At 67.6% G+C, this 99086-nt stretch carries 70 protein-coding genes and 8 pseudogenes; 31 read left to right on the top strand and 47 right to left on the bottom strand.

Annotation, left to right across the window (positions count from 1 at the left end; translation table 11 throughout):
* Together G3I53_RS11625 and G3I53_RS11620 are read right to left on the bottom strand one after the other, a co-directional pair.
* A partial coding sequence (locus G3I53_RS11625) for a hypothetical protein (protein WP_164438304.1) occupies positions 1–264 on the bottom strand: 264 nt, incomplete at its 3' end.
* 259 nt (positions 265–523) lie between these two features.
* The gene (locus G3I53_RS11620; protein ID WP_164334191.1) at positions 524–883 is read right to left on the bottom strand and encodes a hypothetical protein; all 360 of its coding nucleotides are present in this window, start codon (positions 881–883) and stop codon (positions 524–526) included.
* Positions 884–1202: 319 nt separating this feature from the next.
* Here G3I53_RS11620 and G3I53_RS33820 point away from each other — a divergent pair.
* A pseudogene (locus tag G3I53_RS33820) lies at positions 1203–1364 on the top strand (XRE family transcriptional regulator); the annotation flags it as partial.
* 76 nt (positions 1365–1440) lie between these two features.
* Here the strand turns inward: G3I53_RS33820 and G3I53_RS11610 are convergent.
* On the bottom strand, positions 1441–2394 hold the full coding sequence (locus tag G3I53_RS11610; RefSeq protein WP_164335790.1) for a LysR family transcriptional regulator: 954 nt from the start codon (positions 2392–2394) through the stop codon (positions 1441–1443).
* Between the two features lie 209 nt (positions 2395–2603).
* Here G3I53_RS11610 and G3I53_RS11605 point away from each other — a divergent pair, with 209 nt between their 5' ends.
* The 3 genes from G3I53_RS11605 to G3I53_RS34530 all read left to right on the top strand — a co-directional run bounded on the left by G3I53_RS11605 (position 2604) and on the right by G3I53_RS34530 (position 6809).
* Positions 2604–3011, top strand: a complete 408-nt coding sequence (locus tag G3I53_RS11605) for a hypothetical protein (RefSeq protein WP_164335737.1) — start codon at positions 2604–2606, stop codon at positions 3009–3011.
* Between the two features lie 818 nt (positions 3012–3829).
* Positions 3830–6043 (top strand): glycoside hydrolase domain-containing protein, encoded by a 2214-nt coding sequence (locus G3I53_RS11600; protein WP_164335739.1) that lies wholly within the window; start codon positions 3830–3832, stop codon positions 6041–6043.
* Positions 6044–6557: 514 nt separating this feature from the next.
* Complete coding sequence (locus G3I53_RS34530) at positions 6558–6809, top strand: hypothetical protein (protein WP_343240600.1); 252 nt, start codon at positions 6558–6560, stop codon at positions 6807–6809.
* Between the two features lie 122 nt (positions 6810–6931).
* Here the strand turns inward: G3I53_RS34530 and G3I53_RS11590 are convergent.
* The 3 genes and pseudogenes from G3I53_RS11590 to G3I53_RS11580 form a co-directional block, all read right to left on the bottom strand.
* Positions 6932–8124 (bottom strand): IS3 family transposase gene (locus tag G3I53_RS11590; protein ID WP_343240599.1). Its coding sequence is split into 2 segments (ribosomal slippage): positions 6932–7861 and positions 7864–8124, totalling 1191 coding nucleotides; the frame shifts between segments, so codons are not numbered across the junction.
* A gap of 121 nt (positions 8125–8245) precedes the next feature.
* Positions 8246–8698, bottom strand: a complete 453-nt coding sequence (locus G3I53_RS11585; RefSeq protein WP_239063783.1) for a hypothetical protein — start codon at positions 8696–8698, stop codon at positions 8246–8248.
* Between the two features lie 206 nt (positions 8699–8904).
* Positions 8905–10280, bottom strand: a pseudogene (locus G3I53_RS11580) (IS1380 family transposase).
* A gap of 136 nt (positions 10281–10416) precedes the next feature.
* Between G3I53_RS11580 and G3I53_RS11575 the strand changes: the two are divergent.
* A complete protein-coding gene (locus G3I53_RS11575; protein WP_164438303.1) occupies positions 10417–10962 on the top strand; it encodes a hypothetical protein in 546 nt (181 codons plus the stop codon).
* 37 nt (positions 10963–10999) lie between these two features.
* On the opposite strand, the gene G3I53_RS11570 is transcribed toward G3I53_RS11575, so the two are convergent.
* Positions 11000–12490, bottom strand: a complete 1491-nt coding sequence (locus G3I53_RS11570) for a NucA/NucB deoxyribonuclease domain-containing protein (RefSeq protein ID WP_164335743.1) — start codon at positions 12488–12490, stop codon at positions 11000–11002.
* Between the two features lie 35 nt (positions 12491–12525).
* Positions 12526–14331, bottom strand: a complete 1806-nt coding sequence (locus tag G3I53_RS11565) for a DNRLRE domain-containing protein (RefSeq protein ID WP_343239596.1) — start codon at positions 14329–14331, stop codon at positions 12526–12528.
* A gap of 362 nt (positions 14332–14693) precedes the next feature.
* Between G3I53_RS11565 and G3I53_RS11560 the strand changes: the two genes are divergently transcribed.
* Positions 14694–14954: a hypothetical protein gene (locus G3I53_RS11560; RefSeq protein ID WP_239063782.1), complete on the top strand. Its 261-nt coding sequence runs from the start codon at positions 14694–14696 to the stop codon at positions 14952–14954.
* A gap of 99 nt (positions 14955–15053) precedes the next feature.
* Here G3I53_RS11560 and G3I53_RS11555 read toward each other — a convergent pair whose 3' ends face one another.
* From G3I53_RS11555 to G3I53_RS11545, 4 genes and pseudogenes are all read right to left on the bottom strand, one after another.
* Entirely contained in the window at positions 15054–15611 is a 558-nt protein-coding gene (locus G3I53_RS11555; protein WP_164335745.1) for an XRE family transcriptional regulator, read from the bottom strand.
* A 12-nt stretch (positions 15612–15623) separates the two neighbouring features.
* Entirely contained in the window at positions 15624–17873 is a 2250-nt protein-coding gene (locus G3I53_RS11550) for a helix-turn-helix transcriptional regulator (protein ID WP_239063797.1), read from the bottom strand.
* A 246-nt stretch (positions 17874–18119) separates the two neighbouring features.
* Positions 18120–18569: pseudogene (locus tag G3I53_RS33815) on the bottom strand (GNAT family N-acetyltransferase); the annotation flags it as partial.
* Positions 18570–18748: 179 nt separating this feature from the next.
* A protein-coding gene (locus tag G3I53_RS11545; RefSeq protein WP_164335749.1) for an IS3 family transposase occupies positions 18749–20001 on the bottom strand; the annotation gives its coding sequence in 2 pieces (ribosomal slippage) (positions 18749–19719 and positions 19719–20001; 1254 coding nt in all).
* 680 nt (positions 20002–20681) lie between these two features.
* On the opposite strand from G3I53_RS11545, the gene G3I53_RS34365 reads away from it, so the two are divergent.
* Together G3I53_RS34365 and G3I53_RS11540 are read left to right on the top strand one after the other, a co-directional pair.
* Positions 20682–20810: a hypothetical protein gene (locus G3I53_RS34365; RefSeq protein ID WP_275404130.1), complete on the top strand. Its 129-nt coding sequence runs from the start codon at positions 20682–20684 to the stop codon at positions 20808–20810.
* Between the two features lie 964 nt (positions 20811–21774).
* Complete coding sequence (locus G3I53_RS11540) at positions 21775–22548, top strand: hypothetical protein (protein ID WP_343240598.1); 774 nt, start codon at positions 21775–21777, stop codon at positions 22546–22548.
* 202 nt (positions 22549–22750) lie between these two features.
* On the opposite strand, the gene G3I53_RS11535 is transcribed toward G3I53_RS11540, so the two are convergent.
* From G3I53_RS11535 to G3I53_RS11520, 4 genes are all read right to left on the bottom strand, one after another.
* Positions 22751–23686, bottom strand: coding sequence for a hypothetical protein (locus G3I53_RS11535; protein WP_164335752.1), 936 nt, complete (start codon positions 23684–23686; stop codon positions 22751–22753).
* Between the two features lie 2116 nt (positions 23687–25802).
* On the bottom strand, positions 25803–27119 hold the full coding sequence (locus G3I53_RS33810) for a hypothetical protein (protein WP_239063780.1): 1317 nt from the start codon (positions 27117–27119) through the stop codon (positions 25803–25805).
* A 296-nt stretch (positions 27120–27415) separates the two neighbouring features.
* Entirely contained in the window at positions 27416–29353 is a 1938-nt protein-coding gene (locus tag G3I53_RS11525; protein WP_164335754.1) for a hypothetical protein, read from the bottom strand.
* A 198-nt stretch (positions 29354–29551) separates the two neighbouring features.
* Entirely contained in the window at positions 29552–30211 is a 660-nt protein-coding gene (locus G3I53_RS11520; RefSeq protein WP_164335756.1) for an HNH endonuclease family protein, read from the bottom strand.
* 211 nt (positions 30212–30422) lie between these two features.
* Between G3I53_RS11520 and G3I53_RS11515 the strand changes: the two genes are divergently transcribed.
* On the top strand, positions 30423–30716 hold the full coding sequence (locus G3I53_RS11515; RefSeq protein ID WP_239063778.1) for a DUF6207 family protein: 294 nt from the start codon (positions 30423–30425) through the stop codon (positions 30714–30716).
* A gap of 79 nt (positions 30717–30795) precedes the next feature.
* Positions 30796–30924, top strand: coding sequence for a hypothetical protein (locus tag G3I53_RS34360; protein WP_275404131.1), 129 nt, complete (start codon positions 30796–30798; stop codon positions 30922–30924).
* A 21-nt stretch (positions 30925–30945) separates the two neighbouring features.
* Here G3I53_RS34360 and G3I53_RS11510 read toward each other — a convergent pair whose 3' ends face one another.
* Positions 30946–31173, bottom strand: a complete 228-nt coding sequence (locus G3I53_RS11510; protein ID WP_203592119.1) for a DUF6207 family protein — start codon at positions 31171–31173, stop codon at positions 30946–30948.
* A gap of 526 nt (positions 31174–31699) precedes the next feature.
* Between G3I53_RS11510 and G3I53_RS11505 the strand changes: the two genes are divergently transcribed.
* Positions 31700–33679 carry a hypothetical protein gene (locus G3I53_RS11505; protein WP_164335760.1) on the top strand — a complete coding sequence of 660 codons (1980 nt, stop codon included), beginning with the start codon at positions 31700–31702 and terminating at the stop codon, positions 33677–33679.
* 81 nt (positions 33680–33760) lie between these two features.
* Here the strand turns inward: G3I53_RS11505 and G3I53_RS11500 are convergent, their stop codons facing one another.
* Positions 33761–34417: a hypothetical protein gene (locus tag G3I53_RS11500; RefSeq protein WP_164335762.1), complete on the bottom strand. Its 657-nt coding sequence runs from the start codon at positions 34415–34417 to the stop codon at positions 33761–33763.
* A 163-nt stretch (positions 34418–34580) separates the two neighbouring features.
* Between G3I53_RS11500 and G3I53_RS11495 the strand changes: the two are divergent.
* Positions 34581–34821: pseudogene (locus G3I53_RS11495) on the top strand (transposase); the annotation flags it as partial.
* A 381-nt stretch (positions 34822–35202) separates the two neighbouring features.
* On the opposite strand, the gene G3I53_RS11490 reads toward G3I53_RS11495, so the two are convergent.
* Positions 35203–35706, bottom strand: a complete 504-nt coding sequence (locus G3I53_RS11490) for a hypothetical protein (protein WP_164335733.1) — start codon at positions 35704–35706, stop codon at positions 35203–35205.
* A gap of 28 nt (positions 35707–35734) precedes the next feature.
* On the bottom strand, positions 35735–37072 hold the full coding sequence (locus G3I53_RS11485) for a NucA/NucB deoxyribonuclease domain-containing protein (RefSeq protein WP_164335764.1): 1338 nt from the start codon (positions 37070–37072) through the stop codon (positions 35735–35737).
* A gap of 679 nt (positions 37073–37751) precedes the next feature.
* On the opposite strand from G3I53_RS11485, the pseudogene G3I53_RS33805 reads away from it, so the two are divergent.
* A pseudogene (locus G3I53_RS33805) lies at positions 37752–37999 on the top strand (IS5/IS1182 family transposase); the annotation flags it as partial.
* A 1151-nt stretch (positions 38000–39150) separates the two neighbouring features.
* On the opposite strand, the gene G3I53_RS11475 reads toward G3I53_RS33805, so the two are convergent.
* The 5 genes from G3I53_RS11475 to G3I53_RS11455 form a co-directional block, all read right to left on the bottom strand.
* Positions 39151–39666 (bottom strand): hypothetical protein, encoded by a 516-nt coding sequence (locus G3I53_RS11475; RefSeq protein WP_164335767.1) that lies wholly within the window; start codon positions 39664–39666, stop codon positions 39151–39153.
* A gap of 17 nt (positions 39667–39683) precedes the next feature.
* A complete protein-coding gene (locus G3I53_RS11470) occupies positions 39684–45848 on the bottom strand; it encodes a DNRLRE domain-containing protein (protein WP_164335800.1) in 6165 nt (2054 codons plus the stop codon).
* 888 nt (positions 45849–46736) lie between these two features.
* Positions 46737–47294, bottom strand: coding sequence for a TerD family protein (locus G3I53_RS11465; RefSeq protein ID WP_239063776.1), 558 nt, complete (start codon positions 47292–47294; stop codon positions 46737–46739).
* 391 nt (positions 47295–47685) lie between these two features.
* Complete coding sequence (locus G3I53_RS11460) at positions 47686–48609, bottom strand: nucleotidyl transferase AbiEii/AbiGii toxin family protein (protein ID WP_164335768.1); 924 nt, start codon at positions 48607–48609, stop codon at positions 47686–47688.
* Positions 48610–48691: 82 nt separating this feature from the next.
* Positions 48692–49876, bottom strand: a complete 1185-nt coding sequence (locus tag G3I53_RS11455; protein ID WP_164335770.1) for a type IV toxin-antitoxin system AbiEi family antitoxin domain-containing protein — start codon at positions 49874–49876, stop codon at positions 48692–48694.
* 470 nt (positions 49877–50346) lie between these two features.
* On the opposite strand from G3I53_RS11455, the gene G3I53_RS11450 reads away from it, so the two are divergent.
* Positions 50347–51081: a hypothetical protein gene (locus G3I53_RS11450; RefSeq protein WP_343240597.1), complete on the top strand. Its 735-nt coding sequence runs from the start codon at positions 50347–50349 to the stop codon at positions 51079–51081.
* 57 nt (positions 51082–51138) lie between these two features.
* Here G3I53_RS11450 and G3I53_RS11445 read toward each other — a convergent pair whose 3' ends face one another.
* The 4 genes from G3I53_RS11445 to G3I53_RS11430 all read right to left on the bottom strand — a co-directional run bounded on the left by G3I53_RS11445 (position 51139) and on the right by G3I53_RS11430 (position 54281).
* Entirely contained in the window at positions 51139–51957 is an 819-nt protein-coding gene (locus G3I53_RS11445; RefSeq protein ID WP_164335772.1) for a hypothetical protein, read from the bottom strand.
* Positions 51954–52856 carry a sigma-70 family RNA polymerase sigma factor gene (locus tag G3I53_RS11440; RefSeq protein WP_343240596.1) on the bottom strand — a complete coding sequence of 301 codons (903 nt, stop codon included), beginning with the start codon at positions 52854–52856 and terminating at the stop codon, positions 51954–51956. Before G3I53_RS11440 ends, G3I53_RS11445 begins: the two co-directional genes overlap by 4 nt.
* Positions 52853–53080, bottom strand: a complete 228-nt coding sequence (locus tag G3I53_RS11435; protein WP_164335774.1) for a hypothetical protein — start codon at positions 53078–53080, stop codon at positions 52853–52855. The genes G3I53_RS11440 and G3I53_RS11435 overlap by 4 nt, the downstream gene beginning before the upstream one ends.
* A 775-nt stretch (positions 53081–53855) precedes the next feature.
* Entirely contained in the window at positions 53856–54281 is a 426-nt protein-coding gene (locus tag G3I53_RS11430) for a hypothetical protein (protein ID WP_164335776.1), read from the bottom strand.
* A gap of 1681 nt (positions 54282–55962) precedes the next feature.
* Here G3I53_RS11430 and G3I53_RS33800 point away from each other — a divergent pair.
* The 4 genes and pseudogenes from G3I53_RS33800 to G3I53_RS11415 all read left to right on the top strand — a co-directional run.
* Positions 55963–57684, top strand: a pseudogene (locus G3I53_RS33800) (DNRLRE domain-containing protein); the annotation flags it as partial.
* Between the two features lie 27 nt (positions 57685–57711).
* A complete protein-coding gene (locus G3I53_RS33795) occupies positions 57712–59955 on the top strand; it encodes an amidase domain-containing protein (protein ID WP_343240602.1) in 2244 nt (747 codons plus the stop codon).
* Between the two features lie 2 nt (positions 59956–59957).
* Entirely contained in the window at positions 59958–60485 is a 528-nt protein-coding gene (locus G3I53_RS11420; protein WP_164335780.1) for a hypothetical protein, read from the top strand.
* 269 nt (positions 60486–60754) lie between these two features.
* A pseudogene (locus tag G3I53_RS11415) lies at positions 60755–62131 on the top strand (IS1380 family transposase).
* Between the two features lie 247 nt (positions 62132–62378).
* On the opposite strand, the gene G3I53_RS11410 reads toward G3I53_RS11415, so the two are convergent.
* A complete protein-coding gene (locus tag G3I53_RS11410; protein ID WP_164335782.1) occupies positions 62379–63596 on the bottom strand; it encodes a VWA domain-containing protein in 1218 nt (405 codons plus the stop codon).
* 64 nt (positions 63597–63660) lie between these two features.
* On the opposite strand from G3I53_RS11410, the gene G3I53_RS11405 reads away from it, so the two are divergent.
* Positions 63661–64134 carry a hypothetical protein gene (locus tag G3I53_RS11405; RefSeq protein ID WP_164335784.1) on the top strand — a complete coding sequence of 158 codons (474 nt, stop codon included), beginning with the start codon at positions 63661–63663 and terminating at the stop codon, positions 64132–64134.
* Positions 64135–64369: 235 nt separating this feature from the next.
* Here the strand turns inward: G3I53_RS11405 and G3I53_RS11400 are convergent, their stop codons facing one another.
* Positions 64370–64636 carry a hypothetical protein gene (locus G3I53_RS11400; protein WP_164335786.1) on the bottom strand — a complete coding sequence of 89 codons (267 nt, stop codon included), beginning with the start codon at positions 64634–64636 and terminating at the stop codon, positions 64370–64372.
* A 156-nt stretch (positions 64637–64792) separates the two neighbouring features.
* A complete protein-coding gene (locus G3I53_RS11395) occupies positions 64793–65053 on the bottom strand; it encodes a hypothetical protein (protein ID WP_164335788.1) in 261 nt (86 codons plus the stop codon).
* Positions 65054–66163: 1110 nt separating this feature from the next.
* Here G3I53_RS11395 and G3I53_RS33790 point away from each other — a divergent pair.
* The 3 genes from G3I53_RS33790 (at position 66164) to G3I53_RS11375 (ending at position 69706) form a co-directional block, all read left to right on the top strand.
* Complete coding sequence (locus G3I53_RS33790) at positions 66164–66805, top strand: ParA family protein (RefSeq protein WP_343240595.1); 642 nt, start codon at positions 66164–66166, stop codon at positions 66803–66805.
* Between the two features lie 477 nt (positions 66806–67282).
* A complete protein-coding gene (locus G3I53_RS11380; protein WP_239063774.1) occupies positions 67283–67516 on the top strand; it encodes a hypothetical protein in 234 nt (77 codons plus the stop codon).
* A gap of 798 nt (positions 67517–68314) precedes the next feature.
* Positions 68315–69706 carry a pentapeptide repeat-containing protein gene (locus tag G3I53_RS11375; RefSeq protein ID WP_164334211.1) on the top strand — a complete coding sequence of 464 codons (1392 nt, stop codon included), beginning with the start codon at positions 68315–68317 and terminating at the stop codon, positions 69704–69706.
* Here the strand turns inward: G3I53_RS11375 and G3I53_RS11370 are convergent.
* Together G3I53_RS11370 and G3I53_RS11365 are read right to left on the bottom strand one after the other, a co-directional pair.
* A complete protein-coding gene (locus G3I53_RS11370) occupies positions 69648–70211 on the bottom strand; it encodes an IS5 family transposase (protein WP_343240601.1) in 564 nt (187 codons plus the stop codon). The two genes, G3I53_RS11375 and G3I53_RS11370, sit on opposite strands and share 59 nt — an antisense overlap.
* Before the next feature lie 21 nt (positions 70212–70232).
* Positions 70233–70469, bottom strand: coding sequence for a hypothetical protein (locus G3I53_RS11365; RefSeq protein WP_239063772.1), 237 nt, complete (start codon positions 70467–70469; stop codon positions 70233–70235).
* A gap of 659 nt (positions 70470–71128) precedes the next feature.
* On the opposite strand from G3I53_RS11365, the gene G3I53_RS11360 reads away from it, so the two are divergent.
* Positions 71129–71854: an HNH endonuclease family protein gene (locus tag G3I53_RS11360; protein WP_164334209.1), complete on the top strand. Its 726-nt coding sequence runs from the start codon at positions 71129–71131 to the stop codon at positions 71852–71854.
* A gap of 220 nt (positions 71855–72074) precedes the next feature.
* On the opposite strand, the gene G3I53_RS11355 is transcribed toward G3I53_RS11360, so the two are convergent.
* Both G3I53_RS11355 and G3I53_RS11350 read right to left on the bottom strand, forming a co-directional pair.
* A complete protein-coding gene (locus G3I53_RS11355) occupies positions 72075–72878 on the bottom strand; it encodes a class I SAM-dependent methyltransferase (RefSeq protein WP_203591842.1) in 804 nt (267 codons plus the stop codon).
* Positions 72879–72915: 37 nt separating this feature from the next.
* Positions 72916–73775, bottom strand: a protein-coding gene (locus tag G3I53_RS11350) for an IS5 family transposase (protein ID WP_230229936.1) whose coding sequence is annotated in 2 segments (ribosomal slippage) — positions 72916–73427 and positions 73427–73775 — 861 coding nt in all. Because the reading frame shifts where the segments join, the coding sequence is not laid out codon by codon here.
* A gap of 320 nt (positions 73776–74095) precedes the next feature.
* On the opposite strand from G3I53_RS11350, the pseudogene G3I53_RS11345 reads away from it, so the two are divergent.
* Positions 74096–74760 (top strand): annotated as a pseudogene (locus G3I53_RS11345) (transposase family protein); the annotation flags it as partial.
* 90 nt (positions 74761–74850) lie between these two features.
* Here the strand turns inward: G3I53_RS11345 and G3I53_RS11340 are convergent.
* The 4 genes from G3I53_RS11340 to G3I53_RS11325 form a co-directional block, all read right to left on the bottom strand.
* Complete coding sequence (locus tag G3I53_RS11340) at positions 74851–76410, bottom strand: UvrD-helicase domain-containing protein (RefSeq protein WP_164334208.1); 1560 nt, start codon at positions 76408–76410, stop codon at positions 74851–74853.
* The gene (locus G3I53_RS11335) at positions 76407–76886 is read right to left on the bottom strand and encodes a hypothetical protein (protein WP_164334207.1); all 480 of its coding nucleotides are present in this window, start codon (positions 76884–76886) and stop codon (positions 76407–76409) included. The genes G3I53_RS11340 and G3I53_RS11335 overlap by 4 nt, the downstream gene beginning before the upstream one ends.
* On the bottom strand, positions 76883–77323 hold the full coding sequence (locus tag G3I53_RS11330) for a DUF6083 domain-containing protein (RefSeq protein WP_164334206.1): 441 nt from the start codon (positions 77321–77323) through the stop codon (positions 76883–76885). Before G3I53_RS11330 ends, G3I53_RS11335 begins: the two co-directional genes overlap by 4 nt.
* Positions 77324–77482: 159 nt before the next feature.
* Positions 77483–77755, bottom strand: coding sequence for a helix-turn-helix transcriptional regulator (locus G3I53_RS11325; RefSeq protein ID WP_164334205.1), 273 nt, complete (start codon positions 77753–77755; stop codon positions 77483–77485).
* Between the two features lie 580 nt (positions 77756–78335).
* Between G3I53_RS11325 and G3I53_RS33785 the strand changes: the two genes are divergently transcribed.
* Positions 78336–78935, top strand: a complete 600-nt coding sequence (locus G3I53_RS33785; RefSeq protein ID WP_239063771.1) for a hypothetical protein — start codon at positions 78336–78338, stop codon at positions 78933–78935.
* Between the two features lie 223 nt (positions 78936–79158).
* On the top strand, positions 79159–79755 hold the full coding sequence (locus G3I53_RS11315; protein ID WP_164334203.1) for a hypothetical protein: 597 nt from the start codon (positions 79159–79161) through the stop codon (positions 79753–79755).
* A 59-nt stretch (positions 79756–79814) separates the two neighbouring features.
* On the opposite strand, the gene G3I53_RS11310 is transcribed toward G3I53_RS11315, so the two are convergent.
* From G3I53_RS11310 to G3I53_RS11290, 5 genes are all read right to left on the bottom strand, one after another.
* Entirely contained in the window at positions 79815–80537 is a 723-nt protein-coding gene (locus G3I53_RS11310; RefSeq protein ID WP_164334202.1) for a helix-turn-helix domain containing protein, read from the bottom strand.
* Positions 80537–82612 carry a hypothetical protein gene (locus tag G3I53_RS11305; protein ID WP_164334201.1) on the bottom strand — a complete coding sequence of 692 codons (2076 nt, stop codon included), beginning with the start codon at positions 82610–82612 and terminating at the stop codon, positions 80537–80539. Before G3I53_RS11305 ends, G3I53_RS11310 begins: the two co-directional genes overlap by 1 nt.
* A 28-nt stretch (positions 82613–82640) precedes the next feature.
* Entirely contained in the window at positions 82641–83237 is a 597-nt protein-coding gene (locus tag G3I53_RS11300) for a helix-turn-helix domain-containing protein (protein ID WP_164334200.1), read from the bottom strand.
* A gap of 389 nt (positions 83238–83626) precedes the next feature.
* Complete coding sequence (locus G3I53_RS11295) at positions 83627–84367, bottom strand: DUF6193 family natural product biosynthesis protein (RefSeq protein ID WP_164334199.1); 741 nt, start codon at positions 84365–84367, stop codon at positions 83627–83629.
* A 149-nt stretch (positions 84368–84516) separates the two neighbouring features.
* On the bottom strand, positions 84517–85086 hold the full coding sequence (locus G3I53_RS11290; protein WP_164334198.1) for a hypothetical protein: 570 nt from the start codon (positions 85084–85086) through the stop codon (positions 84517–84519).
* A 69-nt stretch (positions 85087–85155) separates the two neighbouring features.
* Here G3I53_RS11290 and G3I53_RS11285 point away from each other — a divergent pair, with 69 nt between their 5' ends.
* Positions 85156–86223: a TniQ family protein gene (locus tag G3I53_RS11285; protein WP_164334197.1), complete on the top strand. Its 1068-nt coding sequence runs from the start codon at positions 85156–85158 to the stop codon at positions 86221–86223.
* Positions 86224–86255: 32 nt separating this feature from the next.
* Here the strand turns inward: G3I53_RS11285 and G3I53_RS11280 are convergent, their stop codons facing one another.
* Complete coding sequence (locus G3I53_RS11280) at positions 86256–87896, bottom strand: transcriptional regulator (RefSeq protein ID WP_343240594.1); 1641 nt, start codon at positions 87894–87896, stop codon at positions 86256–86258.
* Positions 87897–88617: 721 nt separating this feature from the next.
* Between G3I53_RS11280 and G3I53_RS11275 the strand changes: the two genes are divergently transcribed.
* From G3I53_RS11275 to G3I53_RS11260, 4 genes are read left to right on the top strand one after another with little or no spacing between them, the layout of a single operon-like run.
* Positions 88618–89376 carry a TnsA-like heteromeric transposase endonuclease subunit gene (locus tag G3I53_RS11275; protein WP_164334196.1) on the top strand — a complete coding sequence of 253 codons (759 nt, stop codon included), beginning with the start codon at positions 88618–88620 and terminating at the stop codon, positions 89374–89376.
* On the top strand, positions 89373–91466 hold the full coding sequence (locus tag G3I53_RS11270; protein ID WP_164334195.1) for a DDE-type integrase/transposase/recombinase: 2094 nt from the start codon (positions 89373–89375) through the stop codon (positions 91464–91466). Before G3I53_RS11275 ends, G3I53_RS11270 begins: the two co-directional genes overlap by 4 nt.
* Positions 91408–91746: a hypothetical protein gene (locus G3I53_RS11265; RefSeq protein WP_164334194.1), complete on the top strand. Its 339-nt coding sequence runs from the start codon at positions 91408–91410 to the stop codon at positions 91744–91746. Before G3I53_RS11270 ends, G3I53_RS11265 begins: the two co-directional genes overlap by 59 nt.
* A complete protein-coding gene (locus G3I53_RS11260) occupies positions 91743–92807 on the top strand; it encodes an ATP-binding protein (RefSeq protein WP_164334193.1) in 1065 nt (354 codons plus the stop codon). Before G3I53_RS11265 ends, G3I53_RS11260 begins: the two co-directional genes overlap by 4 nt.
* A gap of 729 nt (positions 92808–93536) precedes the next feature.
* Here G3I53_RS11260 and G3I53_RS11255 read toward each other — a convergent pair.
* Positions 93537–98762 (bottom strand): NACHT domain-containing protein, encoded by a 5226-nt coding sequence (locus tag G3I53_RS11255; RefSeq protein ID WP_164334192.1) that lies wholly within the window; start codon positions 98760–98762, stop codon positions 93537–93539.
* Between the last annotated feature and the right edge of the window lie 324 nt (positions 98763–99086).

Raw genomic sequence — 99086 nt, 5'->3', positions numbered from 1 at the left:
CGCCAGGTCGAGCGGAAGCCGAGCGTAAGCGTCGATCCCGCCCTGGGCTTGACCCGGCACACCGAAGAGCTTGGCGTACTGGACGGGCCGGACGGTGTGCAGCAGCCTGAGGAACAGACGCTCTGCGTCGGGCCACTCCAGGTCGCCGACGGGCAGCACCTGCGCCCTGGTGTCGATGGGCGGCGCCGGCAGTGGACCTTCGGGAGCAGACCACAAGAGCGCCTGGGTATGGTCTGCGCCGCCGGCCTCATGGGTCGCCATCATCGTCCAATTCCCTTGCTGCCCGTGTCCGCTCCTGTAGCCAGACTAAAGAACCTGCAGACCTGGTGCGCGCCGCTCAGACAATGCTTCACCGCGAGCACGACCGTATGGGGGGTCTCCCGACGGTGTGCCGGGGCCCCTGCGCCATCAGCGCCGGCGCTTATGGCAGGAGGCCGATCAGACAGCCCGGCGCCGCTGCCACCGAGCCTGTCTGTTCGCACGGTCGTCTCTCACGTGGCTGGGGGGGAGCAGGCTCCCGTTTTCATGCGGTGTGTCGTTGAGCAGGTCGCGGTGCGGAATCGACCCACTCGGGCAGATCCACCCGGGCTTCGTCGTCGAGCACTGCGTGCCGCAAACCGTCGCGCACCTCGGACAGGGCCCCGGGGGTGAGCCGCTTTCCCGCCCGCTCCCGCACGGCGGTCAGGGTGGCGCGGTACCAGTGCGGCTGCGCCTGGGCCGGCTCGTCCGGGATCATGGCCGAGGGCAGGTCCAGAAACCGCTGGGCGATCCAGATCAGGTCGCCCTGGGTGAGCATCTGGGCCACTGCCTGCCCGTCGAAGACATCCAGGGCCACCTGGTAGGAGTCCCGCGCATGTCCTTGCAGCCGATGGCGCATCGCCACCGGGATTTCGTACGCAGCAAAGAAGGCAACCCTGGCGACTCCTCCGCCGGCCTCTCTCCCAGCGGCTCCCCACCCTCCCCCAAGCAAGATCAACTTCCCGCCTTAGGAGCCCAATCCCAAGCCATTATCCGTACAGTTGAGACACACCCGTCACCATGAAATGCAACATCTCAACTGTGCTCATAGAAAATGAGGTTGGGCCGTATGTGTGGCTGACCCGCCCTGATGGGATGTATGGGATCCCGAGGCCCCTCCACGACAAGCCTGTGATCTGGGATGCCGCATCCCTACCAAGAATGTCTCAACCGCACGAATAACCGACACCCGCGCCCGCTTCGGCTTCGCCGCCGCGCCCGGCACCACCGACGACGCCCGCCTCCGCCACCTCACCCTCGCCCTGCCACCCCACCACGCAGCACGCCTCTTCGACGCCCAGGACACCGGCACCACCGAGCGGCGGCCGCGGAATATCGCCGCCGAGGCCCCGAGCGTGGCCTGCGTCCGCGGCGGCGTCCGCCACGGGCCGTGGCGGACGCGCCGGACGGTGCCGGTCAGGGTCACGGGTGGGTGCGGCGGTGCACAACCGACCGTGCCGCCCGCCGTACCGCGGCGACGCCGGGGTGGTCGCGGTGGTCGGCCAGCCAGGCCAGGGCCGAGGTACAGGGAGCAAGACCGTCCACGTCGACGTAGCCGACCCCGGGACGGCGGAAGAAGTCGCGGGCGGCGGCCGGCAGGAACGCCATGGCCTCACCCTGCGCCACGCTGTGCAGCAGCGCCTCCAGGTCCGGGGCGACCGGCCCGTACCGCACCGCGGTGCCGTCGGGACGCGGGTCCACCGCCCAAAAGTCCCACCACACCCGCGGTATCCGGGCGGGGACGTCCACCACCGGATACCCGGCGAGCTGAGCCAGGGCGAGCCGGGGCAGGGCCGCCAGCGGATCACCGCTGGGCAGGCAGGCCACCCGGGGCTCGGTCGCCAGGTGGTGCAGCTCGATATCGTCCGGCACCGGCGGCCGCAGGAAGACCACGTCTGCCTCCCGCCGGTACAGGGCGCCCAGCTGATCGACGAAATTCAGGCCGAGGAGCTGTATCTCCAGCCGGGGATGCTCACGGCGCAGCGCCTGGAGCACGGCACGCGTGTGCGGCATGGCCGCCTCCGCACCGATGGTGCCCACTCTCACCAGCCCGGAGAGATGACGCCCCTGCGCGTTTGCCGCCCAGCGCAGCCGCTCCATCGCCTCGACCGCCGCCCTGACGTCGGGTAACAGCGCCCGGCCGGCCGAGGTGAGGGCGACCGCCCGGCTGGAACGCTCGAAAAGAGCCACTTTAAGACGCTTCTCGAGGCTGCGAATCTGCTGACTCAAGGCGGACTGTGTGATGAACAACCGCGCCGCAGCACGGCCGAAATGCAACTCCTCACTCAACACCAGGAACAACCGCAGCTGGTGAACGCTCGGCTCCGCCACCGTGATCGCGCCGATGGGCTCCACAACCGTCTCACCTGCAACCATGGAGAGAAGCTTATCGAACACGCCGCATTTCTCATCGATCACCGCATGACATCCACCGCCTCGCCGTGTGAACCTCTGAAAGCGCCTGGCCAGTCGAACTGGCCACCGCAGAACCGACCCGTCTCCGCTCGAGTGCGTCAAGGTACCTCTTGAGCGATGGTCGGTGCGCGGAGTCGTTCTATGACCGCATCACACTCAGGGGGGATCACATGGCTCTGCAGCGAGTCATCACCTTCGTATCGTCGGCTGCCATGATCGCGGCAGCCACGCTGTTCGGCCTGGGCAGCAACGCCCAGGCCGCCACATCGGCATCCGGCTGCACGTCGATCGGCGGTGGGAAGTACAACTGCCATGTGTGGAAGACGGCTTCCACCTGGCCGTGCACCACCACCCAGCGGACCGACAGCTGCACCGGCGATTCGGCCGGAATCCTGTACGCGGGCACGAACTACTTCTACTGCCAGACCCGGGGGCACGAGTTCCGGTACGGCAGCTACTACAACTACTACTGGGCTATGACGGACGACGACAGTGGCAACAAGCGGGTCTGGCTTCCCGTCGTCTGGATCAGCGGTGGTGTCAACAACGGACCCATTCCCGGGCTCAAGTACTGCTGATGCCGCATCAGGCAACGTTTGCCTTGTTGCGAACGATGCCGGCTGGGGTCGATGCCTCGCCCACGTGCACGGCACCACGGCCCTCGGCCAGAGTGGACCCGGGGGCGAGGAAATCCGGAGGGTTTGGGACGCCGGCGAGGTCGAATTACTGTCAACCGGCTGAATATTGCTGGAGTTGGTCCCACTGCTCTTCCACGGTGACGTGGGAGGGAAGCAGCCACAGAGCGCTTGTCCCTGATGAGTTCGACCGCGCTCGCGACGTACCGGCTCCTGAACAGGCCGGTGCGGACGGTCAGCGCCAGCGGCTCGCCGAGGATGAGGTACTCCCCGGGACGCATGGGATGGTGGTGCAGTCACCGGAGCCCCTTTACCCCCAGCCCGCCGGGACACTCCAGGCCGATTCCCACCACGGCGGCTGGGAGTAAGGGTCTTCGCACCGCACCGATTGCTCTGCGTCCACCTCTCCTCCGTGACCGCCCCGTCGAAGGGACGCGGCCACCGGTGAGCGGCAGGGGCAACAACGTTGCTCGATGCGGTACCAGGGCGTGTTTCGAATGTGGAGCCGTCCGTCCGGAGGACGGGCCTCGCGGTATTCGGTGCGTGCGGTCGCAAGGCGGAGGACCGCCTCCGTACTGGGCGTACGCGGGCGATCCCGGCAACGCGGCTGAGGCCCCTTCCTTGCTCGCAGGGCTTGGGGGAGCGTGCCAGGCGTCGAGGGGCAGGTGAGGCTTTCGAAACACGCCCGGTCGGCACCACACAACTCCGAGGCACTCCCGCGTCTTCACGCCTGCACCCCATCAACGAAGGAACGCACCCACATGGCAGACGAGTTGGTCCTGCGCGCCCAGAGGTTCGTCAACCAGACCTACGGCGACAAGATCGGTGTGACCGTGGAGGAGAACGGTCGCACCGGGTGGAGCACCATGTACGCGCTCACCAGGGCGCTCCAGTGGGAACTGGACATCAGCCCGATGTCGGATTCGTTCGGTCCCACCACCCTGCGCACCCTGACCCAGAAGTACCCTCGCCTCAACAGCGTCACCGTCCCGTCGGCGAACTTCTGCCGCATCATTCAGTCCGCCATGTACTGCAAGGGCTACGACGGTGGCGAGATCGACGGCATCTACAACGAGCGCGTGCAGGCCGGCGTCATCAAGCTCAAGCGGGACATGGGGGTCGACGGCGTCTATCCCGGCTCCGACCTGACCCCGAAGGTCTTCAAGGCGCTCCTCAACATGGACCCCTACGTCCTCGTCAGCTATGGGGCCAGACCCGGCCGCGAGGATATCCGGTCGATCCAGCGGTGGCTCAACGGGCGATACATCCAGCGCCAGGACTTCTTCATCATCCCCTGTGACGGTCACCACTCCCGTGACGTGGCCAAGTCCATGATCTTCGCCATCCAGTACGAACTCGGCATGGCCGACGGGACGGCCAACGGCGTCTTCGGCCCCGGTACCCAGGCGGGTCTCCGGCAACGCACTCTCACGGTCGGCAGCACGGGCACCTGGGTGTCCCTGTTCACCGCCGCGATGGTCCTCAACCAGCGGCCCTATGTTCAGTTCAGCAGTACGTACACGTCTGATCTGTCCTCATATGTGTTTGACTTCCAGGATTTCGTCGGGCTCACCCCGCACGGAGACGCGGACTACCCCACCTGGGCGTCGCTGCTGATCTCCTACGGCGACCAGTCCCGCTCCGGCACCGCCTGCGACTGCGTCACCACCATCACCCCGGCTCGGGCCCAGTCCCTCCGGTCCGCCGGCTACTTGTTTGTCGGCCGTTACCTGTGCAATGTGGCGGGCTCCTCACTGGACAAGGTGATCAAGTCCGGTGAGTTGGAGACGATCGCTGCGCATGGCCTGAGCTGCTTTCCGATCTACCAGACCACCGGCAGCCAGACGGACTACTTCAACTACAACCAGGGCGTTTATGACGCTCACGCCGCGATCGACTGGGCCAGCAGCCATGGCTTCAAGAACGGTACCCGCATCTATTTCGCCGTCGACTACGACGCGCTGGATCACGAGGTGACGTCCAACATCATCCCGCACTTCAGGGGTGTCTACCGGTCCATGCAGGAATCCGCCTACCGGGTCGGCATCTACGGGCCGCGTAACGTGTGCTCCCGGTTGAGCGAGGCCGGATACGCCGACGCCAGTTTCGTCTCCGACATGTCCAGCGGTTTCTCCGGAAACCTGGGTTACCCGCTGCCGAGGAACTGGGCGTTCGACCAGATCGCCACCATTTCCGTCGGGTCCGGATCGGGTGCCATCGAGATCGACAAGAACATCGCATCCGGACGAGACCTCGGGCAGGACAGCTTCGACCCTCCCTCGTACGCCGTGGGGAAGGACGTCACCTTCGACACGGCCTACCGCGACGCCATGCTCCAGGAGGTGCGGTCGTACCTGGAGTCCATAGGGGTACCCGAGACCGGAGGCGACGGGTGGGGAGACGATGACTGGGCGACCTTCGGAGGCATCTCCAACACCAAGGCGTTCGAGCTGGTTGTCGGCGCAGACTGGCTGTTCACCGCGCTAGCCCGGAGACTCAGGCTGCGCAAGGCGTTGATCCAGGCTCCGGTGCTGTGGGAGCTGCGCAAGTACAACCCGCTCGACTTCGCAGCCGACACAAGGGTGAAGGCCAGCTTGGAGGCCGGCTTGGAGGACGACTGCAGCACCGGATGGGGCCAGATCTTCGGCTGGGTGGCGATCGAAGCCAGGAACTACTGCGTCCGGCAGGGCGTCATCAGCGGCCCGATCCTGGACAAGTCGAGGGATCTCAAATCGGTGTGGACCCAGCTCCACGAGGATCCGGAGTACAACATCAAGACGGCGACCTACCTCACGATCTACAACGCTTACCAGATCGGCAAGCCCAGACCCGGGTTGGACACCAGTGAAGCCGACCTGCAGCAAATCCTCGCCCGTTACAACGGCACAGGCCCGGACGCCGATGAGTACGGCCGTGAACTCATCGGCCTGTACCGGGCGTTGGAGAAGTATTACAGGCTCATCCGTAGCCAGTGACCGGGACCGGCTGCTCCTCCGACCTTATGACCGAAAGAGATCATGGGCATGACATTTAGCATGACCGGCATGACGCGACGCGGTGTTGTCAAGCGCACCGCAGTCCTCGGCGCGGCCTCCCTGGTGGGTGGCTCTCTGCTGTCCCTGCCCGCAGTGGCAGCGGCCGCCGAGAGACCCGGATCGGGCGAGACCCGCCGACGCCCAACATCACCCAACGGCTGGGCACTCGAGGAAAAAGCCAATGATGTCTCCACGGTATGGACGCGGCCGGTGCCCGGCACCGGCTTCGACGTGGACGTGCGCATCGGCGACGTGGAGACCGTCCTCGTGCACGTCATCCGCCGCTTCCACTACGAGATCGACGAACTCCGCGAGGGAGACGTGACCGGCTGGCACGCACCGTCCCGGGTGAACCTCAAGCAGGCCGAGGGGAATCAGGCCTCCGGCACCGCCGTGGCGATCCGGCCCGGCTCCTACCCGCCCGGGGGCAGGGGGGGGCTTCTTCGCGCACGAAATGACAGTGATCCGCGACATCCTCGCCGAGTGCAACGGTGTGGTGCGGTGGGGCGGCGACGACGAGTACCCGTATGAGGCCCTGTTCTCCATCGATGTACCGCCGGGTGACCAGCAGCTGACAGCGCTCGTGGCCAAGCTGCGGAACTGGGCCGACGAGCCCGGTGAGGGCCCCGGAACCTCGGTGGACGTAACGGACCCCCGCCGCCGGGAGGCCGCCGGCAAGCTGGAACGGCGGCAGAAGTCCGCCTGACGGGTTGGACCGGGTGTGTCAACTCAACAACCAAGATCAGCCGTTAAGTTGGGTCTGGCCCGTAGTCGGTGGTGACGACGGGTTGAACTGCCCCGAGTTTCGTAGAGTCCGGTGATCTTGTTTCAAGCGGACTGCGGGGCTTGCTCCTGGCTCCGCCAGAAAGCTTCCTCGTACTCGGCCGGCGGCACGTAGTCGAGCGCGGAGTGCAGACGCTCTTCGTTGTACCACGTGACCCACTGGAAGATCGCCCGCTCGACCTGGTCGACGTCGTTCCAGGGACCTTGCATCTCGATCAGCTCGGCCTTGAAGGTGCCGTTCAGGGCCTCGGCCATCGCGTTGCCATAGCTGTCCGCGACGGAGCCGACCGACGCGGAGGCGCCGAAGTCGGCGAGCCGGTCGGTGTACCGAATTGACACGTATTGCGACCCGCGGTCGCTGTGATGAATGAGGCCGGAGTCCTTCTTGATCCTCCGTCTCCACAGCGCCATCTCCAGTGCATCCAGCGGGAGTTCGGTCCGCATGTGGTTCGCGACCTGCCAGCCCACGATCATCCGCGAGTACACGTCCAGGACGAACGCCACGTATGCCCAGCCCGACCACGTGCGGACATACGTCATGTCCGCCACCCATAGCTGGTCGGGGCGGGAGGCAGTGAAGTCGCGGTCGACCAGGTCCGGCGGGCGGGGCGCCAGCGGCTCGGGCACGGTGGTCCTGCGGCGTTGACCGCGGATGACGCCCTCCAGGCCCAGCTCACGCATCAGCCGTTCGACCGTGCAGCGGGCCACATCGACGCCCCTGCGCCGCAGCGCGCGGGTGATCCGGCGGGCGCCATAGGTGCCGCCCGACTCGGCATGGACCTGCTCGATCAGGGGCATGAGCTGCTCGTCCCGCAGCCGGCGGGACGACTTCGGCCGCTTCTTGCGGGCGTAGTAAGCCGACTCGGACCAGCCGAGCACCCGGCATACGGGCCCGACCCCGAAGCCGCTGTCTTTCAGGCTGTCGATCACCTGGTCGGCCTCGTCCGGGGACGGTCGAGCTCCTGGGCAAAAAGCGCACTCGCCGCTTTGAGGATCTCGTTCGCTCGTCTCAACTCCGCTACTTCTTTGCGGAGTTGCTTCAGCTCTTCCCGCTCGACGCTGGTCAGCCGGTCATCGCGTTCACCGCTGTCCGCCTCAGCCTGGCGGACCCAGCCGCGCAGGGCCTCCTTGTGGATGCCCAGATCCTTCGCGACATGTGCGATCGGACGGCCGGTGGTGCGGACCTCGCGCACGGCCCGCTCGCGGAGCTCGTCCGGGTACTTACGTGGTGCTGGCACTGCTCGTGGTTCTCCTTCGGGCCAGGATCATAAGCCTGGCTTCAGGGACTCCACGAAACCGGGGGCAGCTCACGACTTTCCGTGGGTGGGGATCGTCCAGCTCCTTCCTGCGTAATCGGTCTCAGCTGTCTGATCGGCGGGCCACCTCGGCTGCGTATGCGGACCTGACGGCCCCGGCGGCCCAGCGTTCGGCAGCTGTGGGGCTGATGCCGAGCAGCCGCTGAAGGACTGCTGGCGGCATCTGTGTGCAGAGATCAAGCAGGGCCGCGCATCGTCCGGCTTCGGCAGGGAGTCCGATCTTGCGGAGGCGCCGGCTGAGTTGTTTGCTGCCCAGTGCCTTGCCGGGCCTCTGAGTCGGAAAGAGCCAGGGTGCGTTGAGGTCGTTCGACATCACGGTGTGCTGGTGATCGTTGGCGATGTCGACGAGCTGGAGGACCAGGTGGCCGTCGAGCGGTGGTGGCAGCCTCAGGGGAGTCCGGTTGAGGCGGAGGGCGACGCCGTTCTCGTCGTGGATGACGTGTGCCGTGGTCAGTCGGCAGGTCCTCGCGGGGTACTGGCCATAGAGCAGGACCATCAGCCCGGCGACGCGGTCCCTGGTCTCGATGGAGTCGTCGTTAACCTCGATCTTGCATGACGGTCCGCCGACGGAGTCGGTGGACCGTTTCGCTTTCGGTGGCTGTTGGCGGGCATGCCGACGGCCCGGGTGTCGCCTCGGGTGGGCGCCGGGTTCCACTGCTCCGGGCTGGGTCCTCTTCTCGTAGGGGCGGGCGGATCCGCTGGTCAGCCGGGGTTGGGCAGGAGCGCAAGTCGTTCGAGTGCGGCGGTGATCTCGTGGGTCCAGGGCCAGTGGCGGGCGAGGCGGAGGATGCGGCGCCGGCCGGTGGTGACGAGCCGGCCGGCCGCGGAGACAGGCGGGACCGCAGCCGGCGGGGCTCGAAGAGCCGGGCCTGGCCGGTCAGGGCGAGCATGGGCATCCAGGCCAGCAGATCGAGCGCGATCTGGACGATCTCCAGCCAGACCTTGTTCTGGGCGGTGTGGTGCAGGGGCAGGTTGCGCAGTCCGGTCGCGCGGGCGGCCCGGATGCGGTCCTCGGCCCGGGCCCGCAGGCGGTGGCGGAGCTCGAGCTCGGTGATCGGCCGGTCAGGGGTGTTGGTGGCGAAACAGGTGATCCGCATGCCGTCCGCGTCGGCGATCCTCAACTGGGCACCGGGATGCGGTCGTTCCTTGCGGACGATCAGCCGCATCCCTTTCGGCCAGCCCGTGAGCAGGTCACCGGTGAGTTCGGCGACCCAGGCGCCGTCGCGGACCTCGCCGTCCGTTTCGATGGCCGGGGTCCAGGCCGGTGCCGGGATCTTGAGGACGTGGCTGTGGATGACCTCGGTGATCACCATGCCGACCGAGTAGGACAGCCAGCGTCCTCGCTTCGCGAGCCAGGACACGAAATCGTGGGTGCCGCCGGCGGAATCGCAGCGGATGAGGGTCTGCCGCCCGCGCCGGTACTTCTTCGGCAGCTGGGCCAGGGCGAGGTGGGCGGTGGTGATGTGATCGGCGGCCGTGTTCGAGCCCGCGTTTCCCGGTCTGAGCAGGGCGGCGACTGGCTCTCCGGTTCCGCCCGGGCCGTGGTCGACGAAGGCCGTCAGGGGGTGATGGCCGTAGGTCTTCTTCCAGGTCGCGGCCGCATCCTCCTTGTCGGAGTGCGCGATCACCAGGACGCCGTCGAGGTCGACCGTGACCTGTCCGTCGGCGTCCGGGGCATTCTCACCGGCCAACGACCAGACACGCTTCCGGATTTCGGACCGTGCGGATCGGATGGCCTGCAAGGCTTTCTCACCGGAGGCCGCGAGGGTGTCGATCAGGCGGGAGACGGTCGGGTCGGAGGCGACCGGGCCGAAGAGGGCCGGCTCACACCGCAGCATCGCGACGTCCGCGAGGCAGTCCCCGCCCAACGCGACCGCCAGGGCGAGGTCCAGCAGGACCTTGCCCGGGTCGTGGACGGCCCGCGGTTTGCGCCATGGCGCCAGCACCTGCGACATCGCCTGATCCAGACCGGTCTTGCGGACCGTTTCGACCAGCAGGACCGACCCGGCCTGGGAGACCACGGCTCGGCCGTCATCCTGGACACGGACATGGGGGTAGGAACCGGTAGGCTGCTTCACCTGGAAAGTGCCTCCGACAGGAGCGGGAACAAGGACCTCAGCAATCCTCATTCTCGCTGGTCAGAGGCACTTTTCGCTTACCTGACCGCCTACCGGACAGCCCGCTTCATGAAAGCGCGAGGTTAGTGTGATGGTCATGTCTGATGAGGTTCGCATGACGACGACGGTCCACATCGAACGGTCCCTGTTCGGGCTCACTGCTGAGGGCAGCCCGGTGGTGTGGACGGACCTGCCGATGGGACCGGCCGGTGCAGTGCATGTCGCGGACGGCACCGCCCTGTTCATCAGTAACGCTCAGGAGCACGACGCCACGCTCACGCTCCAGATCAGCGACCGCACGTCAGAGCGTGTGGGTGAGGGGTTCGTGCTGGTCGGAAGCTGGCCCTTCAACAGCCATCTGGGGAAGATGGTGCTCGATACGCCCAACGCGGGCGGGAGTATCGGCTTCCGTCTAAAGCCGAACACCACGTACACGATGCACGTGTGGTGCAAGGGCGGGGAGAGCGCCCAAGAGCGTTTCTACGGCGAGCTGCGTGGCGTCACGCCGAAAACGGGGCTCGAGGACTACCTGGTCGAGTTCGTGCCCACCGGCTCACGGCATGCCGTCACCTCGCACACGCAGTCCCGGTCTCAACCTCCGGTGGATGAGAGCGGGCAGCGTCCGGCAAACTGGGTGGGTTGACCGGTGGCACGCAGGGCGTGCCACCGGTCGGGGTGGGTTAGTTGACGAAGATGCCGTAGGGGTCGCCGTCCAGGATGCGGTCCTTGCTGTACCAGGCGGACAGCTTTCCGCCGGCGCTGCGGTTCTCCGTGGCGGGGACCATGCGGACGGAGAAGTTCCCGTCACCTACGCCTGCACCCTCCTTGGTGGAGGCGAAGGGGAACTCGTCGCAGTCGTGGTCGGCGGGGCGCGTCAGGCCGGCGCACGCGCTGTCCTTGGCTCTCTCGTTGGCGGCGGCGATGGCGTCGGAGTCCGGTGAGAACGTGCCCCAGGTGCCTGTCTTGACATTGCGGTGCAGGGGCTGCCACTCCCCGTTCCAGATGTTTCCGGGGATGTCCTTGTCGTTCTTTTGCGGATAGGTCAGCTGTGGCGCATACAGCGCGTCAAAGATGTGTTCTGCGACGCTCTCGACGCTTGCGTCGGCCCGGTCGTAGGAGAACACCGGCGTAACGCGGTTGAAGATGGCGCCCTTGTGCCCGTACTGGATGTCGCTGCCCATGTACGTGGCGGAGTCGAAGCGCATGCCGCCGGTGGGGCTGACGTACGACCAGGGTGTGTTGCCCTTGGCGGACAGCACCTTGTAGTGGGTCTCGAACTGGCAGTAGGAGACCTTGTCCACACGGGACTGGTCGGCTTTGGTCTCGTCCGAGGTGATCTCGTAGTAGATGTACTGGTCTTCCCACCCTGAGAGCTCGCGGGTGAAGGAGTCCTTGCCGCCGCCGAAGTCGACGAGGTTGTTGTTGCCGCATTCGCCGAGGTGGTTGATGTCGCCCTTCAGCGAAGGCTGGATCTTCATGCGAGTGCCGGAGAATTCGGAGTAGATCCCGAACCCGTCGACGTCCTTGGTCTTGATGTGAATCCTGCCGGTCCGGGTGCCTTTCGCTCCCTCGCCGACTTCGATTTCCTTGAAGCGGACGTATCCCTCGATACGCCCTTTTCCATCAAGCTTGGTGACCTGGTTGTAGCCCCAGCGGCAGAAGTTGAAGTGGTCGATCACGTGACCGGGGCTGTTCTTGTCCTGGGCCTGGCCCGCAGGATCGGCTTCACACTTGTCGAACTCAATGATCCCGTTGGCCGTGGTGCCCACGGCGTCCGAGCGGAACTTGCCGAGCTGTTCGCTACGCGTCTCGCTGCCGTCAGCGATGTACCTCTGGCCGAGCGCGCGGGCTAAGTGTTTCTCGCGCTCCGCTGTGGGATGGCTGGTGGAGGACTGCGGAGTCACCGTATTTGGTTGGGCGTTGGCGGCCCGGGCGGCATCGAGCCGCTTGGCGGAGAACGTCTCGCCGATTCTGTCGGCCGGTATGTCGCCGGCGGAACCGAACCGCTCCCACACCATCTGCCCGGAGGTATCGCTGTCCGGGTCCAGCTTCGCCGACTCGGACACGGATCCGGAGTGGCGGGATTCCTCGGCTGTCGCGGCGGCCGGGGCCAGGCCGGTCAGGCCGACTGCACAAAGCACCGCAGCCGTGGCGGCACGTCTGATACGCATGCGGGGTGCCCTTTCAGGAGAGCAGGCGTCGGGGGTCAGCTGGGGCCGCCGGTCGGGCTCGGCCGGTCAGTGGGGCCGTCTCCGCCACCGGGGACTTCCTCATCGACGGTGAACTTCGTCCATGGCGTCCAGCCGGTGTCGTAGTGCGTACCGTCGTAGGCCGAGGCGCGGAACTCGTAGGTTCTGCCGTTGGTGAGCAGATCAGCCGGTACCCACACGCTGGTCGGTTGCCCTGCGGCGGTCCAGTCGGAGACGAGGTAGTCACCGACCTTCTCCTTGGTCACGGCATCCCGGATGTCGAAGGTCCCGTTGACCATGTCACCGTCGGCGTCATCGAACGTCGCGCGCAGGAACGGCTGGTCGGTGTCGACCACCCACACCCCAGAGGAGTTCTTCACATACGGCGGCCCGGCCTGGGTGTCGTGCCCGTTGCCGGGCCGGTAGTTGTAGTTGACCGTCAGCTTTGGGCGGTTCGCCGTGTTGTTGGCGGAGTTGACGCGCTTCCATGCCCTGGCATCGGCGGTTGTGGCGCGCAGCCCCATGTGGCCGGTGGCGACCTTGTCCGAGGCCCAGACCTGCACCAGGTTCGTCACGTCGGCGCTGATCCAGCCGTCGGCGCCGCAGCTCGGGTTGCCCTTGGTCTGGGTAGAGGTGGCGTACTGATCAATCCACGACGGCTGGTTCGTCCATCGCGAGGAGGTGGAGGCGGCCCCGGTGGCCCACACAGACCAGCCGTAGTTGAGGCAGTCGGTGTTTCCCGAGTGGAAGTTGTACAGCTCCAGCTTCGCCGAGGAAATCAGGGCGTCCTGGATCGGTGTGGTGTTCCAGTGGATGAACGACCGTGCGGTGCGCGGCGTGCCGTCGCTGTTGGTAGTGCCGGGGTTCCCGAAATCCAGCTCCGTATCGGTGGACCAGTCCCCGGTCTCGCCCTGCTGCACGTACGTGTCAAACGTGTTCGACAGGGCCGACGTGGAGGGGTCGATGGTCACCGGATACTGCGTCGCCGGGTCGGTCAGCCAACCCTCGTCGGGCCTGATGACGAGATCCACGGTGTTCTTGCCCGTGGGCACGACGTCCATGTCGACGCGGTGGCGGTTGGCGGGCAGCCCGGACCGCTCGTCGACGGACGCGTCCCACATGACCGGGGCAGGCATCACGGCCCGCTGCCTGCCGGCAGCGTCAGTGAAGACAACGGAACCGTCATTCTGCTCCTCAGCCTGCAGCCCCGCCGTCTTCAGCGGCAGCGTGTAGCTGTAGCCACCTGACGGCCGCTCACGCAGCATGACAAACTGCTCGAACCCGGTCTGCGTCGCCTCAACGATCACGTCGGCACCCGGGAGGGCATTGCGATAGGTGGCCTTGCTTCCCTCGAGCTGCGGCTCTGGCAGGCCGCCCTTCCACTGCAGGGTGATCCGCTGACTTCCGGACCCCATGCTCGCCAGGTCACGCGGTCCGGCGGCCTGGGCCGCCTTCAGCGACTTCGGCGGTGCTCCGCCGCCGGCGTTCAGCCGAAGGTCATGCGGGTGAACCTTCGAGACGAGCATGTCATTGCGCTCAGTCAGGGAGGCGTCGATCGTGTGCCAGGTGCCGTTGCGCTTGACGCGCTCTGGCCCAGCAGAAATCTCGGAGGTGAAGCTGCCGTCCGGATTGGCGTAGGTGCGAGAAGTCTCTGTGCGCTGACTGACCAGTTCAACAGGCTGACCAGTACGGCGGGCCTCGATCCGGGCCGTTGGCACTTCCCCGGCATCGACCGGAACCGCGGCCGCAGCGGGTGCTGCATCGCTGCCGGCACCGAGGACATTTCCGGAAGCGACCGTAAGTGGCACACCGGTCAGCAGCACCGCCGCGATGGCAATCTGGGACAGAGTGCGTCTACGTCGTAAATCGACAGACAAGTCTGAGTCCTTCCGACGACTTGATGTTGTGTCGCGCCGCCTCCCTTCCTATGACGTTGCTTAAGCAAGCAGCAACGGTGACAGTCCGGGAGGTTCAACATGTAATGCCCATACAGCATGTGACTCCTGTCACGGCAGCAGCAGCCGCTGCATCGGGAGGAGGGAGGCAGCCGGTGCACTCCGGCAGGGGGCACTCTGACTTACCTCGGGATGGACCCCCTCTTCGCGGGGCCGGCCAGAGCTCGCATCCCGGTCAATATCTCCCCTCATCACCGAAGTGCTCGCCGCCATCGAGGCGTCTTTGCGTCGTGGCCCGGGAGAAGGCCACTCGCGACCCGCAGGACGCCTTCATCGGAATGTCCGACACCATCGGCGACGTCGACGCCATCACCTATGCTGCCCGGTTCTACGCCGCCGTCGCCGACGGCCAGTCCGTACAGGCTGCCCACCTCCTCAGCCGGGCGGCCATCGAAATGAACGGCCTGCTCGACCGCGACCTGCCGACCCTGACCTGTGCAGCGGACGTCGACCCCAGCGCTACGAAGCTGGTGACGCCGCCTCCGGAGTAGGACGTGGGTTTAGCACGGTATCGCTTGCATGAGCATCTGTTTTCCCGCGGATATGCGAGCGAGCCCGGAGCGACAGGTCCGGGCTCGCAGGCGCGGCTGCTACAGGTCGAACTCCAGGTGCTCGATGTCGGCGAAGCGGACTTCCTCGAGCTGGCCGGCGCGGCGGCCGTTGTCCTGGAAGTACACCTCCTTGAGCGCTTCGGCGGCGATCTCCTTGAGCTGCTGGTCGCTGGCTCCGGCCTCCTGGGCGTCGAAGAGGCGGGCGGCGTACTGCGGCGGGAGGGCGACGGTCAGGTGCCGGATGCGGTCCTGGTCCGTCGACCCGATCGGCGCGGTGTAGCCGAGGCGGGCGCGGGTGTCGATGACGATGCCGCCGGTCGTCGCAGCCTTCTGCCGGGCCTTGGCGCGGATCTGCGGCTGCCACCGCTTCTTCACCTCGCGCTCCAGGCGCGCGGCGAGGTCGGGGCGCGGCTTCTTGATCTGGTCCTTCACGTACCGTTCGACGGTGCGCTGGGAGATCCGCAGCATCTGGGCGACCGCCTTGGTGCCCTTGAGCTGCTTGACCAGGTACCGCATCTGCGCACCCGCGCTCTTTGGTGCCGGGCGGGTGAACGCCTCCTGCACCGCGGCCTCCAGGCCGTCCCCGAACAGGCTCATCGCGGCCTACTCCTACTCTCCGTTGTCGACGTCGGTGACGGTGCCGTCCTTGATGTACCGGGCGAGGTTGAGCTCCAGCGCGTCGAACCGCTCCCGGACCTCCTCGCCCCACAGGACGGTCTGGGTGCCCTCGTGCTTGACCAGGCCGGGGTTGATGCCGAGCTTGAAGCCGCCGGGCAGCGGCTTGCCCTCCCGGTAGGGCAAGAAGTCCAGTGGCGACGTGCCGTCGGCTGCATAGACGACGCAGTCCGACAGGATCGCGACGGGGCACTGCCCGGTGAAGGCGGCGTGCTTGACGATCTTGCGGTGCAGGTTGATCCGGGTGCGGGAGATGACGGCCGCCCGGATGTCCGGCCGCCAGGTCGGGCGGGACAGGGCGCGCCACGGCTGCCCGGGTCGCCAGCCCTCGCCGCGCGGGCGCTCGCGCAGCTTGCCCAGGCCGCCCTTGACCGTCGCCTTGATCGCCGAGACGACGAGTCCCAGCTCCGGGTCGCGGTCCTTGTAGCCGTCCATCGCGGCGAGGAAGTCGGCCGGCTCCATGTCGGTGTGCACGCCGAGGTCGGCCATCGTGGCGAGGTAGGCGTCACGGAGCCGGTTGTACCAGCCGTCCAGGTAGCGGCCGTTGTCGTACCGGACCCACGCCTCGATCGGGCGCACCTCGTAGCCGAGCTCCGTCGCGTACGCGACGGTGGGCGTCGCGTACCAGGCCGGCCCGTCCGGGCGCTCGCCCTTCGGCGTGAACGGAGAGGGCAGCAGTGAGCCGTCCAGCTCCACCCACTCCTTGCCGACCTTCACCTTCGACAGGTCGACGTGGGACAGGTCCACGAGCCACGAGCCGGGCAGCTTCGGGTCGAATACCGGGTTCGTGACGTGCGTCGCCTCGCCGAGGCCGACGGTCAGGCCGTTCGCGCCGGCGGCGAAGGCCATGTTGACGTCGATGCCGACCAGGTGCCGCAGGGTGCACTCGGCATCCGTCATCGGCCGTGCCCAGTCGTACGCCTCCTCGAACAGCTTCTCGCCGGGGCCGCGGACGTGGAATCGGGGCAGGTCCTTGAGGACGGGGTGGCCGTCGGGGACCTCGCACGGGGGCCAGTTCATCGGGTCGATGGCGTCCTTGCCGAGCGAGCCGGGGTTGTGCTCGGAGTGCCGCTTCCCCGCCGCGTCGGGCTCGGAGGCCCGGGTCGGCGGGTGCAGCGCGGTCATCAGCTCCAGGCCGGTCACCGCGGTCGAACCGCGCGGCGTCATCACCCGAGAGGCGTAGACGCCCAGCACGCGGGCGAGCTCCGCCGGCGGAAGCTGCCCAGCCTCACCCCAGTGCCGCGTGTCCAGCGCGTTCCAGGACGGGATGCACAGCTGCACACAGGCCCGCTCCGAACCGATGGCGGGGCGGTAGATCCGCGCCCACGGCCCGAACCCGCGCTTGGTCAGCTTCCACTCCGCACGCGCGAGCTGCTTGATGACCTTGTGGCCCTCCGGGATCCGCCCGGCGTGCTTCTCCTCCTCCGCGAGCGTGACAGGCAGGCCGTAGCGCTCCAGGGCGGCCTCGGTGAGCACGATCAGCGGGTCGGCGTCCTTGCCCGGCCCGGACAGCTTCGGCTGACCGAGCTTCGCTTCCTTGAGCGTCCAGTCCACCAGGGACGGAAGGGACTTGGCGGGTACGTCCAGGACCAGACCGCCGACGCAGTACGCCAGCACCTTGCCGTCCTCGACATCGACGACCGCCAGCGGGCCGTTCTCGAACCGCGGGTCGGTACCGCCCGCCGGGGTGCTGGCCGGGGCCGCCTTCTTCGCACCCGGGCGGCGCAACGTCGACGACGTCGACCTGGTGGTGCGCGCCGGACGCGGCGCGGCCACCGGAGCAGCAACGACGGGAGCAGGGGCAGGGGGCTGGGTGTTCTCGGTTGCAGTCATGTCCGCAGCCTCGGGCGCCTGCCCTGTGGACAGAGTCCGCGTTTCCGCCGGGGCGGGCGCGCCGGTGAACGTGGCCGGCACCGCGGCGTCCTGCACAGGCGCGTCGGCCGGGGCGGGGTAGAGCTCCGCGAGCTTGTCCAGCAGCCGGGCGTAGGCGTCGCGCTCCGGCGGGCGGGGCTCAGTCTTGCCGGACTCCCAGCCGGACACCGTGGCCCGACGCACCTTCAACGCGGTGGCCACTTCGTCGATCGTCAGGCCGTGCGCGGCACGCAGCCGCTTGCGTTCCGCCGGCGGCGGCAGCACGGCACGGGACGCGACCAGCGCGTCGACCGCGTCGAACAACTCGGACATAGGCACCGTGGCGGGCAGGGCACAGACGGGCCAGTTCCTCTGGGGTGAGCGCCGAGAGGTCCTCGGGAAGGTCCTGGCCGGCCGCGGTCGCGCGGGCCTGGGCGCCTCGGCGACGCTCGACGGCGTCCCGCCGCGCGGCAAGCAGGCGCAACCAGCGCAGGTCACTGTCGTCCTGGTCGCCCGCGGGGGGTAGAGACACTGGCGCGCACCGTGCTCCTCGAGCTCGTCGACGACGGTCATGCCGATCGCCTCCAGCATGCGGCACGAGGCGCGGTTGGCCTTCTGCGTGACCGCGACCAGCGGGCCACCGCCGGGGACGGCGTCCGTCCACCAGCTGACGGCCGCCGCAACGGCCTCCCTGCCCAGGCCTTCGCCCCAGGCTGCGGGGAGCAGCTGGCAGGAGAGTTCGACGCGTCCCTCGCACCTATGGTCGGCGCCGATGGTCACCAGGCCGATCGGCCGCTGGTCGGCGACGCGGACGACGGTCCAGGCACCGGCCGTCGTCGGGTAGGCGGCCTGCCGGGCGGCGACGCGATCGTCCGTAACCGAACCGCCGAGGTGCGCGCGGACACGGCCGTCGGTCAACAACTCGCTCACCAGGGGGCCGTCTTCCCGGGTGACCGGCCGCAGGAGGAGACGGTCGGTGCGCAGTTCGGCGGGCCAGACACGGTCCAAGGCGGTGTCGACAGAATCCATGGCGCTCACCCTTCCCTGAGCCGGGCATCACCGTGCGGGATTCGCCCGCTACAGTCACGCGGCAGGGGGCCGGAGCCACTGACATTGGCTCCGGCCCCTGTACCTGGCGGCGAAAACGGGTCAGTCGGTATCCTCGCGCGGTTCGAGCAGGGTGAACCGTTCCGGGTTTGATCGAGACTCTAGGTTGTGACTGTGACCTGGGGTTTCGTGGTTTCGACGTAGTAGTTGGTCTCGTATTCGGCGGGTGGGATGTGCCCGATCTCACCGTGCAGTCGGCGGTGGCAGTACCAGTCGACCCATTCGGCGGTGGCCAGCTCGACCTCGGAGAGTTTCTTCCAGGGCCGGCCGGGCTTGATCAACTCAGTTTTGAACAGGCCGATCGTGGACTCCATCAGGGCAGTGTCATAGGCATCACCGACCGATCCGATCGACGCGGCGATGCCTGCCCGGTCGAGGTGCTCGGCGAGCGCAAACGATGTGTACTGCGACCCGGCATCGGAATGATGTATCAACCCACCCGGCTGGTGGGAAAGTTGGTCCCGGTCGCGCTGCCACAGCGCCATCTCGAGGGCGTCCAGGACGAGCCGGGTCTCCTTCGAAGTGGCCGCTGACCAGCCGACGATGCGGCGGGAGAAGGTGTCCACCACGAAGGCGACGTAGACGACGCCGGCGAAGGTGGCGACGTGGGTGAAGTCGGCGACCCAGCAGCGGTTCGGGGCCGGGGCGATGAAGTCGCGGTCCACGAGGTCCGGAGCCCGTTCCGCGCTCGCGTCGGGGATTGTGGTGATCACCTTCTTGCCGCGGACCGCGCCGGTGATGCCGAGCTCGCGCATGAGACGTTCGACGGTGCAGCGGGCCACCGCGACACCCTGGCGGTTCAGGAGCCGCCAGATCTTCCGGGCGCCATAGACACGGTAGTTGGTCTCGTACGCATCCTGGATCAGGGTCTTGAGCTCGCGGTCGCGGACGGTGCGGGCAGCCGGCTCGACCTGGCGCTTGTGGTGAGCGTAGTACGTGGACGGGGCGATCTTGCAGTCGTGGTCGGTGAGGACCCGGCAGATCGGCTCGACGCCGCCGAAGCGGCCCTTGTGCTCGTCGATGAACGCTACGAGCGCGTGTGTGGCCGGTCGAGCTCGGCCGCGAAGAAAGACGCCGCAGCTTTGAGGATCTCGTTCGCCCGCTTCAGCTCGGCATTCTCCTTCTTCAGCCGCTTCAGCTCGACGGACTCCTCCGTCGTGGTGCCCGGCCGGGTGCCGGCGTCGATCTGGTCCTGCCGTACCCACTTGCGCAGGGTCTCGGTCGTGCCGATGCCCAGCTTCTGGGCGACCGCTTTCATCGCGGCCCACTCGGTGTCGTAGTCGGGCCGCACCTCGGCGACCATCCGCACCGCACGACGGCGCAGCTCAAGCGGGTAGGGGGAAGAACGTGCCATGACTCGATCCTCTCAAACGATCGAGTCCCTACCGAACCCGGAACGGTTCAGGCTGCCGGACGAGGAGCGACTCGATCTGGCCGACTGGCTGTGTCAGTTTCCGTGGATGCCGTTTCGAGGTGAGTTCGGGAGTCACTCGAGGGGCACGCGCGTGATCAATGTCGAGGTGAATTGATGTCACCGCGCCGTTGTGTCCCATCGTTAGCTCCCGCCGCCGTCGAGGATCATGCGGTGTTCGAGTGACGTGCCAAAGGTCGACCGGTGGAGTTTGGTCAGAAGCCGAAGGAGTTGTGCGCGTTGAAGGGCTTCCGGGATGTGGGGGCGCACGGTGGTCTGGGTGGTGTGCTCCTTGTGTGAGCTTTCGCACGCCGGGCGGGGTCGGTGGCGCGCTGGGCGGACGGTTCATCACGGACTTTGCCAGCTCAAGGACTTGAGCAAGGCTTGAGGGTCGTGAACGGGGCACGTGCAACTACTCGGTGTGGCACCAGGTCCCACACCGGCGCCGGTCAGCCGGAGGGTTGACGGGAAACGAAATCCGTGACGCTCGGGGTAAAGTGCAGCCACCTCGAACCCCAGGGCCCACGCATCGCGTGGATCTCCGATCGGGGTCCACGACAGACGTGGTCTCCGGGGAGCTGCGAAATCCGCAGTCTCCCACCGGAATGGGGGAACAGGTCCCGATGACTGATCTTGATGAGTCGGAGGGGCACTGCCGTTGCTGCAGCAAGCGTGAGCCCAAGCGGGTTCCCGGCTGGCTGGGGCTGTTGGTCCGCGCGGTCTACGAGATCGCGGTGAACTGGCCCTGGTGATGCGAAAGCCCCGGTCTGGGGACCGGGGCCTTGCCGACCTATAGGTCGGTCGCACTGCATACGGCGTGTCGAGGGGGAGCCTCACCTTGGATGCTGACGGGCGTCGGGGTGGGGCTCTTCTTCATATCCGAATGCGGTTACCGCAGAGTATGCAAGCAAGATCTTACTTTTGTGGTGCTCGTCACGCCCGGCGGGGGTGGTGTCCCCACTATGCCTTGCCTTGGTGCGCTCGCGCACGAGGTACCCACATGCCGGTCGCACCCTCCAGAATCCAGGCAGGGCGTGCGCGGGTGAACAGTGCTGGTAGCACCCACTTCCTCCGGATTCGGCTGTGAGAGAGATCACACATGTGATCGGAGGGTGAAACGTACCTGCACCGAGACCGATTTTCACCGGTTTGCCGGGGGTTGGCCAACGCATTTATCCAACTTCAGCCCTCACCCACGGTGAAGCTGGCGAACTCTACACGCTGCCTAGGACAATCCCCCGCCGGGCGCGCCGCCTCGCCCGACCGGTGTCCCCGGGGCCCTCACCGCAGAGGAGTGGATGAACACGGGGCAGCCCGTACGGCATCGAGGCGGCGACGTTGACCTCCGGCAGCGCGTCCAGCCGGGGCCCGGCTGGACGTCCAGAGCGGCTGTGCGCGGTACCGGACCGGGTCGAGCCCCACCAAATCCGCGCTCGACCTGTGGGGCGCGCACTTCTCACGCGCTGGTGGTGCGGGTCATGCTCTGGGTGGCTGCCAGGCTGCCTGTATCGGGTTCCAGTGACCGGTGACGATGCCGTCCAGAAGCGGGTTCACCGGCCCGTGCCGCCCTGACGTGAACACCCCCGCGTCGCGGGGAGGGCCTGCTGCCGCACGGCGCGGTGCGACCAGTCATGATCGATCCCCGCCTTCTCCCAGCCCGGGCGCCACGAGGTACTCCAGAATAGAGAGCTCTGTACCGCCACGGAGGGAGAGCCCGTGCACGGCCTCGGGTGGGAAGACTGGACGGCCGCGGGAGTGGACCCGAACCGTCTGCCGGCCGGCTGGGGCTGGAAGGTCACACGCCCTTCAGGTCGCGGCTTCGACGACGACCCGGTCGACTACGCCGCCTGCCTGCGCGACGGCCGCAGCGTCCTCATCGAGGAGACGCCCAGCGTGCCCCTGCGGCGCCGCAAGCAGCCATCGCCCCGCGCAGCACCACATGCATCAGGCGCCGACTACTTGCCCTTCACAGCCGAGGTCCCGTTCGGGCTGTGGATCTTCACTCTGGTCCCGGGTGATGACGAGGAACGGTCCGGACGGACCTGGAGCCAGAGGATACGGTTTCGGGTACCGGCATGGTGGGCGCTGGGTCCCCAGGGGCACACAGCAGCAGCACTACTCACCCGACTGAACAAGCTCACCTGGGACGAAATCCTCACCCTGCGCCGCTCCTACAACAAGGCGTGGCCGACCGATCGCGAAGACCCCGCCTGGTACGAGGCGCAGGATCTTGCCACGGCCGCCAACCGGGCACAGCTGAAGAACGCCCTGATCAAGCACACCGAAGCAGCACTGGCCCGAACAGCCCGCACCCACGGCAAACGCGTACGGGACTTCTCGGACGAACAGAAAACCGTCTGCTTCGCCGCCGCGGCCCTCACCATCGAGGACCTCTCTCCCAGCCTCGCCCACCGCCTCCTCGGCCCCCTTCGCCTCGCCCTCGGCGACGCCCACACCTACCCCGTCCCCTCATGGGCCGACAGCGTGTAACACGAGGCGATCCCACGACGCGCCCCCGGAACCCCGGGAATCACGCGTGATCCTCGGCAGAGGTAGGTGCCTACGCATCGCGGACCGCTTCATGTAAGCGGCACGTCCGAGTACCGCTACATCGCGGTACTCGCGAAAGCAAGGGACCATGCCGGAGCTGGCGTGGCCCCTCTGACTGTGTCAGGCATCGGACTCTGCTCGATCACGCGGGAGGCAGGCCCGGAAGTACCGTCCCGGTGTAGGCGGCGAGCACGCTACCCAGCGCTCCACTGACGACGGGTGAGTTGAGGATACCGACGATGGATCCGCCCCAGCGCTGGAGTCTGCCCGGGTCGGGAGATCCGTTGGCAGCCTCGGTTTCGAGACGTGTGGCGAGCTGTGCGAACTCGAGAGCGTCGTCTTCCGGCAACTCCAGAGCAGGCGCCGCCTGACGCAGAGCTCGGGCGAGCATGACGACCGCCGCAGGGTCGACCCCGTCCTTGCTGGTCGTGGCGTTCATGGTGAAATCACGGCTGTTCGCAGCGATGTTGCCCATGTTCTCCCCAATGTTGAACGTCGTATTGCCGCTGCTGTTCCGACGCTCGTACGCGCTCACGTCGCCTTCAAAGTGCTCCACGCAGTCCTGCCCTTCTGCAGTGATCTCGGCCCGCACAGGCCCCTCGGTCTGCCCAGTCCTGATTCCTGTAATCAATGCCTTGGACAGCAAGTAGGCACCAGCACGGTCGATCTCGTCCGGTGTCAGTCGCTCACCCTCAAAGAGCGAGTGCGGAGACTGGAGGACGCTCTCCACGACGGGGTAGTCCACGCCGTCGTTCTTCTGCTCCCACAGCCAAGTCAGCAGGCCTTTGCGCGCAGCGGCACTGCGCGCTCTGGGGTCAGCACGCCGCCGTTGACGCTCTTGCACCCACTGCAGTCCCCGTGATGTCAGATTGGCCGCTGGATCACCCATCGTGGCGTAGCGATCGCTCAGCAGTCCCCAGCCCTTACACGTCAGCAGTAGCCGGAAGGACTGCTCTTCGTCGAGACCGTGCAGTTCACCGAAGGCAGTGATCGACACATACTCCGTCGCGTCTGCGCCCGTCTGTTCGTGGACCCACTCCACAAGCGGCTCATGCAGGGAAACAAAGTCAACGGCCATGGACATGCTCTCCTTGCTCAGTGCGGCAGAGCCCATCAGCGTAGAACCCACCACTGACATTGAGTGCTTCTGCGCTCGGTGACGAAGATGCCCATGCCAAGCTCACCGCCGACAAGCTCCAGGCGCTGGCCGGCCTCGGGCCGGAGCTGGCGGCTCGTCCCAAGCACCCTTCCATACCAACATCGCGTGAGTGGGCAGCGCACCTGACAACTAGTGAGCAGTGACGGCGAGACCCGCGAAGGCCCCCGAGCACACGGGCGTTCGGGGGAGCCTCCGCTTGGTCATGGTCTCCCACCAGCTCGGGCTGCGTGCGCCCTGACGGCCGCGGCGGAGACGAGAAACCTCAGCCTGGGTGCGTGCGTTCCTGGTGGCCGGCCGCCAGGGGCCCACATTCAGGTGCACGCGCACCGGGATGAGATGGCGTACCTGCTGCGGTTGGCGGATGCCGGGCGACCGAAGCGCGGGTTCAAAAAGAGGAAGCTGCCGAGGCTGTGGAGATGCATCTGCCGGTGGGCGGTCACCGATGAGGTGACACCCCCATCTGCAGGGCTTCGCGCGGATCATCGACAGGACCAGGACGCCCCGCTGTCGACCGTCCGCACCTTCCCGACCTTGGTATCAGCGCCCCGACCACGCCCAGACGGGGCGCTGAGCAGGGGTAACGGCACGGCACGGCACCGGCTGGACTGGAAGGAAGCCCGAGCGGTACTGACGTGTCTCGTCGCGTCACTCCGGTCCTGAAGTGGGACACAGGCGTGGAACAGGCACTTGTCCGCGTTTTCGCCCGGCCAGCTCTTGGTGCGGTTCACCCTCTAGGCTTGCGCCATGCAGCATGAGCATTCTTCCTACCGGGTGCCCACGGGGCGGCCGTTCTTGATGCGGGAGTTACGCAACAAACTGCCGGGTGTTGATGACCGGATGCTGTACTTGGATGTTCCCGCCGACCCCACTGAATACGAGGACATCGCTGACGCGTTGTGGGAAGTGTTTCTAGTGGCGAGGAATCTTGCCCCTGCCCGGAGCGCTACCGGCTGCGCGGACCATCCGAATGGCCCTGTCGACACTGAGGCGCCGGAGGGTTGGAGTCGTTGTCTGCTGTGCAACAGTCGCCGCAGGATCGGCCGCCCCAACGTGAAGGCTGCGGGCGAGAACGCCTCCAAGTACCGCTGGGCGGTGCCGGAGCCTCCGTACGACCATGCAAAGCTGATGGAGGTTCGAGGAGCGCTGAACCACGCGGTGCAGGACCTCGACTACCGGTCTCCCGATGAGGCGTTTCGGCAAGTCGCGGACCTTGTTCATGCGGCGTTTGTCATCGCTAGAGAGTTGTCCCGGCCGCGGAGCACTGGGTGCCAGCGGCATCCTGGAGCACCGATCGACGCAACAGCCGCTGGGGGCCCCAGGTGCATGTTCTGCGTGGCTCAGGAGCGTCGACGCCAAGTAGGGCCGCCCGCCGTGAACGTTCGTCCCAGTCGCCCTGTTCCTAGAGTGCGGGCGCCAGCCAACCGTCGTTGGAGTGCACCGCAGTCGCCGCCAAACGCCCAGTCGTCGTAAAGGATCTTGCGTTCCATGCCCATGCCCAGCGAACACCTCGCGACGGCGGAAAGTCTTGGCGCCCGCGCGGTTGAGTGGCTCACAGATGGCCAGCTTGAACTAGCCGGCGCCTACCGAGACATGGCGGCCCTTCATTTGAGCCTGGCCCAAGTGAGGCACGCCATCATCGGCGACCCTCCGCCTTCTTCCCGTTCCGCACCACCCCTGCCGGACTGGTGCGGATCCTGCGAAGGCCCAGACCTCAATATGCGCTGGGTCTCTGTTGAGGGCCCCGACGGCGGCGAGTCGATGCGCCGTTGTCCTGACTGCAACCCCTACGCGCACGGAACCGAACTGCCTCGACAAGCTGAGACGGAGCCACCCTCCGGGCGAGACAAAGACCCCGTGATTTCGGGCGACGCCTGACCTCCGTGACCGCCAGCAGGGCGAAAGCCTGAGAGGGGCCGAATCCGGCTTTGAGGCTGGTATCGGGTCCGTCCCCCTTATGCTACGCACGCGTCGGGCGGCTCGTCTGTCAGCCGATGAACGGGCACGTCACAGCCGTTCTGGCAGCCGCACAACGCTGTCAGCGTGCGGTGTGGCGCACGAACTGACGCAGGCGCGCCTCGACCTCGTACCGATTGAGGCGCTTGCTGCGGGCGTAGTGCGTCACTGCGGCTTGTGCGGCCTCGGCTGCTTCCCGCCATGCCTTGCGCTGCAGGTCTCTCTCGTGGTGGTCGTGAAGTTGCTGGAGTCGCAGGTGGGCGTCGTCGGCGGCCTGTTGCAGTGTGATCAGTTCGGTCGGGAGCCCTGTGGTGGTGTCGGTCACCTGCTCGTGGCGGTCTGCGTGTAGTAGTGCGGCAGTGGGCGCAGTTTCGAGGGCAGGCGCCGACGGTTGGGCCGGGAAGGCGGGCTGGGCCGGGAGACTGGGGTGAGCCGGCGGGGCGACGGTCGGCTGGCAGGTGGGGCGGTTGCGGCTGGCGCCGCTTGCGGGAGCGGCATCCCGTTCGATTGGCAGGCGGGTGTCGTCGCTGTTCAGGTCGTCCAGGCGGTCGCGGTCGGCGCTTGTCACCCAATATCGGTGCACCGTTTTCCCGGCGCGGAACTGGATGGGCACGATGGTGCCGGCGGCGGTCTGACGGACCATGTCGTCGAAGAAGATGTCGCGGGGCCTTGCCGTGGCGTGGGCCTTGCCGCAGCGTCGGATGCCGTCGGGACAGGGGTAGAGAGCGTTGGTGTCGCAGTGCCAGAAGTCGAGGGCGCGGAAGCCGGAGACGATGCGTAGGTCGCCGTTGCGGGCGATGAGGTGGGCAGGGAGGCGGTCGCTGCGGGTCCAGTGGGTGTCGTTGCGCTGGGCGTAGGCGAGGCGGTCGGTGTGCCACGCCGGGGTGATGCCGTTCTTGGCGGCTTTGCCGGCGCGGGCGCGTACCCCGCGCAGGCCGCGCTCGTCGATGGTGGACAGCTGGACCTCCCAGCCGATGCGGCGGCCGTCGGCTCCTTCGACGAGGGTGTCGGTCTGGATCCAGGTGCGCCCCACCCGGGTGCGGACCTCGCTGTCGCCGCCGAAGCCGCCCTCGTGCGCGACGCGCAGGATGCGTTCCTGGTATGCCTTGTGCTCGTCGCTCATCGGAACGCTGTGCCGTTCTTCGTCTTCGCGGCGTTCGTGGACGGCCTCGCGCCGGCCGCCGCGCATCCGCAGGTGCATCGGAGCTTCGACGCCCATGTCACGGCACACTCCCCCGCACTGCAGGTCCCGCTCGCTGACCGGCACACCGCGGCGGCCGTAGAAGCGGTCCGCCGCGTAGATCAGGTCCCACAGCCCGGGGAGCTCCGGATGGTCCAGATCATCCCGGGTCAGATCCAGGAGAATCCGGAAATTCTTGTGCCAGACGACATTCGCCAACTCACACCGCCCTCACCGTCGCAGGTCGTTACATCGACGGTACGACCAGGCACTGACAATGCGGCAGGAGCCGGATCAGCCAATACAAAACCTGACAACCGCACTGATGCACGGCCTGAGAAGCCGTAAAAGCCGCTATAGGCACAGACGACGGCTCAGCTCAGCGACGTCGGGCGACACGGAGACTACGCCTGCAACAGGTGGCGCCGGGGACGTGAAACGGACGCCCGCACGGCGAGCATCTGGCCGTCGACGACGTACGGAACCGGGGTAACCGGGCAGTTAGGCTCGGTCAGTCACAGCCTCTGGCATTCCTCACATAGGCCTGGACCGTAGATCTGCCGTCCGCAGTCGGCGCAGTCAGTGATCAGGTCATCGGGGTGAGACGCCCGCGGGGCCCTCGGCTGCTGCGGGGTTGGATTTGCTATCGCCGCGGCGTGTGCGGCCCGGACCAGCTCCAAGTGGTCGTCGTCTAGTGAGCGCGGTTTGCGGCTTCGGGAAGAGGTCTGGAAGAAGACGACTGTGCCATTCACGATGCCGTAGCCGCCTCCCAGGAGCTCGATCATCCGGGTGGCTATGGGGTTCGGCGGGTGGGTCACCTTGTCCTGGAAGACGGGTACCAGGGCGTCGAGGCTGGGAGTGCCGTCGAGTGGTAGGCCTTCCGTCATGAGGCCGGCCGTCTCCCGCATCTGCCGCACAGTGTCTTCCTTGATAGCGAGGTCACCGGAGGGCGTGACGGCGGCGAAGGTCACGATTGGTGTCCGGTCCGGGGCTGGTTCCTTTTTTCCTTTGAGGAGGTTCTCCAGCCACACGTCCTGGTCAAACGGCTCCTCGTCGGCTTCTTCAGCGTCGGGTTCGACGAGTCCGTTGTCGAGCACCTGGGCGTCCTGACTGTTGATGCGCTGGTGGATGGCGCTGAAGGCCGCAAGTGCGGACGCGGCTTCCTCGTGTTCGGTGAGGAAGCGGATCGCAGTGCTGTAGAGGGCCGGCCGGGGGACGGAGTGAGGCAGTTTGTAATGGGGGACGGGTCGGTCCCTGGTGAAGCCGAGCTGACGTTCGAGGTTGGTGACGGAACCAGAGGACACAGCGCCGGGCTTCAGGCCGGGGGTGCGCTGCCCCCATGACACGGAAGCGGACGCAGCACTCCACGCCATGGCGAGCATCTGCTCAAAGGCATAGCCGCTCTGCAGACCCCTCAGGGCGATGTCGTAGGCGTCAGGTAGCCGGTTCTCGGGGATGGGTGACTCGTTGTACCGGGCTGTGAGGAGGTCTTCCAGGTACTCGACGGTCATGCTGGCCTCGAGCTTCTTCTTGATGCCTTGAACCGTGTCCGTGTGTTCTGTCAGGTACTTGCTCAGCGTCGTGGCCGCTGTGGCGGTGGCTTCACGAGGGGTGGAGCCGAGCCAGCGGGGGAAGGTCCAGGAAACGGCGTCGACGTACAGGCTCGTGGCGTTGCCGTCGTCATCAAAGGTGAAGGCGTCGAGTTTCGCGGGAGTGGTGGCCGCCAGCCAGCGCTCCTCGAACATCTCGCGACACAGGGCGACGTCGCTGCTGGCGGATCCTGTGATCGTGTACTTCAGGCTCTTCAGGGGGCCCAGCGAGTCACCGCCGCTGTTCTGGAGGATCTCGGCGATGGCGAGAAGGCCGAGCGCTTGCTGCGGTGTGGGGTAGGACGATGGCTCGTCGGAGTTCAGAGATCGGGCAAGCATTCTCGAGACATTCTCGATCTTTCGCTGCTTCATCTCCTCAACGTGCTGCTGCTCGAGGGCCGCCGCGGCGACAGCCTCGGACTGGGCGGCCGCGCGGCATTCCCTGCACGCGGCCCGCGTGGTGATTGCTTCGCGGGGGAAGGACTCGCCCCAGTGCCCTGTCGCGGACATCTCGGAGCGGCTGGTCACGGTGACCGGGGCAGTGCACTTGGGACACAGAACAGTCAGCAGGGCCGCCTCGCACGCGGTACGCACTGTCCGGGACACGAAGGTGGTCGATCCGATCTCCGCTACATTCCGCGCCCACGTCCCAGGCTCGGTGAACTCCCAGTAGGCCCGGCACAGTGCCTTCGCTTCGTCGGTGATGTCGTCGTGGAAGTTCACCTCGAGCAGCGGCTCGTCCGCGCTGGGGTAGAGGACCCGTTCTGGAACAGCCGGCTTCGGGTTGGAGTCATGAGCGCGCTGCATCCCCGCGGCCTTCTGCTTAGCCCGCTGCCTCTTGCGCCGCTGGTCCCGCTTCCCCATTGCGTCCCCCTCTGCTGAATGGCCGACAGAATATCGGTGAGCGCTGACGGCCGGGCAGCTCGACGTACTCCGCAAGGGATGGCGGAGCACCGCAGCCGACCACCGTCGCACTCCTCCTTCAAGGCGCCATTCTGATGCTCTGGGCCTCGGGAATCCTCGCGCACGAGCGAACCTTCCTGTGGCCGGGCGCCACGCAGGTTATGCGGCCGGGTCGTACGTCACGGTCTGGTCAGGACAGTTGGCAGCCGTCTCGTGCAGGGCCGCTACTTCGGTCTCGTCGGCCGCGAGGCTCCAGCGGAGCTTCGTTGCCACCCACTCCGAGACGTACCGGCAGTGCACCTCCGCGGCCGGGGGCAGCCACTCGGCGGGGTCCTGGTCCGACTTGGAGCGGTTCGAGCGGGCGGTGACCGCGACCAGGCTGGCATCGGCGCCCTGGTCGTTGGCGTACGCCTCACGCCGCTGCGCCGTCCATGCCGACGCTCCGCTGTCCCAGCTTTCAGCAAGGGGCACCATGTGGTCGATGTCCAGGCCGGAGGCGGATGTCACCCACACCTGGTCGTAGTACGACCACCAGCGTCCGCCCGACAGTCGGCACCGGGGCCCGACCGTAGGCGCCTCGACGGCCTCGGCGAGCAGGACCTCTCCGCGGGTGTTGCACCCGTCATCCGGGGCGTCCCCGCTGTTCCAGTGGCGGAAGGCGTCCCGGTCGTAGCCGTCACGGGACTCGGCCTCCACGGGCAGACGAGTAACGGCCTCGGTCAGCGGCAGCGTCTCCACCGCATGAGCAGGCGCAGGGACGGTGAGGGGCAGGAGGGCCAGGGAGGCAGCGGCCAGGCCGCGCAGTGCAGCGATGAGCATGGGCTGTTGATAGCGGCCCTCCAGGGGGCGCTGTCAGGCGTTCTTCGAGTGCGCCGCCCGTATGGGCGCAATGGTCGTACCGGCAACCGGGCGGCATGGCCTTTCCACGCTTTACCCCGTGCTGCCCTGCCCTGGCTCCCCCGGCTTCCCTTGAGGAGAGCGGTCTGGTCGGGCCCCGTCGGGCCGGGTGGTGGGGCCGTGGGAGGTCAGCATGGTCGGTCTTCCGTACCCGGTCCGGGTGACGCTGCCCGGACGGGAGAACTTCAGCAGGCGGCCAAGCGTCGTGCCGGGTATGAGGCCGATCAACGACGCGCATGTGGCGGAGCCGGGACTTGCGGTGGTGGAGGTCGCCGCCGCCGACGACCGGACCGCCTTCGCCATCCAGGAAATGCTCGCCGCCCGGTGGGCAACCGCGCCGGCGGACCGCACGGTCCGTGAACCGGGCGAGGCGGGCGTACGGCTGCGCTGCTACCTGGACCTGCGGCAGGAGGCCGACCCGGCCTGACCCGGGACGCTACCGTCACCGCCGCCGCCCCCTCCGGCGGGAGGGGGCGGCGGAACAGACTGCAGCGGGGCCTACCCCGGTGCTCCGGCTCCGGTGGTGTGGCGGTCCGGAGGCGGGCTGCTTCGCCGACGAGATGGAACGCGACACCCTGACCCGGGCCACCACGAACTGCCCGAACAAGCCCGTCACGATCGCCTTCGCCCGGTAGACCCTCCCGCCCGGCGCACCGTCAGGGCCCGCCCGTCCCGGCGGGTTCCGTCAAGGGCTGACGCAGGTCGAGGTAGCAGCGCAGCCGCACACCCTCCTGGTCGGCATCCCTGGTGGTGCGCTCCACCGACGTCGTCGCCCACCGCGCGGACAGGGCCGCGTGGAACGCGAACGCGGTCTCGTCGTCGGCGGCGACATCGACCACGATCAGACCCGGCTCGGACACATGTACATCGTTGATCGCTTCCATGAACGGCACCACGCACCCGGCCCTGACCGAGTTCCCACCCGGGGCCGGGTTCACCCTAGCGAGACCCTGACGGACGACCGCCCCCACCGTCGGCCAAGGCGGTGTCCACGTTGTCGTCGACGCGGGCCTTCTCTGACTCCCTGATCGGAGCCCAACTCGATGAAGGCTACTGATGCGGCCGTGGCGGCCTGCCGCACAACAGTAGGAATGCGCTGGTAGACAGGCGGCCCGACAGGGCGCGCTCGTGTGGGAGCGTATTCGGGCGCGCTGAAGGGTGGAGTGTGGCGTCTCCCCCAAGCCTTCACGCGAGCGGGCACAACCGTGACGTGCATCACGCCTGTTAACTCCGGATGAGGAAGAACCTTCCGAGTTGGGGGCGTTGTTGACTGATCATCAGCGCGCGTAGGAAAGGGGGCGGCGCGACACACACCAGCAATGTCCTGCCGTCCGGGTCTAGGGGCGGTGGGGCCAGAAGGGACATGCCTTGTTCGGCACGTCGAGAACCAGAAGGAAAACCGCTCTCGCGGTGGGCACCGCGGCACTGATGCTGTTAAGTGCCGGCAGCGTGGCGGGCGCGGCTCCGGCTGTAAAGCCCGACCCCAATGCGGCACCGCCGAAGGTGCACGGACCGGAGAAGACCACGTTCGCTGCGGCGGCCGGCGCGCGCCCGGCGTCAGGTAAGACGCCCAAGGCTGCGCCGTTATCGAGGAACGCGGCGCCTGGCGGGTTCCAGCGGGTGAACTCGCAAAAGGTGCAGCTCACGAACACGGTGACCGACCCCGATGGGGACCAGGCCAACCTGACGTTCGAGGTGTGGACCGCGGACGCGGCCGGGAAGCCGGTCACCAAGGTCAAGCTGAACGACTCCACGTATGGCGTCATCGTCTCCCCCTATGTGGCTTCGGGGGGTACGGCGAAGGTTGACGTTCCGGCGGGCAAGCTGGCGCTGAACACGAACTATGTGTTCCGCACCAACGCCTACGACGGTTCGCTGTATGAGACGGAGTGGTCTCCGTGGGCGAAGTTCCGGGTGGAGCTGCCGGTGGATCTCACCCTGCCGACGCCGAACTACGCGAGCCCCAACCCGAACCACTTCGACGCGCAGCAGCCGCACTACTACCAGACCAAGCCCTTGGGCCAGGCCGGTACGCCGCTGTCGTCGCGGCCGACGTCGGCGGCGAAGGATGCGGTGGAGCAGTGCAGCGAGCCGGACGCGGACGGCCGTCAGGTGTGCTTCGGCAAGTCGACCCCGGCCCCCAGGGGCAAGGCGCCCCACGCGTCCGATAAGGCGAGTGCGGCGGCGGCGACCGCGGGTGTGGAGTGGTGCAACACCAACTTCGAATCCATCCTCGCGACCCGGTTCATCGAGTGCGATGTGCGCACAGTGCCGGTCATCATCAGGATGGACGGTGTGCCGCAGGCTGTGGCGAGTTTCATGTTCCTGCGGATGTTGGAACTTGACGGACAGAACACGTTCACCGAGCACCTGACGATCGAGCCGGCCCAGCAGATCCCGCCCGCGTTCCGTGAGATCAACTTCGTGGGCTGGAATCATCTGTGCGAAACCTCGTGTACGCCGCAGGAGCAGCCGGTGACGGCGTGGAAGGGCAAGCCGTGGTGGGTGCCGGGTGAGATGCACTCGGCGACGCTGACGACGCCGTTCAGCTGGAATACGTCGCTGGCCGGTACGGACTACCGGTTCAAGCCTGACATTCAGATCGACGCGAACATTCTCCCCGCCGACGGGAAGATCCGCCCGTTCAAGACCGGCTACCAGTGGTCGCTTGACTACGACGGCGGCACCGAGGACCTCGACCGTATCCGCTGCGACACCCCCGCAGCAGACGCCCCGGCGGGGTCGGTTCCGGGCTGTGTGTTCGTCAACGTCGCGCCCACGTACACGTTCAACGCGAAGGCGTTCCCGCAGGCCGCCGCTCACGCGTGGCTGATTCAGAAGGCCACGGCCAAGCACCCGGGTTCGATGGCTGATCAGAAGCCTCTGTACTACATGGGGGACGAGGCGCAGAACAACCGTTCCCGTACGCGGATCTGCCCCACGGGGTGGGCCGCGAACAACGGCGACCCCTCCGCCCTGGTGGATGCGGGCGACACGTTGAACTGTGACGAGTTCGCGTTCGCCTCCTCGTACAACAGCGGCGGCATGTCGTCCACCGAGGGCGGCATCAACCCGGCGATCCCGCCGGGGAAGACCACCCCCAGCGGGGATGCTTGCATTTCGATGTACGCGAAGATGCACGACAGCATGATCCACCTGTTCTCGCAGAACGGGGCTGACCCCACGTTCAACGAGGTGTGCGGCCGGGCGGCGATCTCGGGCATGCACAACCAGGAATCCATGGGCGGCCACTTCGCGAACTTCATGAAGCAGATGCGTATCAAGGACAAGGATGCGTACTGGCTGGACACGCGCATGGATGACGGCGGCACCTGCCGTTACGGTGTCGGCGGCGGTCAGCCCGTGATCTGCGAACTCGTCGCGCAGTAACACCCCAGCGCCAACACGCTTCGGCCCCCACCCTGACGGTCAGGGTGGGGGCCGAAGCGTGTTGGCGCTGGGGTGTGCGGCTCAAGGAGCGAGGAGGTGGACGGCGGGGAGATTCCCGGCCTGAGCGGCATCCTGGTCGATACTCAGCCCCGTGTACGCGCCCAGCGCGGTGAACACCAGGGTGGGCAGGCGCGCGCCGTGCTGTTCGTAGTAGGCGGTCACCTCGTCGGCGGTGGCGTCGGGGATGGAGGGGAAAACGGCACCGGCGGCGGTGAGCGCCGCGTCCAACGCCGACTCGTGGCCGGTGGTGGTGCCGAACTCTGCGCGCCGTATCACCTCGTCGCCTTCGACGTGCAGGATCGCGGCGGGCGGGCTGTACAGGTTCCGGCTGGCGCACAGGATCTCTTCACCCGGGCCGGGCCTCATCGAGGGGACACGGCGGAAGCCGGTTGCCCAGGTCGCGGCGTGGTCGTTCTCCAGCACGTACGTCCACTCACCCTCGCTGCCGTACATCGCGTAGGCGTAGCGGGTGGGGTCGTGGCCGGGCGGGGTGGGCTGGCTGCGCAGTTCGGCCAACGGGGTGCGGGCGGCGAGCTGATCGAGGTCGGCCCCGAGGTTGATGAGGAACTCGTCAGGGTCGATGCCTCGGGCGAGGGTGAGGGAGATGCCGCCGAGCATTCCGGGGACGGGCGTGGCGGTGTGGGCGTGGGCGCCTATCCAGGTGAGGCCGTTGGTCATGGAGGGGGGTCCGTTCGCTGGTGGGGTGGAGTCGAGCTGAGCCTCGCGCTTTCATGAAGCAGGCTGTCCGGCAAGTGATCGGGAAAGCAGAACGTGCCTCTGACCAGCGAGAATGAGGATTGCTGAGGTCCTTGTTCCCGCCCCTGTCGGAGGCACTTTCCAGGTGAAGCAGCCTATCGGGTCCTACCCCCACGTCCTCGTCCGGGACGACGGCCGGGCCGTGGTCTCGCAGGCCGGTTCGGTCCTGCTGGTCAAAACGGTCCGCAGGACCGGCCTTGACCAGGCCCGTATCCGCAGCGCTTGCCCCCTGGCGGAAGCCACGGTCCGTCCACGACCCGGGCAAGATCCTCCTGGACGCCGCGCTGGCGGTCGCGCTCGGCGGGGACTGCCTTACCGACATCGCGATGCCGGCCAGGGTGCGGCCGACGACGAGGTCGACTTTGAGGGTGTCCACAGGCAGTGCCGAGGTGGACCTGGAAGTCCTGGACAGTCCCTTCCCCCGAGTGCAGAACCTGCGGATGCTACTCCCGAGGCCAGCGCGGCGGCAGGCGTTCCCCCCGGGGGGGGTGGCGCAGTTTATGCACACCGAGCAAGGCAATGCGTGCACACCCGGAACGATTCCTTGAGCAGCATGGCGCGCTTGACTTTGAGGTCCGCGTACTCGCTGAGTCGTGCGGCCGCGCCTGACAGCCTCATCAGACGCCAGGCGTAGGCCACCTTTACAGCTCAGCATGCCTGCCCGCTCACCGTATTCCGGTGAGCGGGCAGGCGTGGCCAGCATTCTTTCAGTGTGTGCGGGCTGACGCCCCGTAGTTGTCGCTCTGACGTCGTACGGTGACAGGTTCGGCGGGGGCCGGCCAGGCTTGGATGAGGTACCACTCGGTGACCTCGTCCGGGGCCAGGTCGACGGCGGTGTCGCGGCCACGGGCGTGCACGCGCAGTCGGTAGTCACCGGGCCCGTTGAACGCCAGGACGGGGAGTTCTTCGTCGAGGTCGTCCATGATGCCGCGGACTCGGAGGTCGCCGGATACGGAGTGTGCGGAGACTTCCACGATGTCCTGCCAGTCTCCTGCATCGGGGTTGGGCGGGGTGTCGTGGAGGGTGACGGTGACGTCGACGTCGCCGGTGTGGATACCGGTCATGACGGTGACAATGCCGTCGGTGACGCGTACCAGTCCGTTGTGGCTGCGGTCGATGTCGGGGCCGGTCGGGCCGTCCTCGTCGCTGATGTCGAACTGGTGGTACTGCACGGGGACGAGTTGCCGGCCCCGTGCCGTGTCGTCGCTCATGTCGCAGTCCTCCCCCGGCGGTGGTCTTCTACTTGATCCACACCAGGAACTTGTCCTTTTCGATGATGCGGTTATACAGGTAGAAACGGCCCAGGGCCTTGCCGCCTTCCTCGTTCTGGCGACCGTCGATCATGCGTCGGCTGAACTTGCCGCCCCCGGTCTTGGCGCCTTGCCAGGTGGATGCGAAGGGGTACTCGTCGCATTGCTTGCCCTTCGGCCGCTTCAGACTGGCGGGGCACGCCTTGCCGCGGTTTTCCTTGATCTTCTTTTTGTCCGTCAGCCGGGACAGGTAGCTCTTGGTGCCGTGCTTGCCGGGCAGCTTCTTGGTGTTCTGCGCGTACGCGATGTGCTTGGCGAGTTCCGGGTACTCACCGTTCTTCGCGTAGACCATCTCTGGGATGTGAGGCATCACGCAGCCGGGCTTCGACGTGCCGGGCAGGGCGTTGTCGCACCGCACGGCAGGAGTCTGCAGCTTCATCTGAGTACTGGGGCCGGCCCACGCTGGGTTCGTGAACGTCCATGCCGCCGTCGCTTGTCCGTCGCCCTTCTGTCCCTTGGGGGATGTTTTGATGGTGGTGTCGAGGAAGAACTGGCCGACCGGCTCCTTGCTCTTGCTCATCGCCTGAGGGGGGAAGGTGCTCTTGGTCACCTTGCACTTGCCCGCGCAGGTGCCGCTACCGACGGCGCTGCTGCCCTTGGCCACTCCGGAGCTGTTCACTTCCAGCAGTTCGACCTGGTAGGCCCAGGTTTTGACGTCCCGGGCGCTGTAGGCGTAGGCGCGGGTGATGTAGTGCATCCGTCCGACCACCGCGCCGGTGCGCGGGTTCGTCACCGTCAGATCGGCCGGAAAGATCCCGCATGCCTTGAACCGGTTGACGTACCACTTGCCGTTCGCGCCGTGGTCATCACACCACTTCGGCACGGGCCAGGCGTTGACTGCCGCACGCAGGTCGGCCGCTGGCGCACTGGTGCCCCACTGGACACACGCCACCGGGCTGTCGCTGTCGGCTGCCTGCGCGGCCGCCAATTGAGTCCGGCACGCCGCCTGCGCAGCCGCAGAGCCTGTCTGCGGGTCTGGTGACGAGAACTCCTCCGTCACCGGTTCGTCTTCTCCCAGTGCCGGCGTAGCCGGTTCGGATGCTTCCCCCTCGAGCGCTTCAGGCAGCGGCAGGGAAAGCTCGTCATCGAGCGCTTGTGACGACTCGTCCAGGTTTTCCGGCAGCAGCACGGAATCCTGCTCGAGCGGTACGGCATCCCCTGTGGTGTGCACTGCCGTCGTGTCTGATCCGCGCACCGGCGCCGCAGCTGCCTGAGCCACGCTCAGGCAGCTTCCCAGCAGCCCCAGCGACACGGCTCCCGCGGTCATCAGTCGTTTCAATCTCAAGTTGTGTCCCCTGTTTTGAACGAACAGCGCAGACGACCGCCTGGTCAGTGACGTGTCCACGCCGGGTCGACGAGATTCAAGCACAGGGAACCCACAACGCGGTTTGAGATTCCGCCCGCTGGTCCGAGTCATCGTGCTATTTCAGACACCGGAGCATGAGCCGTTGATAAGTGGAGTGGAGAAGAAGGTGCAGCGCATCCCGGATCAATGTGGCCGGTGGGGCCGCTGCTTGGAACGTCGCGGTCGTCTCCGGGAACCATCAGTCCTGAAACCCGGCATGCCGGTGCCCCGCCGGGCGGACACTGTGGGCGTCCAAGTCAGCGGCGGTCACCGGTCCGGTCGCGTCGTACCTGTGCTGCCCCTCGACGCGCAGGTCCACGCACGGCCGGTCGACGACGTCCAGGTCGTGACCGAGAAGCTGGAGCGCTCGTCGCGGTCAGCGGTCCGCGCGGTGGACTTCACTCAGTGGACGGTGTCGGGCATTGTCACCACGGCCAGGCGCCTCAGTGCCGCACCTGGGACAGGGCGCGGGCTTGAAGGCGCGCGTCCGCGTTACTCATCCGGTTCTGAAGGGAGCGAGGCTGGCGAGGGGGCCCGCCCCATCAGCATGCGGCCGGCGCCCGCAAAGCCCGGCCGCGGGTCCCAAAAAGTGACAACACCCCGCAACCGCCCCGACGAGGGACTCGGACGGTCCAGGGGGCGGCCTGACCTGCAAGATCCACCTCGTCGGCAAAGGCGGCTGCCGCCCACTGCCCTTTCTGCACGCCGGGCCAGGGGGCGACGCCGCAACTGATCGAGGTCCTGGATCGGATCCGGGTCCCCCGGCCGCTGGGCGGACGCCCTCGGCCCCGGCCCGACCACGTCAGCGGCGACAAGGCATACAGTTCACGCCGCAACCGCCGCTACCTGTGAAGACGCCACATCCGGCACGTGCCTGCACCGTCGATGATGCCTCTGAGAGGGCGTTAAGTCCGTTTCCGGTAGCGGCCGCGTCCGGGGCTCGTCGGTGGGCAGGCCGAGGTGCTCGTGCAGGTCGCGGACGCGAGGAACCGCAGCACCGTCGCTCTGCCGTGTCGCCCTCAGCCCGGCTCATCCGGGCTGAGGTGCTCAGGCCGGCCGGTCCGGCTCCCGGTGCCCTGCCCAGGAGGACGCCGAGTTGCTGCCGCCGCTGCGGTGGCTTCAGCGTGTGGTGGGTGGGTCGTTGAAGGCTTCCGGGATGTGGGGGCGCACGGTGGTCTGGGCGGTGTGCTCCTTGTGTGAACTTTGGCACTCCGGGCGGGGTCGGTGGCACGCTGGGCGGACGGGGCGTCACGGACTCTTCCAGCTGTAGGACTTGAGCAAGGCTTGAGGGTCGTAAACGGGGCACCTGCAACTACTCGGTGTGGCACCAGATGCCACACCGGCGCCGGTCAGCCAGAGGGCTGACGGGAACGAAATCCGTGACGCTCGGGGTAAAGTGCAGCCACCTCGAACCCCAGGGCCCACGCATCGCGCGGATCCGATCGGGGTCCACGACAGACGTGGTCTCCGGGAAGCTGCGAAACCCGCAGTCTCCCACCGGAATGGGGGGACAGGCCCGACGGCTGATCTTCAGCACGTAGACGATGCCCTGTAGGCACAGCCGGCCCGGCGGGGGTCATGGACCGGAAGCCTCGGTACCAAGGCGGCTGGAGCGTATCGATCCAGCGCCCACAGGACATCGTCCGTGATTCACGGCCGGACACATACCATCTCGAACGGCCGAATTGTCATACCAGTCACCGTTTGTCAGGCCCGTTCAGCAAGAGAGTTTCACGAACTCTTAGCTGGGTGTTGTTCAGGTGACGGGCACTTCGGAGGTCAGTTAGTGACTGGACCTTCTTCTTTTCCATTCTCTCCGGACCTCTACGAGCGCACCAATTGCGATAGCTGCAGCCAGGACGATCTCAACGACTCCCCACACCCGGGACCATCCCTCCTCGGGGATGCGGTCGATCGCGCTCACCGTCATGAATGGGACGAAGACCACAATAAATAGGGTGAGTTGATATTTCCGCATGACACCACCTCGGAAAGGTTACTCACTCTGAAGGATTTACTCGGATGATGGCACCTGCGGCCGTGGCTGCGAGAAGGACTCTTTTAATCACTTCGGTCGGCATGTCTACCCAGACGCGCACGGAAGATTCTACGGTTCCGAACACTTGATGGTCGCCACACCATCCTTCGGCATTGATGATGCGATGGGCAATGCGGGAGAAATGGACGGCCTGGTCGCTCTGCCCGAGGTCTACTTTCACACCCATGAGCGGATCACGTCTTCCGAGAATACGCGATCGGCGGTCGGTCTTCTCCTTTTGTGTCGCGATTCTAATCATCGCTCGAAATGATTCGTCTGCTCCTTCGTCGCTGAGCGGCTCATCGATGTATAGGTCCACGTATACATCAGCCTTGAACAGTTGCAATTCTCGGCTGAGTGCAGAGATGAAGGTCTCCATGTCGCGAGAGTTCGCCGCTTCGATGTACAGCATGATTGCGGCTTCCTTTCCTCGGCTGTTCGCCGGCTTCTTTCCGATCGGAAAGAAGCCGGCGAACATGGTGGCTCAGACTCATGCTATGCGGCCGGACAGCGCCGGAGCGGGTAGCACGGATTACGGTAGCGGTGTACTTCGTTTGGAATCCAGATGGGCGGTCCCCATCGGCGGCTTGCTCGGCCTACGCCTCGCAGGAAGCGGCCGCCCGATCTGGTGGCTTTTCTGATTGCGTCGCGTGCGCGATAGTGCTTTTTGCCCACGTTCACGTGCCAGCCGTTGCTCCGATCCCATTCGGCACGGATCCGATGGTTTTTGAAGTGGAGTCCCGGTCGACCGTCTCGCATGACGAAGTGCTTGTTCCTCTTGTTGAAGAAGAGGCACTTGGTCGCGCTGCATCCCAGCCCCCGTTTCGCCCAGCTCTTGGCCTTGCGCCACCACCTCTTGCCGTCGAGGTCGTACTGGTTGATGGGGTCGCCGGGGTAGGCGTAGGCGTTGTCTCCACCCCCGTAGACGGGGTCGGGGGAGAGGAAGCGTCCGGTGGCGGGGTTGTAGAGGCGGACGCCCATGAGGGTGAGACCGGTGAGGGTCTCGGTGGAGCGCTGCTTGGCGCCGAGCCAGTTGTAGCGGGTGGCCGCCTGGCCGGCCCGCGGGTTGCCGTACTCGTCGGTGTCGAGGGCGACGGGTGCCTTGCTGGTGTCCAGCGGGAGCTGGAGGGCCACGTCACCGTGGACGGTGGTGAGCTGCAGGGTGGTGTTGCCGGTCTTGCTGGTGGTGGCGGCCAGGTCGCCGGAGGCAGACTCCACGTTGCGGGTCAGGGCACCAGTGGCGGTGTCCTCGACGATCCAGCGCGGGTTGTCTCCGTCTCCGTCGTAGTGGTTGAGCTTCGAGCTGGTCTGGGTCCACGTGGAGCCGCTGCCCGTTTCGGTCTTCCAGGAACGGAAGCGGTGAGCGGCGTCGAGCTGCCAGGTCTGCCGCTGGCCGCTCGCGGTCTGCTGGTAGGCGAGATCATTGGCGTAGTAGCCGACCGTGCCATTGCCGGGGACCGTAGTCGTGCGGCCGAACGCGTCGTAAACGTAGCCGGTGTCTATGAGGCGGTCGGCGCTGTCGTAGGTGTGGCTGGTGGTGGTTCCTCCCGTGGTGGCGCAGTCCAGGCCGGGGGCCGCAGCGATGGTGGTGAGGGACTTGCGGTTGGTGCGCGCGTCGAACGTGTAGGTGCGGCGCGTGCAGACCGTGTCCACGGTGTCCTCGACCGTGGTGAGGCGGCCGGTGGCGTCGTAGCGGTAGGTCTGGTCGGACCAGCCCGCGTGGCTTGTTACCTGACCGTGGATGGATTCGGTCACGGTGTCCGCGTAGACGAGGGTGCCGTCGCTGTCACGCTTGTAGGAGCGGTTCAGCGTGGCGCCCGTCGTGTCCTCGGTGGTGGTGAGGGTGTAACCGCCGGGCAGCTTCTCGCTCGCCACGGAGCCGTCCGCGTCGTAGGTCGCTTGGAAGACGCCGGCGATGGAGTCGGTGGTCTTCGTGGCCAAGCCGCGCGGCTCCACAGCCGTGTCGTAGGTGTACGTGACGGTTGAGGGCGCGTTGTCCTTGACCTTGACCGGCCGGTTCAGCAGGTCGTACTCGGTGGTGGTGACACCGCCGTCGGCATCCGTGTAGGACATCTGGCGGCCGAGCTTGTCGAACACCTTGGTAATGGTTCCCCCTGTCGGAGAGACCGTCTTGACCGCGCGTCCCGTGGCCGCGTCGTACTCGGTCGTCGCCTGCGGGACCGCCTGGCCGAGTCCGCCGGTGGTGGTGACCTTGGTGGGACGGCCGGCGTTGTCGTAGGTGGTCGTGGTGGTGCGGGTGCTGCCGTTGGCGGTCTCGGAGACCTGGGCGGGGTCCCCCCACCAGCTGTATTCGGTGGTGGTGGTCGGCAGTTGGGCCGGGTTGGTGCCGCCGCCGGTGATGGCGCCGGCCGGACCGGTGGAGCAGACCAGGTCGGCCCACTCGGGTCGGCCCTGGCAGGTGCCGGTGCCGGTCGCGGACCAGTAGGTGGTCACCCGGGTCGCGGCGTCGTTTCCGGTGGCTCCGGGCAGCCGCTGCTTGGTGATGCGGCCTTGTTCGTCGTACTCGGTGGTCTCGGTGATCGCGAGACCGCCCGGGTCCTTGACCGTCTGGGTAGGCATGCCCTTGGCCCAGTCATACACCGTCTGCGTGGCGCGGGCCTCGCCGAGGACGGTGGGGTGCTCACGCACTTGGGCGCCGCTGGTGACCTTGGTGATCTGGTCCTTCACCGTGGCCGTGCCGTCGGTCGGGCGGCCGGCGTCGTACTCGTTGACCGTCCACGAACGGGCCGTCACCGAGGTTCCGGAGGGCACCAGGGTCGTCGTGCCGGTCTTCAGGTCAGTCGTGAGGTCGATCCGCCGCAGCGGGCCGAACTCCTCCAGCTCACGGGTCCCCGTTTTGTTGTAGACCGACTTGGTGGCCAGCAAGTCGGCACGCTCAGCGCTGATGAGCTGGCCGATGCCGAGCTCGGCCTGGGCGGCCTTGTCGGCGGCGCTGACGCCCAGGGCAATCTCGCGGTTGCCGGCGGACAGTTCGCGCACCGTGTTGCCGAAGCGATCGTATTCCGTGGTGGAGATGTGGCCGCCTGGGGTTGCGCTGTTGACCGAACGCCCGGAGACGCCCATGTAGGTGATGGTAGCGCGCGTGTACGACCCTGCCGTCAGACCACTGCCCGCATTCGAGGCGGGGACCGAGTCGGCAGGGAAGACTGCGGTTGCGTCAGTCGGGGTGTCCGTCTGCCCCCACGTCTTCACGTCCGCCGCACCCATCTTGTTCGGGGCGGTAGTGCCGGTCAGCGGCACGTCGTAGACGATGGAGGTGGAGTTGGTGCCGGACTCGACGTCCTTGGTGCCCTGCTGCAGGCCGGAGCGGGACGCCTTGAGGAGCATGCCCTCACCGGCGGTGGCGGCGGCGCCGGCCTTGCCGTAGGTGAAGGTCCAGGGCAGTTCCCCGGCAGGAGTCAGAGTGGTGACCCGGCCTGCCGCATCGTAGGAGTACTCGGTTTTCAGCGCGGGACTGATCTGCGGGTTCCATGCCTGGCGCAGGCGTCCGGACCCGTCGTAGGCGTACGTCTGCACGATCTTGGAGGTGGCCGCGGCGGCACCGGGCTCGGTGGACCACAGCCGGATCTCCTTCACCTGGTCGGCGAAGTCCCCGAAGACGAGGCCGGTGGCAGTGGTGGAGGCGGCGTAGACGAACTCCAACGCCCGGCAGCCCTTGGTGGACGGCGTGGCCGTGCAGGCCGCGGCGCTCGCGGCGGAGGTCGGCGCGATGACCCGCTTGGGACGGGCCAGCTTCTTGCCGTCCACGGTCACCGTTTCGGAGACGACCGTGGTGGTGGTGTTGGCCAGTCCGTCCAGGAGTGTGGAGGAGACTTGCCAGGTGGTAGCGGCTGCATCCGGTTTGGTGAAGGTGGTGACCGTGCCCTCGGTGTCGGAGAGCGTGAACGAACCGGTCACGCTACCCGTGAGGGTCAGGTCCTCGGAGCCGGTCTCAGGAACCCAGCCGGTCTTGGCAGCATTGGCCGTGAAGTGCGTCTCCTCGCCCTCGGAGTCGACAACGGCGACGGCCGTGTCCGACGTTCGCCGGATGTGGGAGTAGTCCGACTCGGGCGCCTCGGCAGCCGTGCCGGAGACCCACTCCTTGCCGAAGATCGGTGCCTGGCCCTCTTGCTTGGCGCCCTCGTTCGGTGTGCGCGAGGAGGCCGTACGGGACACGGACAGCCCGAAGGCCGAGGCGTCGCTGGCGGACAGCGTGTAGTCACCGGTGAGCAGGTTCAGCGAGCCCGGTCCCACCTCGTCGGCGGCGGCGCCGGAGGCGTTGCGGTCGACCACGACGGACAGGGGTTCGGTCGCGCCGCTGCCGCCGGGGCCGGTGAAGTCGGCCTTGATCTGGATGGTGCCGTCGGGGTCGACGGTGTCGGTGGCATTCCACACCAGCGGGCTGTTCTTGCCGCCCGTCATGGCCACGGGCCACGCCGTCAGTGCGTTGCCGCCCGAAGTGACCTGGCCGGCCGGGATCGGCTGCCAGGGGTCGGCCTCGGACCGGCGCCAGGAGAAGGAGACGGCGTTGTACTTGCTGCCGTCGGCTTCGGCGACCAGCGGCAGGCGTCGCGCGGTGCGCTCGCCGTCGGAGGGCTGGACGAATCCGCCCGGTCCGGCGTGGAAGGTGTACTCGACGGCCTCGGACTTGTTGTCGGCCTTGTCGACCTGCCGCACCTGGAGGGTATGGGTGCCGTCCTTGGGCGGGGTGATGCTGATGGCCTTGGCGGCCTTGGAGCCGGCGGTGGCGACCTTGGTCCAGGTCACGCCGTCGAGGGACCACTCGAGCCAGTTGTGGTCGGTGCCGTTCGGGGTGGCGGTGAAGGTTCCGGCCTGGCCCGTGCCCTTGACCCACGCGTTCGACGGGTAGTCCGCCGACGTGATGCTCGTCGGTGCGACGGGCGCGGTCGTGTCGACGGTGAAGGTCTTCCAGGCCGACCAGCCGGTGTTGTAGTGCGTGCCGTCGTACGGGCTGGTGCGGAACTTGTAGGTCTTGCCGTTGGCCAGCATGCCCGGTGGGACGGTCACGGAGGCGACCTGCCCGGAAGGCACGTACTTGGACACGATGACGTCGCCGACCTGAGTGTTGGTGGCGTTGTCGTAGATCTGGAAGGTGCCGTTGACCTTGTCACCGTTGGCGTCCACGAAGGTGTCCCGCAGCGTGGGCGTGGAGGTGTTCACCACGTAGGCGCCGCTGTAGGAGAAGTACGGCGGGCCGGCTTCCTGCTTGGTGCCGGTGCGCGGACGGTAGTTGTAGGTGACGACCAGCTTGGGTGGATTGGAAGGCGCGTTGGCGGAGTTGACCCGCTTCCACTGCGCGATGACCGACTCGTTCGAGGCGCGCAGGCCCATGTGGCCGCGGGTCGCCTTGGCAGAGGCCCACTCCTGAACGAGTCCGGTGACGTCGGCGTTGATCCACCCGTCCGGCTGGGTGGAACAGCCCGCGTTTCCGGTCGTACCGGTCGAGGTTGCCTTCTTGGCGGTCCAGGCCGGCTGGGAGGTCCAGCGGGAGGAGGTCGAGGCCGCGCCGGTGGACCACACCTCCCATGGGTAGGCCTTGCAGTCGGTGTTGCCGGAGTGGAAGTTCCACAGGCTCAGCTTCGCGCTGGAGATCAGGGCGTCCTGGATGGGTGTGGTGTTCCAGGTGATGAAGGAGCGTGCCGTGCGCGGGGTGCCGTCGGCGTTCTTCGTGCCCGGATTGCCGAGGTCCAGCTCTGTGTCTGCGGACCAGTCGACTTTTTCGCCCTGCTGGACGTAGGTGTCGAAGACGTTTGACAGCGAGGACGTCGACGGGTCCACCGTGACCGGGTATTGCGTGTCCGGATCAGCGAGGAACGTGGCGTCCGGGGTCAGGACCAGGTTCACGCCGTCCTTGGTCTTGACGACCTTCATCAAGACTCTGGCCCGGTTGGTGTGTTCACCGGACCTCTTGTCGACGGCAGCGTCCCACATGACGGGCGCGGGCATGACTGCCCGTTTCTTGCTCTTCTTGTCGGTGAAGAGCAGGCTGCCGTCCTTGAGCTGCTTGACCTTCAGGCCCTTGGCCTTCAGTGGCAGCGTGTAGGAGTAACGTTTCTGCGTGGGCCGCTTGCGGATCGTGACGTACTGCTCGAATCCAGTGCGGGTCGCCTCGACGACCACGTCACCGTCCGGCACCGCGCCGACGTACGTTGCCCGGTTGCCGTCCAGCTCCGGTTCCGGCAGGCCACCCTTCCACTGCAAGCGGATCTGCTGGTCACCTTCACCGAGGGTGACCAGGTCACGGGCAGGCGCGTCGTCGTTCTCCGATAGGGACGACAGCTTCTTGCCGCCCCGCTCGCCGAGTTCGAGCCCTTGCGGGTGCGCCTTGGGCGCAACTGAGCCGTCCGAGTCGCGGACCAGGTCGAGATCGACCGAGCGCCATTCACCCTCGTCGCGGAACCGGACCGGGCCGGCGGACAGCTCTGTGGTCAGAGTGCCGTCCGGATTCGCCCACGTCGTCGATGTCTCCGTGCGCTCCGACAGTGCCTCGACACGCTTCTTGTTCAGCCGAGCAGCAACCCGAGCCGACGCGATGTCCGCGGCCGACGTGGCCACAGCCTTCGCAGGCTTCTCAACGGGTGCCGCGGGCAGCGTAGCTGCAACGGCACCTTGTGCCCCGTAGAAGACCGACGTCGACATGACGACGGCCAAACCCATGGAGACGTGGCGCAGGGCCCGTCTCCGCCCGGGCTGACGCAGCCCGGAGTGCCCGGAAAGATCTCCGGGTGAGTGGTCGTTCACGTTCTTCCCCTTCTTGCCGCCTCAGCGCGGCAAGCCGCAGTAGCGGGCGCTGAGCGCCCCCTGGAGATCCAACCACTCCCTCACAGGCTTCGTTAAGGATCTTGATCACAATTCGATCATGAAACCTTCACAAATGATGTCGCCGCTCCTCTCCCACCGCGACGACCACTCAAGTCGGGCGCCACGGGCGAGCCGGACATCGGGGCCACAGACCGAGAGACAGGTTGATGGGACGTCACCTTCCGCTCAACTCACTGCTGTCGCTGCGCACCGGGCTCGCCGGATCTCGTCCACACCACTGTCGTCCAGCCGGGGCGCGGTGACCTTGACCGGCCCGGCGGCGGTCACCCCCATGCGGCGGCGGTGGCAGTTGCGCACCACCAGGCGGTGCCAGCGGCCGGTGAGGGCACGCGGTCGCCACCTGATGGCGTTCTTCGGCTGTCTCTACTACGCGGCCAACCGTCCTGGGGAGGCAACGAACCTCCGGGATGACGGGCGCGGACTCCTTGGCGACGGCCACGATCTCGCGCATCTTGGGAGGTCCTTGGGGGCAGCCATGGCCGGGGCTTGCGGGTCTTCTTCACCGTTACCTACATCTCGACAGGGCCAGGACGCGTTCCGCGAAGGCCTGCACGGCGAACGACTCGTAGAGCTCTTCCATGTGCCAGTCGTGATCCTGGATCAGGTAGACGGCGGCTCGCCGTCCCGTGAGTCCCCGGTCTGCAAGAGCCTGGCCGGCCTGTCGCGCGGGGGCGAGCAGACCTGGGGCCTGCCGCTGCAGTTTCGTCAGACCGAGGCGGACTGCCCCGCCATCGCGCGTGTCTGCGCAGGCAGGGGCGTAGCGGTGGGCTCGGGGTCGATATCGACCCGGTAGTCGGTGGCCAGGCGGGCAAGGCCGGAGGCATAGCCCTGGCCCACGGCCCGGACCTTCCAGCCGTCCCCGCGCCGGTACAGCTCCGCCAGAATCACAACTGTCTCCCCCACTGTGAAGTCCGGCGCGGTGAACGACGCCGACGTCGCTCCGCTCTGGGTGATCGACAGTCGAGGTGATCGGGTGGGGACGGCGCCGGGCTGCAGTGGATCGGCGCTCACGACCATGATCACGCGGTGTACGTCGGCCGGAAGCCCAGGAAGGTCAGCGGTGACCGCCGTATCCGTGACGGATACTCCGTCCTGGGCAGGATGGTTGTAGAAGACGAGGTCGTGATCACCACGGACCTTGCCGTCGGCGCCGAGCAGTAGCGGGGACACATCTGCCGACAGCCCCTGTACCGACATCTGCAGTACCGTCCGAGCCGTCGACAGCACCGTGTTCTCACCCTTGCGCAGCAACGTCGACTGCATCCCGCCCCCTTTGGATCATCATCTCGGGGGAACCTCAAGAGCGGTCATCACGGTCAGCGGTGGTCGGCAAGACCGCCCTCGCCGTCCGTGGGCCATCTCATGCGCGTGCAACCCAAGGTCTGTCCCCAGTCCGATCGCCCCCCGTTATCTTTTTCGCGGTCCTGCAAGAGGGCAGCTGGCCTCCGGGCCCGGCAGGACTGTGCCGATGGGAGGACCTGGGGGTGTCACCGGGTCCGAGGGGTGCCGACCTCCGGCAGCGCGTCCAGCCGAGGCCCTACGGCCGACCAGAGCGGCTGTGCGCGGTGCCGGACCGGGGCGAGCACCACCAGGTCCGCGCACGACCTGGTCTTGATCTGTGGGGCGCGCACTTCTCACGCGCTGGTGGTGCGGGTCATGCTTTGGGTGGCTGCCAGGCTGCCTGTGTCGGGTCCCAGTGACCGGTGACGGTGCCGTCCAGAAGCGGGTTCAGGAACGCCTGTGCTGCCTGGGTGGCTTCGGCGAAGGTGCGGCAACCTTGCAGGCCGAGAACTAGGGCAGCCGCGCTGGGATACTTGTCGTTCCAGTCAGGGCCTGGGGCGGCGAAGGCTTGAGGCAAGGCAATGTCCGTGCCGCGCTGGCGACGTTGTTCTGCTTCATGGTGGATGGCTCGGTAGGCGGCCCTACCATCGATCTTCTCCTGTTGACTGATCAGAAGAAGGTCGGCCAGGTCGCGGTAACGGCTTGAGGCTCCCCGAGGGTGTCGTTCGTAGAGAGCGCAGACCTTATCGGCGATGTGGTCGATAAGGGGATAGAGGCGGACGGTGGGCCAGTCCACGGGCCAGGGCAGGTCGACGGCGGAGACCAGAGGAGTGACTTCTGGAGTGCCCGTGAGGGTACGCCTGACGGCTATGTCTACTTTGACGCCGTCGACATCGGTAGTCCCTAGAAAGACCCGGAAGTACTGGGAGCCGCCGCGGTCGGGGTCGGCAGCGGGCGTGTACTTTCCGGGGGCGAAGCTCAGGAAGTCGCCCAGGTCATGGGCAGCTGCTTCCAGGACGCGGGCGCGTGCTTCCGCAGGGGCTAGACCGGGTTGGGCTGCTTGTAGGTCGATGTCTCCGCTGAGGCGTGCGGCGCCGCGGTAGCGGACGAGGAGGGCCTGGCCGCCCTTGATGAGCCAGCCGTCCGGGTGCAGGGTGAAGACCCGTGCGGCGAGCCGGTTGAAGTAGAAGATCCGCATGAGGTCGGAGACATTCATGCCCGTTTCGTTGGACATCTTCTTCGCGGCGAGGTTCAGAGCGGTTCTGAAGGCCCTTGGAGTCGCGTATGTCTTGCCCATCGTTCGCCGCCCCCCTGGCGTGCTGGTTTGAGTCTGCAGACTCTACGCCCGGGGTGATTGGTTCTTCCGCTCTTCTGGCGGGTCAGTCGGTGTCTTCTCCGTCTGGCTGGCCGTCGTCGGCATCGTCGTCCCGTTCATCCGTCGATGTGGAGAGCGGGGGCGATGGGGGCGTGGTCGGGTCTGCTGTGCTCTTGAGGGCCTTGCGGGTGGTTGGCGACAGGGGGCCGGCCTGCTGGAGGGAATGCAGCACGGCAGGGTCTAGCTGTCTCAGTGCACGCAGTGCTTGGGTCAGGGCCGGATTGGGGTACCGCAGCTTCCGGACGGCTTCTGCCAGAGCCGGGTTGGGCTGATTCAGTGCACGCAGTGCTTGGGTCAGGGCCGGATTGGGGTACCGCAGCTTCCGCACGGCTTCTACCCAGACCGGGTTGGGCTGATTCAGTAGGTGGTTCGTGTCGTAGAGCGACTTGAGCGCTGCGGCAATTCCGTCGTGTGCCTGCTGGACGTTGTGTAGGCGGCTGTGGGCAAGAGCAGTGGCAAGGTCAGGGTGTTCGGTCAGGAGGTGGACTGCGGCGTCGAAACCTTCTTGGTTGGCACGGTCAACCTCCTGACGGCGCAGGTTCTCGCCAGCCTGGCTGATGAGGTGGTCGATCAGGTCGCGTCCGGTGGCAGTGGCCTTGAGACCGTATGCACGAACGTAGGGCTGCAGTCGCCCGGCGAGGTCGTCCACAGTGATCAGGTCGCGGCGTTCGGCTTCGGCGATGACGCTGCCGATGTGGCCGCCGTCTGCCTTAGCTTTCAGCAAGTCGGTGATGGTGCGGGTGGCGACGGTGACGGGAAGGCCGTCGACCACTGTGATCTCCATAGGGTCCAGCGGTGCGGTGCGCAGGCGGACAAACGGCTCGGTCGTGGTGCGCCGGCGAGGCACGGTGATCTCCACGCTGGGGGCGGGGATGTCACCCAGTTCGTGCAGCTGGCATGCCGAGGCATGGGAGATGACGCCGGAGTCGGGGTGGCCAGGGGGGCGGTTCCAGGCGAACTCGCCCGGCTGCAGGCGCAGCCAGGCGACTTTGATGTCCAGGTGCTGTGGCATGCCGCTGGTGGACAGGAAGTACACGCCTCGGCTGACGTTCTCCAGCAGGCCAGCCTCGGTCAGGCGTAGCAGTTGGACTGCGTTCAGCCCGAGCTCTTTGGCCTGCGCGGTGGTCACCAGGCCCCACTGGTCGGCCGCAGCCCCGGAGAGTACAGCAAGCTGTTCAGCACGGTCCATACAGAGATTATTACATATCTTGGCAGAGATAGTTACACCTAGATGTAACTATCTCTGCAGTCGATCAAAGCTCGATGTAATTAACTCTGCCTCTCATTGATCACTGAAGGCCATGGCGGCCAGCAGCAGCGGTCTGGCGCGGACCAGGCTCCAGCTTGGAGCGGGCGGTGGTGAACTGCTGAGACGGACACCTGCGGTTTCACTCGGCTGCTGCTGTTCAAAACCGTCCGCAACCTGCGCCATCGCGGCGTTGCCGATCTCGCTGGCCCGTGCCGACCTTGGCATGAACACCCCCGCGTCGCGGGGAGGGCGTGCTGCCGCAGAGCGCGGTGCGGCCAGTCATGATCGATCCCCGCCATCTCCCAGCCCAGCCCGGGCGCTCCGAGGTATTCCAGAATAGAGAGCTCTGTACCGCCACGGAGGGAGAGCCCGTGCACGGCCTCGGGTGGGAAGACTGGACGGCCGCGGGAGTGGACCCGAACCGTCTGCTGGCCGGCTGGGGCTGGAAGGTCACACGCCCTTCAGGTCGCGGCTTCGACGACGACCCGGTCGACTACGCCGCCTGCCTGCGCGACGGCCGCGGCGTCCTCATCGAGGAGACGCCCAGCGTGCCCCTGCGGCGCCGCAAGCAGCCATCGCCCCGCGCAGCACCACATGCATCAGGCGCAGACTACCTGCCGTTCACGGCCGAGGTCCCGTTCGGGCTGTGGATCTTCACTCTGGTCCCGGGTGATGACGAGGAACGGTCCGGACGGACCTGGAGCCAGAAGATACGGTTTCGGGTACCGGCATGGTGGGCGCTGGGTCCCCAGGGGCACACAGCAGCAGCACTGCTCACCCGACTGAACAAGCTCACCTGGGACGAAATCCTCACCCTGCGCCGCTCCTACAACAAGGCGTGGCCGACCGATCGCGAAGACCCCGCCTGGTACGAGGCGCAGGATCTTGCCACGACCGCCAACCGGACACAGTTGAAGAACGCCCTGATCAAGCACACCAAAGCAGCACTGGCCCAAACAGCCCGCACCCACGGCAAACGCGTACGGGACTTCTCGGACGAACAGAAAACCGTCTGCTTCGCCGCCGCGGCCCTCGCCATCGAAGACCTCTCCCCCAGCCTCGCCCACCGCCTCCTCGGTCCGCTCCGTCTCGCCCTCGGCGACGTCCACACCTACCCCGTCCCTGCATGGGCCGACAGCGTGTAACACGAGGCGGTCCCCCGACGTGCGCCCCTACGTACCAGGTGTCGGGGAACGGAGCCCTCACCGTTTCGCGGTCTCTCCCAGCAATTGCGGCGCTGCCTCCTCAGCATCATGAGCGGTGGAGTGCGTTGCCGGTTCGCCTACTTCGGGCCGCATGCCTGGTGTGTTGATCAGCTCCTGGACCCGTTGGGCGAAGCCGTCTCCAGGAACGGGAAGTTCGGCTTCGGGTTCGCGGAGGTAGCCGGAGGTGACCGCCCGGGGAATGTAGGTCATCAGCTTGAGGACTGCGGCTGACCTTGATCGGTTGGTGTTGGCGGAGAGGTGGCGCAGGACTCGGAGAATGGTGGTGGTGGATGTGCTGGTGATGGGGTGGTTGGCGGGGTGCCAGCGCCGGGTGCAGTACGGCTCGGGACCAACGTCCTGAGCCGGGGCTGGTGATCCGGATAGGGCTTGGACGTCGTCGGTCTGGTGGTGCCACCAGTCGGCAGTGTCGCTCTCTCCCTGGGCGAGGTGGTGGAGGTAGAGGCAGTAGGCGGCGGCGGCTTGTCCGGCGCCGGCAGCGTACTGCCACCAGAACCGTGCCCCTTCGTCAGTGTCGGACAGTTGCAGGATGCAGGCGAGGGCGAGGGCGCTGCGGGGTTCGGGGACCTGGTCGGTGAGGAAGTCGGCGACGGCGGTGGGTGGGGTGTGGGTGAGGAGGGTTTCGCATAGGGCGCGCAGGTCTTCGGCCGCCTCGGTGAGCGGGCCATCCGGGGCCGGATTGTGTGCGGGTTGGCGTGTGCTGGTCGTGCCTGGTGTGGGGTGGGGGGTGGTCTCTCGGGGGATGGTGCGGTTGCGGATGAGGAGGGCTCTGGAGAGGCGTTCTTCGATGTGGCTCACGGGGCGGTCCCTTCGGTGCTGGGCGGCGGGATGACGCTGTCCAGGAAGCGGGTGGCGTGGCGTTCGTCGGAGCGGATGGTGGCCAGGGAGGTGCCCAGGAGGGCGGAGGCGGCCTCGTGGGTGAAGCCGCACAGGCGGCGCAGGACGATGACGTCGAGCTGGCGGTCGGGCAGGCGGCTGATCACGGTGAAGAGTTCGAGGGTTTCGCTGAGCTGGTGGGCGTAGTGGGCCGGGTCGGTGAGGTTCTGCAGGGTGACGGTGTCGAAGGCGGCGTGGCCGAGTTCGGGCCGGCCGTCGCGGTGGGGGGTGCGGGCCATGACGGTGGTGCGCAGGACGTTCCAGGCGTAGCGGCGGAGGTCGTGGCTGGCGAGGGCCTGGTTCCAGGACAGCCAGAGGCGGTCGAAGGTGTCGGCGACGGCGTTGTCGCGCTGGTCGTCGTCGAGGAAGACCTGGGCGTAGAGCACGTAGTCGTTCTCGACGAGTTCGCGGAAGGCGCCGTGGTCCAGGGGCGGGGTGGTGTGGGTGGCGGTCACGGTGGTGCGGTCGGTGCAGCTGTTAATCCATTCGCTGCTCTTGTGGGCTTCGAGGGCCGCCTGGCTCCACAGCCGGTAGAGGGGCCAGTTCGGCATGCCCAGCTCGGTGGCGAGCAGGAGGACGATCTCCCAGCGGGGGTAGAGGCCGACGCCGCGCAGCAGTTCGGAGATCTTCGACTTGGCGAAGCGGACGCGGCCGCTGAGTTCGTTCAGGGTCAGGCCGCTGGCCAGGTAGGAGGTGCGCATCGGGTCGAGCCAGGCGCGGTGGGCGCTGCCGACGTTGTCGGCGACGGGGCCGAGCTTGCGTCCGGGGCGGGCGGGTGCGGATCTGCCGGGTGGTACGGGGGGTTCGGTCGGTGTCGTCACGGGGCGTCGTCCTCCTTGTCCGCACTGGCGTCCAGGCGGGCGGCGCCGGGCGTGGGTGCGGGGCGGGTGCGGACGGTGTGGACGATCTGCTGCACGGTCAGGGCGAGGGCCGGGGCGAGCGCGGCCACCGCGGCTGTCTCGCCGGCGGCCACCATCACGACGCTCCAGGCGAACACGGTCGCCGTGACCGTGACCGTGGTGACCGTTATCTGCCGAGGCTTCATATGGGGGTACTCCCCTTGTTCGTCGTCGGGTCAGCCAGGTGAGCCCGGCGGCCCCATCCGGGAGGGCACGCCGGCGCCCCGCGCAGACGGGTGCCGAGGCCGCCGCGCTGGGGAGGGCAACCAGCATGACCAGACGGGGAGTTGTTACGCCACGTGATCAGGGAATCGCGGAACAATAGCGATCACGGCCGTATCGGGCACGGCTGGGGAGAGTAACGGCGCCCGAGGGGGCAAGTCGGCGCGCTGACGGGTGGAAGTTCCCGGTTCTCCTTGCAATTGCAGGCCAAAGCGACGTCAATGGAACGTGACGCCGTTGGTGTCGGCCTTCCATCCGGAAGGGCCCGTCCCCGTGCCGAAACAATGGGGGAAGCGGGCATCCGCTCTCGCCTGGCCGCCCATAGAGGCCAGGCGAGAGCACATCCCCGCACAGGGGGCACGAAGACCGTAGACCACAGCACTGACACTCCCGGCAGTCTGTCCGCACACGCGGTCCTGGCGAGAGCACCGCTCCAACGGATCAGCCGCTCGTCTCTTGATGCGGGTTCTTCTCCCCGCGGCCGACCCGAATTGATGCCGCCGACCGTCTCGCTGCATCAGCACCCACACGAGCGCTACGACTGGCATCCCTGAGGGCAGACCAGCGCACCCATTACCCCGGAAGCCGCCCAGGCTGCGACACCGCGGTACTCTTCGGCAGTTCCGCGGTGACGAGAAGCCGCTGTCCCAACCTTGACGACCGGACGGTCGGCCTCCCGCAGCGTCTTGTGAGTGAAGATCACCCTTCGTCGGTCAGGGCCTTGGGGAACAACTCTTCGGAGTCCAGCGAACGGAGCAGGGGGCCCAGAAGCCTGCGGGTCACCGTGCCCGGTGCGTCACGCAGCTCCGCCAGCGTGGTGCCGGTGCTTTCCTCGTAGGTGTCGGCGCTGTACCTGTGGTTGCTGGGCCAGTGTGACCGTTCGGAGAACCTGCGGCGGCCGCGGAGCCTGTTGGCCCCGACTGCAACGGCCCAGTTTCCGTGGTAGCCCACGTCGTCGGAGATCAGACGCGTCAGTTCCAGCATGTGCCGAGTGAGGATGACGGCGCCGGCGTCGAAAAGGACCTGTTCCTTCTCGTCCTCCGAGGCATGGCTCTTGAGACCGCCGGAGAGACGGGTCATGAACAGGCGCAGTCCGCCGTCCTCGAAGAGCTGGACTTCGATCACATCCTCGTCGTGCCAGCCGCTGTCTGCGGCATATGTGCGGTCGGAGCGGAGGCCGGAGGAGCTGAGAGCTATGCCCCTGGCGCGCCGGTGCCCCTTGGTGTGCTTGGCTCAGGTCGGGACTGAAGCCCCTACCTTCGAGCGCTGCTCGTAGGCGCTGGTTGTCCTGGACGCGACGGATCAGGGTGTGCAGGCGCATGTTCCAGTCCGGAGCGCCGGTGATGGACAGGCACATGTCCTGTCGTCCGGCTGTGGGCTGGGCGACCAGGAAGAGGTGGGACTGGGCTCCCACGTCGCGCAGCGGGTCTTCGTCCATCTCCTTGCGCAGCAGGGCGAGGGTGTCGGCCTCGGTGTTGCGCCGCCGTGCATGCAGCGCGACGACCTCTGCGTCGCCCAGCTGGTACTTCGTCTTTGTCGCCGCGACCGAAGTAGCGGTTGTCGACCATGTGCGGTGCGACGGGGCTGGCTGGGATGTGCACGACGAGGTAGCCGATCCCGTCGTCGGCCGCCGCGCTGATTTCCTCGGTGAGGATGGTCAGCGGCGGGTCGGGGATCGTCCGGGCGACCTGCTCGATCTTCTCCGGCAGTCCGTTCAGCGGCTGGGGGGGCCAGCTCGAAGGTGCGGCTTTCCTTGTTCTCCTGCACGCCGATGATCAAAGTGCCGCCGTCGACTGCGAACGAGGACAGGTCGCGCGCCAGTTCCTTGTTGTCGCCCTTGCTGTTCGGGGCCTTCTTGAGGTCGAGGTAGTGGCTTTCCTCGAACAGGCCACCGGTGATCGCGGCCTGGAGGTCGGACTCGGTCTTCGGTGTCCACCGGGGGTTGCCGGACGAGAGGTAGATCGATGGCACTGTGCGCTCCCGCTTTCCATGGTCCGAAGCCCAGCCTGCCCGTAAGCCCCAGCAGTTGAGTGACAAGGGTACGGAGGGGGACCGACAGCCCAGCGTCTGTCTGCTCCGGGCAAGGTTCACGCAGGGTCTGCGGCGCCACAGACCGAGCACTTCACGGGTTTCCGGAGGGTTCCCGAAGCGCGTGCCGGCAATGTCGAAGAAGCCGTCCAAGCGGAAGCCTCCGCGACCCGGGCACGCGGTAGGAATGTGAGCCCTTGCGCACCATGCGGGGCCAGTCGGCAGGGCGTAGCAATTCTCGCTCGGGTGCTGGGCCGCTGATCTGACTTTTCAGACCCCGGAGTGAACCCCAGGCGGATCTGCCTCCTGGTCAGGCGTCCTCCCGCTACGAAGTCCGCTCCGGCACTCTCCAGTTCAGGGATAGCTACCGGCTCACGCAGGCCTCCAGCAGAGCGGAGCAAAGCCTCCCCTCGGCTGACCCGATCAAGAGGGCGGGAGTTCGCCTGTCTTCCAGCGCGCGGAACAAGTCGGGGGCTGTTGAGGTGCGGACGGACGTCTGGGCCTGAGGTTCCCTCACTCCTCCGTGAGAAAGCTGACCCTACCCCTTCAGTGATCCATAAGCGGAAAAGGTATGGATTGAGTGAAATGAGCACACCAACCTGACGTTATCTTTACAACTTCTTCATCCCTCTCTACCCACCTGACCAAGGGTCGAATGCACGACATGCACATATCGCCACCCGTTCCGGGGGAACGGGATACTCCGCGCGCGTTCAGACGCGCGATCCGCACCACCGCCCTGCTCGCCCTTCCATTGGTTCTGCTAAGTGGGGCGGCGTTGCCCGCGCCTCGGCCCGTCACAGTGGCAGCATCTGCCCTGGATGGGTTGGACAGGCAGTCATCTGCCCCTGATGTGCCTTCAGCCCTCGCTGAGGCGAAACGCTCCGGCAAGCGAGTCGAGGCACTGTCCGAACGCACCGAGACATCAACCACCTGGGTCAACCGCGATGGGTCACTGACGACCGAACTGACTTCCGGCCCTGTACGGTTTGACCGGAACGGCAGCTGGATCAGCGTCGACGCCGACCTCACCGAACGCAGTGACGGTACCGTGGCGCCCAAGGCGCACCCAGCTGCACTCACCCTTGCGGGCAAGGGCGGAACTCCCGCCTCCTCTTTCAGTGCCGCTCGCACGGCAGGTGCGCGGGACCTCGTCACCCTCGGCGAGGGCGAGCATCAGGTAACTCTTCAGTGGAAGGGCGGTCTGCCACAGCCCCAGCTTGACGGTAACCGCGCCACCTACCCCGATGCTGTTCCCGGCGCCGATGTCGTCGTAGAAGCCACCCGCACCGGATTCGAGCAATACGTTCAGATCAAACAACGCCCGTCTACAAAGGACTACGGTTACACCCTTCCGCTGCGCGTGGAAGGACTGCGGGCAGAGCAGCAGCACGACGGCAGTGTGCTGTTCACGGATCGCGAGACCGGTCAGGAACGGGCGGTCATGCCCGCCCCGGTAATGTGGGACGCAACAGTCGACGAACGCTCCGGCGAGCACACGCGCCGCGTACCAGTGGCTATGCGGGTGAAGCAGCGGGGCTCCTCGATCGATCTTGTGGTGACACCGGACGCCGAGTTTCTGACCGATCCGAAGACGAAGTACCCAGTCACCGTCGATCCTTCGACGTCCGTTCTCAGTACGGTCTTCGACACCTACGTCCAGCAGGGCGAAGCACGCGACTGGTCCACGGACACTGAGCTGGACTTCGGCAACCCAGGCACCAAGAACGCTAACGGCACTCCGCGCACCGCACGGTCCTTCATCACCTGGACAACTGCACCGCTCGCGGACGCCCTGGTCACCGACGCCAAGCTGAGTCTGTGGAACTTCCACTCAGGCAATACCGACTGCAAGGCACAACCCTGGGCAGTCTGGTCGGCCGACAAGGCCTCGGTCTCAAGCCGCTGGACGTCCCAGCCGAAATGGCACAGCCGGCATTCGACGTCCACCGCGACCAAGGGCAACCCGAAGTGCGGCGCGGACGGCTGGATCAGTGCCGATGTGACGTCACTCCTGCAGACGTGGGCCTCCTCGAAGGCACCACAGTCCAGCATGGGCATCAGGGCCGTCGACGAATCCGTTGTCGGGCAGTGGAAGCGGGTCAACTCCGCCAACGCCATCAGCAACCCGCCCAAGCTGACGGTCACTTACAACTTCCGCCCCCGGTCGGGCAACAACCGCCAGGCGGGGCCCCCCTTCGCCCAGGACGCCTCAGGTACCTGGCAGGTCAACACCACGACGCCGACGCTGCGCGACACCTTCTCCGACAAAGACGGCGACCGTGTCACCGGCACCTTTGAAATCGTCGACGCGGCCACCGGTAAGCGGGTGGGGGACTATCTCGTCTCTCCCCGCGTCGGGTCCGGACACGCGGCGGCCGTCACCGTCCCAGACGGCACACTCAGAGACGGTGCCACCTACCGGTTCCGCACCAGCCCCTATGACGGCACGCACTACAACCTCACCTGGTCGGACTGGGCCACGTTCACGGTCGGCACCGGGCGCCCTCCCGGCGGCGTGCCGGACATGCCACAAGCACTGGAAACCGGAGCCACGCAGTCCCTCACCCCTTTGCTGTCAGGGCTTGTTTCAAGTCCGGATCAGGGCCGCGTACGTGCCGAGTTCGTCCTGCGTGACACCGAAGGGAAGACCCTCCCCGGAGTGCACCTCCCGGAGACCTGGGTGGACAGCGGACAGCGCGCGGCCGCACGCGTCCCCGAAGCCACACTGCAAGCCGGAAAGAACTATCTTTGGTCAATGCGCGCCTGCGCCGACCGGGGCTGCTCAGCCTGGTCGTACGAGCAGGAGTTCACCGTCATCGATGCAGGCGACCCGAAGGCGCCGGACACCACGTCTGTCTCAATCACAGGCTCCTCACTCACGGACGCGACTGTGCCGGTCGGCACCAAGGACTGTGAGAACGGCGGCTGTCCCGCGGTCATGGACGGGCAGCTGGTGGTGGGCAGCGCCGCGGACAGCGAGCGGGCGGTCTGGCTCAAGCCGGACCTCGCCAGGATCCCGCAAGGCTCCAGGGTGACTCGGGCTCGGCTCGTGCTGAGTCCGTCCGACTGCGGCGCGGGAGCCTGTGCACAAAGGCCGGTGGAGTTGTACCAGTTGCACGAGCCCTGGGCCACGCCCCACACCGGCGCCGGCCTGCTGGACGTGCTGGACGACGCCCCGTTTGCCGAATCCGCGCCCGCTGACGCCCAGGATCTCGGGCCACTAGTGCAGTCCTGGATCGACGAGCAGGAAGGCGAGGGGATCGCCATACGCCGTCCCGCCACCTCCACCGCATCGAGCATTACCTTCCACTCGAGCCGCAGCACCGACTCAGCGAAGAGGCCACGACTCGACATCACGTACGTGCCCCCGGCTGCACCCGGGGCGCCACAGGACGTGCGGGTGACCCCCGGTGACGGAGGGCTCCTGGCGACCTGGAACCCGCCGCTGGACGTGGGGTCGTCAGCAGACAGCGCGGAGTACGAAGTCGTCGTCACGAAGTCCGACGGCAGCGAAGCCGGCAGAGCTACCACCCATGACGCCCACATCGTTGTAGACGGGCTCAAGAACGGTACCGAGCACAGGGTGACGGTAACGGCGCGTACCTCCCACGGTACGGGTCCCGGAACAACGTCAGAGGCACTTACGCCAGCGGCGGTTCCGGGGGGCGCAGCCTCCTACCGGCAGATCGTGCAGCAGTACGTCGATGCCCGAAACGCGATTCTTACCCGCAAGCATCCGACCTCTGAGGCAGCGCTCGCCGCGAGCTCCCGTGGAGCGGCGTTCCGAGACCTGCTCGGCGCTCAGGCCATGGACCTCACCGAGGCGAGAGACGTGTTGACCAATCGCGGTCAGCGATATACGGAAAGGGCGACGAAGCTGTCCGACGTCCTGGTGGGTGTCGACGACAACGGTGCGGTCTTCCTGCGCGCCGTCCTTGAGGACTCGGCAGTACTGACGAGCGAGAACGTGACCGACCCGGTTGATTCGGACGCTTCGGGCGGCGAGGGTGAAATCGAAGAGGGGCGACGGGAACAGCGCTTCACCTTTAGTACCAACAGTGGCGCTCCCCTTCTCCACGTCGAGGCGGATGCCCTGGCGGCGGAAACCGTGCTCTCAGCCTCAGCTTCGGCCCCCAACGGATTGGAAACCTTCGACGAGACACTGGGACCCATCAGTGAGGTTCCGGACGAGCCGATCGCCCTTGACGCGGACGGTCTGCCCCTCGAAGGGCCCGCACCGGCCGCCCATGCGGCGGCATGGCGAGTCAAGCGCGCCGCCGCGCAGGTGTCCGGCTCTGGGACGGTCAAATGGGCTTCCCGGAATATCAAGACCCGATGGGAATACGGCCAGGACTGCACCAACTTCGTGTCGAAGGCGCTGTACTACGGCGGCAAGATGAAGACCCGTCATGGTGGGCGTAAGCATGACCGTGCCTGGTGGCAGCAGTATTACCTCTTCGGCAAGGTCAAGAACAAGAGTTATACGTGGGCCGCGACCGAGAACTTCCGCCGTCATATGATCCGCTACCGCGGCGCCAAGCACGTTAAGGCCAACTCCGCAAAGCCGGGAGATCTCGTGCTCTTCAAATGGAAAAAGGAGCGTGGTTACAACCACGTTGCCATCGTCGAACGCAAGCGGCACGGACTCCAGCTGATCCAGCACGGCAGTTCGAACAGGACGAGCCTCGCGGCCGCCGTCGCGCGGTACCGCGGCAAGAAGAACTACATCGAGCGGATCACCATCCTCCGTCCGAGAGCGAGGTCCTGATCATGGCGCGGAGTAGACAACTCACCGCCGTCGCACTGGCCGCCGCATTCGCCGGCTCACTCCTGACAGGCTGCACGTCGGACGACGCATCCCTCAGCTACCAAACGGACTACAGCAATCATCCGCCGCTGCGGGTCGTCGGCTACCCCTCCACCGGCAGTCTCGAAACCGTGCAGAAGGCAGTGTGGCGGCTCGCGGACGGCGACGCCCGCGGGCTGGCCACGCTCGCCGTCGACGACAAGGACGCCAAGGCCACGGCCCGCAATTGGGTCAAAGCCTTCAGCGCCGCCGCGAAGGGAGAGGTGACGGCAGACTTCTACGACGAGGGATCGGTGCGGCAGGTCGTGGTCCTCTACTTCACCAAGAGCGGCCAGACAAAAGAACTCGAGGCCCGCATCGGCGATGACGGAGCCTGGGGACTGACCCTGGACGAACCGGACCCTGCCGAGGCCACTGCCAAGCCCACATGGGCCCCGCCGAAGGCGGGCGGCTCCGGCTCCCGTACCTCCGGGACCGCCTCCGAGAGTTAGCTGTCGTCCGCCCAGAGCAACCCATGAGGACCGCACTGCCAACTGCAGTGCGGTCCTCTCCGCCTTCCAGAGTGTTGCGAGATCATCCGACTACGACACGGGCGAGCTCTACGGAGCGCAAGAAGAGGCAAAGGACCTGCTCCCTAGCCTCGCGCTTTCACGAGGTGGGGTGTCCGAGGCTTGATCAAATAAGCGGAGAGTGCTCCTGACCTGCAACGATGGGACTTGTCGAGGGTCCTGTTGGCTGCATGGAAAGAAGCACTCTCCAGGTGAAGAAGCGTATCGGGTCGTATCCGCGTGTCCGCGTCGAGGGTGGTGGCCGGGCGGTGGTCTCGCAGGCCGGGGGCGTTCTGCTGGTCGAGGCGGTCCGCAAGGCCGGTTTGGACACCGCGATATCTGCGGCGTTGGCGCCGTGGCGGAAGGCTCGGGCGGTGCACGATCCCGGGAAGGTCCTTCTGGATGTCGCGTTGGCGGTCGCGCTGGGCGGGGACTGCCTCGCGGATGTCGGCATGTTGCGGGCCGAGCCGGCCGTGTTCGGGCCGGTCGCTTCCGACCCGACGGTCTCCCGCCTCGTCGACACCCTCACCGGCTCCGGCGAGAAGGCTTTGACAGCGATTCGTTCCGCGCGGGCCGAAGCACGCGAGCGGGTCTGGAAGCTGGCCGACGGCCACGCGCCTGATGCGGGCGGGTCGGTGACCGTGGACCTCGACGGGGTGCTGGTGGTCGCGCACTCGGACAAGGAGGACGCGGCCCCGACCTGGAAGCGGACCTTCGGCCACCACCCGCTCATGGCCTTCGTCGACCATGGGCAGGGTGGCACCGGTGAGCCGGTCGCCGGCCTGCTCAGGCCGGGCAACGCGGGCTCGAACACCGCCTCCGACCACATCACCGCCGTCCAACTGGCCCTGGTCCAGCTGCCGAAGAAGTACCGGCGTGGACGTCGGACCCTGATCCGCACCGACTCCGCGGGCGGCACCCACGACTTCGTGTCCTGGCTTGCCCAACGTGGGAGGTGGCTGTCCTACTCGGTCGGCATGGTGATCACCGACGCGATCCACCAGCATGTCCTGAAGGTGCCGCCCTCGGCCTGGACACCGGCCGTCGAGGCGGACGGCGAGATCCGGGACGGCGCCTGGGTCGCCGAACTCACCGGCGATGTTCTGGACGGCTGACCCAAGGGCATGCGGCTGATCGTCCGGAAGGAACGACCTCACCCCGGGGCACAGTTGAGACTCACGGACGCGGACGGCATGAGGCTGACGTGTTTTGCCACCAACACCACCGGCCGGCCGATCGCCGAGCTTGAGCTCCGTCACCGGCTGCGGGCACGCGCAGAGGACCGGATCCGGGCCGCCCGGGCCACCGGTCTGCGCAACCTGCCCCTGCACCGCACCGCCCAGAACCGGATCTGGCTGGAGATCGTGCAGATCGCTCTCGACCTGCTGGCCTGGATGCCGATGCTCGCCCTGACCGGCAAGGCCCGTCTCTGGGAGCCCCGACGCCTGCGACTCCGCCTGTTCTCCGCGGCCGGACAACTCGTGACCACCGGCCGCCGGCGGATCCTCCGCCTGGCTGGCCACTGGCCCTTCACCAGCCACATCACCGCCGCCCTCGACCGACTCGCACTCCTGCCGAACCCCGGATGACCAGCAGATTCCCGTCCCTACGACAGCACCACACCACCCGGAGCAGTGGAACCCGGCGCCACCCCGAGACGACACTCGGGCCCCCGGCCTGCACAACCTCAGCCCACGGCACGAAAACGGGCCACCGACTCCGTCGGCGGCCCGTCACGAAACTTCGAGGCTAGTACGCGATGCTCGGCATCGCCCGCCTGCACAACCTCGCCCTCGTCGGGTGACGACGAACAGGCAGGTCAACACACACGTCCTTTTACGATCGCAGCCAGGTAGCGAAGGCGTCGACCAGGCCGGTGTAGAACCGTTCTCCGGGGACCGATCCAGGGTTCTTGCCAGCGTCATAGAAGGCGACATTGGTGAAGGTGGCCGAGGTCGAGGCGTTGAGGTTCTTGTAGAAGGCGAGCTTGCCGCGGCCGAAGCCGACGAAGAGCCAGAAAATACCCAGGGATGCGGTGTTCTGGAGCATGGAGCGGACTTCTGCTTTGTCCCAGGGCTCGTCGCCGACTTGGGTCACGATGAAGGCGGGGTCCGATGCTCCGGATTCCTGGTAGTGGCTGATGGCGCGGCGCATCGCGTCGGCGACGTTGCCCCAGCCCCAGTCGACCTGGGTGTGGAGCTGTCCGATGCGGCCGCGGTAGTTGTCCAGGCGGATCTCCTCGAGGAACGGCTCTCGTCCGCTGGAGAAGATCACGGGCACGGTGCCGTCGTCGTCGAGGTTGACCGACAGGGCCAGGACGCGTTCCGCGAAGGCCTGCACGGCGAACGACTCATAGAGCTCTTCCATGTGCCAGTCGTGATCCAGGATCAGGTAGACAGCGGCCCGCCGTCCCGTGAGTCCCCGGTCTGCAAGGGCCTGGCCGGCCTGTCGCGCGGGGGCGAGCAGACCTGGGGCCTGCCGCTGCAGTTTCGTCAGACCGACCGAGGCGGACTGCCCCGCCATCGCGCGTGTCTGCGCAGGCAGCGGCGCAGCGGTGGGCTCGGGGTCGATATCGACCCCGTAGTCGGTGGCCAGGCCGGCAAGGCCGGAGGCATAGCCCTGGCCCACGGCCCGGACCTTCCAGCCGTCCCCGCGCCGGTACAGCTCCGCCAGCACCACGACTGTCTCCCCCGCTGCGAAGTCCGGCGCGGTGAACGACGCCGACGTCGCTCCGCTCTGGGTGATCGACAGTCGAGGCGCTCGGGTGAAGACGGCTCCGGGCTGCAGTGGATCGGCGCTCACCACCACGATCACGCGGTGCACGTCGGCCGGCAGCCCAGGAAGGTCAGCGGTGACCGCCGTATCCGTGACGGATACTCCGTCCTGGGCAGGGTGGTTGTAGAAGACCAGGTCGTGATCACCACGGACCTTGCCGTCGGCGCCGAGCAGCAGCGCGGACACATCCGCCGACAGCCTATGCACCGACACCTGCAGCACCGTCCGAGCCGCCGACAGCACCGTGTTCTCACCCTTGCGCAGCAACGTCGTCCGCATCCCGCCCCCTATGGATCACATCAGGTAGAAACGCTAGCCATCTCAAGGAGTCCGGAGCGCCCCTTTGCCGTATTCGGACGCTCGAACGTACGGCCGGGTCGCCCGGCGCCGTATCCAGGTCGGCGCATCACCCGGCGCGGACGCGGACCGCGCGGGCAACGCCGCCCGCCTCCAGGACCTCACGGCCCCGTTCGTGGCCCACCTGGACATGACCCAGCACGGAGCCGACTGCGACGGCCTGCTGGAGTGGACCGAGCCGGTCACGGCATGGCGCAGCACCGCCATGCCCGTCCTGGGCGCGCACGTGCTCCACGGAGCCATTCAGGCGCCGTTCGAGGTACGCCCGTCCTCGGTCCCGCTGGAGGTCGGCTACACCCTCCCGAGTCGCACCTTCGCGCACCTGCTTACCGACGGAGCCGTGGCCCGCTGGCCCTACGAGGACGACGAGATTCACCTCCTGGTCGACCTGGAGCGGGCCGGGCTGCACATGGGCATGCGCCCGCTCCCCACCGACGTCGAGCCGCTGCGGGTGCTGTGACTGCCTCCGACCAGGCCCGACACAACCTGCGGAGAACCTGACACCGCCCTCAGCACCTCCCACCGGAGGGACACCCGCATGAGGACCGACCAGGCCCCTGCAGCCGCCGTCGCCGACAACCTGTCCGCCCTGGTGCTCGCCGCGCCTGAAGGTCATGACAGTCGGTCGGATCACCGGAGGTCATGACAGTCCCGGCCATGACAAGGGGCCCGCGGCTTCGGCTGCGGGCTCTTCGCTATGTCCGGAGCGCGGCCGCGCAGTCGGGACACTCCCACCCGCGCATGTTGAGCGGCAGCCAGGGAGCGCCCGGGCCCGCAGGCTCGTAGGGCACCGGCTCCATGCCGAGGGTCGGCCTCCCGCAGAACGTCCGGTCGTCCGGATCTCCAGGAACGTCCGGGTCAGCCGGCGCCGCGTGCACCGCCGCGATGAACGAGGCCGCCGCGCCCAGGCCGAAGTCCGACGGCATCTGCTTGTCCATCTCTTGCAGCACGATGATCGCCATGCGGCCCACCTTCCGCGCTGACCGGTGCTGCCGCATCCCAGGCCGGGCGGCCGCCTGGTCCCGGAGTGCGGCGCCGTTGTGGTACATCAGGCGAGAGGGCCCGCCAGGCGGACGGGCCCCCTCTCCCTTCTGCCGGTTGATGTTCGGCAGGGCGTGCTATCGCCGGTGGTGGAAGTGCACCTGAACCAGCGCGCCGCGGAAGTGCACCACCAGCCCGCCGCCGATCCCGACCCCGGCGGCTGCGATCGCGGCCCCGTTGTAGCCGAGCACGGCAAGGAGGGCCACCACTGCCAGGGTCACGAGGAGCCCGGCGGTGGTGTGCCGGGTGACGTAACGCACCGTGGGATCGACGCCCTGCACCTGGGGCTGCGCAGCTTCAGAGGGGGGGACCCGTCGGGTACCGTCGGTTTCTGTCAAGGGTTTGCCTCTTTCCTCTGTGAAGGGTTGGAGTTGCACCCGTCGACGCGACAGGGGGACCGGCCCGAGTAATGCCGTAGGAAGCGCTCGGGAGGGTCCCCTTCGTCGTGTGACGAGGTCCTTCTGAGACTAGAGGGCGGCATCGACACGGAAGACCACCCTCCGCATAAACAGGGCTGCTCGGCCGTCAGGAGACGTCGACCCGGGAACGGTCTCCCGTACCAGCGCCCACCGACAACGAAAAGCGCAGGTCAGAGGGTGCCGACCGATGTCAGGAAACCTCGACCCTGGGGCCTCAGTACCCCACGCGTTGGGCGGGTCGCCCCACACCTAGCGCCTCTTCCGTGCCCGCGTTTTCCCTGGCAGAGGACCCCAGCGGTGAGCTTGTGCGGCTACCTGGCGCCCTTGACCTCGTCAAAGTCCTCGACCTCGGGCTGCGGCAGCTTCATCTTGTTTCTGCAGGCAGCTAGACAGGACGTCGAACCCGGCAATCGCCGTCTTCGGAACTCTCTGGACTATGTCTCCCGGGAGGGAACACGCGGACGATGCGAGCAAGCCCGCTGGTCGGCTCACCCGGGGAGAGGCTGCGGGCCGTCATGTGTCGTCGTCCGGCCGGTGAGGACCAGGCCGTCCGCACGTGCGGCACCCGGCCCCCCATTGCGGAGCGGAGCGCCCTTGAGAGGCGACGGCACAGCACTGCCGGACGGTCCTAGGATGCGATCACCGTCTGGAGTGGGACATTCGCCATGAACCAGAGCAGCTCGGGCGTACTCGGGCGGGTGCTGTCTTCCTGCCCGGGGCGGGGCGTTACCGTCCCCGGCATAACCGAATCACTCCGTACGGCCCTGCCGTCCCTGAACAGTCCTCCAGGTGAGCGCCTGGAGACCGTCACCGAGTGGGACGCCGACACCCCGTATCAGTCCTGGCGTCCGCAGATCCTCGGACCGCCGACGTTCCGGCAGGCGTCCACGCCCCGAGTGTTCGTCGTCGTGAACCAGAAGGGCGCGCCGGGAAGACGACAACGACCGTGGAACTCGCCGCCGCGTGGGCAGCGGCCGGGCTCCGGGTTCGCGTCATCGACGCCGACCACCAGGAGGCCGCCCTGTCGGTGTGGCTGCTGCCGCAGTACCCGGAGGGAGCCCGCAGCACTCGCTGCGATCGGTGTTCTTCGAGGACTGCACGCTGGCAGAGGCCACCTACCCGACCCTGTTCGCCGGGATGGACGTCGTGCCCTCGGGCGCCGACCTCCAGCGCGTGGAGTACGAACGGCCCATCGGCTCAGAGCAGGCACTCGCGGCCGCGCTCGCCCAGGAGGCGGAAGAGGCCGGCAGACGCTCCCCCTATGACGTGACCCTCATCGACGGGGCGCCGTCCCTCGGGCTGGTCACCGTGGCGGCGCTCACCGCCGCTGACGAGGCCCTGGTCCCCATCAAGGTCGGCGGCCTGGACATGAAGGGCATGGCGTCGCTTCACCGGACGATCCGCAGCGTGCAGCGCAAGACGAACCCCAAGCTGCGCGTCGGCGCGGTCCTGCTGACCGCGTGGGACAAGTCGACCTTTGCCCGGCAGCTCGCCGCGAAGGTGTCGGAGGACTACCCGGAGGCGGCCGTCATCCCGATCCGGCGCAGCATTCGGGCGGCGGAGGCGCCACTGGCTGAGCAGCCGATCCGGCTGTACGCGCCGGAGGCGGCCCCGGCCGGGGACTACGACCAGGCCGCCGCCGTCATTCTTCCGAGGGAGGGCGCAGCATGAGCCGCCGCCCTGCGCTGAACCTCCCCTCGGCCGTCAGCGACCCGGACGACGAGGCCGACGAGGGGGTGTTCGGCGGGGACTACGAGCCCGGGCAGTATGTCCTCTCCACGCGCGGGACGGCCGCCGCCGGTGGGGGCGTCGTCGCCGAACTGACCGGCGCGGACCTGTCCACGCCGGTGTCCGTGACGCAGCTCCCCACGCCGTACGACGTCCCGGAGAGCGTGACGCGGCCGCTGAACGACCAGGAGCGCGCGCACCTCGCCACGTGCGAGCAGGCGCTCCACGGGTTCCGCCGGTCCGTCATCGTCGCCGGGAAGGCGCTGGACGTCATCAACCGCGGCCGCCTCTACCGGGAGACGCACCAGACGTTCGCGGACTACGTGGCGGAGGTGTGGGACATGAAGCGGGCCCACGCCTACCGGATGATCGAGGGATGGCGGCCGGAGCACGACCCTGCCCCGGACGGCGGGCCTCGCCGTGGCCACTCTGCTCAGCCCTGCCCCCGAGGGGCATCCCTGGACGGGCTGGACGTTCTCCGCCGGCTGGAGCTCGCGCGAACCGCTGCACGTCACCCTCGTCGCGCCGGAGCTGGTGGTGGAGGTCGGCGTCGACGTCGCCCGGGACGCGTCCGGCCGGTGGCGCCACCCGGCCCGCTGGCACCGCGCCCGCCCGGACCTGTCCCCCGCCGACGTCCCGCCCTTCGCGTCCTGACCCGCGCGGTCAGCGCCCGGCCGGGTGTCCTCCTTGCGGTGACCAGCGCACACGCTGACGCATGACGCCATCCTCGTTTCCGCGCTGCGGCTGGACGGCAAGGCCGACGAGCTGGGCGGGCAGGCCCCGGACCCGAGCGTCAAGACCCGACGCCCGATCTTCAACCAGCTCGTCGCCCCGGAGGCCGGCGGGCCCGTCTTCCACGAGGAGGCGAAGGCGCTCCTCGACGCCCACGAGGACGCCGTCCGGGTCGCCGCGCGGTGGGCATGCTGCGCCTCCAGGGCGCCTGCACCCGAAGACCGACAACCCCCGGCCGCTCCTGCTCCTGGTCCCGGTGGTCCTCACGGGCTGCACCACCGTGACGCCCGGCCCGCTCGCCGTGCCCGGGAGCGCCGTTCCGTCCCCGTCGGCAACGCCGTCGCAGCGCTCCGCCCTGGTGCGCACCGACGGCGGCCGGCCGCGCAGCACGCCCCCGTCCGCCCCGCCCAGTGCGCGCGCCACGGCGCCCTCGCCCCGTCCCACCGCGGGCGCGCACCGGCCGTCGGCGCCCCAGACGCGTGCCGCTGTTCCCGCGCCTGCGGCCAAGCCCTGGGTGCGGCCCCGGCCGAAGCCGAAACGCCCCAGCCTTCAGGCCCCGGCCCGGCCGCAGCACCGGCCCGGGCAGATCGCGACCTGTGCCGTCGGGCCGACGGTGCCGCCTCCCCCGAGATCGTGCGTCTCTGCCGTCAGACCTGGGGACAGACAGCTCGCTCCCCGGGGCGCTGCAACCACGGGCGCGTGCGCCGTGTCTCCTCCTGCATGACAGGCAACCGCCGATGGCAGCAGCGGCCCGCGCCGGGCGAACGGGAACTGCGGCTGTGGAAGGTCGGGCGGGCATTAGGCGTCACGTTCGCGGCGGCGCTCCTGGCTGCGGGCGGCATCTTCTACGGCCTGGTCCACCTGCTGGAGATCAAAGAGATCGACAGCACGGCCAAGCTGGACGCCGCGACCCTTTTCGACCTGGTGAAGTTCTCCTTCGGCGTGGTCGCCGGAGCCGGTGCCCTCGTCGCCCTGGTCGTCGCCTACCGCCGCCAGCGCGTTGACGAGGCCGGCGCTCACCGCGAGGCCACCCGCCTGCACACCGAACGGTTCTCCCAGGCCGTCGACAAACTCGGCTCCGACTCCCCCGCCGTCCGCCTCGGCGGCGTCCATGCCTTGGCCGGACTCGCCGACGACGCCCCCGACAACAGCCTGCGCCAGACCTGCATCGACGTCCTGTGCGCCTACCTCCGGCTGCCGTTCCCCACCGATCCCGGAGACCTGCCCGACCTGCCCGACGGATCCCCACCCCCCGCAGACCAGCGCGACGCCCACCAAGACAGGAAGGACCGATACCGCGCCTTCCGCGAGGTCAGGCACACGATCCTGCGCCTCATCGGAGACCACTACCGCATCCCTCAGGGCACACACCGCTCCTGGCAAGGCTGCGACCTCGACCTAACCGGGGTCACCATCGACGGCAACATGGACTTCACCGGCGCGAGGTTCTCCGGCGGCGCCGTGGACTTCACCGGCGCGAGGTTCTCCGGCGGCAACGTGCGCTTCGTGGGAGCGGTGTTCTCCGGCGGCAACGTGAACTTCGGCAGTGCGGTGTTCTCCCGCGGCTTCGTGAACTTCAGCGAAGCGAGGTTCTCCAGCAGCCACGTGCGCTTCAACCAGGCGACGTTCTCCGGCAGCCGCATGGACTTCAGCTCGACGACGTTCTCCGGCGGCCGCGTGAACTTCGACCAGGCGACGTTCTCCGGCGGCAAGGTGGACTTCATGGCTGCGAGGTTCACCGGCGGCCACGTGAACTTCCCCGGCGCGACGTTCTCCGGCGGCAAGGTGGACTTCATGGCTGCGAGGTTCACCGGCGGCCGCGTGAACTTCGCCAGCACGAGGTTCTCCGGCGGCAGCGTGCGCTTCCTCGGTGCGGGGTTCTCCGGCGGCTACGTGGCCTTCTCCGGCGCGACGTTCTCCGGCGGCCGCGTGAACTTCGGCAGCGCGACGTTCTCTGGCGCTCATGTGGATTTCGACAGCGCGACTTTCTCCGGCGGTCATGTGGATTTCGGGGAGACGACTGGTCCCGCTCCGTCAGGGCTGCTTACGGCGGTCAGCACTCCCCTGCCCGGGGTCCGTCTGCGCACCGACTGGCTTCCCGCCGGCCTATAGGACGGGCGGTCACCTCGTCGGAGGTGACCGCACTTCGGGGCAGGCCCCGGCCGTCGCAGGCGAGGTGGACCTTGGTGGTCAGCCCGCCGCGGGACCGGCCGAGCGCCTGGCCAGCCGCTGTGCGTTCCGGATCTTCCAGTTCGTCCCCCGCCGGCGCCCCCTTTTTGCAGGCACCGGCGGCATGTTGGTGTGCCCGGTTGATCGTGGAGTCGACCGAGACCGTCCACTCCACAGCCCCGACGGAGTCGTCGCGGACCTGGACCTCCTCCAGCAGGCGGCCCCAGGTTCCGTCCGCCTCCCAGCGGGCGAACCGCTCATAGACCGTCTGCCACGGCCCGTACCGCTCCGGGAGATCCCGCCACGGAGCCCCCGTCCGCAAACGCCACAGCACCCCATCGATCACCTGCCGGTGATCACGCCAGGGCCGCCCCCGACCGTCCAGCGCCGGCAAAAGCGGCGCTATCCGCTCCCACGCCGCACCCGTCAACTCACCACGACCAGCCACGAGACCAATGATCAACTATGGCTAGTCGCCCATGAACCACAGATAGCTGCCCGGCGTTGCCGCACAGGCTTCAAGAAGCTCGGCGAGGTCGACGAAGGCTGCCCTCTGCTGCTCGTCGTCGCACCCCTTCGCCAGGGCGGCAGCCTCCCCGCCGGCAACTTGAGCCTCTTGCTCATTGAACAGCGTGTCGCCGTACGGATCTACCCAGGCGAGCTTGCCCGAGCCATGGCGGTCAAACCTGCTCAGCACCCGCGCCAACGCTTCACCATGTTGGTAAGACCCCCGCAGCAACGTGGCTCGGGACGCCCCTCTTCGCGCCGGCCGCCCCGAGTGAAGCTCAAGCTCGATCCCCATGACCCCTCCGCCCGCTTTGGACACCCCAGCTTCGCAGAGATCAATTGTCAGACACGTCCTAAGCGCTAACGGCTGTTTCCGTTGTTCCCCGGCCCCCGTCTTCGCTGCACTCGGCGACGTAGGTCGGGTGATCCTCCGCGAGAGGACGGCCCGCCGGCCACCGCGGTAAAGCGTTCGACCGAGGCGACGACCGGGGACCTCCTTCGGTGTGAATCCGGCTATCGACCCCCAGGTGGCTGCGGGTCCGCGGCGGCCGGGTGTGGTGGCGGCCTCCTCGATGTCCCACCCGTCCTCCACGCGCTTGCGGAGCGTGGCGTAGCTGACGGCGCAGTCGGGGTGCCTACTCAGCTCGGACAGGGAGTAGCTGCCGCCGAAGCGTTGCTCCCCAACCCCCGATCCCGTGCCCGTCCCCAGGCCGCGCCCCCCTGCACCGTGACTGGCCGCCGTCCTCGAACGCCGCCCCGCGCGAGGGAGGGCAGGGCCGATTGACCGCCAGTGCCGAGGCCGATGGGGCAGCATGATGCCCGGTCAGAATCGCCCCGCCCCTCCCCTGGAGTTCGAGCATGCCGCGCCGTGCCCCCTTCCTGCCCGCCCTCGCCGGGCTTCTCCTCGCCGTCACCGGCTGCACCCCTGCGGTGCCGGCGGCCGACGACCCCGAACCACCGGCGTCCGCCTCCCCGTCCGCCGCCCCGGGCGCACCCGGCGACGCAGCGGACGGCATCCCGCTCGCCGACGCCATCGACCGGCTGACCATCAGCCCCGAGCACACCGGCGGCTACGACCGGGCCGCGTTCCGGCACTGGACGTCCGGCCTCGACCCCGACGACGGCTGCGACACCCGCGAGGAACTACTCCTCGCCGAGGCCGTCGAACCGCCGACCAAGGGCGCGGGCTGCAAGCTCACCGGCGGCGAGTGGCTTTCCTACTACGACGAGGTCACCGTCGCCGACCCGCGCTCCCTCGACGTGGACCACGTAGTGCCCCTCGAAGAGGGGTGGTCCTCGGGCGCACACGCCTGGGACGCCGACCGGCGCGAGACATTCGCCAACGACCTGGCCGCGCCCCGCTCCCTGGTCGCCGTCACCGCGACGACCAACCGGTCCAAGGGCAAACGCGACCCGGCCGAATGGCTGCCCCCGGCGGCGAGCGCCCTGTGCACCTACCTGGAGGACTGGACTGGCACGAAGCTGCGGTGGGAGCTGACGGCCGACCAGGCCGAGCACGACACCCTCCTCCGCCTTGCCAGGGACTGCCCCGACTCCGTCGTGACGTACGAACCCGCCCCCTGAAGCCCGGGCCGGCCCATGCTTCGCGTTTTTCAGGAACTCGTTGCCGGGCACGAAGATGGCCCCCGCCGGGAGGCGGGGGCCATCATTCATGGATCTCTTCGCGAGAAGTCGAAGATCATTGAGCTGTTTCCAACCTCCGCTTGAGCAGGTCAGATGCAAGGTGAGGACGGGCTGCGGGCGGTCGCGAGCCGGCAGGTCGGCAACGACGACGAAAGGCGGATCAGCGCGTCGGCTCAGACGTGCCTCGCGCCTGGTCGCGGCTGGCGACCACCAGGTATCCATCGTTCTCGGGGTCGAAGGTGGTGGACTGCACCGTGAGCCCGACACTCTGCAACTGCGCCACGAGGTCCTCGTACCGGTAGGGCCAGATGGACAACCGCTCCGAGCAGGCTCGCACTGACCCATCCGGCTCGATCTGGGCGACCACGATCTCGAGGAAGTGTTCCTGCTCCCAGCGCTGCTCGATCTGCCAGTAGTAGCTGACGACCGCATCGCGGTCGTTGCGGCGGATGAGTCGATCGCGGACGTCTACCCGTGAGCCGGCGGAGCGCACGAGCTCCCAGTTGCGTGAGTGGAGCACGAGGCGTCCGCCCGGATTCAGCAGCCGCGACATCGCTTCCAGTGCGGTCAGGCGCCCGGCTGCGCCCTCGGCGTGCCCCAGCGAGTTGCCGACGCAGAACACCAGATCGAACGTGGAGTCCTCCAGGTGGTCGGGCAGCTCGTCCCAGCTCGCGCGGAGGGCTCGAAGCGAGACACCCTGCTCGTCGGCGGCCTTCTCGGTCCGGCGAACCATCCCACTGCTGGCATCTGTGGCGACCACGTCAAGGCCAAGACTTGCGAGACCGACGGCGAGCTGGCCGGTTCCACACGCGCAGTCGAGGACGCGCGCGTTGGGCGGCAGAGAGCCCATGACATCGCTGTAGTAAACCGCGGCTGCCTTGGCGGGGGTCAACCTGTCGTCCCCGATCAGCCACTCGTAAACGTCGGAAAGCGCCCCATAACCAGCCACCGCGATAACCTCCATCACTCGACAACGCGCGGGCTAGGCCGTTTCTTTCGGATCACCTCGCCGACCAGATGAAGATGGCGGCGAGGTGCAGTCCGGCTAGGTAAATGGTGGCCGTCTTGTCGTAGCGGGTGGCCAGGCCGCGCCATTGCTTGAGCTTGTTGATGCACCGCTCGACGGTGTTGCGCTGCTTGTAGGTCTCGCGGTCGAAGGCCGGGGGACGGCCCCCGAGCCGACCACGTCGCTTGCGGTTCGCAGCCTGGTCCGCCGGCTGCGGGATCACCGCTCGGATCTTCCGCTGTCGAAGATGGAGGCGGATCGCCCGGGACGAATACGCCTTGTCGGCCAGGACCACGTCTGGCGTGACCCTGGGGCGGCCGATCCGTCTGGGCACCCGTAACCGGGCCATGACCTGCTCGAAGGCGGGTGCGTCACCTGCTTGACCCGGCGTGATGACGAACGCCAGCGGTCGGCAACCGCCGTCCGCGACGAGGTGGATCTTCGTGGTCAGTCCGCCGCGGGACCGTCCGAGGGCATGGTCAGCCGGCTCGCCGGCCGGGGCCCCTTTTGACGGGCCCCGGCGGCGTGCTGGTGTGCGCGCACGACAGTGGAGTCGACTGCGACGACCCAGTCGAGGTCGCCTTCGGCGTCGGCCTGGGCGAGCAGGGCGGTGAAGACCTTCTCCCAAGTGCCGTCGGCGGCCCACTTCCGCAGCCGGTTGTACGCGCCCTTCCACGACCCGAACTGCTCGGGCAGGTCCATCCACGGGGTGCCGGTGCGGTACTTGAACGCGATCGCGTCGATCACCTGCCGGTGATCACGCCACCGACCACCCCGCCGAGGGGTCCGGTCCGGCAACAACGGCTCGATGCGGGCCCACTGGGCGTCAGTCAACGACACACCCAGACCAACGATCCGATGATCTGAAAGAAACGGCCTAGACCGCCTTGCGACTCGGGCCTTGCGCCTCGCACTGTGCCGGGCCGTGTCAGCGAAGCACTGAGCAGGACCCAACCACTTCCGGCCGCTGAGACTCCACCGGATTTCGTGGGAAACCGCGGCACGCCACACCGACGCAGGTCCCCACTCCACCAGCGCCCCATCGGCCACGATGGGGCAGTGAGCCCTTGTCGAGCTGCGGTGTCTGACCGCGAGTTGCACTGTCCTGCGCAACGACGAAGCTCCTGGTAGACGGGTTCTCGACCAAGATCACCCTTATCCGCCAGGAGCTTCGCGTGCTTGTCTACCCGTCCTCGATTGATCTGTCCAGCCGCACCCTGCGGTTCCTGACCGGACAACTGACAGCCCGGCGGCAGGAGATCGGAACTCGGTGGCGGCGTCTTCCCGCCGCACGTTCAGGCACTGCTCGCCCTGGCCCATCTACGGTGCGGTGACACCTACGCCCAGCTCGCTGCCGGGTTCGACATCGGGATCGCGACCGTCTACCGCTACATACGTGAAGCCGTCGAGGCCCTGGCCGCCCTCGCCCCGTACCCTGGCCGAGGCGATGAAGACGATCCGGACGAAGGCGTTCGTGATCCCCGACGGCACCCTGCTGCCGATCAACCGCATCGCAGCCGACACCCCGTACTACTCCGGGAAACACAAACGCCACGGCATGAACGTCCAAGTCCTCACCGATCCGTTCGGACGGCTGCTCTGGACCTCGCCGGCTCTGCCCGGCTCGACTCACGACCTGACCGCCGCGCGGCAGCACGGCATCATCGAAGCCCTCGCCGATGCGGAGCTCAAATGCTGGGCGTACAAGGCATATCAAGGCGCCGGCGGACCCGTCCGCGTGCCGTTTCGGGGCCGCCGCCTCAAGCGATGGAAGCGTCGCCACAACACCACCCACGCCAAAATCCGCTGCCTCGGCGAGCGGGCCATGGCCGCCATCAAAGGCCGTCCTCGTCCTTCACCACGCATCAGCGTGAGGTTGGAAAGGCTCAGTGAATGGCGGTGGCCTGCGCGGCCAAGGGCTCCCAAGGCTTCAGCCAAGTGACCCTCGATTGGCGAAGCTGGGAGACACTGTCTCTCCACTATCACGCCGTTTCGAGGTCTCGTTCTGGGAGCGCGGCTCTGGCAGGTCGTGGTGGCCGTCAGGGTGGTCGTGGATCCAGGACAGGCCTCCCAGGTCCAGGCGTCGACGGGTGCGCGTGACGGCTACGTAGGCCAGCCGTGCTTCGGCATCGTCGATGGGGTCGGGTGGTGCCGGAAGGCCGGGGCGGTCGCCGTATTGGTTGTCCTGGGGGCGGGCGAAGTCGTCAGCGATCATTACGCGCGGCCATTCGCGCCCCTTGGCCTTGTGGGCGGTGGAGACGGTGATCTGGGCGTGTGGCTCGGGGGCGAGGTGGGCCACGGCGGTGAGGATGGCGTCGGTGCCGTGGGTGTCGACGAGGTTGACCAGGGGCTGTAGGTCGCGTCCGGCTGGGTCGTGGGAGGCGTAGTCCTGCAGATCCCCCCAGGTAGGGAAGAGGGTCAGTTCGGGGTGCTGGGTTCTCCGGCCTTCTTTCAGGTCGCGGGCGGCGAGGGCGAGGGTTTGCAGGCTGTCTCCTCCCCCGGCCAGGGCGACGGAGTATCCGGCGGCCATGAGGGCCATGATCTGGGCCATGGCGCCGGTGTTGGTGCGGCACAGCACGGCGTCCGGTTGTGCGACGGGCCCTAGTTCGGTGCACATGCTGGGGGTGCCGGTGAGGCGGATCGGGGCGTCGGCGAGGCGGAGCCACCGATTGGCTTCCGCGGCGAGATCTGGGCCGAAGCGGAAGGATTGCGACAGGGCGAGCCGGGTGCCGTCGAATCCTGTCATGACATCTTTGGCGCCGCGCCAGTGGTAAATGGCCTGGGCGGAGTCGCCGACCATGACCAGCTGGGCGTGGTCGCGTTGGTTGAGGAAGATCTGCTCGACGACGGGGTTGGTGTCCTGGGCCTCGTCCAGCAGCAGGAAGTCGGCCTGGATCCGTGGCCTGGTGAGGGCCCACATCTTGAGGTAGTGGTCGTGGTCGAAGCGCACCGCGCCGTCGTAGGGGTGTTGTAGGTCGCTCCATGCCTTGCGGGCGAAGGGCACGACGTGAGCGGCGAGTTGCGCGTGAAGGGCTGGGTCTTCCAGTCCGCGCAGGCGTGGGACGTGGTGGTGGGTGATGGCCTCGTCGGCGGTGTGGCAGAAGTGAGTGACGGTACGCAGGGTGGCGTTGGAGAGGGCTTTTTGGGTGACGTTGTGGTCGCCGAGTCGGAGGGATTTGGTGAGTCCGAGGGTCTGTCCGGTTTGCCAGGCCGGGCGGCGGGGTGCGTTCAGGCGGCGGGTGTAGCGGTGGCCGACCGCGGCGTAGGCCAGGGCGTGGGCGGTCTTGCACAGGATGTTCCTCGGGAAGCGGGTGGCGGCTTCCTGTGCGATGGCGCGGTTGTAGGCGAGGTATTGTCCGCGGCGTTTGGTGGTGTGGGCGAGTAGGGCCAGAGTGGTGGTCTTGCCGGTGCCCGCGCCGGCCTGTACCGACAGGTGGTCGCCCTGGGCGAAGGCGTCGGCTGCGGCGGTCTGCTCGTCGGTCGGGTTCATGTTGTGGTTCCTTGGGTGTTGTGGGCGAGCGCGCGTCCCATGGCGGTCAGGAGATGAGCGGGAAGCGTGTGGGCGAGAAGCTGGCGCACTTCACGCTCGAGGCGTTGCACTTCCTGATCGGTGTGCTCGGCGAGGGCCCGGTGGATGGCCTTGTCCAGGCCCTCGGGCTTGTGTCCTGTTCGGAGTGCTGCGGTGTGGAGGGATGCGTGTGCGGCTGGCGGGAGGGCCACGTTGAGCAGCACGTGTCCGTTCGTGTCTGGGTAGTGCGTGGTGATCACGTCGATGGGGAGCTGGCCTTTAAGGCGTCGGCGCAGCTTGTGGGCGGCCCGGGCGGGGGTCTTGGCGGGTACGAGCGCGATCAGGCGGGTGGAGCTGTGGTTGGCGGCGAGCGGCATTGTGCGGCAGGCGGCGTCGAGTTCTTCCGGGCTCACAGGGCGTGTGAGGGTGATCTCCAGGGCGTGGTGCGGCACTGTCACCGCCGCTGGTGCGGCGCGGAGGGTGCCGACTGGGTGCGGATGTGTGGCGCGTGGTGGACGGTGAGCCGACGGCGCAGTGCTACGAGGAGCAAACCGGTAGCGCAGGGGTCTACGTCAAGCCGGGGGCACAGGACGGCGTGCGGGATGCGGGACCAGCCGCTGCCGTCGTCGTGGGGGTGGGCCATGCCGCCGCTGGGGTGCCGGCGGCAGTCTTCGGGGACTTCGGTGGTGGCGATTTCCGCGGGGTGCAGGGCGAGGGGCCGGCGGTCGGTGCGGTGATACCAGTCGATGCAGTTGCCGCAGTTGCCGCAGCGTCCGGTCTGGCCGGTGCGTAGCCGGCGGCTGGGGCTGTTGGTGGCGATCTGCAGGGGGCGGTGTGCAGAGATGCGGGGGCTGGCGTCCCGGTGGCGGGCCGGGGGCTGGGTGTGGAGGCGCATGAGGGCAACGTGTCAGGCGGGGCGTGGCCGTTGGCTGCGGTGGCGCGGGGGTGTCCCTCGGTCGGCTCAGCGTGCCCGAACGGGTCATCAAGTGTGCGATGAGCGTTCGGTGCTTGTTCGTCGATTCGGGTGATTCGCTGTGCCGTGTGTTCGCCCTGGTCAGGGGTTGTTGGGCGCCTGAGGTCCGGGGGGTGTGTGGCTGGAGCACATGGTGCTCAGCAGGTCTTCGAGCGGCACGTCGAAGGCGTGGGCGAGGGAGTGCCAGGTGGTGACGCTGCCCGTGGTGTGGCCGTGTTCGAGGTCGATGAGGGTGCGCCGGGCCAGGCCGCTGCGGCGGGCTAGTTCGTCGAAGGACCAGCCGCGCTCGGCCCGAAGGCGCGCCAGCTGGATGCGCAGCGCGGTGAGGTCGGGGTCGGGCGGCAAGATCGTCACCCCATCATCCGACGGTGCAGAGATCCGCCCTGTCAGTGCAGAGGTCTGCACTATTTGTCGGGTGGGGTGATTCACGGTGCAGGAATCTGCACTACCGTGCGTTCGTCCAGGTGCCGCACCAGCGGCACCGGCCGTAGACGGCACTGACAGTCGGCAGGAGGTCAGCCAGCCAATGAGGGTTGCCGGGGCGCATGCCGCAGCTCGTATCTGGTCAGTGGAACTGCGTCCGTGCTCGGGCGGGGCCAGCCTGATCTGCGCCCACTGCACCGTCCATGCTGCGTCCCTCAGCGCCACCTCAGCGCGGTCGGCTGCGCTGGCCCATCTGGCTCGTCATGCCCTCGCTGATGCTCTCCCCGTGCACTTGCGTACCTGTCAGTGCCGGGAACGCGGCTGCTCATGGCATCCGCGGCACCGAGGCTGCGCCGGCCGCATTCTGCTTGCTCTCACCCGTGACCGAAGCGGCCGCACCTGGCGCCTGGCCGACACCTGTGCCGCCTGCGCAGCAGTGACCCGTCACACAGCCGTTGTCCCCGACACGCTGCTCCGCTCTCAGCGTCCGTCTGTTCGTCGCCCGGATCCCGTGCTCGTCGAAGCACAGGCCGGGTCCGACGCACAGCTGCGTGTGCGGGAGATGCTCACCTACCTCGCTGCCGCGCTCCCCCGTTTCGTATCCCCCGCGGCCCGGCTTCTGGCCCTGCAGTGCGCGCTGCGTGTCAACAGCCGCGGCCAGGTCCGCATTCCTGCTGGTCTGCTGCGGGGCATGCGTCTGCACGGGCGCAAGGAGCTGTGGGCCGAATTGGAATACGCGGACTTGCTTCGGACGTCGAGCCCGGGGTCTTCCGCCTCGGAGGTGCAGCTCCTCGATGCCGCCCTGCTGGACCAGGCGCCCGGCCGCGCTGCGCGCCGCCGTGCCGCTCACTGGGCGCTTCATCCGGTGCTTGAGCGATTGCCGGCCTGTTCCCCGCCTGCCCTGCAGCTGTTCACCCTGGCGCTGGCCGCGCACATGTCCTCCGGGATTTGTCACCGTACCGACATGGAGGACCTGACCCGGTTGAGCGGGCAATCCCGGCATCAGGCCGCCGAACTGCTCGACAGGCTGGTGAGGACCGGCATCCTGACCTCATGGCGGTACGGCCGTGATTCCGACGAGGTTCTCTGGCAGTCGGCCCTTACGGGGTGAACACCATGGCTGCGCTGCGATCACCTGTCCGCAGTTCACTGTCCAGCACGGTAAACGGGCACGGGACAAAGCGATGCCGCTCGTCCGTACTATTGCGGACCGAAGACCTCGAGCAGCACCCGCAGCACAGCGACGACATCCCGGGGAAGACACTGCCCCCTTCCCTCAACGGGCTTTCTCCCTTCACACGCGCTCCGGCTGCACTCCGAGAAAGGCAGACACCATGTCCGAAACCGCGACCACCACCCAAGACCTCGCCTCGCAGTATGCCGCCCAGGTGACCAGCGACCTCGAGCACAACCTGAAGGAACAAGAACGTGTCAACGCCGAAATAGTCCTCCTGCAGAAGGAGTTGGCAGCACTGCAGCAGAACCACACGGTTCTGGTGAGCATGCAGCAGGCATTGGCCGTCGTCCCCGCACCCGCCGAACAGCCCACAGCCGTGCCTGGCTCTCCCGCAGTGCCCAGCCCCCGCGACAACGCCACTGCCCCCGGCAAGAAGACGCCGAAGAAATCCACCGGCCGCCCCCGCAGGAAGACGGCTGCAGCCCCGACGGCGGATCAGCCCACCCTGGTCGACCTGGCCCGCCGCCACCTCGCCGAGCAGAGCGAACCGCGTTCTGCAGCGGAGATCACCACCGCGCTCGGCCAGGCCCACCCCGAACGGACCTTCAAAACAACTGTCGTACGTACCACTCTGGAAGGGCTTGTAGCCAAGAGCCAGGCTCAGCGCACCAGGCAGGGCCGCTCCGTCTACTACACCTCCGCCCAGGCGTCAGAACAGGAATCCGGGCCCCAAGCCGACGCACAGATCAGCTGATCGGCGGCAGGCCCGGCCCTCGCGGCTTCGAGGTTGAAGACGCATCGGCGACCAGCAGATCAGCGCGGACGCCAGGTTCGTACTTCGAGGTGGAGGATTTGAGCGTCGGGACGGATGCGTCCGGTCTCTACAAGCCACTGGTGTACGGCTTGGGTGACGTCCCCGCCGGCGGCGTCGACACGGCGGGCGAAGTCGGCGGCGTCGAAGCCTCCGGTCTGGGCGGAGCCGTAGGAGCGTTCTTCGCTGTGGTCGCCGCGCTGGATCACGTCGCGGCGGATGCCGGGAGAATCTGTCCTGCTTCCGGAGGGGTGGCGGTAGCTCGTCTTGGCGAGGCGGACGGTGAAGGCCAGGCGCAGTCCGCGGCGGGCGGCTTCGGCGATGAGCGGGCGCAGGCGTGCGGAGCCGGAGGCGATGGCCTGGGCGCCGACGCGGCCGGTGCCGGAGCCGGTGGGGGTGATCAATACGGCTTTGGTGCGCACGCGGGCGCGGGCGCCGGATGCGGTGGTGCGGCGGCGGGTGTGGCGGGCGGCGATGGCGGCCAGTTCGGGCAGGTCGGTGATGCCGCCGGTTTCGGCGGCGGTGAGCACTTCGCGCAGGGCTGTGACGAAGGCGGCGCCTTTGTTCTTGGTGTAGAACTGCGAGACCAGCGAGGGGTCACGGTTGATGATGCGGGCGATGTCTCGCTTGGTGTAGCCGTGTTGCTGGAGTCGGTCGGCCAGTCGGGCGGCCTCGTTCAACGGGTGCCGACGGCCTGGAGTGCTGCGGCGGGGCGGGGGCGCCATCAGGTCTCCCGGTCACTGGTGAGGGCGGCACGTCCGGCATCCCGCAGGGTGAGAAGTTCCTCTTCGGTGGTCGGGGCTGCCAAGGGGCCGGTGAGGTTGCCTTTGAGGAGGTAGTCGCCGGGCTGGTGGTGGTAGGGCCAGTTGTGGGGCTGGGTGAGATAGAGGGCGTCTGTGCGGAAGGCGACGACGGTGCCGGGGGGTGTGTGGAGGGCTCCGGCGTAGGTGTCGTCATCACGGTGGCGCTGGGTGAGGAGGGCGGCGCGGGCGCCGGACCAGATGGCGGCAGCCCATTCAGGATGTGCGTTGGGGTCTCGGGCAAAGCCCGTGGGTTTCTGCCAGGTGATCACGTTGTCGTCGAAGCCGATGATCTCGGCGTCCGCGGGTACGTCGCGCTCCATGGTGCGGGGGGTGGTGCCGGTGACCATGCGGGGGCGCTGGGCGAAGGCGCCGATGCCGTACAGCAGGATGGAGCGCACGGCGCGGGAGGCGAGGTGGGCGGCGCGGGCCTGCTGGGGGTCGCCCTGGAAGTGGGCTTGGGCGGAGAGGTTGCTCCAGGTCTCCTTGAGTCTCTTGGCCCAGTCGTCGAGCGGTTTGCCGTCGTCCCACAGGATGCCGTCGAGGATTTCGATCTTCCACGGCTGGATGGGGTTGGTCAGGGCTGCATGGAGTTCGGGGCCGCTGGCCCAGGTGGTGAAAGTGGTGCCGGGGCTGGCCGGGTAGTGCCAGGCGCGGTCGCCGGGGGCGGGGGCGGGCAGGAGGCCGACGTGGTTCCAGGCGTCGGGGACCGTCACGCGGACCTGCCAGTGGCCGCACCCGTACAGGGCGCGGATCTGTTCCTTCTCGCTCCAGGTGGCGAAGGTGTGGGCGGTGATGCGGCGTGGGGTGCCGACCGGGGATTTCCAGGTGTGTTTGGCGTAGGCGAAGGTGCGGTCGTATTCGACGAGTTGGGGCAGTTCGTCGGGGACGCGGGGTGGGGTGATGAGTTCGTTGCGGCCCTGTCCGGCGGTGGCGTGGAGGAGGCCGCGCAGTTCTTCGGACAGGACGGGGTAGCCGTCGGCGTGCTGGCCGCGGGTGGGGATGGTGCGGGTCCACAGGTCGCGGCCGGTCTGGGAGGGGGAGCCCATGATGACGGCGTCGTTCCAGTGGCGGCGCAGGGCCTGCCACAGCAGGACGAAGGCGTCTCGGATGGTGGCGGGGTCGTCGCCGTTGGTGTCGAACCACTCCCCCACCGAGCGGATCTCCACGTGGCTGTCGCCACTGTCGCGTTGGTAGCGGCCGACGGGGTTGCGGGCGTGGACGAAGTGCCCGGCCATCCGGTCGCGGCCGCGGCCGGTGTCGGTACGCCAGCCCGGGATGGGGGCGTTCAGCCAGGCGGCGACCGCATCGCGAAGATAGGGGTAGCGGTCGGCGTCGCGGTGCCAGGGGTCGCCGGCGGTGATGTAGATCCGTTCCACGCCCTCGGGGATGGTGTGGAAGACGGCGGTGAGGATGTCCGCGGCCGACCTGGTGCCGAGGTCGAGGTGGTGAGTCTGGTTGCGATGGACCAGCACGCCGGTGTCGGTGTCCAGGAAGACGGTGGAGCGGGCTTGCTGGGTGAAGTTCGGCCGAGTGGAGGCCAGGCCGGTCGTATGGGCGAACCAGGCATCGCCCGTCTCCCCCTCGGGGATGGAGGGAAGAGCACGCGGCGCATCCGCGGCTGCCGTCACCGCGGGGGCTTCGGAGGGGGCGGCCTGCGGCCGCGCGGTACGCAGGGCGGGCGCCACTGCGGCGGGCTGCGTGGCCAGTTCCAGCTCGGCGTCCTCGGACAGCGTAGGCGCGGCGGTAGCCGGCACCTCGGCATTTTCCGCGGTGAGGCTGTCGGGCGCCAGGGACGGAACGAGGGCGACGACGTCGGACACGCTCAGCCCGGCGGCCGGGGCGATCCGCTCTGCTTTGGCCTTCTCGTAGGAGGCCACCTGGGCGATCCGCCTAGCCCGGTCATTTTCGAGCTTCGCCAGCGCCGCCCGGGCCTTCTTGATCTGGTCCCGCACGGCGCGCAGGTCGGCGAGCGCGGCGTTGTAGCTCTGTGCGTCCATGAGGGGCTTCCTTGTCCGGGCCTGGCGTTCAGTTGGCGGTACGGGTAGTGACGTAGGCGATCGCCCCGCCGGAGTCGGAGGGCAGGCGGGAACCCAGCAGCAACTCGGCAAGGTGTTGATCACCATCCCTGCCGGAGGTGAGGGTGCTGCGGGGTGCGGCCAGGTCGGTGATATAGCCGGCCAGGCGAGCCTGGGAGAAGGTGTGGCGGCCGGTTGAGTCTTTTTCCCATGCCTGCAGGCCGGTCAGGACGGCGACGACGTAGCCCGACAGGGTCACGGGGAGTACTCCCCCAGCCGCGACGCTTACCGGGTCGCAGCGCCACCAGCCGCGCAGGGCCTTGAGCAGGTCGTCGGGGGTGAGGGTGGCGGCGAAGCCGATCCATCGCCGGTCGGGCTCGGGGGCCGGGCGGGCTGCGTCGACCCGCAACACAGCGATCTCCGTGACGTCCAGTTGTTCCAGCGGGGCGCGACGGCGGGTGGCGAGGGCTTGGACCGCGTCCAGGGGGATCATGACGCGTACGCCACGGCGGGACAGGCCTGGCAGCAGGCCGGCATGCACGAGGCGGCGGAAGGTGGTGATCGCACAGCCGAGTTCGTCTGCCGCCTGACCGGTCGTCAGCAGCATGCCAGCCTCCCTTCTACAAGCGGACTCTGTTATCTGATCGGGGACTCAATCTAGTATGGCAGCTGAAAGAGCGTCAAAGGCGGCAGAAACGCGACGGTCGACGTCCCACAGCACCGCGTCCGCCTTCCGCCCCGAGTCCCGTGCTGGCAAGCAGCGCGTGAGGGCGACCGAGGTCAACCACCTGCCCCGCCCCGGGCTCTGAGCCGAAGCACGGTAGTTGTCACCAGCAGGACCGGCTGAAGTGGTGAATGGGGACGGTCGAGGCAGCCTGGTTGTCACCAACGAGGCATTCGACCTGTCACAAGTGCTTGTTCGGCAGCCTTTCTGTCACCAGTGCCGGGGCGATGCGGGCGGTGGTTGCACCCACACGGCCCCTCTGTCGGGCAAGGTCATCCGCCAAGCGTGACCGGGCCGAGGCCGGACGGCATATGGTGCACGGCCACCGCCACGGCCTCGTGCGCTGTGGCGAACAGGCCAAGGTCCGGCGTGATGAACCCTGTCCCCACCCCGTACATGCCGTCGCTGCCCGCGGTCAGGCACGGTCCGACGACGGTCAGGTGCGGGCGGGTGCTGGTCGAGAAGCGCAACGCCCAGTGGCTCGTGAACGGGTAGAGGGCACGAAGCGCCGGCTCGGCGTGCGCCGCCTCAATCAGGGCTTGGTACGTCTTCTGCCAGACGTAGTCCAGCCCGCTCGCCTCCACGCGCATGCTCTGCCACTCAGATTCCACCAGTCGCGCGGAATCGAGATCGGGCACCTCGAACCGGCCAGTCAGGTGCACGAAGGGTGCCGCCTGGCGAATGCCGTTCAGCGGCTCACCGTCGTGCCAGGCCCGGGCGGCCCTGGCGACCTCCGCCAGGTCGTCCGTCCTGCCATCAATGAGGGACAGGGTCTGGAACGGTTCCGTGCCGCGGATCGACCACCGCCGCTCGTGCGACCATACGCTGATCTGCAGCGGCTCGCGGTGCGGCAGCATGCTTGTGACGGTCGCGTAAAGCAGCGGATCAGAGTCCGAGGACGTGACGGGAACACCGGCGAGGCAGCCTTCCGCCTCGGCCCGGAGCGCCGCGGCGAGGCTGCCGCAGGCCGCGACATCGGGGTACAGGACTGCGGGATCAGGAGGGGTGGGCACGGCTCCTGATTGTGCCCGAGGCGCTGACTTCCCGGATGGGCGGGCCCAGCGACCCGCAGCTTCGCCGGTGACAGCAAGCCTGCCTATGTGACAACTACCGTGCTTCGGCTCACGGGCTCATTGCAGGGAGCGGGAGGAGCGGATCGATCTCAGTAGTAGAACTCCAGGAAGTCGATGCGGTCGAGGCTCACGCTCTCCCTGAGGTGTGCGGGCCGGCCGCGGTGGAAGTAGCACGTGCTGAGTGCGTCGTTGAGGATGGCTTGCAGTTCTGATTCCGGTGCTCCGATGCGCCGGGCGGTGAACAGGCGTTCCGGAAAGGGGGCGTCCAGGTGCAGGCTCAAAAAGCGCAGGCGTGGGTCGTCACTTGATCCGGCTGTTGCGGTGAATCCCAGCCATGCGCGGAAGCTGAGTGTCATCCGGCCGCCGTTGGCGAGGAGGGTGGCGTGGGCGCGGCGGCGGACGCGAGGCTGCCATATCCGGACGACTTCGCGTTCCACTGCGTTATGCAGGTCGTCTTCCGCTACCTGCTGAGCGTCGAGCAGAGCGTCCAGGTGGGAGGGTGTCGTCTGGAGCCGACGGGCAAGGGCGGCAGGCTCGTAGTGCTTGAGGAGGTAGGTGAGCCGGACCCGCATGGAACGGGGCGGGTTGCGGGTCCAGTGCCGGGAGTCGGCCCGGTCGAGTGCTTCCTGGACGGTGTCGGCGCTCAGCCTCAAAGGCACGGCGGGCAGCTTTCGTGGTGGGTGGCTTGTTTGTGTGGCGCCGGCGGCGGGGGTTGTGACGATCACTGCATGAGGATCGAAGAGCCGCTCCCGCGGTTGCCGGGACGTGTGGTGATGGTGCGCGGCGAGACGATCGCGTCGTATCTGTGGCGGCTCGCGGTGCGCAATGGGATGGCCTTCGAGGAGCTGGCTCAGTACATCGGTGCGCCGAGGACCATCCGGGCGGTTGATCCGGGTGCTGAGGAGGTGCGTCTGGGGCCTGCGGCGCGTCAGCGTCTGGCGGAGGTCAGTGGACGGCCCTTGCCGCATCTGGAACGGGCGCTGGTGTCGCTCGGCGACAGCGGCATCGGTCCGCGGGCCCGCCACCAGGTGAAGGTGGAAGCCTGGCCGGAGAACTGGATGCCGGTGCAGGCCTGTGCGTTGTGCGCGGCTGGGCTCGGTGAGCGTCCGGTGTGGCGGGTGGGCGGTGGGCAGTGGGCGGTGTGTGTGCGGCACGGACGGTGGACGGCTGTGGGCCGGGGGCAGTTCCAGGTCGGCCTCGAGCGGTTGCCAGAGGTGGTGGAGGCGCACGTGCGGCGGGTGGGTCTGGAGCGTCGTACAGGTCTGTACGCGCGGGCTCTGCTGGCGGATGCGCAGCAGGTGGCGGTGTATTGGTGGCAGTGCCGTCAGATGGCCTGGCGTGGGGTGTGGCGGGCGCGGCAGGAGGTTTTGGGGGTGGATCGTTCGGCGCTGTGGGCTGTTCCCCTGGTGGTGTATCCGGAGGTGGTCATCGTGGCGGAGGCGATGGCCGTGCGGGAGCGGCAGCGGGCGGTGGGGCGCAATTTCGCGGGCGGTCCTGCGGGGTGGTCGACGGGGCGGTGGGTGCAGTGGGTGGGTGAACGGCTGGGGATGGGTGAGGAGATGGCCGCCGGGGGGCATCGGGGGTTGGAGGCGTGGCTGATGTCGCACCGCAATACGGTGCCGGTCGTCGAGCGTCTGGCGCGGCAGGATGCGCGGGCGCATCCCCGGAGTGTGCCGCTGGCGTTGCTGGAGCCGCATCGTGTGGTTCCGGTGCATGGTCCGCTGGAGGAGGCGTCGTGTCTTCCGTGGCGTCTGGGAGCGCGGATGACGAGCATGCCGTGGCGGCCGACGCAGTAGGTGTGGGGCAGGTGGCATCGGCGTGGGAGGGGTCAGGCGTCGGGGTGGGCTTTGATGTAGCGGGCGGGGTTGAGGCCTTGGGTGTGCTGGTGCTGGTACCAGGCCATGGTCTGAACGCCTTCTTCTTTGACGAAGCCGGGGTTGACGCCCAGGCACAGCAGTCCCTTGATGCCGGTCTGGTCGGGGCCGGTGGGGACGACGTCGAGGGCGGTCGGCTGGTGGGCGGGGTAGATGACGCAGTCCGAGAGGACGGCAAGCGGGCCGCGGCCGGTCTCGGTGAGCATCCTGCGCATTTTGCGGTGCAGGCTGACGCGGGTGCGTGAGATGACGGCGGCACGGATGTCGGGGCGCCAGGTGGGCTGGTTGAGTGCGGGCCAGCGTGTGTAGGGGGCGGCGGGGGCACGGGGGCCTTCGCGGAGTTTGCCGAGGCCGCCTTTTCCTGTGGCTTTGATCGCTGCGAGCAGGGCGAGCAGGGCGGGGTCTGCCGTCGAGAGTCTTTTCATGGCGGCCAGGTAGTCGGCCTGGGGGATGTCCTTGTGTACTCCGAGGTCGGCCATGGTGGCGAGGTAGGCGTCTCTCAGTCGCGTGTACCAGGGGTCCAGATATGAGCCGTGATCGTCGCGGACGTAGGCCTCGATAGGCCGGACCTCGATGTTGAGTTCCTTGGCGTAGGCGAGGGTGACGGTCGTGTACCAGGCGGGTTTGGTCGGGGGTTGACCGGTGGCGGTGAAAGGCGAGGGCAGCCGCGGGTCGTGCGGGGCGTGGCTGAGGTCGCAGTACCAGGCGCCGGGAGTTTTCTCGTCGAAGGCGGGTGTCGTGACATGGCGGGGCGGGGCATTGCGGCCGACGGACAGCCTGGAGGCGGCGACGATAAAGGCCATGTTGGTGTCGAGTCCGACGACGTGCGGGAAGTCGGCTGTCTCCTGCTGGTCGGGCGGGCGGCTCCAGTCCCAGGCTTCCTCCTCCATGGCCTGCTCCGGCGGGCGGCCTTTAGCCAGGGGGTGGGCGTCGGGGGCTTCTGGGGGCGCTGGCTCGAACGGCTTGTGCAGGGCGCCGGGGTTGGGCCCGGACACCCATTTGAGGGTGGCCGGGTCGTAGGTCGCTTTGGTGGGTGGCCGCAGGGCTGTCATCAGTCTGACGCCGCAGACCGCGGTGGAGCCGCTGGGGGTCAAGAGCCGGGCCGCGTAGGTGCCCAGCAGCCGTGCCAGGTCTGACGGCGGCAGTGGTGGGAGGTTCCACCCGTCCTGAGACAGGGCTCCCCAGGCCATGACGGCGACGTGTACCGAGGCGCGCCTGTTGTTCACGACCGGCCGGTAGATCCCGGCCCACGGGGCGAAGCCGCGGCGGGTGAGGAGAAAGCCTGCCTGCCCCAGCTGCGTCAGGACGGGATGGCCGGCAGGAAGGCACAGGGCGGTTCGGTCCTCCAGGTGGGCGGGCAGGTGCAGTGCGGCACTCGCTGCGGGGGTCAGGACGATAAGCGGGTCACTGTCCTTGCCTTGGGGGGACAGCCGTTCCTGGTGCAGACCGCTGCGCAGCGTCCACTCCAGCAGGCCGACAAGGTCGTCCGCGTCCAGGGGCAGGCGGGTGCCGTTGGTGAAGTGGGCGACCAGGAAGATGTCGTGGTCGATAACGGCCAGCGGCCCGGTGGGCGTGACGGGTGGTTCGCTAGCCACTGGCGGGCGTGGTGGTGCTTCGGCGGATGCGGGGAAGAGCGCTGGCTGCTGCGGACCGACGGGCAACGTGGGTGCTGTGGGCCGTGCGGGCCGTGCGGGTGATGCGGTGCTCTCGCCGGGGACGAGCTTGTCGTCCCGTTTCGGTTTCTCCATGTGCTTAAGGCCCTTGAGAAGCCGCGCGTAAGCCGTGCGACGAACACCGATCGGTTCCCGATTCCCGGCCTCCCATGCCTCGATGTCCTGAGCCTGGCAGACGAGGGTGTCCGCTACCTGTGCAGGGGACAGGCCCGCGGCCTCGCGCAGCCGGGTCCGTTCGCAGGCCGGTGGCAGGGGGCTGCGCCGTGCTGCCAGGTCGGCGAGGAGCCCGTCCACGCGGGCGTGGAGATCGGAGGTGTCGGGGTGGTCTTCTCGCACGCAGCCGAATCTGGCAGGCCGACGGCGTGCGGCGTCGGCATCCGGTCATCGTGGATCTTGTGTCGGCAGGTGCGGCCCGGGACAGGACGGATAAGCGGCTGGCGTGGGACCGTCCAGGTCAGCGGTCTGCAGGGAGAGGTGAGGGTGGTCATGGTCTCGCCCTGCGGGGCGTCACGCCGGCCGTCGGCGGGACGGTCGGCAGCTTTGAGGATGACGGTATTTGACCCTTGGCCATCTCCCCCCGCACTAAAGTCAACTCGCCGTGCAATATGAGGATTTGCAGAGGCCGGACAGATGCGGGAGCACGATGGCTGAGGCATTGATGGCGGTCCACCGCCTTGAGGACGGCAGCAGGAGCATCACGGTCCCCGTCGCCCAGGCAGGCTCTGTTCCGCTCACCCGCCGGGGCGAGGTGTGGCGTCCGGCCCGGCATCCCTCTCAGCGCAGCATTGCTACCTGGTGGTGGGCCGCCACGACCGGCAAGCACGTGGGCTGCCGGTCCATGAACGTGCTGGCGGTGGCCATGCTGCTGGATTTCAGCCCGTCGGTGACGGAGTTCACCGCTTGGTCCGCGAAGATCAAGTGGCGTGCGCGGGGCCGGGAGCGCAGCGTCGTGCCGGACTTCTTCGTGCGCACGGATCAGGGGGCGACGCTGGTCGTTGCCTGCCCTCCGGCGAGCGGGCCGAGTCCGCGGTGGCAGCGTCAGCAGCAGGTGTTGCGCCAGGCTTGTCAGGAGGCGGGCTGGGAGCTGGGGATGCCGCGGATTCCGGGACCTATGGCGCTGGCGAACCTGCGGTGGGTGTCGCATTACCGGCACCCGCGGTGGGGCGACCGGGAGGTCGAGCAGGCTCTGAAGGCCGCGTTCCGGACTCCCTGCGAGCTGGAGGAGGGGGTACGGGCGACGGGGCTGCCGCGACTGTCGACGCTGCCGCGCCTGTATCACCTGCTGTGGCGGCAGGAGCTGGGCATGGAGTGGAACAAGGCCATGGGCCCGAGCAGTGTGATCAGATTGTCGGGCCGGATGCCGTCGGCGATGGGGCAGCCCCTTGAGGGGAAGACAGCGTGAGCGTGGTGCCGGAGAGCCAGCCCCCGGCCGCTGGCCTGGCGCCGCGCGGCATTCTGGCGCCCGGCGACCAGGTGCGCTGGATGGGCAGCCACTATGGCGTCTCGGCCCTGTCGGGTACGACGGCGCATCTGGAGCCTGCCTCAGGTGGGGCGGCGCCTGCGGTGTCGGTGCCGATTCAGTTCCTGGCCGCAGCCGGGGACTTCGCCGTGCTCGACCGGTCGGGCCGGCCGGTGTCGGCGGAGCCGCTGCCGAACTGGTCCATGCTGGAGGGGGTCAGTGCCGAGTGCGCCCATGAAGCACGGATGTGGCGGCGGCACGTCATCGAGGTCGACACCGGTCTGCTGCCGGAGGTCCCCGAGGGCAGCAGACCGCGGGAAGGTTATGACCCGGAGCTGTTCACGCTGGTCGAGCGCTATGAACGCAAGGCTGCCGAGCTGCAGGCCGTGCTGGGTTGGAAGGTGTCGTGGAAGACGGTCCAGCGCAAGCGGCTGGCCTTTCTTCGCGAGGACATCTGGGGGCTCATCGATAAGCGGCGTACCCGCCAGACAACGGTGAACGGGCGCACCGATGCTCGGGTGGTGGACCTGCTGCTGGCGCTGCAGGAACGCCAGGCGAAAGAAGAAGCCGCCACCGACGCCCGCACGCTGTTCAAGAACCTGCGGCGCACGGCACGGGCCAGGCTGGGCCCCGGCGTGAAGGTGCCGGCCGACCCCACGCTGTACGCGCTGTTGAAGCGGCTGGGGATCGACGCGCTTCAGCTGCGGGATCCCACCCGGCGCCGCAAGGACCGTCTCAACCGTCCGGCCCCGCCGTTCGCTGTGACCACCGCCACCGCGCCGGGCGAGCTCGTGCAGATCGACTCCACCGCGCTGGATGTCAAAGTGCTGGGCGATGACGGACGGCCCACCCAGGTGGAACTCACGGCAGCCATCGACGTTTTCACGCGCAGCATCATCGCAGCCGTGCTACGGCCCAAGACTGCGGGCCGGCGCAAGACCCGGCAACAGACGAGGGCGCTGCTGAGCACCGGCACGAGCAAGGGGCGGGCCACCAAGGCAGTGGACGCCTCACTGCTGCTGGCGCTGTGCATGGTGCCGGCCCCGATGCGGCCTGGCTTCGACGGGGCCGCGTCCGCGGCCCGTTCGGATCTGCCGTATGAGGAACTGCTAGAGGTCGACGCGCGGATGGAGCACGCAGCGGCCCGGCCGGTCATCATGCCGGAGACGATCGTGATCGACCACGGCACGGTCTTCACCGGGCAAACCTTCTTCGACGCCTGCTCCTACCTCGGCATCTCTGTGCGTCCGGCGCGCAAGCGCACCCCGACCGACAAGGCGATCGTCGAGCGGACCTTTGCGTCGATCAAGTCGCTGTTCAGCCAGCACGTCAACTCCTACACCGGGCGGGACTTCAGCCGCCGCGGGAAAGAGATCGATCCGGACCGGCTGTGGACGCTGCAGGAGCTGGACAATCTGCTGCAGGAGTGGATCGCGGTCGGCTGGCAGGCGCGGCCGCATGAGGAGCTGCGCAGCCCTTACGAGCCGAACCTGCCGCCGTTGACTCCGAACCAGATGTACGCAGCGGGCGTGCAGGCGGCTGGCTACCTACCGATCCCGCTGGGCTTTGCGGACTACCTCCAGCTGCTGCCCACCGCCTGGGTCGGGGTGCGCGATGACGGCATCCGGTTCAAGAACCGCACCTACGACAACTTCAAAGGGGAACTCGAGGAGGTCCGCAACACGCCGTCGGGGCTCAAGGGCAAGAAGCGTGACGGGTGGGAGCTGCGCTACAACCCTTACACGCCCGAGCAGGTGTGGCTGCGCGACCACCGCTCCGGCGAGTGGATCACTGCCGGTCTTCAAGCACCAGCACCTGATCGGCGCCCCGTGGACACAGCACCTGTGGGACTCGGCCACCGCGGAGTACGTGGCGCGCGGCGGCCGCCACACGCAGGACGAAGCCATCGCGCAGGTCCTGGCCGACCTGCTGGAGCGGGCGGGACAGGGTCCGGACGACCCGGGTGTGGTGAGCGTGCCCGACGGCTACGCGCCCGTGCCGGGGCTGGATGGCGGGTGGGAGCCGTCCGGTGACGGCGTTTTCGACCCGTTCGCCGACGCGGAGGCGCTGGACCTGGACGCGCTGGGACCCTTGACGGTGCTGGAGCTGGACGAGCCGAGCCTGTATTCCCCCGCGGAAGAAGAGATCGCGCCCAGGCCCGCCCACGGACCGGACGCTCCGGGCGGCGCGGACACCGAAGTGTCCTCGCTCCTGGCGGATCTGGGTGACCTGGACGACAGCCTCGACAGCGTGGCGCGTCACCTGCTGGACCTGCCCGCCGAAACCGACCCCCCGCAGGAGGACAGGACATGACGCAGCCACCGGTCATCGAGGAGACCGAAGACGATGACATCCGTCTACTCATCGACTCCCCCGCCCCCACGCCGGTGTTCACCGCGCCCCGGCCGGTATGGCTGAACACCCTGAGCAACTGGCGCACCTTCGCCGCCCTGGACCGCACCCGGCCCGACCTGGCCGACAGCCCGCCGCCCGGCACGGAAGTCGCCGACAACGACCTGCGGCTGCGCTATCACGCCCTGATGCCGACCGTGGTCACCCCCGCCATCGGCCGGGCCCTGGTCGTCGTCCACGAGCATCTGCTGGCCAACCGGGAACGCATCCACGGCAAGACCGGTGTCATCATCGAAGGCCCCCGCGGCACCGGCAAGACCGAGATCCTGCAGTACATCGGCCGCCACTACGAGAACAAGATCGCCCGCCTGTATGAGCCGGACGAGAACCGCATCCCGGTGATCGCGCTGCGGGTGCCTCCCCTGGCCCGCGGCGGACGGCGGAACTGGCCGGCAGCCTTCGCCTCCTTCCTCGGCCTCAAGCACGACGGCGGCAGCGACCCCACCCGCTCCATCTGCCATGTGATGCGCAACAGCTCCACCTTGCTGGTCCTCATCGACGGCATCGAGCAGCTGCGGGCCGGCGCGGACGCCGAGGAGTCATTCGCCTACCTGGAAGAGATCAGTGAAAGCACCGGTGCCACCTTCCTCTTCGCCGGACGGGCCGCCCGTTCCATCGTCGATCCCCTGACCCGGGACCGGGAAACCGCTCTGGCCGACAACGAGGAGATCTGGGGCGACTACGCCGCCCTGCGCACCAGCCGGATCGGCTACGACACGGACGGCCACAAACTGTTCACGAAGATCGTCCGCAAGTTCGACAAGAACCTGTGCCTGCACCACCACCAGCCGGACGACCTGACCAACCTGCACGAATACCTGCACCGCCGCACCAAGGGCTACCTGCGGGCCCTGTCCCAGCTCGTCAGCCAGGGCGCCCAGAAAGCGATCTGGAACAAGCAGGAGCGCATCACCGAGGAGCTGCTGGAATCCCTGGCCATCGGCCGCAGCCGCACCATCTGACACCGCCCACCCTCCCTCGGGCAGACAAGCGGCCCGGGGCATGGACTTAAGGCACCGTTCACCTGGCCGGGGAAGAACAGCCGTGGAGTACGAGTCCTTGGGGGTGAGGTGCTGGGGGAATCCGGCGACCTGCTGATGGGCCGGGTGACAGGACGTGCGTGATGGGGAGGGCTCCGTCGGCATGCTGCCGGTGGGCTGATGTCCCCGGCGGTTTCGCTCATGGGCAACTCGGCCTGGACGTAGGCGGGTTTAGGCCCGTCGTCCAGGAGGCTGAGGCGCCCCGCGCCGCGGTGAGGAAGTGGGCGTAGCGGCCGCGGTGAGCTCCGGCTGGTTCCCAGCCGGCCCCCCATGCCTCCAGGGTGCTGGTGTGAAACGATCGTTCGTATGATGCAGGGCCCCTGAGACCTGCAGGCGAGTGCCCCAAAGCGCGTCTCCGCTTTCACAGGCGGCCCGGACCAGGACCCTGCCGACCGCGGTCGGCTCAAGGGCCGAACTGCAGCCGCAGGCCCCGCAGTGTTGGCCGCCACGCCGGGCAAGAGGCACTGGGCTCACGTGGCGACTGAGGTCTTTTGGGGTGACTGCGACTGGATTATCCGGTTCCGCAGGCCGTCGCGAAGTCCTCTGTACGCGTCCCCGATGGCACCGCCAGGTCCACTTTTCGGCCGTCCCCGACACAGCCCGGGGCACGCGGGCGGGTCCTCAGCGGCATTGGCGACCCGCAATGACGATTCACCACCGCCTCACAAGTGCCTCGGGATCAGCTGCGCTCACGGCGAGGTCGAGTACGGCAAGGCAGAGTGGGCCTTCGTGGTGGGTGAAAGGGTTGTGCACCACGGTGTCGGGTGATGCGGATTCGAGGATGGAGATGGTTGCTGCCGCATCCGCCTGCGGCAACGCGCCAACTTGCCGCAGTACCACCGCGAAGAGGTATCTGCGCTGCATGGCTTGCACTTCCGGGTGGGCGTGGGCAATGGGGTCCCATGGGTCGGCCATGATGGGGCTGTCTTCACAAATTCCCATGGGGTCGTTGAGCGCATCCTTGAACGCCTCAATGGCGTCTGCGTCGGTGCGAAGCCGCCGCATCAGCGGCTTGGTGAACATCGACAGGTACCTGTCGAAGATATCCAGACGGAATCGGGTGTGCGCGCGGGTCGCGAGGGCTGGCAGATCCCTCGGTGGGGCGGCGCCGAACGCGATGCCTAGGACGCTGCCCCGTTCGCGGGGTTGGCGAGCATCGCGGTCTGTTGTGAACCACGTTTCAAGGTCGCGGAAGGTGGCGGCGGCCAAGGGGGCCGAAGGGAACAGCTGCGTGTAGGCAGCCAACCCGTCACCTTCTTGAACGAAGCCTGGCCGGGTACTGATCGTCTCTTCGGTGAGGATGGCCTTGAACAGCTCATCGGACACGCTCCAGCTGTCTCGGTCCAACAGGGAGTCGAGGTCGTAGCCCTCTCGGTGGTGCGTCCGGGCGAGGTTGGCCACGACGGCGCGCAGGACCCCTTCGTCGCCCCTGTTCTCTTCTTTGGCCCACGAGAGAAAGCGCTCGTCTTGGCGCAGGGTGGCGTCGTTGTCCGCCTCATCGCGGAGCAGCTCAGCGATGGCGGGGTAGCGGGAAGCAACTGTTGCCAGAGCCGATATGACGTGGCGCCGTTGCTCACTCGCCGTTCGTTTGCTGGTCCTTCCGTTCAGCCGCTCGAAGACTTGATCGCCGAGATGAGAGCGCAGCTGCTCCCAGTTCTCGGCGGCGAGGTCCACCAGGATCTGGTCCACGTCACGGCCGTAGAGAACATCGAGGGTGACGCTGGGCGCGTCAGGACGCCCGATGGTTTCCCTAATGCCGTCCATCAGGCTCAGATCGCTGAGCATGAGCATGCCGATCCATGCCAGTTGACGGCGCTCTTCGAGTTCGGGACCGTAGGCGCACAGCTCGTCCCTGATCTCGCCACGCAGCCATTGCATCTCGGCTGTCCAGGTGGCTGAGCCCGCCAGGTCGTGGTGAGCCTGCTGGTGGCGCTTGATCACTTGGGTCAGCCCGATGAATGCGGTGCGGCGGATAGCGGTGTCTGGCTCGTTCTTCCATTCCGTCATGACGTCGACGAGTTCGGCCACGGAGAGTGCGCTGTGCGCGAGTTCGAACGCCAGGACTTCGCGCAACTCTGGGCCGATGTGCTTGAGCAGGGTGAGGGTCTTGTCGAGGATCCGGCGGGACGGGACATCGGTCCTGTTGCTGTAGGCCCTGAGGATGGCGACCGGAATGGTGTCCGCAATTCCCGAGACGATGGGCCGTGTGTCATGGAGGAGCCGGTCGGCGAAATCCTGGACGGCTGGTTGATCAGGCCAGGCGCTGATGACCGCAGGGACGTGCCACATCAACGGGTGAGGGCTCACCGCCGTGCACAGGGCTGCCAGTTCGGCTGGATCGTAGGCGGCAAGGACTTCTCGTGCGGCTTCAGCTTCCGCATGGTGTTCTGAAGCGGTGTGTTCGAACGTCTTCCAGGTTTCGGCTAGTGTCTCGGCGACAACGACGTGCTTCTCGGACCCGTGATCGGTGGTTGGCTGGCGCAACAGGGACACCAGGACGGCGAAGCCCTCCTGCGGGCCGAGGACATCTACGGCTACGCCGGCCATCGGAGCCGCTTGGTCGAAGTCGCCGCGAAGCCTGCGGGTGAGAGCAGTGCGGACCTGCTCGTCGTCGGCGTATTGCTCGACCAGTGTGCGGGCTGCGGCGTAGGGGCGGTGTCCGTCCAGGTTGCGCAGCAGCAGGGCTTGAGCTTCGGCGGGCGGAAGTGCGGTAGCGAGACCGGCTGCGAGGTAAGGCGTCACGCCTCCCAACTCGTTCTCAACATAGGGCCGCAGAGCTTGCGCGAAGTTCGGGTCGGCGCGCCACTGCTGGGGAATCATGCTGACGTCGTACAAGATCAGCCCGTTTTGTTCTGGGGCCGAGAGCTGCTCGGCTACCCAGGTCTTGAAGCGGTTGTCGTCGGCGAATGCGTGACAGGCCAGGATCCACGCAAGGCTGCGGTCGCCGCCGTTGCGTCCGTTCGTCGTCAGGGTCTCCAGCGCGAAGTCGGCTGCCTGTGCATCCGCGGTGGCGGCTATGTTGATGAGGTCGGCTGTGGGCCATGGGCCCGAGTGGAAGTCTTCCCTGTGTAGCAGGGACAGCAGCCAGTCTCGCTCTTCTTGCCGGTACAGGGTGGCATCGCCTGACGGGGTGGTGCGCTGCAGGGCCTGCAGAGCGACCAGCCGGAGCGGCCTGGATGGCTGGCGCCGCGCCCAGTCGACCAGCCGTGCGGTCTCGGGTGTGTCGGGCCAGCCGCGGCTGAGGGCGAGGAGGGCAGCGGCCTGAATGGCTGAGGACGGACCCGTTTCGGTGAAAGTGATCAGCTGTTTCAGTATGTGCGGCTGTCCACCGAATCGGTGGGCGATGGCTGCTGCCGCGTTGACTTTCACCTGCTCGTCTGGGTGTCGCATGCCCCACAGCAGGTACTCGGCGGCCCTGTTGTCGTCGATATCCAGATCGTGCAGCGCCCACATGGTCGGCGAAGGGTTAGGGCGGGGTGCTGTGAGCCAGCGCTTCATGACCGGCAGCAGGTGCGTGCGTGCGGCGTGGCTTGCGAGCATGCTGGTGAGCGCGGTGATGAGGTTGGCGCGATGAGGCAGCGAGGGATGGGTTTCTACTCGTTCGACGAGCTGGTTGATGTAGAGGCTCTGCGCTCTCGGAGTGAGCTTGGCACCGGCGGCGAGTGCCTCGGCGAGCAGCTCGTATCCATCGATGTCTGCCCACCGTTGCGTGTCGGTGTCGAGGGCCGCGGCAAGCAGGTGCTCGGTGGTGTGAGAGCTGATCTGCGCGGTCAGCAGTGCCAGGAGCACATCACGCCAGGCCGGATCCTGCACCGTTCGTTGAACGACTGTTTTCTGTTCTTCAGCGGGGCGGGTGGCTAGGTACTCGCCGGCCAGATGGTCAAGCACTACGCGGTGCAGGAAGCCGTAGGAGCCAGCGCCGTGCGACACGATCAGTCCGAATTCGTCTTCCGCCAGGGCGAGGACGGCATCGGCGACGCGGCGGGCTTCTGGTTGCGGATAGCCGAGGACCTGGTCGTCGGTCATCGACTCGACGATGAGCGTGCGCATCTCCGCCTTGGTAACAGTGCCGGTAGGGTCTTTGACGCGCAGTCGGTAAGCCACAGCAGCGAACAGCATCGTGGCCTCTGCAGCCGTCAGGACAGCCCCGTGAGCGTGTGAAGCACGCTGGCGCATCTGAGGGTGCTTCTCCACGAGCAGTTCGACGAGTCGGGCGTAGATCTTGAACCGTTGACGTGGGAGGGGCTCGCCTTGCCAGGTTGTGGCGAGCAGGGTGAGAAAGAGGGGTGACCGAGATAGTTCGGCGAGCTCCGGAATGGTCTCCAGTTGGGCCAGGAACGCCTCGATGCCGCCGCTCCACATCGCAGGACTGGCTGCTATGTCCAGCGGTCGTTCGGCTGGCCCGAGGACGGCAGCTGAGATCGTCCGGCGCTGCTGGTCGGTCAGCGGAGTGATCTCCGCTTGCTCCCAGGGTCGCCTCCAGTTGAGGCGGTCGACTGCGTACGGGCGTGTGGAGAGGATGGCTGAAGCCGCCGTGCGGCCAAGGAACGCCTCGAGGGTTCCCAGGGCACGTTCGGCTGCGCTGACGTCGCTCCACTCGTCGATGCCGTCGATGAGCAGGAGCAGGCGATCGTCCCGCAGCGCGCGTTCTACCAGCGGCCACAGGTGGGCGGCGCTCTGCGACCTCAGCCAGGCTTCGGCGGCCGAGACGAGGGAGTTTTCTGTCGATGTTTCGAGGTGGCGGCACAGGAATCCGAACGGCAGCCAGACGGGCAGGTCGGTGCCGTGTTCCCGCTGCAGCGTGACCGATTGCGGCTGAGCGGAGAGCAGGTCGGCCGCGATGAACCGCAACAGGCTGGACTTTCCCGCTCCCGGACGGCCGACGAGCAGCCGGTACTTGCCGCCGGCCAGCCACTCATCGGCCGCCATGACGGCACCTGTGGCTGGGCCTACCTGGTTGCTACGCCCGAGGAGCTGGTGGGCGGATCTGAACGACTGCCGCGAGCCGCCCAGCCGTGAGGCGATGTAGGTGTGTCCGTCCCCGGGGTCCTGCGCCCAACGTTGGTCTTCGGCGGCCGGCTCGGGCTGTTCAGCGTCGAAGCGGTCAGGCCGCTGTCGGTTGGGATCGACATCCAGGACGACGAACGTGTCATCTGACTCGGCGTCGTCGACCGTGTGGACTCCGCCCTGGGCGGAGAAGACAGCGTGGTAGAGCTCGCGCAGCTCGGCTCGGAGTTCTCGACTGTCCTGCTGGGGCAGATTATGTGCCAGGCCTTGGGCTGCGTCCGTGCCGCAGAAGCGCTCCACCCAGGGTCGGCCGAAGAAGTCATCAACAATGCGCGGCTGGTCTTTTAGAAGGCTGGAGACCTCCTGGACGCCCCATGGAACGAAGGTGATCTTGAGCTCGGCCAGCCGTTCCGTCTGCTCACGGATTGCCGTGTCCAGCTTGGTGTCCTGCAAGTCGAATGAGGTGGCGAAGTGAAACCTCGCCGTCTTGTGCGCCCACTCCCCCGCCAGGAGGTCGTCGACGGCCTTCTCAATCTTGGCTGCGGTCAGCGTCCTGATTCGCCGGGACTGCAGGGTGATGTAGTCCCGGCCGCTGGATTCGCCGTGCGCCAGGTCGAGCGGAAGCCGAGCGTAAGCGTCGATCCCGCCCTGGGCTTGACCCGGCACACCGAAGAGCTTGGCGTACTGGACGGGCCGGACGGTGTGCAGCAGCCTGAGGAACAGACGCTCTGCGTCGGGCCACTCCAGGTCGCCGACGGGCAGCACCTGCGCCCTGGTGTCGATGGGCGGCGCCGGCAGTGGACCTTCGGGAGCAGACCACAAGAGCGCCTGGGTATGGTCTGCGCCGCCGGCCTCATGGGTCGCCATCATCGTCCAATTCCCTTGCTGCCCGTGTCCGCTCCTGTAGCCAGACTAAAGAACCTGCAGACCTGGTGCGCGCCGCTCAGACAATGCTTCACCGCGAGCACGACCGTATGGGGGGTCTCCCGACGGTGTGCCGGGGCCCCTGCGCCATCAGCGCCGGCGCTTATGGCAGGAGGCCGATCAGACAGCCCGGCGCCGCTGCCACCGAGCCTGTCTGTTCGCACGGTCGTCTCTCACGTGGCTGGGGGGGAGCAGGCTCCCGTTTTCATGCGGTGTGTCGTTGAGCAGGTCGCGGTGCGGAATCGACCCACTCGGGCAGATCCACCCGGG

It is taken from the genome of Streptomyces sp. SID14436, assembly GCF_010548465.1.
Classification (GTDB): Bacteria; Actinomycetota; Actinomycetes; order Streptomycetales; family Streptomycetaceae; genus Streptomyces.
This window is presented reverse-complemented; position numbering and strand designations above follow the sequence as displayed.

Excerpts from the sequence above, each read along its gene's own strand:
- G3I53_RS11610 (WP_164335790.1), bottom strand. The coding sequence starts at position 2,394 with ATGGTTGCAGGTGAGACGGTTGTGGAGCCCATCGGCGCGATCACGGTG.
- G3I53_RS11605 (WP_164335737.1), top strand. The coding sequence starts at position 2,604 with ATGGCTCTGCAGCGAGTCATCACCTTCGTATCGTCGGCTGCCATGATC.
- G3I53_RS11600 (WP_164335739.1), top strand. The coding sequence starts at position 3,830 with ATGGCAGACGAGTTGGTCCTGCGCGCCCAGAGGTTCGTCAACCAGACC.
- G3I53_RS34530 (WP_343240600.1), top strand. The coding sequence starts at position 6,558 with ATGACAGTGATCCGCGACATCCTCGCCGAGTGCAACGGTGTGGTGCGG.
- G3I53_RS11585 (WP_239063783.1), bottom strand. The coding sequence starts at position 8,698 with ATGGTCCTGCTCTATGGCCAGTACCCCGCGAGGACCTGCCGACTGACC.
- G3I53_RS11575 (WP_164438303.1), top strand. The coding sequence starts at position 10,417 with ATGTCTGATGAGGTTCGCATGACGACGACGGTCCACATCGAACGGTCC.
- G3I53_RS11570 (WP_164335743.1), bottom strand. The coding sequence starts at position 12,490 with ATGCGTATCAGACGTGCCGCCACGGCTGCGGTGCTTTGTGCAGTCGGC.
- G3I53_RS11555 (WP_164335745.1), bottom strand. The coding sequence starts at position 15,611 with ATGAGCCTGTTCGGGGACGGCCTGGAGGCCGCGGTGCAGGAGGCGTTC.
- G3I53_RS11550 (WP_239063797.1), bottom strand. The coding sequence starts at position 17,873 with ATGTCCGAGTTGTTCGACGCGGTCGACGCGCTGGTCGCGTCCCGTGCC.
- G3I53_RS34365 (WP_275404130.1), top strand. The coding sequence starts at position 20,682 with ATGACTGATCTTGATGAGTCGGAGGGGCACTGCCGTTGCTGCAGCAAG.
- G3I53_RS11535 (WP_164335752.1), bottom strand. The coding sequence starts at position 23,686 with ATGGCCGTTGACTTTGTTTCCCTGCATGAGCCGCTTGTGGAGTGGGTC.
- G3I53_RS11525 (WP_164335754.1), bottom strand. The coding sequence starts at position 29,353 with ATGGGGAAGCGGGACCAGCGGCGCAAGAGGCAGCGGGCTAAGCAGAAG.
- G3I53_RS11520 (WP_164335756.1), bottom strand. The coding sequence starts at position 30,211 with ATGCTCATCGCTGCACTGCGCGGCCTGGCCGCTGCCTCCCTGGCCCTC.
- G3I53_RS11515 (WP_239063778.1), top strand. The coding sequence starts at position 30,423 with ATGGTCGGTCTTCCGTACCCGGTCCGGGTGACGCTGCCCGGACGGGAG.
- G3I53_RS11510 (WP_203592119.1), bottom strand. The coding sequence starts at position 31,173 with ATGGAAGCGATCAACGATGTACATGTGTCCGAGCCGGGTCTGATCGTG.
- G3I53_RS11500 (WP_164335762.1), bottom strand. The coding sequence starts at position 34,417 with ATGACCAACGGCCTCACCTGGATAGGCGCCCACGCCCACACCGCCACG.
- G3I53_RS11490 (WP_164335733.1), bottom strand. The coding sequence starts at position 35,706 with ATGAGCGACGACACGGCACGGGGCCGGCAACTCGTCCCCGTGCAGTAC.
- G3I53_RS11485 (WP_164335764.1), bottom strand. The coding sequence starts at position 37,072 with ATGACCGCGGGAGCCGTGTCGCTGGGGCTGCTGGGAAGCTGCCTGAGC.
- G3I53_RS11475 (WP_164335767.1), bottom strand. The coding sequence starts at position 39,666 with ATGTTCGCCGGCTTCTTTCCGATCGGAAAGAAGCCGGCGAACAGCCGA.
- G3I53_RS11470 (WP_164335800.1), bottom strand. The coding sequence starts at position 45,848 with ATGTCGACGTCGGTCTTCTACGGGGCACAAGGTGCCGTTGCAGCTACG.
- G3I53_RS11465 (WP_239063776.1), bottom strand. The coding sequence starts at position 47,294 with ATGCAGTCGACGTTGCTGCGCAAGGGTGAGAACACGGTGCTGTCGACG.
- G3I53_RS11460 (WP_164335768.1), bottom strand. The coding sequence starts at position 48,609 with ATGGGCAAGACATACGCGACTCCAAGGGCCTTCAGAACCGCTCTGAAC.
- G3I53_RS11455 (WP_164335770.1), bottom strand. The coding sequence starts at position 49,876 with ATGGACCGTGCTGAACAGCTTGCTGTACTCTCCGGGGCTGCGGCCGAC.
- G3I53_RS11435 (WP_164335774.1), bottom strand. The coding sequence starts at position 53,080 with ATGAAGCCTCGGCAGATAACGGTCACCACGGTCACGGTCACGGCGACC.
- G3I53_RS33795 (WP_343240602.1), top strand. The coding sequence starts at position 57,712 with ATGCCACAAGCACTGGAAACCGGAGCCACGCAGTCCCTCACCCCTTTG.
- G3I53_RS11420 (WP_164335780.1), top strand. The coding sequence starts at position 59,958 with ATGGCGCGGAGTAGACAACTCACCGCCGTCGCACTGGCCGCCGCATTC.
- G3I53_RS11410 (WP_164335782.1), bottom strand. The coding sequence starts at position 63,596 with ATGCGGACGACGTTGCTGCGCAAGGGTGAGAACACGGTGCTGTCGGCG.
- G3I53_RS11400 (WP_164335786.1), bottom strand. The coding sequence starts at position 64,636 with ATGGCGATCATCGTGCTGCAAGAGATGGACAAGCAGATGCCGTCGGAC.
- G3I53_RS11375 (WP_164334211.1), top strand. The coding sequence starts at position 68,315 with ATGACAGGCAACCGCCGATGGCAGCAGCGGCCCGCGCCGGGCGAACGG.
- G3I53_RS11360 (WP_164334209.1), top strand. The coding sequence starts at position 71,129 with ATGCCGCGCCGTGCCCCCTTCCTGCCCGCCCTCGCCGGGCTTCTCCTC.
- G3I53_RS11355 (WP_203591842.1), bottom strand. The coding sequence starts at position 72,878 with ATGGAGGTTATCGCGGTGGCTGGTTATGGGGCGCTTTCCGACGTTTAC.
- G3I53_RS11340 (WP_164334208.1), bottom strand. The coding sequence starts at position 76,410 with ATGAACCCGACCGACGAGCAGACCGCCGCAGCCGACGCCTTCGCCCAG.
- G3I53_RS11330 (WP_164334206.1), bottom strand. The coding sequence starts at position 77,323 with ATGCGCCTCCACACCCAGCCCCCGGCCCGCCACCGGGACGCCAGCCCC.
- G3I53_RS11315 (WP_164334203.1), top strand. The coding sequence starts at position 79,159 with ATGTCCGAAACCGCGACCACCACCCAAGACCTCGCCTCGCAGTATGCC.
- G3I53_RS11310 (WP_164334202.1), bottom strand. The coding sequence starts at position 80,537 with ATGGCGCCCCCGCCCCGCCGCAGCACTCCAGGCCGTCGGCACCCGTTG.
- G3I53_RS11305 (WP_164334201.1), bottom strand. The coding sequence starts at position 82,612 with ATGGACGCACAGAGCTACAACGCCGCGCTCGCCGACCTGCGCGCCGTG.
- G3I53_RS11300 (WP_164334200.1), bottom strand. The coding sequence starts at position 83,237 with ATGCTGCTGACGACCGGTCAGGCGGCAGACGAACTCGGCTGTGCGATC.
- G3I53_RS11285 (WP_164334197.1), top strand. The coding sequence starts at position 85,156 with ATGAGGATCGAAGAGCCGCTCCCGCGGTTGCCGGGACGTGTGGTGATG.
- G3I53_RS11275 (WP_164334196.1), top strand. The coding sequence starts at position 88,618 with ATGGCTGAGGCATTGATGGCGGTCCACCGCCTTGAGGACGGCAGCAGG.
- G3I53_RS11260 (WP_164334193.1), top strand. The coding sequence starts at position 91,743 with ATGACGCAGCCACCGGTCATCGAGGAGACCGAAGACGATGACATCCGT.
- G3I53_RS11255 (WP_164334192.1), bottom strand. The coding sequence starts at position 98,762 with ATGATGGCGACCCATGAGGCCGGCGGCGCAGACCATACCCAGGCGCTC.